This is a genomic window from Dyella dinghuensis, assembly GCF_003977615.1.
Lineage (GTDB): Bacteria > Pseudomonadota > Gammaproteobacteria > Xanthomonadales > Rhodanobacteraceae > Dyella_B > Dyella_B dinghuensis.
This window is the reverse complement of sequence record NZ_RYZR01000004.1, coordinates 1-83,890: the sequence shown is the minus strand read 5'-3', so window position 1 is coordinate 83,890 and position 83,890 is coordinate 1. Positions and strand designations below refer to the sequence as shown.

Below are 83,890 nucleotides of genomic sequence, written 5' to 3'. Positions count from 1 at the left end.
TGGTGGTGGAGCTGATTGCCCCGATCGCCATGACGGAAGGTCTGCGTTTCGCGATCCGCGAAGGCGGCCGTACCGTGGGTGCTGGCGTCGTCGCCAAGATCGTCAAGTAAGTTGCTGTATAGAAACCGCCTGCTAAACAGGCGGTTTCTTGCAGGTAGTTGTTCTATAGCTTTAGATGAGCTATAGTCTCCAACCTAATTCACCGCTCGACCACTGTGTTGGGCGGTTTACCGCGAAATGAGGTGCAGGAAGCACTTCGAATTCGCTAACAAGGATGTTGCGGGGATCCCCTGGTAGTAGACGCAAGTCTCTGTCGAATAAAGGGTTTCCGCGTACGTTACCTGTCTGGGCAGGCCGGAATACGGCCTGCCCGGCGTTTTGGGGTCTCCCGGAAGATGTTTTTCTCCGGTGGCACCGTTGCAACACCTGTAGTGCATTGGGTTGTGCGAGGTGGTGAGAAGCCACTTCGATTCACAAGATTTGTTCTTTCGATAACAGGACACGGTTATGGCGAACCAAAAGATTCGCATTCGGCTTAAGGCGTTCGATCATCGTCTGATCGATCGTTCGGCCAGCGAAATCGTCGAGACGGCCAAGCGCACTGGCGCTACGGTTCTCGGTCCGATTCCGCTTCCGACCAAGATCGAGCGCTACACCATTCTGGTGTCGCCGCACGTCGACAAAGACGCTCGCGATCAATACGAAACCCGCACCCACAAGCGCGTGCTGGATATCGTCGATCCCAACGACAAGACCGTGGACGCGCTCATGAAGCTCGATCTCGCCGCTGGCGTTGACGTTCAGATCAAGCTTGGTTGAGCGAGAGACAGGATACGAACATGAGTATCGGACTGGTTGGCCGCAAATGCGGCATGAGCCGACTCTTCACCGAAGACGGCCGCTCGATTCCGGTGACGCTGATTGAAGCGACGCCGAACCGCGTGACGCAGGTGAAGACGGAAGATAACGATGGTTATAGCGCGGTGCAGGTCGCCGTTGGCGTCAAGCGCGCCAGCTTGCTGACGGCCCCGGAAAAGGGTCACTACGCCAAGGCGAAAGTCGAGCCGGGTCGTGGCCTGTGGGAATTCCGCCTGAATTCGGCCGATGCCGGCAAGTATGCCGTCGGCGCCGAAATCAAGGCTGACGAAGTGTTTCAGGTCGGCCAGATCGTCGACGTGGCCGGCGTCAGCAAGGGTAAGGGCTTCCAGGGCACCATCAAGCGCCATAACTTCAAGATGGGTGACGCTACCCATGGTAACTCGCTGTCGCATCGTGCGCCGGGTTCTATCGGTCAGCGTCAGACCCCGGGTCGCGTGTTCCCGGGCAAGAAGATGTCCGGCCACATGGGTGCAGTGAACCGCACCGTGCAGGGTCTGGAAGTGGTCAAGGTCGACGCCGAGCGTCATCTGATTGCGGTCAAGGGCGCGGTACCGGGTGCAACCGGTGGCGACGTCGTGATCCGTCCGACGACCAAGGGTTGAGGAGAGACGGCATGGAACTCAATGTAATTGGCGCCAAGCCGCTCAGCGTGTCGGACGATGTGTTCGGCGGCGAGTTCAAGCAGGCCCTGATTCACCAGGTGGTCGTTGCCTATCAGGCAGGCGGTCGCGCTGGTACCAAGGCACAGCTTTCGCGTGGCGAACTGTCCGGTACGACCAAGAAGTTCAAGAAGCAGAAGGGCGGTGGTGCCCGTCACGGTGACTACCGTGCCCCGATCTTCGTGGGCGGTGGTGTGACGTTCGCAGCCAAGCCTCGCAGCTATGAGCAGAAGGTCAACCGCAAGGCTTATCGCGTGGCACTTCGCTCCATCCTTTCGGAGCTGAATCGCCAGGGTCGTCTGAAGGTTGTCGATGGTTTCGGCATCGAAACCCCAAAGACCAAGTCGATGATCGCCAAGCTGGCCGAGCTGCAAGTTTCCGGTCGCGTGCTGCTGGTGTCGGAAGATGCAAACGAAGCGCTGTTCCTGGCTTCGCGCAACATCCCGTACCTGCACGTGGTCGATGTGGTTGCGCTGAACCCGGTCAGCCTGGTCGGTTCCGACCATGTGGTCATGACCGTCGAAGCGGTCAAGAAGGTCGAGGAGTGGCTGGCATGAGCAACGAACGCATTCTCAATACGCTGCGCGCGCCGCACATCTCCGAAAAGGCTGCTCGTCTCGCCGAGAGCAACCAGTACGTTTTCGTGGTTGCTCCCGAAGCAACCAAGGCCGATGTCCGCGATGCGGTCGAGAAGATGTTCGACGTCAAAGTCGAGCAGGTGAACCTCGTCAACGCCAAGGGCAAGGTGAAGTCCTTCCGTTTCCGCGCAGGCAACCGTCAGGGCAAGCGCAAGGCATACGTCCGTCTCGCCGAAGGCCAGACGATCGACGTGTCGGCGAAGCCCTGAGCCAGGAGTTTTGACAGATGGCACTAATTACTCACAAGCCAACCTCGCCGGGTCGCCGCGACGCTGTTAGCGTCCGCACCGAGGGGCTGCACAAAGGCGCGCCGTACGCGCCGCTGACCGAAAGCCAGTCGAAGACCGGTGGTCGCAACCATTTTGGTCGCATCACCACGCGTCATCGCGGCGGTGGTCACAAACAGGCTTACCGCATCATCGATTTCAAGCGCGACAAAGAAGGCATCGCTGCCAAGGTTGAGCGTCTGGAATACGATCCGAACCGCACCGCGCACATCGCGCTGCTGTGCTACGCCGACGGCGAGCGCCGCTACATCATCGCGCCGGCTGGCGTGGCGGTGGGCGACCGCCTGGTCTCGGGTCACGATGCACCGATCAAAGTGGGGAACAGCCTGCCGCTACGCAATATCCCGGTCGGTTCGACGGTGCATTGCGTGGAAATGAAGCCGGGCAAGGGTGCGCAGATCGCGCGTTCGGCCGGTGCTTCGGTACAGCTGATCGCTCGCGAAACGGGCTACGCCACGCTGCGCCTGCGCTCCGGCGAAATGCGCCGCGTACCGGTCGATTGCCGCGCCACCATCGGTGAAGTCGGCAACTCGGAACACAGCCTGCGCAAGCTCGGCAAGGCCGGTGTGAAGCGTTGGCAGGGCATTCGTCCGACCGTTCGCGGTGTGGTGATGAACCCGGTCGATCACCCGCACGGCGGTGGTGAAGGCCGTACCTCCGGTGGCCGTCATCCGGTCAGCCCATGGGGCACGCCGACCAAGGGTTACAAGACCCGTAACAACAAGCGCACGCAGCAGTTCATCGTGCGTCGTCGCAAGTAATAGGAAACCGTCATGCCGCGTTCTTTAAAGAAAGGTCCCTTCGTCGACCTTCACCTGATGAAGAAAGTGGAAACCGCGGTTTCCACCAACTCCAAGCGTCCGATCAAAACCTGGTCGCGTCGCTCCATGATCCTGCCGGAAATGGTGGGATTGACCGTCGCCATCCACAACGGTCGCCAGCATGTGCCGGTGCTCGTCAACGAGAACATGGTCGGGCATAAGCTCGGCGAGTTCGCGGTGACGCGTACGTTCAAAGGCCACGGCGGCGATAAGAAGGGCAAGTGATGAGCACCGAAGCCAAAGCGATCCTGCGCAGCGCTCGCATTTCAGCGCAGAAGGCACGCCTGGTAGCTGACCTGGTCCGCGGAATGCCCGTGGGCCGTGCCAGCGACGTGCTCCAGTTCACCAACAAAAAAGCCGCGCACATGGTTCGTAAAGTGCTGTTGTCGGCTGTCGCCAACGCCGAGAACAACCTCGGTGCGGACGTTGATGAATTGAAAGTCTCGAAGATCTTCGTCGATGAAGGTCCGGCCATGAAGCGTATGCACGCCCGCGCCAAAGGCCGCGGTTCGCGCATCCTGAAGCGCACCAGCCACATCACTGTGGTCGTTGGTAACTGAGAGGACGTAGACGATGGGTCATAAAGTTCATCCCACCGGTATCCGCCTCGGCATTGCCAAGGACTGGAACTCGAAGTGGTACGCCAATAAGGGCGAATTCGCTCAGTACCTCGCTGCCGACCTCAAAGTCCGCGAGATGCTGCGCAAGAAGCTGTCCGCTGCCGGTATCTCGAAGATCCTGATCGAGCGTCCTGCCAAGACGGCCCGCGTGACGATTCACACTGCCCGTCCGGGCGTGGTGATCGGCAAGAAGGGCGAGGACATCGAAAAGCTGCGCAAGGAAGTCAGCGACATGATGGGCGTTCCGGCGCACATCAACGTCAACGAAGTGCGCAAGCCCGAAATCGACGCGCAGCTGGTTGCCGAATCGATCGCTCAGCAGCTCGAGCGCCGCATCATGTTCCGTCGCGCCATGAAGCGCGCTGTTGGTAACGCGATGCGCCTTGGCGCCCTGGGTATCAAGATCAACGTGTCCGGTCGTTTGAACGGCGCCGAGATCGCTCGCTCCGAGTGGAGCCGTGAAGGTCGCGTGCCGCTGCATACCCTGCGTGCGGACATCGACTACGGCACCGCCGAAGCGAAAACCACGTACGGCATCATCGGCATCAAGGTCTGGATCTACAAGGGCGAAATTTTCGACCTGTCGCAGATCGGCCAGGAGCCGAAAGAAGAGCAGCAATCCTCCCAGCCGCGCCGTGAGCGTGAAGGTGGCGAGGGTCGTCGTGATCGTGAATCGCGTCGTGACGGTGAAGGCCGTCGCGAGCGGACGGCGAAGTAAGGAGAGTTGCCATGTTGCAACCCAAGCGAACCAAATACCGCAAGCAGTTCAAGGGCCGTAACGACGGCCTGGCCTTCAGCTCGAACCTCGTCAGCTTTGGCGAATACGGCCTGAAAGCCACCACGCACGGTGCTCTCACCGCGCGTCAGATCGAAGCGGCCCGTCGTTGCATCACGCGTTTCGTGAAGCGCGGCGGCAAGCTGTGGATCCGCGTGTTCCCGGACAAGCCGATCACCAAGAAGCCGATCGAAGTCCGAATGGGCGCCGGTAAGGGTGGCGTGGAGTACTGGGTCGCACCGATCCAGCCAGGCCGCATGCTTTATGAAATCGAGGGTGTCGACGAGGCAACCGCGCGCGAGGCATTCCGCCTGGCCGCTGCCAAGTTGTCGGTGCAGACCCAGTTTGTCTCCAGGGCGGTGATGTGATGGCCACCAAAGATCTCAACAACAAGTCGGCCGACGAGCTGAAGCAGCACCTGCTTGACCTTCGCAAGGAGCAGTTCAACCTGCGCATGCAGAAGGGCACCGGTCAGCTTAGCCAGCCGCACCAACTGCGCCGTGTTCGGCGCGATATCGCCCGCACGAAGTTCGTGCTCGGCGGCAAGAAGTAAGGGACGGCCGACATGAGCGACAACACCAAGCAGGCGCGCACCCTTGAGGGCCGCGTCATCAGCAACAAGATGGAAAAGACGGTCACCGTACTGATCGAACGCCAGGTGCAGCATCCGCTGCTGGGCAAGATCGTGCGTCGTTCCACCAAGCTCCACGCGCAGAACGACCTCGGCGCGAACGAGGGCGACGTGGTTCGCATCGCGGAATGCCGTCCGCTTTCCAAAACCAAACATCACCGCGTGGTCGAAATCGTCACGCGCGCCGAAGCGTAAGGGGAGGGTGCAGCCATGATCCAGATGCAAAGCACGCTTTCCGCCGCCGACAACAGTGGCGCCAAGGAATTGATGTGTATCAAGGTGCTCGGCGGCTCCAAGCGCCGTTACGCCGGGATCGGTGACGTCATCAAAGTCACCGTGAAAGATGCCATCCCACGTGGCAAGGTGAAGAAGGGCGAGGTTTACAACGCCGTGGTGGTTCGTACTGCCAAGGGTGTGCGCCGCGCCGACGGTTCGCTGATCCGTTTCGACGGTAACGCAGCCGTACTCCTCAACAACAAGCTCGAGCCGATCGGCACCCGTATCTTCGGGCCCGTGACTCGTGAGCTGCGCGGCGAGAAGTTCATGAAGATCGTCTCGCTCGCACCCGAAGTGCTCTGAGGCGGAGAAGAACCATGAACCGTATCCGCAAGGGTGATCAGGTCCTCGTGATCACCGGTAAAAACAAAGGTCAGCGCGGCGACGTGCTGCGCGTTGATGGCGATCGCGTGTTCGTCTCCAACGTCAACCTGGTCAAGCGTCACACCAAGGCGAATCCGCAGGCCAACCAGCCGGGTGGTATCGTCGAGCGTGAAGCTTCGATCCATATTTCTAATGTGCAGCTGTTCAACCCCGCCACGAACAAGGGTGAACGCGTCGGTGCCAAAACGCTCAGTGATGGGCGCAAGGTCCGCGTGTACCGTTCGAATGGCGAGGTCGTGGACGCGTAAGGAACACAAGTCATGACGCGCCTTGAAAACTTTTACAAAGAACAGGTCATCCAGAAGCTCACCGAGCGTTTTGGTTACCAGAACGTGATGCAGGTTCCCCGCATCACCAAGATCACGCTGAACATGGGCGTGGGCGAAGCCGCGGGCAACAAGAAAGTGCTCGAAAATGCCGTGGCGGATATGACCAAGATTGCCGGTCAGAAGCCGATCACGACCAAGGCGCGCGTGTCCGTGGCCTCGTTCAAGATCCGCGACGGCTGGCCGATCGGCTGCAAGGTCACCTTGCGCCGTGCCCAGATGTGGGAATTCCTGGATCGCCTGATCAACATTTCGCTTCCCCGCGTCCGCGACTTCCGCGGCGTGTCGGGTCGCGCCTTCGATGGCCGTGGTAACTACAACTTCGGCATCAAGGAACAGATCATCTTCCCGGAAATCGACTTCGACGCGATCGACGCGATGCGTGGTATGGACATCTCCATCACCACCACTGCCAAGTCCGACGAAGAAGCCAAAGCGCTGCTGGAAGCCTTCAGCTTCCCGTTCCGCAACTGATACGCGAGAGAATCCATGGCCAAGACCTCAATGGTTAACCGCGATATCAAGCGGACCAAAACCGTCAAGAAGTACGCCGCCAAGCGCGCCGAACTGAAGGCGATCGTGCTGAATCCGAAGTCCTCCTACGAGGACAAGATGGAAGCGCAGACCAAGCTGCAGAAGCTGCCGCGCGACGCCAGCCCGAGCCGTCAGCGTAACCGTTGCGAACTGTCGGGTCGTCCGCGTGGCGTGTACCGCAAGTTCGGTCTCGGCCGTAACAAGCTGCGCGAAGCCACCATGCGTGGCGACGTGCCGGGCCTGCGTAAGGCCAGCTGGTAATTGTTCTACGGCGGCCCTGCCTTTAGGTGGGGCGCCAAACCCGGCGGCGTGGTAACGCGCCGCCGTCGATGCGACTTTGAAGCATCGCTATTCGCAAAAGCCGGAAAAGGCTGCTATAGTTGACGGTCTGCGTGCTGCAGACCGCCCCATGGCGGCCCACAACTCAATATTGATTTCCGGTTTTATCGGATATCGGTGCACTCTGAAGGAAGTTTTTCATGAGCATGACTGATCCCATCGCCGATCTGTTTACGCGTATCCGCAATGCCCAAGCAACGGGCAAGCAGGCCGTAAGCATGCCGTCGTCGAAGCTGAAGGTGGCGCTTGCCGACCTTCTTAAGAATGAGGGCTACATCCTCGACGCCAAGACTTCCTCGCAGGAAGGCAAGCCGGTGCTCGAGATCAAGCTCAAGTATTTCGAAGGCCGTCCGGCCATCGAGCGCATCGAGCGCATCAGCCGTTCCGGTCTGCGTGTGTACCGCGGCAAGGGTGAACTGCCGAAGGTGCTTGGCGGTCTGGGCATTTCGATTATCTCGACTTCCGCCGGTCTGTTGACCGACAAGCAGGCTCGCGCTCAAGGCGTGGGCGGCGAAGTTATCGGCCTGGTCGCGTAAGGAGCCTCCGATGTCCCGTGTTGCCAAGAAACCGATTTCGCTGCCGAAGGGCGTTGAGCTCAAGATTGCGGAAGACAGCATCGCCGTGAAGGGCCCGAAGGGCGCCTTGTCCATCCATGCCCTGCCGGGCGTGTCGGTGGCCAACGACAACGGCACCGTCAACATCCAAGTCGCCGAAGGCGCGGATGACAAGTTCGGCGGTACCGCTCGCGCGCTGCTCGCAAACATGATCAAGGGCGTTTCCGAAGGTTACGAGCGCAAGCTGGAACTCGTCGGCGTGGGTTACCGCGCATCGATGACCGGCAAGGCCCTGAACCTGAGCCTGGGCTTCTCGCACCCGGTGGTCTTCAATGCGCCGGAAGGCATCAGCATTGAAACCCCGACGCAGACCGAAATCCTGATCAAGGGTTCGGACAAGCAGCTGGTGGGCGAAGTCGCTGCCAAGATCCGTGGTTATCGTCCGCCGGAACCCTATAAGGGCAAGGGCGTTCGTTACTCGGGCGAGAAGATCACCATTAAGGAAGCCAAGAAGGCGTAATAGCGGCTCACTCCGCTAACTAGCCGATCCGCTTTCTGGAGACACATGATGAACAAGAATGAAGCTCGTCTGCGCCGCGCCAAGTCCACGCGCTCGCACATCCGCAAGCTCGCCGTAGCGCGCTTGTCCGTGCATCGCACTGGCCAGCATCTCTACGCCCAGGTGTTCGACGCCTCTGGCGAAAAGGTGGTGGCTGCCGCATCGACCGTGCAGAAGTCCGTTGCAGAAAGTTTGAAGGGCACCAAGAACCTGACGGCTGCTGCTGCAGTGGGCAAGGCGATTGCTGAGCGCGCCAAGGCTGCAGGTATCGAAGCTGTTGCGTTCGATCGCTCCGGTTTCCGCTATCACGGTCGCATCAAGGCACTTGCCGATGCTGCTCGTGAAGCTGGTTTGAAGTTCTAAGTAACAAACACAACAACTCCAAGCGGCACAGCCGCAAGCAAAAGTCCCGGATGGTCCGGGCATACGGAAAAAGATATGTCTTCTAGCGATCGTGAAAATTCAGACGGCCTGCTCGAGAAGCTGATTGCCGTCAACCGCGTGGCCAAGACCGTCAAGGGTGGCCGCCAGATGAGCTTTACCGCGCTGACCGTCGTCGGCGACGGCGAGGGTAAGGTTGGCTTTGGCTATGGCAAAGCACGCGAAGTGCCGGTTGCCATCTCCAAGGCGATGGAACGTGCGCGCCGCAACATGGTGAACATCGATCTGAACAACGGCACGCTGTGGTACGCCATCAAGGCCAACCACGGTGCGGCTCGCGTGTTCATGCAGCCGGCCTCCGAAGGTACTGGCGTGATCGCTGGCGGTGCCATGCGCGCTGTGCTCGAAGTGGTCGGTGTGAAGAACGTGCTGGCGAAAGCTGTCGGTTCGCGTAACCCGATCAACCTGGTTCGCGCCACCATCAAGGGCCTGCAGGCCGTTGCCTCGCCGAAGCAGATCGCTGCCAAGCGTGGCAAGACCGTTGAAGAGGTGCTGGGTAATGGCTAACAACGATAAGACTGTCCGCGTCCGCCTGGTCAAGGGCCTGCGCGGTGTACAGAGCCGTCATCGCTTGAGTGTGAAAGCGCTCGGCCTGGGCAAGCTCAACGATGTCCGTGAATTGAAAGACAGCCCGCAGGTGCGTGGCTTGATCAACACGGTCTATTACCTCGTGCGGGTTGAGGAGTAAGCATCATGCGTCTGAATGACATCAAGCCGGCTGCTGGTTCGCGCAAGACGCGCCTGCGCGTTGGTCGCGGTATCGGTTCGGGCCTGGGCAAGACCGCTGGCCGTGGCCACAAGGGTCAGCATGCTCGCGCCGGCGGTACCCACAAGTATGGTTTCGAAGGCGGTCAGATGCCGCTGCAGCGCCGTCTGCCGAAGGTGGGCTTCCGCTCGCTGAAGAAGGCAGAGAGCCAGGAAGTGTTCCTGTATCAGCTGGCTGCGCTCAAGGCTGACGTGATCGATCCGGTCGTGCTGCATCAGGCTGGCCTGATCGACAGCCGTGCCAAGAAGGTCAAGGTCGTCGTCAAGGGCGAGATCGGTCGCGCGGTGAAGCTTTCGGGTCTGCTGGCAACCGCTGGCGCCAAGGCTGCCATCGAGGCTGCCGGCGGAAGCGTGGAGTAATCACACGTGGCCGCAGCCAAGGGCACATCGGTCGGATCGCTCGGTAAATTGACCGAGCTTCGTCAGCGCATCTTCTTTGTGATTGGTGCGCTGATTGTGTACCGCCTCGGCTCGTTCATCCCGGTGCCGGGTGTCAACCCGGACGCCATGGCGGCTCTGATTGGTCAGAGTGGCGGCATCCTGGACATGTTCAACATGTTCTCGGGTGGTTCGCTGGGACGTTTGTCGGTGTTTGCGCTTGGCGTGGTGCCCTATATCTCCGCATCGATCGTGGTGCAGATGATGGGTTCGGTTATTCCGACCCTGGCGGCATTGCGCAAGGAAGGTCAGTCGGGACAACGCACGCTGACGATGTACACGCGTTTCGGCACTGTTGGTCTTTCGGCTTTCCAGGCTTTCGGTATCGCGGCAGCGCTGATGAAGCAGACCAGTTCGGTTGGACCGGTGGTCTACACGCCGGGCTTTGGCTTCATCCTGTCGACGGTCGTGGGCCTCACAGCAGGATCGATGTTCCTGATGTGGCTGGGCGAGCAGATGACCGAGCGCGGTATCGGCAACGGTATCTCGCTGCTGATTTTCGCGGGCATCGTCGCGGGTTTGCCGAATGCCGTGGCGCATACGCTGGGCATGGCAAGCAACGGCGAGCTCAATACGCTGCCGCTCGTCACGGTTTGCGGAATGGTGCTGGCGGTGACGGCGTTCGTGGTGTTCATGGAGCGGGCACAGCGGCGCATCACGGTGAACTACGCAAGGCGGTCGGGTGGCCAGCGTTCTTACATGAACCAGACGTCCCACCTGCCGCTCAAGATCAACATGTCGGGCGTGATTCCGCCGATCTTCGCGAACAGTATTTTGATGTTCCCGGCGATGGCGGCGACGTGGGGCAATGTCAGCCACCAGTCGCGCTGGTTGACCAACGTGGTTCAAGCGCTGACACCTGGCGAACCGCTGTACGACATTATTTATGCAGTGCTGGTGATCACGTTTGCCTTCTTCTACACGGCAATCGTTTTCAACTCGCAAGACACGGCCGATAACCTCAAGCGGTCTGGCGCGCTGATTCCGGGTATTCGCCCGGGTCGCTCGACGGCTGAGTACATCGATTCCGTGATGACACGTCTGACCGGTGTGGGCGCCCTCTACCTCGTACTGGTCTGTCTGGTGCCAACGTTCATGCAGAACGCCTGGCATGTTCCGTTCTACTTCGGCGGCACGTCGCTGCTGATCGTGGTGGTGGTGGTGATGGACTTCACCGCTCAGGTGACGGCGCATCTCTACAGCCATCAGTACGAAGGTTTGCTCAAAAAGGCCAATCTGCGCCGCGGCTGAGGCTGCAGTGAGGCACGGGTGGGAAGCGGTGGCACTAGGTGCCACAGGGCTTTCCTGACAGTTTGATTCAGGTTAGAATTGCGCGTTTACCGCGCAAGAAAGCATCGGAGAAAGTACATCATGGCGCGCATTGCGGGTGTCAATTTGCCGGTCCAGAAACACGTCTGGGTTGGCCTGCAGAGCATCTTCGGCATCGGCCGCAGCCGGGCTAAAAAGGTCTGTGCGGACGCAGGTGTGGTTCCAACCACGCCGATTAAATCGCTGAGCGAAGGCGAGGTGGAGAAGATCCGCCACGAAGTCGCTAAATACGTCGTGGAAGGCGACCTGCGCCGTGAAGTCGGCATGGCCATCAAGCGTTTGATGGACCTGGGTTGCTACCGCGGTCTGCGCCACCGTCGTGGCCTGCCGGTGCGCGGCCAGCGCACGCGCACTAACGCACGTACCCGCAAGGGTCCCCGTCGCGCGATCAAGAAGTAACGGATTCCGAACATGGCAAAGCCAGTTAAGACCAAGAAAAAGATCAAGCGCGTTGTCACCGATGCGGTGGCCCACGTGCAGGCATCTTTCAACAACACCATCATCACGATCACCGATCGCCAGGGTAATGCCCTGTCGTGGGCGACGGCTGGCGGCGCGGGTTTCCGCGGTTCGCGTAAGTCGACCCCGTTCGCTGCTCAGGTCGCTGCCGAGAAGGCTGGCCGCGCAGCAGGCGAATACGGCGTGAAGACGGTGGAAGTACGGATCAAGGGCCCCGGCCCGGGCCGTGAGTCGGCGGTGCGTTCGTTGAACGCCCTCGGCTACAAAGTTCTGAACATTATCGATGTCACGCCGATCCCGCATAACGGCTGCCGTCCCCCCAAGAAACGTCGCGTCTAAGGAGCATAACCATGGCACGTTATCGTGGAGCTACCTGCAAACTCGCGCGTCGTGAAGGTTCGGACCTGAGCCTGAAGAGCCCGGCGCGCGCGATTGATTCCAAGTGCAAATTGGAAAACAAGCCCGGTCAGCATGGCGCCAACAAGCGCGCACGCATGTCCGATTATGCTGTCCAGCTGCGTGAAAAGCAGAAGGTCAAGCGCATCTATGGTGTGCTCGAACGTCAGTTCAGCAACTACTACTCGAAGGCGTCGACCCTCAAGGGCAACACCGGCGAGAACCTGTTGCGCCTGCTCGAGAGCCGTCTGGACAATGTCGTGTATCGCATGGGTTTTGCGGTCACCCGCGCCCAGGCTCGCCAGCTCGTCTCGCACAAGGCCATTCTGGTCAACGGCAAGAAGGTCAACATCCCGTCGTACCAGGTTCGCCCGGGTGACGAGATCGCCCTGACCGAGCGCGCGCGCACTCAGCTGCGCGTGCAGGAAGCGGGCACCGTGTTCGACACGATGGACCTGCGCCCGCAGTGGGTGGAAGTGGATAGCAAGAAGTTCGCCGGCACGTTCAAGTCGGTGCCGGATCGCGCAGATCTGCCGACCGACATCAACGAAGCGCTGATCGTCGAGCTTTATTCGAAGTAATCAACCGGAGCACTGCATGGCAGTTTCGTCAACTAGCGTGTTGCGGCCTCGCGGCCTCAACGTCGAGCAGCTCGGACCGAATCGCGCCAAGGTGGTGGTGGAGCCGCTCGAGCGTGGCTTTGGCCACACACTGGGCAATGCGCTTCGTCGCGTGCTGCTCTCCTCGATCCCTGGCAGTGCCATCGTCGAGGTTGAAATTGATGGCGTGCTGCACGAATACACCACTCTGGAAGGTTTGCAGGAAGACGTTATCGAAGTCCTGTTGAACCTCAAGGAAGTGGCGATTCGTCAGCATACGGGTGACGAAGTCACCCTGACCCTGTCCAAGAAGGGCAAGGGTGTGGTCACGGCTGGCGACATCACCGTCGATCACTCGGTGGAAATCATCAATCCGGAACATGTGATTTGCCACCTGACCAAGGACATCGCGCTGAACATGCGTCTGAAGGTGCGTCGCGGCGTCGGCTATCAGCCGGCCAGCCTGCGTCAGCATCCGGATGACGAAGCTCGCCCGATCGGTCGTCTGCAACTGGACGCCTCGTTCGCGCCGGTGCTGCGCGTGGCTTACGAAGTGGACGCGGCTCGTGTCGAGCAGCGCACCAACCTCGACAAGCTCGTGCTGGACATCGAGACCAACGGCACCATCGGTGCGGAAGATGCAGTGCGTAAGGCTGCTGAAATCCTCAACGACCAGCTGTCGGTGTTCGGTGACTTCTCGCGCCGCGAGAGCGCCACGGACAAAGCAGAAAAGGGCGGTTTCGATCCGCTACTGCTCCGTCCGATCGACGATCTGGAGCTCACCGTGCGTTCGGCGAACTGCCTGAAGGCCGAGAGCATCTACTACATCGGCGATCTGGTACAGAAGACCGAAGTCGAGCTGCTGAAGACGCCGAATCTTGGCAAGAAGTCGCTCACGGAAATCAAAGATGTTCTCGGCGTACGTGGTCTCGCCCTGGGCATGAAGCTTGAAAACTGGCCGCCGCCGGGCCTCTCGCACGGCATGCAGCTGGGTTGATCGTTTGTTTTGCGATCGCTTTTGATCGCTGTCATTGAGTAACGACGGGAGCGCCGCTGGCGCTCCTGTCAGTCTCGAAAAAGCGGCCATTTATGGCTGCACTCTTATAAGAGCCCGTTTCACCAAGGGCTTCAACAGCGGGAAACCCGCGGAAATCCGGCCATAACGGACCGGTTTTTCATAACAACAGACAAGAGAGTCTCATCATGCGTCACATGAAATCCGGGCGTAAGCTCAACCGAACCAGTAGCCATCGCGAAGCGATGTTCAAGAACATGGCCTCGTCGCTGATCAAGCATGAGCTGATCCGCACGACGCTGCCGAAAGCCAAGGAACTGCGCCGCATCGCCGAGCCGCTGATCACCTTGGCCAAGGTCGATGGCGTGGCCAATCGCCGTCTGGCATTTGCCCGTCTGCGCGACAAGCAGGCCGTTGGCAAGCTGTTTGTGGAAATCGGCCCGCGTTACCGCGAGCGTCCCGGCGGCTATCTGCGTATTCTCAAGTGCGGCTTCCGCCCGGGCGACAATGCGCCGATGGCGTATGTCGAACTGGTCGATCGTCCGCGCACTGAAGCCGTCGACGCCGAATAATTTCGTCCAGCTTCGTTTGGACGTCCAAATACAAACCCCGGTCGGGCAACTGACCGGGGTTTGTGCTTTTAGTTCCTATGAGTTCGGTCCTACTGACAGCGTCCCGGCGAGCGGGTAATGTCTGCGCTTCGCCCTCATCCCCATGTGTGCCATGAATCCTCTTCGCTGGTCGTACCGCGCCAGTTTCTTCGCCGGTTTCCTGATTTGCGCCGCTCTGCTGGGCTTTGCGCTCTATGCTGAACACGTGTGGGGTATGGAGCCGTGTCCGCTGTGCATCTTCCAGCGCATCGGTTTTATGGTGATGGGTGTCTTCTTTCTGCTGGGTGCCCTGCATGCGCCGCGCAGGGGCGGTCGCTGGTTCTACACCGGGTTCGTCCTGCTGGGTGCGCTGTTCGGTCTGGCGGTGGCAGGGCGCCATCTGTGGATCCAGTCGCTGCCCCCCGATCAGCTTCCATCCTGCGGCCCCAACCTGGCTTACATGATGGACGCCTTCCCCTTCGCGAAAGTGCTCAAAATGGTGTTCACCGGCTCCGGTGAATGCGCCAAGATCCAGCCGATTCTTGGTCTGCCGATGCCATTCTGGACGCTGTTGTGGTACATCCTTTTGTCCGTGTGGGCTATTCGCGTGACCTTGCAGCGAGCGCCCCAGAGATTGCGGTTATGACCCAGGCAGTAAGCATCGAGCACGACTCCCTCAGCTGGACCCCGACGTCCTGGCAGCAACGCGTTGCCTTGCAGCAGCCGCACTACGAAGACGCTCCCGAACTCGCTCAGGCGATCGGAGAGCTGACCCGTTTGCCGCCGCTGGTCACGTCGTGGGAAGTGCTTTCGCTGAAGCAAGCCTTGGCTGAGGCACAGGAAGGCAAGCGTTTCCTGCTTCAGGGCGGTGACTGTGCGGAGAGCTTCGCCGATTGCACCAGTCCGATCATCTCCAACCGTCTGAAAGTGCTGCTGCAGATGAGTCTGGTTCTGGTGCACGGACTCAAGCAGCCGGTGTTGCGCGTCGGACGCTTTGCCGGCCAGTACGCCAAGCCGCGCTCGACCGATACCGAGACGCGCGATGGCGTGACACTGCCAAGCTTCCGCGGTGACGTGATCAACGGCCCTGAATTCACGGCGCAGGCGCGCCGTCCCGACCCGCAACGTCTGATTCGCGCGCACGCCCATTCGGCGCTGACGATGAATTTCGTCCGCGCGCTGATCGACGGCGGTTTCGCCGATTTGCATCATCCCGAGTATTGGGATCTGGCGTGGGTCGAGCACTCGCCACTCGCCGCCGAATACCGTCGCATGGTGGCCGGCATTGGTGACTCGCTGCGCTTTATGGAAACGCTGGCCGGCCCGATTGCCGGCTTCTCGCGCGTGGATTTTTTCACCTCGCACGAAGCACTCTTGCTGCATTACGAGCAGGCCCTTACGAGGCAGGTTCCGCGTCATCGCGGATGGTTCAATCTCTCCACGCATTTTCCGTGGATCGGTATGCGTACTGCTGCACTCGATGGTGCGCACGTCGAATACTTCCGTGGTATTCGCAATCCGATTGCCGTGAAGGTTGGTCCTTCCGTAACGCCGGCGCAGCTGTTGCCGCTGATCGATGCGCTCAATCCCGAAGACGAGCCGGGTCGTTTGACGCTGATCCATCGCATGGGTCACGCACAAATCGCTTCGGCACTGCCGCCGTTATTGGAAGCGGTGAAACGAGAAGGCCGTCGCGTGTTGTGGGTTGCCGATCCGATGCACGGCAATACCGAGAGCACGTCCAACGGCTACAAAACGCGCCGCTTCGACAACATTCGCAGCGAGCTCGATCAGGCATTCGATATTCACGCGGCCGCAGGTACGCATCTGGGCGGCGTGCATCTTGAACTCACTGGCGAAGATGTCACCGAGTGCATGGGTGGCGCGCGCGACTTGAGCGAGGCCGATCTCCAGCGTGCTTACAAGTCGATGGTTGACCCGCGCTTGAATTACGAGCAGTCGCTGGAGCTGGCGATGTTGATCGTGCGGAAATCGCAGAAGGGTTGAACACAAGTCGCGCTTGAGTTGAATGCTTCAACTCAAGCGCGCAATTCCCGACGAAGCGACCAGATTACTTTCCGAAAGCCACTGGCTTTCCATCCACCGTATCCAGAAACTTCGGTGCCTGCCACGCGTGCGTGTGCTGTTCGAAACCGTAGGCAATCGAAATCAGCGCAGGCTCACTCCATTTCGTACCGAAGAACACGATGCCGACAGGCAAGCCGTGCGCCCAACCTGCAGGAACGGTGATCGAGGGATATCCCGCCACGGCAGCCGGTTGTGACGCGCCGCCAATCGTCGGATTGCCGCTGACGATGTGATCGCCGAGCACCAGGTCTGTCAGATACGCAGGGCCCCATGACGGAGACAGCAGTGCGTCCAGATGACCCTGCTGAAGTGCAGCGTCGATACCATCCGGACCCGACAACTGTTTCGCCTTCGCCAATGCGTCGAGATAGGCCTTGTCGGTGAGAGGGCCTTTGCTCTGTGCCTGCTCAAACAGATCCTGGCCAAACCATTGCATCTCCACCGCGGACTCACGCTGATTGAAAGCGATCAGGTCGGCCAGCGTCTTCACATGCAGGCCTTTGCGGCCGGCGAGATAGTTGTTGATGTCGTTTTTGAAGTCGTAAAGCATCACCGTCATCTCCGGATCGCCCAGTTCCGACAGATGCGGAATGGTGACTGGATCGACAATGATCGCGCCTTGCGCGCGCAGCGCTGTAATCGCCTCTTCGAGCACGCGATCGGCATTCGGTTCATTGCCCGCAAGCTGGCGCACCACGCCGATGCGCTTGCCGCGCAAGCCGTTCGGGTCGAGGAACTTCGTGTAATCCGTCGCGTGTTTATCTGCATCGGCGGTGGCCGGATCATTCGGATCGCTGCCGGCCATCACCGTGAGCAGCATCGCCGCGTCGGTGACATTGCGTGCAAGTGGCCCCGCCGTATCCTGGTTGTGGCTGATCGGGATAATGCCGCTGCGGCTTACCAGACCCAGCGTCGGCTTGATGCCGACAATACCGTTCATCGATGCCGGGCAAATGATCGAGCCATCGGTTTCCGAGCCGACCGCCACTGGCACGATGCCCGCGGCCACCGCAACGGCAGAGCCGGAACTCGAACCGCACGGATTGCGATCCAGCGCGTAGGGATTGCGCGTCTGCCCACCGCGGCCTGTCCATCCACTGCTTGCATGACTGGAGCGGAAGTCGGCCCATTCGGTGAGATTGGCCTTGCCGAGAATCAGCATGCCGGCATTGCGCAATCGCGTCACCAGTGCGGCATCTTTCGGTGCGGGCGCCTCCACTAGCGCGAGCGATCCGGCGGTGGTCAACGTGCGATCGCCGGTATCGATGTTGTCTTTCAGCAGGATCGGAATGCCGTACAACGGTCCATGCGATTGGGTCCGTTTCGTATCGAGCTGCGCCGCCAGTTTCGATGCGTCGATATTGAGCTCGAGCACAGAGTGCAGGGCCGGACCCGTTTGATCGATGCGATGGATACGGGTCAGATCCTCCCGAACCAATGTCTTGGTATTGAGCTTGCCGGCATCCATGCTTTGCTGAAGTTCGGTCACACTTTGCCAGGGCAACTGGGTGGTGTCCTGAGCGACCGAAGCGACAACGGGCAACAACGCAAGGGAGAGGGCAGCGCACAAGAGCGACGGGCGGATCATGGGAGTCTCCGGAGGTCTTGAATGATAGGTGTGTGACACGGTGTTGCAGAATGGATGCATGACACGATGCCGCAGAAGCTTGAGCATAACCGCAGAGCTCGCCGTTCGCGCGTGACGCGGGACTATACTTGGCGCATGAAGACGACTGCCTGGAGGGTCCAGTTCTGTCTCACGCTGCGGCGGCTGCTGCCGTTCGCGCTGCTGCTGGGCGGCCTGGCCCACGCCGATCCACCGTCCGTTCCCGATACGCTTCAACAGCGCATTGCCGCGTGTACGACGTGCCATGGCGTGCACGGCGAAGGTACGCAACACGGCGACCTTTTTCCAAGACTGGCGGGAAAGCCGGTTGCCTATCTCGAACTGCAATTGCAAAACTTCCAGCGCGGCCTGCGTAAATACGCGCCGATGGAATACACGGTGCGCCAGTTGAGCCCGGCATACATGCATGAGATTGCCGAATACTTCGCGGCGCAGCAGGTGCCATATCAAAGCTCGGCGGTGCCGGATATCGCACCTTCGGTACTGCAACGCGGCCAGCAGTTGGTGACGTCGGGCGACCCATCACGCAAGGTGCCTGCCTGTGAGGCCTGTCATGGCAAGCAGCTTACCGGCACGCCACCGTCCGTGCCGGGGCTGGTTGGTTTGCCCTATGACTACATCAGTGCGCAGTTGGGTTCGTGGCGAACGGGTACGCGTGCTTCCAAAGCACCCGATTGCATGTCCGAGATTGCCAATCGTCTGGCGCCAAGCGATATCACCGCGGTTGCTGCGTGGCTTGCCAGTCAATCCGTGCCTGCCGATGTACATCCTCAGGCCGCAAATGCGATAACGCCACCGCTGCAATGTGGCGTGCTGGATAGCCAGGGAGGCGGCCTATGAAAAATCTGCGCTTGCTCTGGATTCCCGTTGTTTTGTTGGTGATCGTATTTGCCGGTTGGTGGTGGCATACGCATACGACTGAGGAATCGTCGGCGTTGGTCGAGGGGCAGGACGTCAACGCAGTGCTTAAAGACCCCGCCGTTATCGCCAAGGGCCGTTATCTGGCAACCGTTGGCGACTGCATGTCTTGCCACACGGAGCAGGGCGGTGCGCCGTATGCGGGTGGGCGAGTTATCGCAACGCCATTCGGCAACATTCCTGTGCCGAACATCACGCCGGATCCGGAGCATGGCATAGGGCGCTGGAGTGTCGATGATTTCTGGCGTGCACTGCACACGGGTATCGGGCACGACGGTGAAAAGCTGTATCCGGTGTTCTCCTACACTTCGTTCACCAAGACCACGCGCGAAGACGCCGTTGCGATGTTTGCGTATCTGCAAAGTGTGCCACCGGTTGCGCAGGCGCCCAAACCTTTGGATCTCAAGTTTCCGTACAGCATGCGAAGCTCGCTCACCGCGTGGCGCGCGTTGTACTTCAAACCAGGTGTATACAAACCCGATCCGAACGACGATCTGCGTGCTATCGCCACGTATCTGCAGTCGTTGCCGGCGCGGCCGAAGCCTACTGTCGTGCCGCCGAGTTTTGATAGCGCATCACTGGTCAGTCGCGGTCGCGATGTCTACGCCAAGCAATGCGCGGATTGTCACCGCGACAATGGCGCGGGCGTTCCGGGCGTCTATCCAACACTCGACGGCAATTCGTCCGTGGTCGAGCCCACGGGAATCAATGCTGCACGCGCCGTGTTGTTGGGTGGATTTGCGCCGCTAACGCAAGGCAACCCGCGTCCGTATTCCATGCCGCCGTATGCGCAACAGCTCAGCGATGCCGATGTCGCCGCCGTCGTCACCTATATCCGGCAAGCGTGGTCCAATCGCGCTTCGGCGGTGGAGGAACGCGACGTCGCCGCCTACCGCCACACGCCGGTCGATTGAAGTTACCTACTTCTGCGCAGCCGGTTGCTTCGACTTGTCGTCGCTCTGAGCGATGTTGACCTGCTGCCCTTCATACATCGAGTCGGGCGGGCTGATCACGATACGGTCATTGTCCTGCAGACCTTCCGTTACTTCCACCGTGCTGCCGAAGTCGCGACCCAGCGTGACCGGTTGCAGATGCACATGCTGTTGATTGTCCACCAACGCCACGCGTAAACCTTCGCTGCGGAAGAGCAACGTATTGGAGGGCACGGTGTAGTCATGCGTCGAGGTGGACACGCCGAGTTTGACGTTTGCGTACACGCCCGGCACCAGCACCTGACTCGCATTGTCGATGTCGATTTCCGTGCGCAGTGTGCGTGTGGTCGGATCAAGCGCGTCGGCGGTGCGCGCAACGGTGCCTGTCACTGGCTTGGCGCCGTAGGTATTCAGGCTTACCTGTGCGGGCATGCCAATGCTGACGCTGCCGGCGAAGGTTTCGGGTACGTCCACATACACACGCAGCTGCGAGGTGTCAGCGATGAGGAACAGGTTGCTGCCCGTCGAGCCGGCGTCGATCAATGCGCCGATGTCGAGATTGCGTTGAGTGATCACGCCGTCGAACGGCGCAATGATGTGTTTGAAGTCTTCCAGATTCTGCAAATGCGCGACGTTGGCAGCGTCGGCCTGCACCGTGGCGACGTCCGCCTTGTATTGTGCGACGAACTGATCGCCCGTCTGCGTGGCGACCAGGCCTTGCGTGACGAGTTTTTCGTAGCGATCCGCGGTGATCTTGGCGAAATTCATGTTCGCTTCGTCGGTCCGCATCTGCGCTTTGCCTTGCAGCAGTTGGTTATCGACGTCGGGCGTATCCAGATCGGCAAGCAGCTGACCTTTCTTCACGCGCGCACCGATATCGACATACCACTTCGCCACATAGCCGGTCGTGCGCGCGTAGATCTGCGCATCCTGCCAGGAGGCGACGGTACCCGGCAGCGTGAGCTGCTGATCCTTCGGCGCGGCTTTGGGTGTCATCACGTTGACCGTGGCGACCGCGTTGCGGTTGGTATCGTTGGTCAGCGTATGGCGATCACTGATGCGCGAGATGACGCCGTAAGCGGCCAGCGCCACGAGTGCGACACCCAGTCCGATAAGGACAAGGCGTGCACCGTGCGACGGTTTGCCGGAGTGAAGCGGAGAATTTGCGTTAGCGCTGGACATAGAGAGATCTCACGCGGCAGCGGCATCGCGGCGAGCCTTGCGGCGCCGGTGCAGCATACTGAAGAAGGTGGGTACGAAGAACAGCGTGGCGGCGGTGGCCAGCAGCAGGCCGCCGATCACGGCACGGCCAAGCGGTGCGTTTTGTTCGCCACCTTCGCCCAAGCCCAGCGCCATCGGCACCATGCCGATGATCATCGCCAATGCAGTCATCAATACAGGACGGAAACGCTGGTAACCCGCTTCGAGGGCTGCCTTCACCGGATCATCGTGGTGATCCAGGCGTTCGCGCGCGAAGCTGATCACCAGAATCGAGTTCGCCGTCGCCACGCCCATGCACATGATCGCGCCCATCAATGCGGGCACCGACAACGGCGTATGTGTGAGGAACAGCATCCACACCAATCCGGCAAGCGCGGCGGGCAGGGCAGCGATGACGATCAGCGGATCGAGCCAGCTCTGGAAATTCACCACGATCAGCAGGTAAACCAGGATGATCGCGAAGGCCAGACCGCCCAACAGCCCCGCATACGAAGCCTGCATCGTCTTAACCTGACCGCGGATGTCGATGTTCAAATCGCGCGGAAGGTTTTTGGAATGCTGATCGACAATGCGTTGCACGTCGGCGGCCACACTACCCAGATCGGTGCGGTCGACCGAACCGTAGATGTCGATCAGCGGACGCGTGCTGTAATGCGAGACTACGGCGGGGCCGAAGCTGCGTCCAAAACTCGCGAGGTTCGCGAGAATCTGACTTGGCGCGCCAGGATTGCTGCTGGCCGTGCTCGCCGCCGCCGCAGAAGCGCCGGACAAACTGGTGATAGGAAGATTCTTGAGCGCCTCCAGCGTATCGAGCCGATATTGCGGCGCCTGCGTGGCAAGGCTGTAACTGATGCCGGTTTTCGGATCGACCCAGAACGTCGGATTCACCTGTGTCGATCCTGCCAACGCAGTGAGCAGGTTGCTGGCAACGTCATCCGTCGTCAGGCCGACAATGCTGGCACGCGTGCGATCCACATTGACGTTGATCTGCGGCAGGTTCTGCGCCTGTTGGATGCGCACATCCACCAAACCCGGCACATGGATCAGGTCGCCATACAACTCCTTGGCGATCTTTACCGACGCATTGGGATCGTGACTGGAAACCTGCACGTCGATCGGCGCGGGGGCACCGAAATTCAGAATCTGGCCCACGATATCCGCGGGCAGGAATGAGAACACCACGCTTGGGTATTTCTGCTTGAGCTGATCGCGCAAGCTGCGCACGTAATCGATGGTGGGGTGATGATCTTCATTGAGCGTCACGAAGATATCGCCATCCGACGTACCGATCACGCCGGTGTTGCTGTACGAAAGATTGATGCCGCTGTAAGGCAGACCGAGCGTATCGACGATGCTCGTGAGTTCCTTTTGTGGAATCGTCTGCCGGATGACGCCTTCGATGCCATCGGCCAGCCGTGCGGTTTCTTCTATGCGTAGGCCGGTCGGCGCGCGGAAATGAAGCTTGATCTGTCCGCCGTCGACGTACGGGAAGAAATCGCGTCCCAGCCAGGGCACCAGCAATCCCACCGATAGCGTACACGCGGCGAAGAACAGGATGGCGAAGATGCCGCGATGCTTTTCCGTGGTTTCCAACGCGCCACGATAGCCGTTGCGAACACGCTCGAAGCGGCTTTCGAAACCATGCTGGAAGCGGCTAAGCGGGCCAGTCGGCTTGGCATCATGATCGTGCTTCTGAAGCCAGTACAGCGACAGCGTCGGCACCAGCGTTCGCGACAACACATAGGACGCCAGCATCGCGAACACGACGGCTTCGGCCAGTGGCGCGAACAGGTATTTGGCGACGCCGCCGAGGAAGAAGATCGGCACGAACACGATACAGATCGATAGCGTCGACACGAGCGCGGGTACGGCAATCTGATGCGCGCCCTCCATGATCGCGTCGTAGACCTCTTTGCCTTCCTCAAGATGCGAGTTGATGTTCTCGATCGTCACCGTGGCGTCGTCGACGAGAATACCCACGGCCAAGGCGAGACCGCCCAGCGTCATGATGTTGATCGTCTCGCCCAGTGCCGACAACGCGATGATCGAGGCGAGGATCGACAGCGGAATCGAAATGGCGATGATCAGCGTGGAACGCCAGGAGCCGAGGAACAAAAGGATCATCAGGCCAGTCAGGCCGGCGGCAATGGCGCCTTCGCGAATCACGCCCGAAATCGCCGCGCGCACGAATAGCGACTGATCCGACAGCGAGTTGATTTCCAGTTCTTTTGGAATGGCGGCGCGAATCGACGGCAACATGCCTTGCAGACTGTCGACGATATCCAGGGTGGACGCATCGCCGATCTTCAGGATCGACATCAGCACCGCGCGCTGTCCGTTCACGCGTACTACGTTGGTCTGCGGCGGTGAGCCATCGTGCACATGCGCGACGTCGCGGATATACGTCGTGATGCCGTTGACGGTCTTGATCGGCGCGTTGTTGAGTTCTTCCGCGTTGAGCGGGCTGCCGTTCAAACGGATGCTGTATTCGGTGTCGCCAACTTTTTCCGTGCCCGCCGGAAGAATCAGGTTCTGGTTGGCGATGGCCGTGACGACATCGGACGGCGCCAAACCATGCGCAAGCAGCGCCTGCGGATTGATATCCACCTGCACCTGACGCTGTTTGCCGCCGTACGGATAGGGCGTCGCTGCACCACGCACGGAGGTGACGAACGTGCGCACGATCTGGTTGGCGTCGTCGAAGATCGTCGCTTCCGACAATGACTTCGACGACAGCGCGAACTGCAGCACCGGCACGGTCGATGCGTTGTAGACCAGGACGAGCGGCGGCGTTTCGCCGGCGGGCATCGACTTGAGCAGCGTCTGCGAAATCGCCGTGACCTGCGCCACGGCCATGTCGATCTTCACATTCGGCTGGAAGAAGATCTTGACCAAGCCCACGCCATTAAGCGAGTTGGTCTCGGTATGTTCGATATCGTTGACGGTGGTGGTAAGCGAGCGTTCGAAACCGGAGACGATACGGTTGTTCATATCGTCGGCGGGCAGGCCGGTGTACTGCCACACCACCGAGACGACCGGAATATCGATGTTCGGAAAAATATCGGTCGGCGTGCGCAGAATCGCCAGGGGACCGAGGATCAGTAGGAGCAGCGCGAGAACGATAAAGGTGAGCGGTCGCTCAAGCGCGATTTTGACGATCCACATAACCGGAGATTTCCATCAGCCCACGCGTTTGCGATGCGAGCACGAGCTGGCTGACTTTTGGGGTTGTCGAGAATTAGTAGCCTAGACAATTTTCGTGACGGCAACCATATGCCATACGCAATGCACGATTTCGCATGGAATTGCGAGTAGCGGAAAAGTCCTATGTTTTCAACGCCGCGCGAGTTTTTGCGTAGCATTCCGCCGTTTGGATGGCCAAATTATCCATGCCGGCGTGTTGGCTGGATGTCTTTCGACAACGCCTGCCATGGCGCAAGGTTCCAGTGACCTCGTGCCTGACCCGAAGGTGAGGGCAGCACATAGACACGCGTTGTGCCGAGCGACTGTGGCTGCAGGCCATAGTGAAGATCAGTCCCCAATACCGCCCGTGCTGCATTCTTGCTGGTGAAGGCCAGCGCGCCAGGCGAGTACCTCTCGATCTTGGAGAGCAAGCCGGGCACATCGAACGCATCCTTGGGCAATTCATCGTCGTTGCCCGAATGCCGTTTGGCCAGATCCGTGAGCCCGATGCCGAAGTCCGGCAGCAGCGGGAATTCCGCCGGGGCCAATAGACGCGGCGTCAGCCCGGCCTGGAACAGTGCCCGCCAGAAAAAGTTGCCCGGATGGGCGTAATAAGCCCCTTCTACGGCCGATCGCTTGCCCGCAGCGGTACCGCAAAACACCAGACTCAGCCCGTGTCGCAGTACGTCGGGCAGGATCGGGGTGTCAGCTCGAGGCAGGCTTTGGCGGGCGGAAGGCATGGATTCAATTTACCGAACGCTGCAGTACAGGAGCAGAAGGGCTTTTTGCATCGACAGTTCTCGCGCGCAGCCGCTATAAAGGCCGCTAAGCATTGGGGAAGCCGGTGAGTGAAGAAATTCTGATCAATGTAACCCCGCGCGAGACGCGAGTCGGCGTGGTGGAAAATGGCATGTTGCAGGAATTGCATGTCGAAAGAACGTCCCGGCGTGGCTATGTCGGGAATGTCTACAAGGGACGGGTGCAGCGCGTGATGCCCGGCATGCAGGCGGTGTTCGTCGATATTGGTCTGGAACGAGCAGCCTTCCTGCACGCCTCCGACATCGTCCGGCCGCCGTTGCCGGACGGTACCGAATTGGGCATGGGCGGCAATGGCAACGGCCATATGCCCACCATCAGCGAACTGGTGCACGAAGGGCAGGAAATCGTCGTGCAGGTGGTGAAAGATCCCATCGGTACCAAGGGCGCGCGGCTTTCCACGCATCTGTCGATTCCCTCACGCTATCTCGTGCTGCTGCCGCACGCGCGCACGCTGGGTATCTCCACGCGCATTGAAGAGGAAGCCGAACGGCAACGTCTGAAGGACGTGCTGACGCCGCTCATTGGCGAAAACCCGCTTGGCTACATCGTGCGCACCAACGCGGAAGAGCAGTCCGCCGAATCGCTGGCCTTCGATGTCACCTATCTGGGCAAGGTCTGGCGTGTGGTACAGGAAAACATCGCCAAGGCCAAAGTCGGCGAGCGCGTCTACGAAGAACTTTCGTTGCCGTTGCGCGCATTGCGCGATCTGCTCAACGACGACATCGAAAAAGTTCGCGTCGATTCGCGTGAGACGTTCGAGAAAGTGGCGAAGTTCGTCCACAAGTTCATGCCGAGCCTGGACGATCGTATCGAACACTATTCCGGCGAGCGCCCGATCTTCGATCTGTACGGCGTCGAAGACGAAATCCAGCGCGCGCTTCGCAAGGAAGTGCCGTTGAAGTCCGGCGGCTATCTGATCGTCGATCAGACCGAGGCTATGACCACCATCGACGTGAACACCGGCGGTTACCTCGGTACACGCAATCTGGAGGAAACCGTTTATCGGACGAATCTGGAGGCGGCGCAGGCGGCTTCGCGTCAGTTAAGGCTGCGAAATCTTGGCGGCATTATCATCATCGACTTCATCGACATGACCGACGAAGAACACAAACGTCAGGTTATCCGCATGCTCGAAAAGGGCCTCACGCGCGATCATGCCAAGACCACGGTCTATCCGATGTCGCAGCTAGGCCTGGTCGAGATGACGCGCAAGCGCACCACCGAAAGCCTGGAACGCCAATTGTGCGAACCGTGTCCGGCATGCATGGGGCGTGGCACGGTGAAAACGGCCGAGACGGTCACGTACGAAATCTTCCGCGAGATCACACGGGCGGTGCGTCAGTTCAACGCGCAAAAACTTTTAGTGATGGCCAGCCCAAAAGTCGTAAATCGCATCCTCGAAGAGGAGTCCACAGCGGTCGCCGAACTGGAAGAGTTCATCTCCAAAAGCATACGCTTCCAGCCTGAGGAGCATTACTCGCAGGAACAGTTCGATGTCGTACTGCTTTGACGCAGGTTTATGGTAAGCACACGATGGCAACATGTGGCGCATCGCATCACACGCCTGACCGCCTGGGTCGTGGGTGTGTTGGTCATCACGCTTGCTCTGACTGCAGCCATTGCGCAGGTTTTGGCACCGCTGCTCGCGAAACATCCGGAATGGGTTGCGAAGGAACTCAGTGATCGACTTCATCGCCAAGTAACGTTTACGTCGCTGGACGGTCATTGGGAACCGTCGGGGCCGCGCTTCATCATGCGCAATGTCACGGTGGGTCCCGAGAATGGTGGAAGCCCGCTGCATATCCCCGAGGGCGATCTCAAGCTCGATTTCGGCGGCTGGCTATTTCCGTCGCGTCACCTGATCAATCTCGAAGCGCGCGGACTCGAACTCGATCTGAGTCGCGACGCGGACGGTAGCTGGCACATCAACGGCATCGGCGAAACGGGCAACACGCAGCGGCAAAACATTTCGCTCGGCCATCTCTCGGTCGAGTTGTGGCTCGATGACTTGCGCATTGAAATTAACGACGCGCGTCTGGGTGAGCACTACACCTTGCTCGCCGATCAGCTGCGTCTGACGCATCAGGCCGGCCACATTCGCGTCGGAACTCGTCTGCATCGATTGGGCGCTACCGGCGAGCTGCAAGGCGCAGGCCGTTTCCGTGATGACGGCAGCAGCGGCAAGTTCTGGATATCGACGAACAACGCAGATTTGCACGGTATGCTCGCCGGTATCGATCTGGGCGGCTATGTCGTCAACAGCGGTCATGGCGACATGGCTGCGTGGATGGATTGGCAGGATGGCAAGATCGTACGCAATCTCGTGCAGGTCGATTTGCACGATCCGGCGGTGACCAATCCCGCGGGCGTCAAAGCATCCGTATCGGCGATAAGCGGTATCGCTGAAGTGCGCCGCGGCGGTACAAATTACACCGCTCGTTGGGCCGGCAACGATGGCAGCGCGTTGCTCGCGGAGCTCAACCAGCTAGGTACGCCTCAAGCATCTATCGATGTCGCTGCAAGCAATCTGCAGATCGGCCCCCTATTGCCGTGGCTGGGATTGAAGCCGGGTATGTCGCCAGGACTCGCGGCATGGTTGGCTATGGGCGAGCCGCATGGGCAGATCGATCACGCCGCGTTGCATTGGACAGCGGCATCGGGCCTTCAGTCGCTGCAAGGCAGCTTCGACAATCTGGGTATCACATCCGTCGGCAAGTTGCCGGGTGTGGATCATCTGCATGGACAAGTGCGTGGCGACGCAGAAGCGGTCTCGCTGGAAATTCCGGCGCAGGCCACCGCGATCAATTTTCCGCACACCTTCCGCAAACCCTTCGTGATGAGCAACTTCGTCGGCGATTTCGCTTTCTGGCGCGATGACGATGCGTTCCACATCGGTGTCGCGAATATGGATTTCGAAGGCGAAGGATATGGCGGCAATGCGCAGGGCGACGTGCAACTTCCCAATGACGGGGGGCGCCCGTTCCTCGATGTGTATGTCGCATTGACGCATGCCGATATCTCTGCGGCAAAGCTGTTTTGGCCCATCGATTCCATGGCGCCTCCTGCTATTTCATGGCTGGATCAGGCGTTCGTGGCAGGCAAGATCGACGATGCGGCAGTGTTCGTGCGCGGAAGTCTCGCGAACTGGCCGTTCCATCATAACGAGGGCCGTTTCGAAGGACGCGCTGATATCAGCGATCTCACCTTGAGTTACGGCAAGGATTGGCCGGTTGCGGAGCACATCAACGCGACGGCAAACTTTATCGACGCAGGCATGCTGGTGCAGGCCACGTCCGGCGATTCGCTCAACGTCAAAGTGACGAACGCGGTGGCAGTTATTCCCGAGCTGGCGCATGCCGTGCTGGATCTCAACGTCAGCGGCAATGGCAATGCATCGGACCTGCTGAACTTCGTCGGTACCAGCCCCATTGCAAGAAAGCAGGCCGATACCCTTTCGAAATTCAAGCTTGGCGGCACGGGCACGTTTGATTTCCATATGTCGCTGCCGATGAACGCCATGCACGACTTCCTGCTCAACGGCACTGCGCAGTTGAAGGATGTCGACGTCAGCGCACCGCAATTCAAGTTGCAGCTCGACAAAATGGGCGGTCCGGCGACATTCGATCAGCATGGTTTCCACGCTGGTCCGTTGGCTGGAGGCTTCCATGGAGAACCCTCGCAGCTGGATCTGGCCATCGCCGGCGCGACGAATGATCCGAACAAAGTGGTGGCCGCCACGATTACCGGCAACTACACCGTCACGGAATTGCTGCAGGACTATCCGCAACTGAAATGGTTGAGCGACGTTGCCAACGGCCGTAGCCAATTCAGCGTCGGCTATCAGATTGCGCATGCGGCAGATGGAACGTCTGACGCACAGATGCTGATCATCGATTCGCCGCTCTCCGGTATTGCACTGAATTTCCCCGTGCCGTTGAGCAAGACCGCCGATGGGGACTTGCCGCTGCACCTTGCGATGAGCCTGCCGGAAGCCGGCAGCAATGTGGAGATTTCGGTCGGCGATGTGATGCGCGGCCGGATGCGTCTTCCGCCGAGTGATCAAGCGCCGCTCGCTGCAACGTTCGCCTTTGGTACGGCCATGCCCGACAGTCTACCCGTCAAAGGCATGCGCATCAGTGGCGATGCGCCACAACTGGATGTCAGCGGCTGGGTGAAGCAATCCATTGCCGGAGGTACCGCAAGCAATGGCCTGGCGCTGGAAACCATCGACGTCACCACCGAGCACGCGCAAATGTTCGGACGCGACTTCCAGCAGATGCACATCACGGCGGCGCCGAAGGGTGATGCGCTGGAGCTCGATGTCGACAGTGCAGCCGCGGCGGGTCATTTCAGCGTGCCGGAAACGGAAATGTCCAAGCGCGGTATTACCGCGCGTTTGCAACGCCTTTATTGGCTGAAGGAACCGGTGCAACCGGGCAAGAAACCCGGCGCGCCAGTCGTTCAGCAAACCGATCCCGCCAACACGGGCATGGATCCCGCCGGCATGCCGCCCTTGCATATCTGGGTGAGCGATTTGCGCCTGGACGACGCGAAGCTGGGGCAGGCGCGTCTGGAAACGTGGCCCACCTCCAACGGCATGCATATCGATCAGCTATCCACGCAATCGAAGAGTGCGCAGGTCAGCGGCAGCGGCGACTGGAACGGCACGCCGACCAAGAGCAGCACGCGCCTGCGCGTTGATTTCAATGCGGCGAATCTCGGCGACATGCTCAACGCGTTCGGTTTTTCGGGCATCTTCCAGGGTGGCAAGACGCACGATCAACTCAACGCCACGTGGCCGGGCGGCCCCTGGGCGTTCGAGCTGGACAACATGGAAGGCTCGCTCAACGTGAACGTCACCGACGGGCATATTCTGCAGGCGTCGCCGGGACTGCGCGGTCGCTTCTTCGGTCTGGCGTCGATCGCGGACTTTCCGCGACGATTGTCGCTCGACTTTGGCGATGTGTTCGGCAAGGGTTTTGGTTTCGACGTGATCACGGGTGATTTCCGTCTGCACGACGGCAATGCCTACACCGATAACTTGAAGATTCATGGCCCCGCGGCGGAGATAACCATTACCGGCCGCACCGGCCTGCGTGCGAAAGATTACGACCAGCAAGTTTCCATCGTGCCGCATATCGGCAACAGCTTGCCGATGGTCGGCGCGGTGGTTGCAGGCCCTGTGGGTGCCGCGGCGGGTTTTGCCGTGCAGGGCATCCTGGGCAAAGGTCTCAACCACGTCGCCGTGCAGCACTATCACATCGGCGGCACGTGGGATAAGCCGGTGATGACCAAGGGCATGACAGAAACGGTAGCGGCACCCGCGGCAGCTTCGTCCGTAGCGCTGCCGGCAACTGCGTCATCCGTGCCGGCTCCTGCGACAACCTCAGGCCGCTAGCGCGATATCATCCAACGCTTGTGGGCGCGGGTTTAACTCACCTGATTCGCCCCCAGATTATTCCCACCGTTTAATCAGGCTGGTCTTAAATCATGAGCTCCCTTATCGCACAGGCCGAGAGCCGCCTACTTGCCCCGGGTGGACTGGGTACCGGTGACCTCGATCGTGTGTTCACGCAGCTGATGGGCCCCTCCATCGACGCCGCCGATCTCTATTTCCAGCATTCGCGCAGCGAGTCCTGGGTGCTGGAAGAGGGCATCGTCAAGGACGGCAGTCATTCGATCGAGCAAGGCGTCGGCGTTCGCGCGATGAGCGGCGAGAAAACCGGCTTTGCGTATTCGGATGAAATCGTCTTGCCGCAGCTGCTGGAAGCCTCCAAGGCGGCCCGCGCCATTGCGCATGGTGGCAACGGCGCCGGTAAGCCGCTGGCGTTGCATGGCGCCAGGCAGCTTTATCCGGCGATCGACCCGGTCGACAGCTTGCCTAATCCCGACAAGATCGCTGTGTTACGCGAAGTCGATGCGTATGCGCGTGCGCGCGATCCGCGCGTCAAGCAGGTCATCGTCAGTCTCAGTGCGACACTGGATACCGTGTTGGTCGCCGGCTCGGATGGCACGCTCGCGGCCGATGTGCGTCCGCTGGTACGTTTGAGCGTGCAGGTGATTGCCGAGCAGAACGGTCGCCGTGAGCAAGGTTACGCGGGCGGTGGCGGTCGTTATGGCTATCGTGAGTTGCTGGAAAACGGACGTGCGATGGCATTCGCGGATGAAGCCGTGCGTCAGGCGCTGGTCAATCTGGATTCCGTCGATGCACCAGCTGGCACGATGACTGTCGTACTCGGTCCCGGTTGGCCGGGCGTGTTGTTGCACGAAGCCATCGGTCACGGGCTCGAAGGCGACTTCAATCGCAAGGGCAGTTCGGCATTCGCCGGACGCATGGGTCAACGCGTCGCCGCGCCGGGCGTCACGGTGGTCGACGATGGCACGCTGCAAGGTCGCCGCGGTTCGCTCACGGTGGATGACGAAGGCACGCCCACCGAATGCACCACGCTGATCGAAGACGGCATTCTCAAGGGCTACATGCAGGACAAGCTCAACGCGCGACTGATGGGTATGGCGCCGACAGGTAACGGCCGCCGCGAATCGTTCGCGCAATTGCCGATGCCGCGCATGACCAACACTTACATGCTCGCCGGTCAGCACGACCCGCAGGACATCATTCGCTCGGTGAAGCGCGGTCTCTACGCTGTGAACTTTGGCGGTGGCCAGGTGGATATCACCAACGGCAAGTTCGTGTTTTCCGCCAGCGAGGCCTATCTCATCGAAGACGGCAAAATCACTGCACCCGTGAAGGGTGCCACGCTCGTCGGTAGCGGCCCGGATGTACTCACGCGCGTGTCGATGATCGGCAACGATCTCGCCCTCGACGAAGGCATTGGCGTGTGCGGCAAGGAAGGGCAGAGCGTGCCGGTGGGTGTCGGTCAGCCTACGCTGCGCGTAGATGCGATGACGGTGGGTGGTACCGCTTCCTGACCGCTGCGAAGACGCTTGCGATCAAGCGTCTTCGTCGGTCTCGGTTTCTGCGCTGACTTGTTTCAGCAACTGGAAAATTTCGCGATACGCGCGCGGCGGTTTGTTGCCATCGCGCTCTACGCGCGCCTGCCGAACGAGCGAGCGCACGTGTTGACGATCGATCGATGGATATTGATCGATCAGTTCTTGCAATGCGTTTTCATCCTGCAGCAGTCGATCGCGCAACGCTTCGAGACGATGCATCGCGGCGGTTTCCTTGCGCAATTGCTCGCGGTTTTCACCCAGCAACGTGCGTAGGCCGTCGTAGGCGTCGTCTTCATGGCGACGCATCACCTTGGCGAGAAAGCCCAACTGGCGCTTGCGCGCGACATGTGCGGTGATGCGGCGCGTGTTTTCAACTTCACGCACGACATCTTCCGGCAGGTTTGCCCGAGCGAGTTTGCTCGGGGGCAGTTCGACCAATTGCATGGCGAGCGCCAACACAGCCAGTGCGTCGCGGCGTTGCTGCGTGCGGGTCGGGCCGTAGTCGTGCTCGGGATTGTCGGTGTACGTGCGATTCACTAACGTTTCCAGTTCTTCAAGTGCCCGGTCTTGTTTCACTGGGCGTGGCGTCGATCAATGCGAAGCGTGGAATCGGCTCGCCATCGAGCTCGACGGATTCGGCGAACATCGTGGCAGGCCGCACCCACAGGCCATGGTCGCCGTATAGAGCCTGATAAACGACCAGTTCTTCCATCGTTTCGCTGTGCAAGGCAATGCCCAGCACGCGATAGCTCTGGCCTTTGTAGTGACGATAGATGCCGGTGGCTATGGACATGGTCGCTCCTGTGGCAACCTTGACGGACTAAGGATTGCCAATGGGGTTCAAAGGCCCCATGTCTGCCCATTGTACCCGCCAGTCCCCTAGGAAGCCTACGTGAGCGAAGTTGCCATCAGCCAGGACGCCAGCCGGCGCGAACTCGACCGATTGTCCCACCTGGCCGAAGACGTGATCCGTCGCGCCCGGGCCGCCGGTGCCAGCCAGGCCGAGGTGTCGGCCAGCATCGATACGGGCCTCAGTGTGAACGTGCGTCTGGGCGAAGTGGAGACGGTTGAGCACACCCGCGATCGTGGTTTTGGCCTCACGGTGTACTTCGGCCAGCGCAAGGGTTCGGCCAGCACCGCCGACCTGAATGCCGATTCGATCCAGGCCACGCTGGAACAGGCCTGTGCTATCGCGCGTTACACGGAAGAAGATCCGGCCTCGGGCCTGGCCGATGCATCGCGCATGGCCACGCAATTTCCCGATCTGGATCTGTGGCACCCGTGGATCATCGATACGGCCGATGCCATCGCCTTGGGACAGGACATCGAGGATGCCGGCCGCGCCCATGCGGGCATCACCAATTCCGAAGGCGCCGGCGTGCAGATGGGCGAAAGTGTTTCCGTCTACGCGAATTCGCACGGCTTTGTCGGCCGCGAGCGTGGCACCCGTCATTCCTTGTCGTTGTCGCTGATCGCCGGTGATGAAGCGGGCATGCAGCGCGATTACTGGTACGACAGCGTGCGCAGTGCCCAGGATTTCATGAGTGCGAAAGCGCTTGGCAACAAAGCCGCCGAACGCACGCTGGCGCGCGTCGGTGCGCGGCGCTTGTCGACGCGCCAATGTCCGGTGATGTTCTCGCCCGAGATTGCGCGCGGCCTGATCGGTCATTTGATCGGTGCCGTCAGCGGTGGCGCGTTGTATCGCCGTGCCAGTTTCCTGGTCGACCACGCAGGCAAGCAGATCATGCCGTCGTGGTTGAACATTGTGGAGCGTCCGTACCTCATGCGTGGTCAGGGTTCGGGTGCGTTCGATGCCGAAGGCGTCGCGACGCGCGACAGTGCGCTGATCGAAAACGGCGTACTGGCTCGTTATGTCCTCGGCAGTTATTCCGCGCGCAAGCTGGGCATCGAGTCGACCGGCAACGCGGGCGGCATTCACAACATGGTCGTCGAACCGGGTCATGCTGATGGCGGCCAAGCAGACGATTTCCACGGCATGCTCAAGCGTCTGGGCACCGGTCTATTGGTGACCGAGGTGATGGGTCAGGGCGTCAACACCATCACGGGCGATTACTCCCGCGGTGCAGCCGGTTTCTGGGTCGAGAACGGCCAGATTGCCTACCCCGTGGAGGAGATCACCATTGCGGCTAACCTGCGCGACATGTTCGCGGGTATTCAGGCCGTGGGGGCCGATGTGGACAAACGATCACACCTGCTCACCGGTTCGATCTTGCTTGGTCAGATGACCATCGCCGGCGAGTAAGGCTTCACGCCGCACGTTCCTGCGCTCTGCTAGGATGCTTTCGACCGGCAAAAAGCCGGGGTTTGCACGGCTTGAAGGAGATGCGTATGAGCGTTCCGCCCGAGTCTGTGGTTCCGCCGCCGGCCAGTGAGCAAGCACCTGCCGGCGACATTCCTGCTGAAGAACGTACGTGGGCGATGTTTGCGCACCTTTCGGCATTCCTTGGCGCATTGCTTACCTCGACATTCGGCGGAGGCTGGGCATGCTTCCTTGGGCCGTTGGTGATTTGGCTGATCAAGAAGGACACCATGCCTTTCGTCGCCGATCAGGCCAAAGAAGCATTGAACTTCAACATCACCGTGGCGATTGCGGCGTTGGCGCTGATTGTCCTGACGATTATTACGTTCGGCCTTGGCTTTCCCATTGCGGTAGCACTGGGAGCGATCATCGGCGTTGCATGGCTTGTGCTGACGATCATTGCCGCGGTTAAGGCGAACGAGGGTGTGCGTTACCGCTATCCCTTCGCGCTGCGGTTCATCAAGTAACGCCTTAGTGGTGGCGATGTGCTGCGTAGAGCGCAAGCTCGCGCAGCAGTTCGCCGCGTGCGCCAAACGATTCGATGGCGTCGAGCGCGGTCTGCGTCAGTTCCGCCAATCGTGCACGCGAAGCGTCCAGACCCATTAGCGATGGGAACGTGGATTTTCCCTGCACCGCATCTTTGCCCGCCGTTTTGCCGAGCACTTCGGATGCGCCTTCGACATCCAGGATGTCGTCGCGAACCTGGAAAGCGAGGCCGACGGCAGAGGCGTAGCGATCCAATGCTTCCATCGATGGTTTATCTGCACCCGCCGTAAGCGCACCGAGTCGCACGGCTGCGCGGATCAGTGCGCCGGTCTTGCAGGCGTGCATGTATTCCAGTTCGGCCAGCGTCAGCGTGCGTCCGGTTGCGGTGAGATCGAGCGCCTGACCACCGGCCATGCCTTCCGCGCCGCATGCGTAACCGAGCGTGCTCAGCATTTCCATGCCGCGTGCGCGATTGCCGCGCGCGAGAATTTCGAAAGCGAGCGCTTGCAAGGCATCGCCCGCAAGAATGGCCATCGCCTCCCCAAACACGATGTGACAGGTGGGACGACCGCGTCGCATGTCGTCGTCATCCATGGCCGGCAAATCGTCGTGTACGAGCGAATAGGCGTGAATCAATTCGACTGCGCATGCGGGTGCGTCGAGATCGGTGCCGTCGTGACCCAACGCAAAACCGGCTGCGTAAGTAAGTAACGGGCGCAAACGTTTGCCACCGCCCAGCGCGGCGTAGCGCATGGCGCGATGCAAATCGACGGGAACCTGGTCGTCGGGCGGCAAGACGTCGCCCAATGCGCGCTCGGCGCGGGCGATCAGTTCGCGAAGGGCCGCACTCAGTTCAGGCTTCGGGTTCAAATGGTTCGGCGGTGTCGGGAGCTTCGGGATCGAGCAGCAGACGAACGCGCAGCTCGGCCTTGTCGAGAGCCTGTTGGCAGTGGCGATAAAGGCCAATGCCGCGCTCGAAGGCGCCTAGCGACTCGTCCAGGCTCATATCGCCCCCTTCCATGCGTGCCACCAGTTGTTCCAGTTCGTCGAGCGAGTGCTCGAAATCGGCGACGGGTGCGGTTTCAGCAGGTGCAGGGGAGGACTTGGCCATGGCCGGCAACGCTAGCGCAGCGTCATGACGGAATCAATCGCCGCTGCAGGTCTGGTTGATGCATTCAAGATGCCCGTATGGAAGTCTCCGGCAACATCGATCTCCGGCGGCACTTGATTTCGATATATCGAAATTATATCTTACGACCTACCCCATACCGTACGAATATGGCGAAAATCGCCTAACGGAGTCTTCGTGAGCAATACCTCGTCATTGCATGCCGCCGAGCCGGGCGGCACGGGCTTCTCCGGCTATCAGAAATTCGTGGTGGCCGTGCTGGCGTTTCTGCAGTTCACCATCGTGCTGGATTTCATGCTGCTGGCGCCGCTCGGCGCGTTGGTGGTGCCGGCCTTGCACATCACGCCCGGGCAATTCGGTGATGTGGTGTCGGCTTATGCGTTTGCGGCTGGCGTTTCCGGTCTTCTTGCGGCCGGTTTTGCCGATCGTTTCGACCGGAAAAAACTGCTGCTGGTTTTCTACAGCGGCTTCATGCTCGGCACGTTGCTTTGCGGACTCGCGCATAGCTACATGAGCTTGCTTATCGCGCGCTCGGTGACTGGCTTGTTTGCCGGCGTGGTGGGCGCGGCATCCATGGCCATCGTCACCGATTTGTTTCCGTTGTCGATGCGTGGGCGCGTGATGGGTTTTATCCAGACGGCATTCGCGGCTAGTTCCGTGCTGGGCTTGCCGATGAGTCTGTTTCTCTCCAGTCACTGGGGCTGGAATGCGCCGTTCTTCTTCATCGTGACGGTGTGCACGGTGGTGGGCGGGGCAATCATCGGGCGGCTGCGCCCCGTAAATGCGCATCTTGCGTTACGCCCGGACAAGAATCCGCTGCATCACTTGCTGCACACCTTGTCCACGCGCAGTTACCTGATCGGTTTCGTTGCCACGGCGTTGCTATCCATCGGCGGCTTTCTGCTGATGCCTTATTCCACGTTGTTCCTGGTGCATAACGTGGGTATCTCGGTGGATCATTTGACGCTGGTGTACTTGGTAACCGGGTTGATCTCGGCGGTGACCGGGCCGTTGATCGGTCGTGCGAGCGACAAATTCGGCAAGTACCGTGTGTTTGCCTTTGGCTGTGCGGTGACGATTGTGATGGTGGTGATCTACACCCGCCTGTCCTATCTGGCCTTGTGGCCGCTGATTGGCGTCAGTGCGCTGCTTCAGCTTGGCATTTTCTCGCGCATCATTTCGTCGTCGGCCTTGATGTCGGCGCTGCCCAAGCCGTCCGATCGCGGCGCATATATGTCGATCAGCTCTTCCTTGCAGCAGGTATCGGGCGGTCTTGCCGCCGTGTTGGGTGGGCTGGTGATCGTGCAGGCCGGTGACGGCCGGCTGCTGCACTTCGATGTGCTGGGTGACGTGTTGGTCTGCACCACGCTGATATCGCTGTTGCTGATGTATTTCGTCAATCGCCGGATAACGGGTTCGACAGCGGGGACTGCCATCGCGGACGCGCGCCAGCCTGACGGAACATAGTTTCGGCGCGCTCGCTCAACCACCGATCGGCCACCGCAATCAGCACGTTGTCTTCGTAAAGTAGCGGAAGGGTGTCGCGTTGCCACGGTGGAATGGCTCCCGTCTGGAACAGCGAGCGCAAATCGCGCGTGTGCCGATCGCCTGCCGGTTTGATCCGTTCGCCGCCCTGGCGGCAGCGAATGGTGAGCGCCACGGGAAGCGTCGTGGCAGGCTCCAGCGTCAGTAGGCCGCCATCCGGTAAACGCAGTGGTTTGCCTTGCCACGGCAGTGCATCCGTCCATGTGGAAGGTTTGCGCGGCACCATGGCCCACATTCGTTTTTTCCAGACGTGCACTTCGGCGCCCGGCCATCGAATGCAGGGTAATTGACCGTCTTGCGCGGTGCATTGGCGTTCGATCTGATGTCGTTGCACCGTTGTGGGTGCGGGCAGGCCTTGCGCATGCAGCCAATGTGCAAGCAGCGGTTCGCGCAGTGCGTCCGGTAATGCGAGCCAGCCGGCAACATCGAGGCTGTTAGTGGCGTCGTCGCGCAAGTTCTCGAGCGCGGCGGACCAATCGTGCTGCAGCGTATCGGCAGCCGTTCGAGACAAGCTCGCGCTATGCGTGATCGATGCAGCGGCTTGCGGCCAGTACGCTTTCAATTGCGGAAGAACCCGATGGCGCAGATGATTGCGCGCCAAACGCGTGTCGTCATTGGACGGATCATCGACATACGGCAATGCATGCGCGCGAACGTAGTCGCGCAATACGTCGCGCGGAACACCGAGCAGTGGGCGCCACAGCATGCCGCGACCCAGTACACGTTGCTCACGCATGCCGCCCAATCCTTCCGGCCCGGCACCACGCAACAGTTTCAGCAGGACGGTTTCCACCTGGTCATCTTGATGATGACCTAGTACGAGTCGCTCGCCGTCGTGCAACTGCTCGATAAAAACGGCATAGCGTGCTTCACGTGCCGCCGCTTCCAAACCAATGCCGCCGGAACGGTCAACGTAGGCGCATTTAACGTCGCAATGCACGCCAAGCAATGCGCACACGGCCAGACAGTGCGCGGACCACTTTGCGCTGTCCGGATTCAGCCCATGATCGACATGTAACGCGCGCAGGCCGCGTTTGCGTGCCTCGGGCAAATGCGCCAAGGCATGCAGTAACGCGGTGGAGTCGGGGCCACCGCTGTACGCGACACAGAGTGAGCCGTCCGGTTGCGTGCAAAGCCCGTGAAGCAAGGTTTGAAGCAGCGGCTCAAGATTGTTCACGCGCCACCGGTTTTTTGTTGCGCACGTATATGGCTTTTGGCCGTCCATCGCCAGGGCTGCGGCGATCGAGTTCGAACAAGTCGATGGCATCGATCAACTCGCTCAATTTGCCGTAGCCGTAACTGCGTGAATCGAAGTTGGGGCGTTGCTTGGTGATGATGGAACCGACGCCGCCTAAGCCTGCCCAGCCTTCGTCGTCGGATGCGGCATCGATCGCGTTGCGCAGCAGGTTGATCAGGCCCGCATCCTTTTTCAGCTGTGCGGGCGCGCGCGGTTTGAGCGGCTGTTCTTCGTCGGGTTTCGTCGCGAGGATTTCGGTGTAGATGAATTTGTCGCATGCCGCAAGAAAGGGCTCCGGTGTCTTGCGTTCGCCGAAACCGTAAACGATCAAACCTGATTCGCGAATGCGCGCTGCGAGGCGCGTGAAGTCGCTATCACTCGACACGATGCAGAAGCCGTCGAAGCGTCCGGAATAAAGCAGGTCCATCGCATCGATGATCATGGCCGAATCGGTCGCGTTCTTGCCGCTGGTATAACCGAACTGCTGGATCGGCTGGATGGATTGCGTGAGCAGCTGTTCCTTCCATCCGCGCAGATGATTGCTGGTCCAGTCGCCGTAAGCGCGCTTTACATGCGCCGTGCCGTACTTGGCGACTTCAGCCAGCAAACCTTCCGCAATGGAAGGCTGCGCGTTGTCGGCGTCGATCAGCACGGCGAGTTTGGTGGCTTGATCGTTGGCCATGGGCTTGTTTCCTTGGATGTCGCGCGAAGGCTACATCTTCCTCTCCCCTGCGGGGAGAGGATCGAGGTGAGGGGGCACTCTCTTGCGCTGAGCATCATTCGAAGCAGGCTTCGAACTATTGATCTTCGCAAGATTGGCCCCTCACCCCAGCCCTCTCCCCGTAGGGGAGAGGGAGCATGTGCGGAGTTACTCGTGGTAGGCGCCGTAACCGCGCAGGCGGTGGTAGCGCTGTTCCAGGAGTTCCGGCACCGGTATGGCTTCGAGTTCGTCGAGCTGGTTGAGCAGCACGGCCTTGAGACGCACAGCCATCGAGCGCGGATTGCGATGCGCACCGCCGAGCGGCTCGCGCACGACTTTGTCGACCAGGCCCAGTTCGAGCAGGCGCGGGGCGATCAGTCCCAGCGCTTCGGCTGCATCTTTGGCTTTGTCGGCGCTCTTCCAGAGAATGGACGCGCAGCCTTCCGGCGAGATCACCGAATAGGTCGAATACTGCAACATGATCGTACGGTCGCCCACGCCAATGGCGAGCGCGCCACCTGAACCGCCTTCGCCGATCACGGTGCAGATGATCGGCACCTTCAGTTCGGCCATTTCCATCAGGTTGCGCGCGATCGCTTCGCTCTGCCCGCGTTCTTCCGCGCCGACGCCGGGATACGCACCTGGCGTGTCGATCAGTGTGAACAGCGGCAGTTTGAAACGTTCCGCCATCTTCATCAGACGCAGCGCCTTACGGTAACCCTCCGGACGCGGCATACCGAAATTGCGGCGCACCTTGCCCTTCGTATCGCGCGCCTTCTGATGACCGATGATGACCACCGAGCGGCCGTTGATGCGGCCCACGCCGCCGACGATGGCGGCGTCGTCCGAATACGCGCGGTCGCCAGCGAGCTCGTGGAATTCGTCGCACATCACGCTGATGTAATCGAGCGTGTACGGGCGGCCGGGATGACGTGACAACTGCGTCATCTGCCACGGCGTCAGCGTGCGGAAAATATCGGCAGTCTTCACCTTCAGCTTTTCGCGAAGGCGGGAGACTTCCTCATCGATATTGAATGCCTGGCCATGACTGGCGTGCCGGAGTTCCTCGATCTTGGCCTCCAGGTCGGCAATCGGTTGTTCAAAATCGAGGAAGTTGGGATTCATTCGGGCACGGGGTGGCACAGAAGCGGGGCAGTATACCGGGCCAGCCAAAAAGACGGGAACGGAGCCGTATGGGGGCTGTGCGCGGCGTCGCTAATCGCCGTTTCCGGTCTTGATCAGCCGCACGCCTGCGCCCACCACCCCTGGCATGCCGCGTACGGCGCGCAGAAGCTCGGGGATAGCGTTGACATGCCACTCCTCGCCCAGTTCCAGGTCGGCCTGTGCGTTGGCGTTGTGGTAGCCGCTGAGGACGACACTGGCACGACCGCCACGATGTCCCGCCAACGCCTGGCGCAATTGCGGGATGAAATCCGGTCCGACGCCGTTGATTTTGACGCGCAGCAGTCGCGCAAAGCGGCGGCAGGCGTCGCCGAGGGTGTACGCGCTGCGGGCGCGCACCTGAAAGCCGCCGCCGGAGAAGTCGTCGATGCGCAAACCACCTTCGACCACGAGCATTTCATCGCGGGTGAGCAACGGTGCGACTTGCTGGTACAGCTCGCCGAAGAAGCTGACTTCGATGCTGCCGGTGCCGTCTTCCAGCCGCACGAACGCGTCGCTGTCGCCGCGTTTGCGCACGGCGGTGACCATGCCGGCGACGGTCCACGGTGTGTCGGGGCCGCGACGGAAACGATTGCCGTCGTCGCCATCGTTCTTGCGTGGCTTGGGCGGCTGATAACGATCGACGATCTCGCCGAGCGGGCAGGTAGCCAGTTGCGCCAGCTCCTCGCGCCACGGGTCGGTGGGATGGCCGGAGAGGTAATGGCCCAGCGTGTCGCGCTCGCCCTGCAGTTTCTGTTCGAGCGGCCATTCGGGTGCGGTGGGAAGATCCACGTGCACAACCTGCGCGGAGGCGCCCATCGCTGCACCGAACATATCGTTCTGCCCGGATTGACGGTCGCGCAGATGTTGCTCGGCTGCTTTGATCGCATCGGGCAACTGCAGCATCAAGCTGGCGCGCGTAGGTGCCAGCCTATCGAGCGCGCCGGAAAGAATCAGCGCTTCGAGTACACGCCGATTGAGTTTGGACGGATCGACACGACGGCAGAAGTCCGCCAAATCCTTGTACGGGCCGCCTTTGGCGCGTTCGTCGGCAATCGCTTCGCACGCGCCTTGGCCCACGCCTTTGATGGCGCCCAGGCCATAGCGAATGACCTTGGGTTCGACCGCGACGAACATGAATTTCGACGCATCCACGTCGGGCGGAAGCACCTTCAGCCCAATCGCGCGCGATTCGTCGAGGAAGGTGACCACCTTGTCGGTGTTGTCCATGTCCGACGAAATCGTCGCCGCCATGAATTCGGCGGGGTAGTGCGCTTTCAGCCACGCGGTCTGATACGACACCAGCGCGTAAGCAGCTGCGTGCGATTTGTTGAAGCCGTAACCGGCGAACTTTTCCATCAAGTCGAAGATGGAATCCGCTTTGTCGCCGGTGAGGCCGTCTTTGGCAGCGCCTTCGCGGAATTTGGCGCGCTCCTTCGCCATTTCCTCGAGTTTCTTTTTGCCCATCGCACGACGCAGCAGGTCGGCGCCGCCGAGCGAGTAACCGCCGACGATCTGCGCCATCTGCATGACCTGTTCCTGATAGACCATGATGCCGTAGGTCTCTTTCAGGATCGGCTCGACACGCGGATCGGGATATTCCACTTCTTCGCGGCCGTGTTTACGCGCGACGAAGCTGGGAATCAGGTCCATCGGGCCGGGACGATACAGCGCGACGAGTGCGATGATGTCTTCGAAACGGTCGGGCTTCGCATCCTTCAACATGCGCTGCATGCCGGAGGATTCGAGCTGGAATACTGCTACCGTCTGCGCTTTTTTCAGCAGCTCGTAGGGCGCGGGATCGTCGAGCGGCAGCGTCGCGATGTCTACCGGCGCTTCGCCGGTTTGAGCGCGCCGCACGTTGATCGCCTTCACCGCCCAATCGATGATCGTGAGCGTGCGCAGACCCAGGAAGTCGAACTTGACGAGACCGACCGCTTCAACGTCGTCCTTGTCGTACTGCGTCACCACGCCCGAACCGCCCGGTTCGCAGTACAGCGGTGCGAATTCCGTCAGCGGCTTCGGACCGATCACCACGCCGCCAGCGTGCTTGCCGGCGTTACGCGTAAGGTTTTCGAGCTTGAGCGCGAGATCGATCAGCGATTTCGCCTCTTCGTCCTGCGCGTAAAGCTCGCAGAATTCCTTGACGACACGATCGGTTTCTTTCTGCGATTTTTCGGAACGGCCCAATGCATCGGACAACGTCAGATCGAGTGGGCGCGGCGGAATCAGCTTGGCGATGCGATCGACCGCGTTGTAGCCCATGCCCAACACACGGCCCGAATCGCGCAGCACAGCCTTCGCGGCCATCGAACCGTAGGTGATGATCTGGCTGACGTGATCGCGGCCGTATTTGCGCGCGACGTAATCGATCACCTCGTCGCGGCGATCCATGCAGAAGTCGATGTCGAAGTCCGGCATCGATACGCGTTCGGGATTTAGGAAGCGCTCGAACAGCAGGTTGAACTGCAGCGGGTCGAGATCCGTAATCTTGAGCACCCACGCAACGAGCGAGCCTGCACCTGAGCCGCGCCCCGGCCCCACCGGAATGCCGTTCTGCTTACCCCAGTTGATGAAGTCCGCCACGATCAGGAAGTAGCCGGGGAAGCCCATCTTGATGATGACGTCCAGCTCGCGCTCAAGGCGCGCTTCGTAATCGGCGAGCGAGTAGCCGTCGGCGAGCGGTGCGATGTCGAGACGTTCTTTCAGACCTGCGCGCGCAATTTCGCGAATGTAACTGGCAAGGTCGTGGCCTTCCGGCACCGGAAAGTCGGGCAGGTAGTACGTGCCGAAGGTGAGTTCGAGATTGCAGCGCTTGGCGAGCTCGACCGTGTTTTCCAGCGCTTCGGGAATGTCCGCAAACAACTCGGCCATTTCCGTCGGCGATTTCAGGTATTGCTGTTCGCTGTAATCGCGCGGGCGTTTGGGATCGGCCAGCACGCGGCCTTGATTGATACACACGCGCGCTTCGTGCGCTTCAAAGTCGGTTTGCTTCAGGAAGCGCACATCGTTGCTGGCGATCACCGGCAGATTGGCTTCGGTGCCCAACGCGAGCGCTGCGTTGTTCCATGCCTCTTCGCCTTCGCGGCCGCAACGTGTCAGTTCGAGATACAGGCGATCCGGAAAAAGCGCAGCCAGCATGTAGGTGCGTGAACGTGCGTGATCCGTGCCTTGATGAACGGCGATGCGTCCAATCTCGCTTTCACGGCCGATCAGCGCGATCAGGCCTTTCGTCGTTTCGACGTTGAGCCATGCCGCATCGACCAGCGCGCGCCCACCTTGCTGTCCGTCTCGCCATGCGCGCGACACCAGGCGCGAGAGGTTGAGATAACCCTCGTGGTTCTGGCAGATCAGCGTGAGACGCCACGGGCGCGGATCGTCGGGCGCGCTGATCCACAGATCGCAGCCGCCAATCGGTTTGATGCCGGCCGCCGTGCACGCCTTGTAGAACTTCACCAGCGCGAACATGTTGCATTCGTCCGTCAGCGCGACGGCGGGGATACCTTCGCGCACGCACGATTCGACCAGCGCCTTGATGCGGATGGTCGAGTCGACCAGCGAATACTCGCTGTGCAGATGCAGATGAGCGAAACGGAGGGCCATGGCTCGCACGCGAATCAATGGCCCAGCCTAACGGTGTGGTTCGAGCCGGGCAAGAATTGACAATCGGCGACGCAGCGCTGCGGTTTACGGCGCGTGCGTATCGGCGGGCACCGGCGCTGCAAGCAGCGTATTGAGCTCGCTGGCGATGGTGTCGAGCATGGATTCGTCGTACCCGACATGCACGTAGGCGATGCGCCCATCCCGGCCGATCATCACCATGTGCGGGATGCCGGTGACCCCGTAGGCCGCGGAAGCGGCCGCTTTGGTGTCGTAGGTCAGCAGCAGGTCGGTTTTCCGCAGGTTGTGATGAATCTGCCGGAAGTTGTTGTAATCCTCTTTGTAAGAGATGGCGACCACTTGAAGCTGGTTGGCGCCCGCAAGCTTCTGGACGTTGGCCAGGATGGGTAGCTCCTTGAGGCAATAGCCGCACCAGGAGGCCCAGAAGGTCACGACGACCACTTTGCCGTGCATATCCTCGACGCGGACATCGTGGTCGTTGGCGTCGCGCCCCAGATAGCTGGGCGCCGGATCACCGCTGCCGGGCAGCGTGGTCGCCATGGCAACGTGACTGAAAAGCACAAGCAGTGCGAAAAAACACGCCCGACGCAGATGCATGGCCGCTTCCCCTGGAATTTCGCCAAGGTTAGCGTGATCGCGTGGTCAGGAACCAGCGCTGGCCTGGAGCAGGAGAATGATCAAGAAAACCGCATCAACGTACGCGGAAACAATCGACATCCACCACGGCATCGATGTAGTGCGAGAAGCTGTCGACGCTTAGCGGCTGAAGGTTGTAATCGAGGTGCTTTTCTCGGGCATCCGTGACTTTTGCAGACGGCTTGGCGGCTTCGGCAGTGAGCGTTGCGGCCGAGGTTGCAGGGTATTCAGGGTGAGGGCGGATCAAGCGCATGACGAAAATCCTCTTGATAGCCTGCTGGCGCGAGACAAGCGTGTGCTCATCGCGCGTTGCGTCAGGCTGCTGACGGGGGCGTCCATGCGAGATGACGTTGCGACAGTGCATGCGAGCTGCCGCAATGACCTTACGATTCCATTCCACACCTGCTTGGATGCAGCCGCAATAGGAAAGGTTGCCTATTTTTATAGACGTGGATGGTTATTGGAGCCTGCTCACTATCTCCGCGTGGCCCTCGCCGGGAGCTGTTTGCGCGCAAGCCAAGGAGGAGTGAGGGCGCGTATGTCGATACGTAACCGAGCGAGGACGCAGGCATGCGGGCAAACAGACCCGGCCCTTCGGGTTGTATGTGAGCGACTCTCAGACAGCAGCGCGCGGCTTGACCAGACAGCCAGTCTGGCGCTGCGCCACGCGCTGCTGTCTGAGAGTCGCTCACATACAACGAGGGCTACGCGGAGATAGTGAGCAGGCTCTTCCGTCACAAAAAGGCTTAGAAAAGCTCGCCTTGATCGAGCAGCAGACGCACCGGTGCAAAGCTGTGCCGGTGCTGCGGGCAAGGGCCCAGTCGCTTCAACGCGGCCAAATGCTCGGGCGTTGAATAGCCTTTGTGTGCGGCGAATCCGTAACCGGGATGTTCCGTATCCATCGCCATCATCAGTCGATCGCGCGTGACTTTTGCAAGAATGGATGCCGCGCTGATGGCAGGAACCAGTGCATCGCCACCGATAATGGCGCGTCCAGGGCAGGGCAGATCTTTCGGTAGATGATTGCCGTCGACCCACGCTTCGACTGCCGCTGGTGTGAGGCCTGCAACGGCACGACTCATACCGGTCATCGTCGCCTGAAAGATATTGATGCGATCAATCTCATCCCTTTCGACGACGACGACGCAATAAGCCAGCGCGCGTTCAATGATCAGCGGAAAGAGTTTCTCGCGACGTGCTTCGCTGAGTTTCTTGGAATCGTCCAATCCGTCGACGGGCTGTTGTGGATTGAGCACAACGGCGGCGACAACCACCGGGCCCGCGAGTGGCCCACGTCCGGCTTCATCGACACCGGCGATGAGGATGCCCTTGGCATTCGTGTCGTCGAATGGTCGTCTGTCGACCGGAGTGCGAGCAGTTGCAGTGGGTTTCATCGAAGCGGTGCCGTTCAGTGCTTCGCTGCAGCGGATTTTGCATCCACCAGTTCGGCGATGGCGGCAGCGGCGTGATCGCCGGCATGCCCATGCAGATCGCCGCGCAGAATATCGTGAAGTTGTTCGAACGCCGCGACGATAGCGCCGCGGCGTTCGCTGTCACGGAAAAGCGACAGCGTGGCGTCTGCGAGTTTGCCGGCCGTGCAGTTGTCCTGCATCAATTCGGGAACGAGCATGACCTTGCTGCCCATACCGCACGCTCGCGCAAGAATGTTCGGCAGCGCATAGACGTCCGTCTTCAGCATCTTAAGCGTGCGCGCAATGCGATAGCTGATGGGCGAAACGCGATAGCCCACAACCATCGGGCGTTTGGCGAGCATGGCTTCCAGCGTTGCGGTTCCCGAGGCGAGCAGCACGACGTCTGCAGCGAGCATGGCGTCGTGAGCGTGGCCCTCCATCAGGATCGGCATCATTTCGTCATGTGGGCCGCGCGCGAGCAGCGTTTTCATCGTCGCGAGCATTCGCGTGTTGGCGGCAGGGATCACAATGCGCAAGCCCGGAAGCGCGGATGCAACGCGGCGAGCGGCGTCGAGGAAGATGGCGCCCATGCGTTCCAGTTCGGAGGCGCGGCTGCCGGGCAGCACGGCGAGCACCGGCACATCCAATGGTAATTGCAGCGTGCGACGCGCAGGAATGCGGTCTGATACGAGCGGAAAACGATCTGCCAGCGGATGGCCGACAAATCGCGCATCGATGCCATGCTTGGCATAAATCGGCGGTTCCATCGGGAATAGGCACAGCACCCTGTTTGCGCTGTGGCCAATCTTTTCCGCGCGGTTTTCGCGCCAGGCCCAAATCGATGGGCTCACGTAATGCACGGTCAGAATGCCCGCTTCCTTCAAGCGTCGCTCGACGCCGAGGTTGAAGTCCGGCGCGTCAATGCCGATGACGACAAGCGGCTTCTCGGCGATCAGTCGTGCGACGAGCTCCTTGCGCAGGCGCAGCAGACGCGGCAAATGGCTGACCACTTCGGCGAAGCCGAACAGCGAAAGCTGGCGCATGTCGTGCCAGGATTCGAAGCCCTGTTCTTGCATGCGAGTGCCGCCGATGCCGGCGAATCGTGCGTTGGGGTAGAAGCGGCGCAGCGCATTGATGAGATCGGCGCCGAGTTGATCGCCGGATTCTTCGCCGGCGATGATGGCGATCAGGGGGCTTTCTTTGTCGTCAGGCATAAGGGCACCCCAGGCAAGAGCCCATATTTGATTTGTTGATATGCGAGACGCATATCAACGTCAACATCAACGCGCCAGACCGCGCTCGCTACGATCGAGGAAATCGAGCATGGCGCGCACGTCCTCGCTGTCCTTCGCTTGTACCACCAGTTGCTCGCGTGCTTCGGCTAACGATAAACCCGAGGTATAGAGTGTGCGGTAGGCGCGCTTGATGGCCGTAATGCGTTCCGGTTCGAAACCGCGGCGCTTCAGGCCGGTGGTGTTCAAGCCACGCGGACGTCCGCCTTGATCGTTCGCCATCATCAGGAAAGGCGGTACGTCGGCGCCGAGCAGGCAGCCCATCGCGATGAAGGCGTGTTCGCCGATCTTGCAGAACTGATGCGCGCCGGAATAACCGGAGAACACGGTCCAGTCGCCCACTTCCACGTGACCGGCCAGCGCAGAGTAGTTGGAGAAAATAGTGTGGTTGCCGACGGTGCAATCGTGTGCGACGTGCACGTAAGCAAGCAGCCAGTTGTCGTTACCGATACGCGTAACACCACCGCCTTCGGGGGTGCCGCGATTGATGGTGACGAATTCGCGGATAAGGTTGCGATCGCCGATAACGAGCTCGGTGCGTTCGCCGCTGAACTTCATGTCTTGCGGATCGCCGCCCAGCGACGCGAATTGCGCAATGCGGTTGTCTTTGCCGATTCGCGTGGGGCCTTCGACGACAACATGCGGGCCGATGACAGTGCCATCACCGATATGCACGTCCGCACCAATAACCGTGTAGGCACCAATGCGAACATTTGCGCCGATAACCGCAGATGGATCAATTTGCGCGGTCGGGTGAATCATTTTTCGGACCTCGCCGCACACATCAGCTCGCAGCTGGCCACTTCCTTGCCGTCGACCAACGTGGCCGCCTCGAAAATGCCCATGTTGCGCAACAGGCGCTTGAGTCGAACTTCCATGCGCAGTTGATCGCCCGGAATGACCGGTGCATTGAAACGCGCGTTATCCACTTTGGCGAGATAGAAAAGCGAACTCGGCGAGCCGCCTTTCGAGCGAGCACTGAGCTGCGTCAGCAAACCTGCCGACTGCGCCATGGCCTCGACGATCAACACGCCCGGCATAACAGGGTGGCCAGGGAAATGCCCGGTGAAGAACGGTTCGTTGATGGTGACGTTCTTGATCGTGACGACGCTCTGATCGGGCACGAACTCGATCACCCGATCCACCAGCAGGAACGGGTAGCGATGCGGCAGCAGTTGTTGAATCTGCTCCACGCCCACCGGCAGCGTGATCGGAGCGGTGTTGTCAGTCATCAGTCTTATCCTTTTCCAGCGCCGACACTCGGCGCGCGAGCTCATCCAGGTGCTTGAAACGCGCAGCATTACGACGCCACTGGCGGTTTTCCTGCAGCGGTATTCCAGAGGAATACTCGCCAGCTTCCCGAATCGAATGGGTTACGAGGCTTTTGGCTGTAATGGTAACGCGGTCAGCCACTTCCAGATGCCCCAGCACGCCGGCGTTGCCGCCGATCATGCAATAGCGGCCAATTTTCGCACTACCGGCCACCGCTGCACAGCCTGCCATGGCCGTATGGGCGCCGACGTGAACGTTGTGGGCGATCTGGATCTGATTGTCCAGGCGCACGTCTTCTTCCAGCACCGTGTCATCCAGCGCGCCGCGATCGATGGTGGTATTGGCGCCGATTTCGCAGTCGTCGCCGATGCGAACGCCACCCAGTTGCGGCAGTTTCACCCAGTGATCGCGGTCGAAAGCCAGGCCAAACCCATCTGAGCCAATCACCGCGCCCGGATGCACGAGCACGCGCTTGCCGAGCGTGACGCGGGTGACCAGGGTTACGCGGGCGACCAGACGCGACTGTGCACCAACGGTGCAGTGAGAGCCAACGATGCAATGGGGGCCAAGCACCGCCCCGTCTTCGACCACGGCGCCGTCTTCGATCACGCAGCACGGGCCTATGCTTGCCGTTGCGCTCACACGTGCGCCCGTTGCAACCACTGCGCTTGGATGTATCCCGTGTGGGGCAGCAGGCAGATGTTCGAAAAGCGCGGCAATATGCGCGTATGCCACATAAGGGTCGCGTGCAACGAGTGCAGCGGTCGGACAGCTTGCAACAGCGTCGCTGTTCAGCACGACTACGCCGGCACGCGTGGTGGCCAGTTGCGCCGAATACTTGCTGTTCGACAGAAAGCTGAGCTGGCTGGGACCGGCACCTGACAATGTGCCGACACCATCGATGATGCGTTCGCCGTCACCCTTGAACTCAAGGGAAAAACGTTTGGCTAGTTCGCTCACTCTGTATTGGATCGTGCTCATGCAAGTTTCCCCAGCATGCGACGCATTGTAAGGGCTGAATCCACTACGCGCGCATTTTTCTACGAATCCAAAAGAAAGCGCGGCATAGCCGCGCTTTCTTTGACGTGTCCTTGCGGACCCGACGGTACCAGTCCGATTAGAACTGGCTGCCGAAGGTGAACTGAATGCGTTCGGTGTACTGGCTGTCGCCCGGCTGTTTGCGGAACGGGAAGCCCAGGCTGATGATCAGCGGGCCGATCGGTGCCTGCCAGTGCAGCGACACACCGGTGGAGGCATCGAGCTGGCTGGTGCGGAAATCGCTGATGGTTGGGAAGGCCTGGCCGACGTCGACGAACCACGCTACGCGAGCGGTGTTGATGTCCTTCAGGAACGGCAGTGGCAGATACAGTTCCGCCGTGCCGAGCACCTTGAATGCACCACCGATCGGCTGTGAATAGGAATAGGTACTGCCGGGGCAGTAACCGTTCGACTGCGGTGTGATCGGCCCGCCAGCAGTCGTTTGGCCCGCGCACGCGCGCGGACCAAGGGTGTTGTCCTGGAAGCCACGCACGTCGGTCACACCGCCAGCGTAGAAATTCATCCAGAACGGGAAAGCAATCGTCTGGCCAGCTTTGTATTCACCGTCTGCCGTATTGAATTCGTACGTCTGGTTACCGTACGTGTTGCCATAACCAACCTTGCCGTCTAGATAGAGCACGAAGCCCTTGCCGATCGGCCAGTAATGATTGGCTTCGCCGTTGAACGTCCAGTACTGCACGGTCGAACCCGGCAATGCGACGTTGACCGTGGCAGTCAGCTGGCCACCGTGAGTAGGTGCCCAATACGAGTTGCGCGTGTCGTGCACCCAGCTTAATGAGCCCGTCCACGAATGGATGGTGTCGTGACCCAAGGCGTTGATGTAGTCAACGAGGATCTGCGGGGTGTAGCCGACGTACGTGTTGAGCTTGGTGCTGCCGATACCAAGACTGCCTCTCAAACTATCGAAGTCGGTGATCGGGAAACCCAGCGTGGTCGAGAATGACTTGGTGCTGTTCGAATAGCTTGCGTACTGGCTGCCCAGGTCGGCGTAATCGGCGCGCGAGAACGACGCGTTGTAGCCGATGCCGACACCGCTATCGGTCAGGAACGGGTTGTAGTAACTCGCGCTGATCTGCGTGAGGTAATCGCTGCGCTCTGCGCTGACGCTGAACTGATCGCCGGTACCGAGGAAGTTTTTCTGCGACACCGAGCTCGACAGGATGATGCCCGAATACTGCGAGTAACCCACGCCAAACGTCAGGCTGCCGGCGGACTGTTCTTCCACCTTCACCGTCAGATCGACCTCATCGTCGCTACCGGGGACGGTCTGTTTGTCGATGGTGACCGTCTTGAAGTAGCCCAGCTGTTGCAGGCGGATCTTGGAACGGTCGATCGCCGCTTGCGAATACCAGGCGCCTTCCAGCTGACGCATTTCACGACGCAGCACATCGTCTTCGGTACGCGTATTGCCCTGGAAGATCACTCGGCGCACATACACGCGCGGGCCAGGCTGGATGTACCAGGTGATGTCGGCGGTGTGGGCGCTCTTGTCGAGCTTGGGTACCGAGTTGACCTTGGCAAAGGCGTAACCGATGTTAGCCAGCGTGGCCTTGATCGCATCGGACGTGGCTTCGATCGCGCGACGATTGAACAAGTCGCCATTCTTCACGAACACGAGCTGGCGCAGCGTCGCTTCCGGCAGGATCAGCTGACCGAGCAGATGCGTGTCGGAGATATGGTAGATGTCGCCCTGGACCACATCCGCGTCGATGTACATCGCGCGTTTGTCGGGCGAGATCGTCACCTGCGAGGAATCCAGGCCGAAGTCGGCGTAACCGCGGTCCATGTAGTACGACTGCAGTTTCTTCAGGTCGCCCGAGAGTTTTTCCTGCGAATACTGGTCGTTCTTCGAATACCAGGACAGCCAGTTGGTGGTGCCGGATTCGAAATCTTTTTCGATCTCGCGAGTGGTGAACGCCGTGTTGCCTACGATGTTCACTTCCTTGATCTTGGCAACCTTGCCTTCGCGGATTTCGATATCGATGGCGACACGATTGCGATCCAGCTCGGTCACGTGCGGAATCACCGATACGTTGTATTTGCCGCGGTTGTAGTACTGACGAATCAGTTCCTGCTGCACGCGATCAAGCGAAAGGCGATCAAAGGTTTCGCCTTCAGTCAGGCCGATATCCTTCAGGCCCTTCTTCAAGTCGTCGGTCTTGATGTCGTTGTTGCCGCGGATGGTGAGCTTGGCAATGGAGGGGCGCTCGACCACCTTCACCACCAGGATGTCGCCATCGCGTTCCAGTTCCACATCGCTGAAGAACTTGGTGTTGTACAGGGCGCGAATAGCCTGTTGGGCTTCTTCGTTGCTAAGACGATCGCCTTTGTTGATCTGCAGGTAGTTGAATACCGTGCCCGCGGAGATGCGGCTGAGACCTTCGATACGGATGTCAGAAACGACGAATGGTTCGAGTGCAAGCACACTCGTTGAAAGGGAGGCAAGCAGGATCAGGGCGGCGATACGCTTCATCGTCGATTCCGTTGTGTTATTCGGACGAAGCGATCATTCGATCGCTGCGCTGTATTTTTCTTCCCGAACCGGGACAAGCCCGATCCTTTAAGTTTTGTCCGCACTTGCGCTTGGCATGGCCGGCTGAACTACACCGGGAAGCCGCACGTTGCGGGTGATTTGCCACGCGGCACAGAAGCGGCGGCCAGCATCCAACCAGAGGTTGTCAGCGGCGCGCATCCGTATCACGAGGGCAGGATGATGCGATGGATGTCGTTGTAAAACGCCAACACCATCAGTGTGCACAGCAAGGCGAGACCCACGTACTGACCCGCGATCATGGTCCGCTCACTGACCGGGCTGCCCTTGACCAGCTCGATAAGGTAATACAGCAAGTGCCCGCCGTCCAAGACTGGAATCGGCAACAGGTTGACGATGGCCAGGCTGAGAGACACCAAGCCGAGGAATTCCAGGAATCGGTCCAGCCCCGCCGAGGCCGCGGCATTGGCGACCTGGGCGATGCCGATCACGCCGGAGAGGTTCCGCGTGGATGCCTGGCCGGTAAGCATCTTGCTAACCATGCCGAAGGTTTCGGTGGTCCGTTGCCAGGTCAGGTCGAGCGATTCGGTCAGGGCCTTGAAGGGGCCGTAATGCTGGATGGCCGCTTCGGGTGGCTGCGCGCCGATACCAATCGCCCAGTACGGCTTGCTGGCGTCCGTGGAGTCCAGGCGCGCCGTCAACGTGAACTGCAGCGGCTTGCCGTTGCGCAGAATGGCGATCGACATCACCGGCGACTTCACCGCATCGGCGGTGATCTGCTTGCCGATCTCTTCGAAAGTCTTTACGGCGACACCGTTGACACTCACCACCTGGTCGCCCGCCTGCATCCCCGCCGTAGCGGCCGGATAGCCCGGCTGCACGATGGCGGCAATCGGCGGGGGAGAGGCCGGTTGGATTCCGAGCTTGTCCATGTACTGGCCGACATCTTCGCCGGCCGGCAGCCGATTGAGCGGCAGTACGATGGAACGCTGCGTACCATCGGTGCCGCGTACCGTCACCGGGAGCGGCGAGCGGCCCAGCAATGCATTGGCAATGGCATCGGTAGCACCACTCCACGTGACGACGGCTTCGCCGCCGACGCTGAGAATGCGATCGCCCGGTTTGATGCCGGCTTGTGCAGCAAGACTTTGCGGTTCTGCCGTAACGATGGGTGCGTAGTCCGTACGACCCATCACGAACATCAGCCAGAACGCCGCGATCGTGAAAATGATATTGAAGCCAGGACCGGCAGCGACGATGGCGATGCGCTTCCAGATCGACTGATTGGTGAACTCCTGATGCAGCAGCGCGGGATCGACTTCACCTTCGCGCGCATCGAGCATTTTGACGTAGCCGCCCAGTGGAATTGCCGCAATCTGGTATTCGGTGCCATCGCGGCCGATGCGCTTCCAGATCGCATTGCCGAAGCCGATGGAGAAGCGCAAAACCTTCACGCCGCAGCGCCGCGCGACCCAGTAGTGTCCGAATTCGTGAAAAGTCACCAGCACGCCGAGCGTGACCAGCAACCAGAACACCGAGCCGAAAAAGGGATTCATCAATCAAGTACGTCTCTAAAGAAGCACAAAGCTTATCAGCAAGCGGTGCGAAGTACCCGCCGGGCTGCAGCACGGGCCGCCCGGTCGCGTTCGCGTAGGGTCTGGATATCGACCACAGGCTGCGGCGGCAGTTCCGTGAGGACCTGCTCAATTAGGTCGGCAATGGAAAGAAAGGGTAGGGACCCTGCCAGAAAGGCCGCTACGGCGACCTCGTTAGCGGCATTCAGAAGCGCTGGCGCATCGCCGCCCTCACGCAGGGCGGCCAGTGCGAGTGTCAGGCAGCGGAACGCGCCTGGATCGGGTGCCGCAAGCGCGGATAGGGTCTCTCTCTCACCGATCGGATGGCGGTTGGGCAGTTCGGCTCCGTGAAGCGCCGAATCGATGGCCGACCGCGCATCGAGCCAGCGCCCTAGCGCTTGGATTGACCCGTCGGCTCGCTCCAGTATGGCGGGTGCGATGCTTCGCGTGGTCAGCCGTACCTGAATCTGCGGGGTCGCCAGGAACAGATGATGGATAGCGAGGGCCTCCAGGCCCGTGTTCATCAGGGTGGCCGAATCGACGGCACGTTGGCGATCGGAGAGCTTGCCCGGGGTTGCGCCGAGGTCATCAGGCGTAACCGTCATAAGGTCGGCGCGCGTGCGTCCCGCGAAGGGGCCGCCGAATGACGTAAGGATCAGGCGCCTGACATCGGCGTGATTGAGATCGGCATGGGTGTTGCTGACGTATTGGGCGATCGCATGCGCCGCAGTGCTTAACGGGATTACTTCACCGCCACTTTCGGCGGCTGCGTTTCTCAACAGCGAGCCCGCGATCACGGCGGGTTCGTTATTCGCCAGCACAAGCCGTTTTCCGGCGCGTGCCGCAGTTAGTGCAGCATCGAGCGATGCCAAGCCCGTCATGGCGCATACAACGACATCGCACAGAGACGATCCAGCCGCGTAGCAGATGGCCTCGTGGCCACTGGCGACATCGCAACGAACGCCTGCGGCGGCGAGTCGCCGTGCGAGATCGGTTTCCAGTTGCGTATCTGCAATGATCGCCAGATCGGGCCGATGGCGAATACAAAGCGCAACAAGCGCTTCAACGTTGCTGTGCGCAACGAGCACGCTGGCACGAAGACGATCCGGGTCGTCACTTACAGCATCGAGGGTATGTTTCCCGACCGAACCCGTTGCCCCCAACACAGCGACATTGCGGATCGCGCTCACGCAATTCAAAGCCCGAGCAACAGCTTTCCGAGTGCGAAGACGGGAAGTGCGGCAAACACGCTGTCGAGGCGGTCCAGCAAGCCGCCGTGGCCGGGGAATAGTGCGCCGGAATCTTTCACGCTGGCGTGGCGCTTCATCAGGCTTTCCACCAGATCGCCAACGATAGAGCTGGCGACGGTCACAATTGCCACGACCACCAGGCCGATAAGTCGCGCATCGCGCACTCCCAACAACCAGCCGCCCACCAGAATCACCAATGCGCTGGCGACAAATGCGCCGTAAACGCCAGCCCACGTTTTGCCGGGGCTGATGTTGGGGGCTAGTTTGCGTTTGCCAAAGAAGCGGCCGGCAAAGTAAGCGCCGGTATCGGCGGCCCACACCAGCAGCATGGCGAGAAAGACCCACGCATGGCCGTGCGATTCGCCAGCATGAATATTCACGCCTGCGACCCATGCAGGGAAAATCACGAACGCGCCAGCCAGCAATTTGAGATTTCGATTTTCCGCGGTCGGTGCAGCACCAAAAGCGAAGTGCCGAAGCCATACGCACGCCAGCAGCCACCATGCGACACCGGCGGCAATCACCGCGGGCCACAGCAACGCAGAACTACGCAGCAGCCACAGCACGACAAAAAACACTGCGGCAAAGCCGAGCAAAATGCCCCGGTTAACGCGGTTCTTCATGCCGGAGAGGCGCGACCATTCCCAGGTCGCTGCGAGAAAGGCCGCGGCGAGTGCGACGGCGAAGAAATCCGTCGGCAAAAACAGAATCAGCAGGATGACAAGTGGAGCAAGAATCAGGGCAGTGAGGACGCGCTGGCGCAACATGAGCGTTCCTTAGCGATCAGGCTTGGGCGATCTGATCGCCGGTGCGGCCAAAACGGCGTTCGCGGCGGGCAAAGTCATCAATGGCATGTTTCAGCGAGACCTGGTTGAAGTCCGGCCAAAGCGTATCGGTGAAATAGAGCTCCGCATAGGCCATCTGCCATAAAAGGAAGTTGCTGACGCGGCGATCGCCACCGGTGCGGATAAAAAGGTCAAGGGGTGGAAGCTCGCCAAGGCAGGTCCATTGGTCGAACATGGACTCGTCGATGGCTTCCACGGACAGCTCGCCACGCGCGACGGCGAGGGCGGCCTTTTGGGCTGCCTGCACGATGTCCCAGCGGCCGCCGTAATTGACGGCGACGTTCATCTGCAACTTGTCGTTGCGCTCGGTGCGCTTCATCGCGTCGAGCATGCCCTGGCGCAGTGACGTGTCAAAAGCGCCGAGCTCGCCGATGAAACGCAATCGCACGCCGTTGCTGTGCAGCTCATCGACTTCTTTATCAAGCGCGCGCACGAACAGATCCATCAACGCGCCGACTTCATCCTGCGGGCGTTGCCAGTTCTCGCTGGAGAAGGCAAATAACGTCAGTGCTTCGACGCCATGGCGCAAACAACCTTCCACCACTTCGCGTACCGCTTTGCGACCGGCGTTATGGCCGAAGCTGCGCGGACGATGACGCGCTTTCGCCCAGCGGCCATTCCCATCCATCACGATGCCGATATGACGAGGTACGTAGTTGGGGTGGTTCGTGGTCATGGACGGGAGAGTAGCGTTGGCGCCGCCGTTTGCCTCGCTGAAATCGTTGCTTTGGAGTGGTTGTCAGAGATTCGCCATCTGGGATCGTTCGGGAGCCTCATTTGCCGGGGCAAACGGGACCGAGCCTGGATGTCGCAACGCGTTTGCGTGGTGCTCGTTCGTTGACGGCGATGTTGCCCAATGCCCCTCACCGATGGCCCCTCCCTCCGAAGATGAGAGGGGTATATCCGTTGCGCGAGATTCGATGGAGTCGAGCGATAACTGTCCCGCTCCAACCGCGCGCAATCGATGGCCGATCACATGGCCATCAATTCTTCTTCTTTCGCCTTTGCCAGCGTATCCACTTCTTTCACAAAGCGGTCCGTCAGCTTCTGGATGTCGTCATCGGCACGACGCTCTTCGTCTTCCGTGATCTTCTTTTCTTTCAGAAGATCCTTGACGTGCTGAAGCGCATCGCGGCGCACATTGCGGATGGCAATCTTGGCGTTCTCGCCTTCGTGCGACACATGCTTGGCCAGCTCGCGGCGACGTTCTTCTGTGAGCGGCGGCATGTTCAGGCGGATAACCGTGCCGGCGGTGGTCGGCGTAACGCCGATATCCGATCCCAGGATCGCTTTTTCGATCGGGGCGACCATGTTCTTTTCGAACGGCGTAATGACGATCGAGCGGCCATCGGCCAGCGACACCGAAGCCACCTGGTTCAGCGGCATATCCGAGCCGTAATACGGCACTTTGATGTGGTCCACCAGCGTCGTGCTTGCGCGGCCTGTGCGCAGGCGGGACAAATCGTGCTTGAGAGCATCGATGCTCTTGCCCATGCGGGTCTGGGCATCGTTCTTGATGTCGTTGAGCATGAGGAAATCACCCGGTGGCGTGCAAGCCGTTAAGTATAGCAGGGGGTTATCGCTGGCGGATTAGCAGGCAGAATTCACGCGGCCGTTTTATCGCGGCCGCGGTCGCTACCTGGCAGGGGTGTTTCAGGCGGTAGGGCCGACCAGTGTGCCAACCGTTTCGCCGCGCATGATGCGCATCAGATTGCCCGGCACCGTCATGTCGTAAATGCGCAGTGGCATGCGGTGGTCGCGGCACAGCGCAATCGCCGCGGTATCCATGACGGCCAGCTTACGTTCGATGACCTCGTCGTAGCTCAGCTGTTCGAAGCGCTTGGCATCGTGGTGCTTGGCAGGGTCGGCGTTGTAGACGCCATCGACCTTGGTGGCTTTCAGTAGCAGGTCGACGTTCATTTCCACCGCACGCAGCGCAGCCGCGGAATCGGTGGTGAAGAAGGGGTTGCCAGTGCCTGCCGCGAACAGCGCGATGCGGCCTTTTTCGATGTGGCGGATGGCGCGGCGGCGGATGAAATCCTCGGCTACGTCGTGAATCTGGATGGCGCTCATCACGCGGGCGTAGCCGCCGCGTTTTTCGATGGCGTCCTGCATGGCCAGCGCGTTCATGACCGTGGCGAGCATGCCCATGTGATCGCCGGTGACGCGATCCATGCCAGCTGCGGCAAGGCCCGCGCCGCGGAAGATGTTGCCGCCGCCGATGACGACGCCAATCTGCACCCCAGCCTGCTGTACCTCGATGATCTCGTCAGCCAGTCGGCCGATGACCTTGGGGTCGATGCCGTAGTCGGCCTCCCCCATCAGTGCCTCGCCGGAGAGCTTGAGCAAAATGCGGCGGTACTTTAGCTGGTCGCTCATAGAGGCTCCGGATGACGAATTGTATGGTGCAAAACGCGTGCATTGTAGCGGACGCCGCTACGGACGTCAGCGCGGCACACGGTCTATGCTTCACCCAGGAGTCACTGCTGGGAGCCCTCATGGAACACGCCATCGCCGCCGTTGCACTACTTGTGCGCGATTACGATGAGGCGATTGCGTTTTATACGAATTGTCTGGATTTCGAACTTGTCGAAGACACCCCGCTAGGGAAGGGCAAGCGTTGGGTGCTGGTATCCCCGCCAGGCGCGAAGGAAACGCGCTTGCTGCTTGCCCTGGCGAGCAATAGCGAACAGGACATCTGCGTGGGCGAACAGGCAGGCGGCCGCGTCTTTCTGTTTTTGCGCGTCGACGATTTTTACGCCCGCTACAACATCATGCGTTCACGAGGCGTGCGTTTTTTGGAGCAGCCACGCGAAGAGTCCTACGGCACCGTCGCGGTGTTCGAAGATCTCTACGGCAATCGCTGGGATTTGCTGCAGCCTGCAAAAAAGCGCACCGCGGATGTGATTCCGATCGATCGATGATTTTGAATCGCGCAAACAAAAAGGCCACGGTTTCCCGTGGCCTTTTGCGCATTCAAGCGTTGGCGAATTACGCCAGGCCTGCCTGCTTCATCACTTCGGCAGCGAAGTCGTCCTGAACTTTCTCGATGCCTTCGCCGACGGCGAGACGAACGACAGAGATCACGTCTGCACCTTCCTTCTTCAGCACGTCAGCCACCGAGGTGTTGGTGTCCAACACGTAGGGCTGGCCGAGCAGGGTGACTTCGGAGACGATCTTGTTGACCTTGCCGCCGATGATCTTCTCAAGGATTTCGGCCGGCTTGGCCTTTTCCTTGTCGGACATCTGGCTCAGCGCGATTTCTTTTTCCTTCGCCAGGAAGTCGGCCGGTACGTCTTCAGCGCGCACGTAGGCGGGGTTCATCGCCGCAACGTGCATGGCGATACCCTTGGCGAGTTCTTCGTTGCCGCCCTTGAGCGCAACCAGCACGCCGATGCGGCCGCCGTGCACGTAGCTGCCGATCGTGCCGTTGTTCGACACGCGGGCCATGCGTCGGACCTGGATGTTTTCGCCGATGGTGGCGACCAGCGCCTTGGCGGCTTCTTCCACGGACGCAGCGTCCGGGTAGGCGGCGGCCTTCAGGGCGTCCACATCGTTGGCGCCGGACTTCAGCGCGACGTCGGCGACGGTGTCGCTGAACTTCACGAAGCTGGCGTCCTTGGCGACGAAGTCCGTTTCGCTGTTCACTTCGACCAGCACGGCGCTATCAGCGCCCTGGGCGGCCACGACACGGCCTTCGGCGGCCACGCGGCCGGCCTTCTTGTCGGCTTTGGCCAAGCCCGACTTGCGCAGCCATTCCATGGCGACTTCGATGTCGCCACTGTTTTCGACCAGCGCTTTCTTGCACTCCATCATGCCGGCACCGGAACGCTCACGCAGTTCCTTGACCAGTTGTGCGGAAATATTGCTCATGGCTTCCTCGGAAATTCTGGAGAGTGCCGGGGCGTCGATAAGAAGCCCCGGCAGCATGTTTACGACTTACTCGGCGTCGGTCGTTTCTTGCGCACGGCCGCCGCGGCCACCGCGGTTGCCACGACCACCGTCGCGGTCACCGCCACGCGGTGCACCCTTCTTGGCCGGCGCGTTGCGGCGCGGAGCCGCGGCGCGACGGTCTTCTTCCTTCGCGACCGGGTTGCCTTCGCCGTCGAGTTCGACGAACTCATTGGCGTCGCCCTGGGCAGCAGCCGGAGCGGCAGCCTTGCCTTCGAGGATCGAATCGGCAGCAGCGCGGGCGTACAGCTGGATGGCGCGGATGGCGTCGTCGTTGCCCGGGATGGCGTAATCGACCAGTTCCGGGTTGTAGTTGGTGTCGACCACGGCAATGACCGGGATGCCGAGCTTCTTGGCTTCCTGTACGGCGATGTTTTCATGGCCGATATCGACCACGAACAGCGCGTCGGGCAGGCGGTTCATGTTCTTGATGCCGCCCAGCGAGTTTTCCAGCTTCTCGCGTTCGCGGCGACGGGCCAGCACTTCGTGCTTGACCAGCTTTTCGAAGCTGCCGTCGGTTTCAGCGGCTTCCAGTTCCTTCAGGCGAGCGACCGACTGCTTCACCGTACGGAAGTTGGTGAGCATGCCGCCGAGCCAGCGAGCGGTAACGAAAGGCATGCCGGCGCGACCGGCTTCTTCAGCCAGCGCTTCGCGAGCGGAACGCTTGGTACCCACGAACAGCACGGTGCCGCGCTTCTGTGCGATCGCCGACAGGAAGTTCATCGCGTCGGTGAACAGCGGCAGCGTCTTTTCGAGGTTGATGATGTGAATCTTGCCGCGGGCGCCAAAGATGTACGGAGCCATCTTCGGGTTCCAGTAGCGGGTCTGGTGACCGAAATGCACGCCAGCTTCCAGCATCTGACGCATGGTGACTTGAGCCATGGTGTTACTCCTGCAATGGGCCTTTTTTTGTGGCCCGGGGGGTTGGTACCTCCACGTATCCCCAGCTTCGACCGCGATGTCCGTTGTTGGGAAGGACGACCGCAGCACCCCGAAGACGGTGCCGATACGTGTGTGGCGTTGGTTGGGCTTGTAGCGCTAGGCGGTTACAATCCCTCTTCAGTTTTGCGCCGCTCGAGCCCGCAAAGGCTTCGATGGGGTCTGCAAAACCCGGAAATTATAGCCGGGGTCGAGACTTCGCGGCAAGTCACTGGTTTTTGGGGACTTTGCCACCACATGACAGTGAAATCATGGCAATTACTCTTAAATCAGCCCAAGACCTCGAAGGCATGCGTGTCGCCGGCCAGCTGGCGGCCGAGGTGCTGGCCATGCTCAAGGACCACGTCAAGCCGGGTGTGACCACGGAAGACCTGGACCGCCTGGCCTACGAGCACATCGTGAACGTGCAGAAGGCCATCCCGGCGAACGTGGGTTACCACGGGTTCCCCAAGACCCTGTGCACCTCGGTCAACCATGTGATCTGCCATGGCATTCCGAGCCCCGGCAAGCTGCTCAAGGACGGCGACATCATCAATCTCGATGTCACCGTGATCAAAGACGGCTGGCACGGCGATACCAGCCGCATGTACTACGTCGGTGCACCCGGCGTGCTCGCCAAGCGTCTGGTGGAAACCACTCACGAAGCGATGATGCGTGGCATCGAGGCCGTGCGTCCCGGCGCGACGCTCGGCGACGTCGGTCATGCGATCCAGAAGCACGCCGAAGCGGCCGGTTTCTCGATCGTGCGCGAATATTGCGGTCATGGTATCGGCAAGGTTTATCACGACGAACCGCAAGTTCTGCACTACGGCAAGCCTGGTGCTGGCGTCGTGCTGCAAAAGGGCATGACCTTTACCGTCGAACCGATGGTCAATGCGGGCAAGCCGCAAACCAAGCAATTGCCCGACGGCTGGACGGTGGTGACCAAGGATCATTCCTTGTCCGCGCAGTGGGAACACACCATTGCGGTGACGGACGATGGCTTCGAGATCCTTACGCCATGGCCGGATGCCTGAGCGCACGCTGCAAGTCATCACATCGTCTGCGGTACGCTCATCGCTGAACTTCCAGCGATGTTTTCTAGATGACTGAGGCCGTCACCGCCGTCAGCTTGCCACCGATACCGCGATTGCCTGTCGCGGTGCCGCGTTCGGGCGTGTCGTCCGAAGCGCGTCGTGCGTTGCGTCAGTTGCTGGGCGATCTGGATCGCAGTATCGCCGTCGCCTTCCGCGACGGTGCCGACGCCGTGGCGCTCGCGCGCCGTCGCAGCGATTCGGTGACGCGCATCGTCGCGCATGTCTGGATGGCGTGTCTTGGTGAAGTGACTGGTGCCGCGCTGTTTGCGATCGGCGGTTTTGGCCGCGGGTTGCTGTTTCCGTATTCGGACATCGATTTGCTCGCGCTGATCGAGCGATCCGACACATCGCGTCTGCGCGCGCTCGAGCAGTGTTTCGCGACATTGTGGGATATCGGCCTGAAAGTAGGTCATGCCGTGCGCGAGCCCACCCAATGCAAAACGCTCGCTGCTGCTGACGCGAGCGTGTTTACGACCCTGCTCGATGCACGGCGCCTCGCAGGCGACGCCACGCTGGATGCAACGTTGCGCGCCATTGTCGATGCGCCGGACATGTGGCCACCGAAAGCGTACCTGCGTGCGCGTCTTGCGGATCGCGATGCGCGTCATGCGCGATTTGACGATACCGCTTACAACCTCGAGCCCAATCTCAAAGATGGTCCCGGCGGCCTACGCACCATCGACTCCTTGCGTTGGCTGGGACAACGCCTCGCGCATGCCAACGATTTTCCGCAGATGGTGACGGAAGGCCTGCTCGATCCCGCCGAGTGCGACACGCTGCTGCAAGCCGAAGCAACCTTACGGCGTTATCGCTTCGCCTTGCACTTGGAAGCACGTCGTCCGGAGGAACGCCTGCTTTTCGACTATCAGCGCGCACTCGCGACAAGCCTCGGTTTTGAAGACGAACATGAAAAAAACCTTGGCGTCGAGCAATTCATGCAGGGCTACTACCGCGCGGCCAGCCAGGTCGAACGTCTTGGTATCCAGATTGCCGATCGCTTTGAGGAAATGCTCGAGCCGCCGTGCGCAGCGCAGCCCGTTGGCGAAGACTTCATTCGCTACGGTTCGCGACTTGCGGTGCGCGATCCGGATCTTTTCATGCGCCGGCCCGCATCGATGGTCGAAATTTTTATCGCACGTCTCGATGAAAAAGGTTTGATCGGATTCACCGCCGACACAATGCGGCGCATCCATCAGGCGACGGCGATCGTAGGCACGAAACTCGCCGACGACCCGCAAGCGCTGTCGGCGTTTCTGCAATTGCTCAAACGTGGTGCGCCTGCTGTAGAAGCACTGTGGCGCATGAACCGCCACGGTTTGCTTGCGGCCATCCTGCCAGCATTCGGCAAAGTGTTTGGCCGCATGCAATACGATCTTTTCCACGTTTATACGGTGGATGAGCACACCGTTCGCGTGCTGCGCAACATGGCACGCTTTGCTGATAACGCGACGCACTCCGAATTTCCGCTGGCTTGCGAAATCTGGCCGACGTTGCCGAAGCCTGAAATCATGCTGTTGGCGGCGCTGTTTCATGACATCGCAAAAGGCCGCGGTGGCGACCACTCGGTGCTTGGCGAAGACGATGCGCGCGAATTCGGCAACAAGCTGGGTTTGCCCAGCGAAGATATCGAGCGCGTGGCGTGGCTGGTGCGCTGGCATCTGCTGATGAGCACGACGGCGCAACGGCAAGACATTACCGACCCGGATGTCGTGCATCGGTTTGCGGAAAAGGTAGGTGGCCGCGAACGCCTTGGTCAGCTTTACCTGCTGACTATTGCCGACATCATCGGCACCAGTCCGCGCTTGTGGAACGCGTGGAAAGACCGACTGCTGTCGGATTTGTACACGTCGACGCGCTACGCGTTGCGGCGTGAAGCCAAGCCATCGGCCGGGAGGTCGGCGCGTATTTCGGCATGCCGCGAAAAGGCGATGGAGCAATTGGTGGCTGAAGGGCGCGATCCGGCGGCGATCGAGAAAGTCTGGGCAGGATTCCCCGAATCGAGTTTTCTTCGCCACCATCCGCAACAAGTTGCGTGGCAGACGGCGGCCATTCTCGATGCGAACGGAAAATTGCCGCTGATCGCCGTGCATCCGATGTCGGTGCGCGGGAGCACCGAACTGTTCGTCTACGCACCCGATCGCGATGGTCTGTTCGCCAACGTGACGGCGATGCTCGACCGGCTGCACTTCTCGGTGATGGAGGCACGTGTACTCAGCTCCAACGATGGCAAGGCGCTGGACACGTTCCTGTTGCTCGAGGCGGAAAACCAGAAACCGGCGAGCCTTGAGCGCGCCGACGAACTCTATCAGCGGCTGCATCGCGCGCTGGCGCAGTCCGCCCCGATCATGCCGCCACGGCGCAGCATGTCGCGCCATCTGAAGCACTTTCAGATGGCACCGCGCATCGATTTCCAGCAGGCCGACGGCCGGACCCAGATGGCGCTGGTGTGCAGCGACCGCCCTGGGCTGCTCGCGGCCGTCACCCAGGTGATGATGACCTGCGAAGTACGCGTGCACGACGCGCGCATCGCCACCTTCGGCGAGCGGGTGGAGGACTTCTTCCAGCTCACGGACCGTCGTAATAACCCGCTGGGCGAGACACAGCAACAGCGTCTGTGGCACGCTTTAGTGGAGCGGATCGGACCTTCCTAGGAATGATTTCCCGCCGGGTTGCTATGCAACCTGTCATCGAAAATCCTCATTCTCAAGATTGGCCCGTTTGCCAAGAAGGCTGTGTATCCATGTCCGCGTCCCACCAATTCCTTAAGCTGGCTCGACAGATTCATCTTTACGTTGGCGTTTTTATCGCGCCAGCGCTGCTGTTTTTTGCGTTTACGGGCGGCCTGCAGGTTTTCAGCCTGCATGAGACGACCCGAGGCAGTGACTACAAGCCACCCGCATGGCTGGTAACGCTGGCGCAGGTCCACAAGAAGCAGACTGCGGTCGTTCCTTCGCATAAGCCGCATCCAGTGGACGCGGACAATCAGAAGCCCGCGGTGGCCAGTTCGGCATCGGGACCGGTCGCCAATGCCGTCGCGCCCGTGCAGGCCGCGCCGGAAGTGTCGCGCACGCCGCAGAAAAATCCGTTGCCGTTGAAAATTTTCTTCGCGTTCGTTTCGCTCGGGCTGTTCGTGTCGACCCTACTTGGCATCTACATGGCCTATCGTTATTCGCGCAAACCGGCGTTGCTCAGTGTTCTGCTGCTGGCTGGCGTTGTGCTCCCCATCGTGCTCGCGCTTATCTGACGAAAGCGGCAGCTTATTCATACACGTCAGGCGTGCGCGTGGCGATGTAATCTTGGCCTTTGAACCGACGACGAGTCTTGCCTCATGCAATCCATAGAAAGCCTGATTGACGATGCCTTCGAGCGCCGCAACGATCTCAGCCAAAGCGAAATCGAAACCCATCTGCGCCCGGCGCTCGGTCAGGTGCTCGATCTGCTCGAATCAGGCGAGCAGCGCGTGGCGCAACCGGATGGCAACGGCGGCTGGACCGTCAATCAGTGGCTCAAGAAAGCAGTGCTGCTTTATTTCCGCATCAACAGTAACCGCGTTGTCGATGGCGGCCCTGCGATGGCGTTCGACAAAGTGCCACTGCGTTTCGCGCACGGCCACGATAGTGAGTTGCAAGGTTTAGGTGCGCGCGTTGTGCCGGGTGCACTGGTGCGGCGCGGTGCGCATATCGCCAAAGATGCCGTGCTGATGCCGAGCTACGTAAACATTGGTGCTTACGTTGGCGCGGGAACGATGGTCGATACATGGGCTACGGTCGGTTCCTGCGCGCAGATCGGTGCGGGCGTGCATCTTTCCGGTGGCGTCGGCATTGGCGGCGTGCTGGAGCCGCTGCAGGCCAATCCCACCATCATCGAAGACAACTGCTTTATCGGTGCACGTTCCGAAGTGGTCGAAGGCGTGGTGGTGGAAAAGGGCAGCGTGATCGGCATGGGCGTTTTCCTCGGCCAATCCACGCGTATCTACAACCGCTCCACCGGTGAGACGACTTACGGGCGCATTCCTGCGGGCAGCGTCGTCGTTGCTGGTAATCTGCCTGCGAAAGATGGCAGCCACAGCCTCTATGCGGCCGTGATTGTCAAACAGGTGGACGAGAAGACGCGCAGCAAGACCGGTATCAACGAGCTGCTCCGCAGCGCCGATTAAGCGAGGACGTATGACAGCAGTCGTCACCCCTGTGCGAGGCCGGGCTTACGCACTGTTCGGGTTGGCCGCGGTGCTGTTGATCGTCGCGTGCGTATGCCCGCCGTTCGCGCAGCCGCAGGGTTATCACGACTTTGCGGACAAGCGCGGATGGCTCGGCATTCCCAACTACGGCGATGTTGCGTCGAACGTGATGTTTCTGGCGGCTGGGTTGGCTGGCCTGTTCGCCATGCGGAAACCTGCGATTCGTGCGATGGAATCGGGGCCGCGTCACGCTTATGCGCTGATGTTTGTTGGCTTGATCTTCACGGCGTTCGGCTCCGGTTACTACCACTGGGCGCCGTCCGATGAGCGACTGGTGTGGGATCGTTTGCCGATGACGGTGGTGTTCATGCCGCTGCTCGCTGCGACCTATGCAGAACGCTTGCGCTGGCGTTCGGATATGCCTTTGATCGTTCTTACGCTGCTGGGCATTGGCAGCGTGGTGTATTGGAAATTCAGCGGCAACCTTTTGCCGTATCTGATTGCGCAAGGCGGCGCCATCTTGCTCATCCTGCTTGCGCTGGCGATGCTGCCGACGCCGTGGACCGAGCGTCGCCTGTTGTTTCCCGCGTTGCTTTCCTACGCGGTCGCCTTTGTCTGCGAAAAGCTCGACTGGCAGATATTTCGCTGGACCGGCGGCATTATTAGCGGGCACACCATCAAGCATCTGGCTGCAGCGTTTGCGTTCTTCTTCATCCTGCGCATGCTGCAGCGGCAACAACTGAAAACGGAATAGATCGATGACAGTCGCTACGCTGTATGGCCTTCCCAATTGCGATACCTGCAAAAAAGCCCGCAACTGGCTCAAGCGTTTTGATGTGGCGCACGAGTTTGTCGATTACCGTGCGAATCCTGTGCCCGCCGCTACGCTCAAAAATTGGGCGGAACAATTGGGTGGCTGGGAAAAGCTGATCAACAAAGCGGGCACGACATGGCGCAACCTGCTGCCGCAGCGCAAGAGCCCGGGCAGCGATCCGGAATGGACGTTGCTGTTGAAGGAGTATCCTGCGCTGATCCGCCGGCCGGTTGTGGTGCAGGCGGACGGATCGGTGAGCGTGGGCTTTACCGACAATGGCTTCAAGAAACTGTTTGGACGTTGAACGCGATGTCTGACGTACTCGATCTCGCCACGGACCTCATTCGCCGTCGCTCGGTGACGCCACAGGATGCGGGCTGCCTGCCACTGATTGGCGAGCGTCTCACGCGAATGGGCTTTCGCGTGGAGCACTTGCTCTACGGCGAAGTGCTCAATCTTTGGGCGACGCACGGCGCGAACAATGCGCCGGGGCAGGGGCCGCTGCTTGCTTTCCTCGGTCATACGGATGTTGTGCCGAGCGGTCCGGAAGAATCGTGGAACAGTCCGCCATTCGAACCCACGATTCGCGATGGACATCTTTACGGTCGCGGTGCTGCCGATATGAAAGGCTCCGTCGCCGCGATGGTCGTGGCGCTCGAACGTTTCGTTACGGCGCATCCGGGCCACCCAGGTCGCGTTGGCTTGCTGTTGACGAGTGACGAAGAAGGACCCACCAATCTCGATGGCGTGCGTCGTGTCGTCGAGTATTTCCACCAGATTGGCGAGTGCATCAACTGGTGTGTCGTCGGCGAGCCGTCCGCCAAGGAAAGACTTGGCGATTTGATTCGCGTGGGTCGGCGCGGATCCTTATCAGGCACGCTGGCGGTGCATGGCGTGCAGGGACATGTGGCTTATCCCGAGAAAGCACTGAATCCGATCCACGCGTTTGCGCCCGCACTCACCGCGCTGACCACGGAAAAGTGGGATGCCGGCAACGCGGACTTCCCGCCGACGTCGTTCCAGGTTTCGAATATTCACTCGGGAACCGGCGCCAACAACGTCATTCCGGGATCGCTCAAGGCGCTGATCAATTTCCGCTACAGCACCGCAAGCACCGCCGACGCTCTGCGCAAGCGCACCGAAGCCATTCTTGCCGATAACGGTGTGGATTACTCGCTGGAATGGAATCTTTCCGGCGAAGCGTTTTTGACGCCGCCCGGCGGCCATCTGCGCGAAGTGGTGGTTTCCGTGTGCCGTGATTTGTGCGGTGTCGAACCAGAACAAAGCACGGGCGGCGGTACGTCGGACGGACGCTTCATTGCACCCATGGGCGCGGAAGTGATCGAGCTTGGCCCGGTCAACGCCACGATCCACAAGGTGGACGAATGCGTGGCAGTGAAAGATCTGGAGCGATTGCCCGATCTCTATCAGGCGATTTGCGAGTGCATGCTGCTGAAGTGATCACACGCTAGCGTCAGCCAGCAGCGGGCTCCAGCACCAGCGTGTATTTGGTCTCGCCGGGCAATAGCGGCGTTGGATGACCTTGTACCCAATCCTCATGACCTGCGCCGTAGAAGGGCGATAGCGGGTTGTCGCTCTGTCCACCCGGCATTTCCATGATGCCTTGATCTTCGTGGCCCGGTGCAACGTCCATGCGCTCGGAAGCACCAAAGCTCGGTGCGCCGACACGCGGCATGTTGTTGTCGCCCGGCAACGCGTCGGCGGGCATGTCGAGAAAGTGGCCGACAAAACCCGGCAATGCGCGCGAAAGCGGATGCCGGATTTGTGCGCGGTTGATCTCGCCCCACGTGCGCGCAGCAAGGCCACCCGGTTGCTGCCCAAGCGTGTTGCTTACATTTCGTGCTGCCTGCACGAGTAGCGCATGCCAGTCCTTGTAGGCGGGGTCGAGCAGATTGATCGGTTGCGTCTGGATCATTGCCCACACGGCCGCTTCCTGATTGCCGGGACCGGGCCAGTCGAAATCGGGGAAGCGTTGTTTGATCTGTGCGGCGAATGGCGCAAGTGCAAGCTTGTGTACTTCGTCGCGGAAGGCATGGACCAGCCGGTAATCCACGCTGGCTGTTGTCGCTTCGTTGCCCCAGGTCGACGTGAGTTGGCGCAAGGCATCGAGCGCGGGTTCGTGCGCATCCGCCAGCGTCTGTTGCAGCAGTTGCTGCCAGCGCGTGAGAAACACCGCGTGGTCGTCGAGCTGTATGTCTAATAGATTAGCCGGCGCAAAGTCGGCGCGTGCCTGCAGATCATCGCGAATTTGTTGCGCGCGCGCGCCGAGGTCCTGTCCGCCGTTACCAAGCAATGCGAAGTCCGTGTCGCCCACCGTGCGATTGTTGGCCGTCCACAATCGTCCTTCGGCAGGGTTCTCGATGCGCGGGTATTGCGCGGGCGCGGCCCAGCCGGTCCATCCGGTATTGGGTTGTGACCAGTCCGCCGGGCGAAGCGGGTCGAATCCGGTGCGCAGCGGAATGCTGTTGCCGGCGATGGTCCAACCAATATGTCCGGCACTATCCGCCACGACCAGATTTTGCGGTGGCATGCCCAGCGTGGGCGCAATGTCCAATGCAGCAGACACTTGATTGGCGTGCTCGAGTAGCATCGTGTTCAAGTTGTAAGCGTGAGGCTGGCCGCCAATCCACGACAAGGCAAGTGACGTACCGTCGGTGTCCTTCGCCATGACCGGTCCCCATCGCGTTTCTTCCACTTCCAGCGTATGCGGGGCGGAGCCTTTGATGCGGATGACTTCCTCATGCTTTTCGATCGTTGCCCAACCCTCAGGCACTTTGTAACGAGTGGAATCGTGCGGATCGCGCAGCACGCGAACCCAGTCCGACCAGTCGCCGTAGCTGTTCGTGAAACCCCAGGCGATCTGTCCGTTCGATCCGACGACGAGCGCTGGGGTGCCCGGTAGCGTTACACCCACCGCATCGCGTTGGCCGTTCGGCGCCGTTGGGTCGGGATAGCGCAGTCGCGCGCGGAACCAGATGTTGGGCACGCGCAAAGCCAGATGCATATCGTTGGCGAGCAATGCCGCGCCGGTATGCGTGAGGTTGCCGGCGACAGCAAAGTTGTTGCTGCCGGGATACGTTTCGTCCGTCGAGAAGTTCGACAGTGCGGCGACTTTTGCAGCGCCATCGTTAACTGCCGCTCGACGAAGATCATAAGCCGCCGCGTCGGGTACGACAGGTGACTGCGATACGTGGCCGCTCAGCGGCGCTTCCCACGTCGGGTCGGGCGAAATCAGGAAGTCCACCAGCGGATCGGGCAGTGCGGCGCGCATACGCGCAATATTGAGTTTGCGTTCTTCGCGGCCATCGCCGTTGAGATCCAGATACATCGCGGCGATCACCAGCATGGTGTCTTCCGATCGCCACGGTTGCGGTTGCGTGCCGGTGAGCATGTACTCCCACGGTTTCTCGCGCAGGTTCGCAAGGCCTGCATTAACGCCATCGCGATACACGTCGAGCGTGTGTTTCTTTTCCGGTGTCAAGGCCGCATAGGCCGCTTCTGCGACGGCACGCAGGCGATGACGACGATGATTGATGTCGGTATCCAACGCTGCGGGACCAAACAGTTCCGATAGTTCGCCGGCGGAGAGGCGACGCATCAGGTCCATCTCGAAGAAACGTTCCTGCGCGTGTACGTAACCAAGCGCATAGCCGACGTCGTCGCGGGATTGACCTGTCAGCGTGACTACACCCAATGCATCGCGATTGATCGTGACGGCATGGCCGATATCCGCTACGCGCCGTTCGCCATCCAGTTGCGCACGGCTACCTGCCAGCAACCACCAAGCCGTCGCGATGATACCGATCACCATGATCAGGATCAGAATAATCAGCGCGCGGAACCACCGAAAGCGACGTTTCATTGATTGGCGAACACCGCGAAGATGCCCGCGTAGGGCTTGACCATGAAGGTGGGAGCGCCCGAGTAGCCGGTGCCGTCGATGTAGAACTGCGAAATGCTGCCGTCCAGATATAGCGCATCGCGGCAACCGAGTTCGTCGCGGAAAAGCTGCGCAAACGTATGAAAATTCACCGGCGATTCGCTCACCACGAAAATCACCTGGTACGGCGAGTGTGCGCACACGCCACTGCGCCATTTCAGACTGCCGGAATCATCGATGAATTGATTGTTGATCTGCCCATCGATGACCAGCATCGGTCCGGATTGCGTCGCCAGATCGGCGGACTTTCCGTCCGCTTTGAAGTCGAGGCTGGTACGTACCGCGGCATGACCGTCGGGATAGATCGCGAACACGCCATTGGGCTGAATCGAAAAATTGCCCGCGGACGCTTTGCCACGGAAAAGATTCAGCGGTACCAGCGTCTTGCCGTTTTCCACATACAGGCCCAGCGGCGAGTACGACTGGTCGTAGATGCCCGCATTCGCTGCGAACATCAATCGCTTGCCGTTGGAGGCGCCCCATTCGCGCAGTGTTTGAATATCGCCGAAGGGTTGGCCGTTGTCGGGATTGTGCCAGTGCAGGGTCAACGTTTCGCGGTGCAGATCCAGCTTCACCACGGTGTAATCCTGGCCCTGGTAGCTCAGTTCGCGGCTTTCCATCGGATCGACCTGGTAGCTGCAGGCCGTGAGCGCGTAACACGCTCCGATCAGCGCGAGCAGGCAGGATATCCGGCGGCGACACAGCCGTTGGAGAGGCGAGAACGGGCGCATGGATAGATGGTGGCCGGGTCGAGGTGGCGGATGCAAGACCATTTGTTGAGCTTTAGCGCTTAAACTTCAGCTTTGCATTCCTGCGCACCGCCTCATGCCCTATACGCCTATCGTTGCCACGCTCGGTTATGTGCTCTCGCCAGATCGGCGCAAAGTATTGATGATCCACCGCAATGCGCGGCCGGATGATCAACATCTGGGCAAATACAACGGTCTGGGCGGCAAGATGGAGCCAGGCGAAGACATTGCCGAATGCATGCGCCGTGAAATTCGCGAAGAGGCGGCCATCGAATGCGAAACCATGCATCTGCGCGGCACGCTCAACTGGCCCGGTTTCGGCAAGCAGGGCGAAGACTGGCTGGGCTTTATCTTCATCGTCGACACCTTCCGTGGTGAGCCGTTGACGGAGAACCCCGAGGGCACGCTGGAGTGGATCGATGTCGATCAGCTGATGACGCTGCCGATGTGGGAGGGCGATCGCCACTTTTTGCCGCTGGTGTTTGACGAGGATCCGCGGCCATTCCACGGCGTGATGCCGTACAAGGATGGGCGCATGCAGTCGTGGTCGTTTACGCGGCTTTGAGACCGAAGTTTCCGGTCTTTTTCGTTTACTGATTCCAGCGAAGCCATCGAGCTACACACAATCCCACGGGATAAAGATCCCTCACGTCATTCCGGCGCAGGCCGGAATCCAGTGTCGTCGTCCTTGATTCGTGAGGAAGCATATAAGCGTTATCGCCGCTGGATTCCGGCCTGCGCCGGAATGACGAGCAAAAAGCAACGCCGTGTCCGGTTTTCTGGGTAACTCTTACGGCACACGGCGCAACGCGACAACCGCATTCAATCCACCAAACGCAAATGAATTGCTGACTGCAGCATTCACGGGCATGCGGCGCGCATCCAGTGGCACGTAATCCAGATCGCAGGCGGGATCGGGGCCAAGGTAGTTCAACGTCGGCGGCACGATGCCATGACGCAGGGCGCCAATGACGGCGATTAGTTCCAGCGCACCCGCCGCACCCAACGCATGACCATGCATCGGTTTGGTCGACGAAATAGCCAGCTTGCGCGCGTGCTCACCAAATACGCGATGGATGGCGGCTGTTTCGGTGCAGTCGTTCGCGGCCGTGCCAGTACCGTGCGCGTTGATGTAATCCACCTCCGCTGGCTGCATATTTGCGTCCTGCAGCGCGGCGGTGATTGCCGCGGCGGCACCGATCTCCGATGGCGCCGCGATATCGCCCGCATCCGCACTCATGCCGACGCCAACAAGCTCGGCAAGAATGGTGGCGCCACGCGCCTGTGCGCTCTCCAGCGTCTCCAGCACAAACATCGCCGAACCTTCGCCAAGCACGATGCCGCGGCGATTGATGCTGAAAGGACGGCATGTATCGGGCGACAGAACGCGCATCGCTTCCCATGCGCGCAGGAGGCCGAGCGTAAGGCAGGCTTCCGTACCGCCCACCACCGCGGCATCGACGATACCGGCACGCATCATCAGCGCCGCCTGGGCAATGGCGTGGTTGGAGGATGCGCATGCACTGGCCACCGTAAAAGTGGGGCCAGTGATACCGTGCGCCATGCTGATCTGACTGGCCGGCGCGTTCGACATGATGCGCACGATGCCAAGCGGATGAAAACGTCCTGCTTTGTCGGCGTAGAGCTTCTTGTACAAGCCTTCGCGCGTTTCTTCACCGCCGACGCCAACGCCGGTGACAACCGCCGTGCGTCCGTTGCGTACATCCAGTCCGGATTGTGCAATGGCTTCGTTCGCCGCCACCAGCGCGTACTGGCTCATGGGATCGAGAAACGGCAGACGCGCTTCATCGATGTACTGGGTGGGGTCGAAGTCGGTGACTTCTGCAGCGACGGGATTGTTGCGCAACAGACTGGCGTCGACATGATGAATCGTGTCGATGCCGCTGCGGCCTTCGACCATCCCCTGCCAGGTATCCGTGGCATTGTGGCCGAGCGCGCAGATCGCACCCATGCCGGTAATCACGATACGGCGCATGGACTTCAGCTATTGCCTTTCAGCGTGATTTGTCGCTGCACAGCATCGACCAGATGGCCGACGGTGCCCGCTTCGAAATCGGTGTCTTCGTTGGGTAGATTGATGTTGAAGTGTTCTTCGATATCGAAAATCACTTCGATGGCGTCCAGCGAAGCGACGCCGAGATCCTTGAGCGTCGAGTCGGCTTTGATCGTGGCGATATCGATCTTGGCTTGCTTGGCAATAATTTCGAAAATTTCTTGCTGAACGTTGCTCATGGATCGTTTCCCTGTTTGGCCCCTGTCACAAGCGTGACGAAGCGCCCGCGTGTTGTCCAGACAAAACTGCGTAGGTTCTTGCCGTCATAGTCTCCGCGCAGCCTTTCGCGAACCTTGTCGCCGGCGCATGCGTAACGTGAATATCTACTGGCCAGTTTGCAAATTCGGCGGATGCGATGATCCGACGACGAACGCGCAACGTTTAGCTTCCGGCGGTCACGCCCAGCGCGCCCTTGGCTTCGGTGGGCGCATCGTTTTCCGGATGCGCGCCGCTTTCGGCAAATGCCAGGCAGACGATGCCGAGCACGATCACGCCGGCGCCCAAAAGACGCATCGGTGTCAGTGCTTCATGGAATATCCACGCCGACGCAAACATCACGGTGACCACGTCCAGGTGGGTAGCCGCGAAGGCCGGGCCGATCGGTGCGTGCTTGAGCAAACTCATCCAGGTGAAGAAATTGCCCAGATAAGCGGCGAGCGCGATGTAGATCCACGGATGGCCGAACACGCGTTGCACCCATGCCCAGTTTGCCTCGGGCGGGAATGCGTGGACGCCGGTGTTCTTGAAACTAAGCTGCACGATGGTGTCGAACGCGAGCAGCAACAAAAAGCCGCAAAGATAAAACCGCCAGGTGCGTCCGCTGCCGCTCATGCGCCCAGCCCCACGATGGCAACGCCGGTACTGACCAGCAGGATGCCCGCTACGCGCAGGGGTGTGAGTTTTTCGCGGAACAACAACCAGCCCGCCACCATGATCACGACGATATTGATCGAGCTAAGTAGCACGCCCTCAGAAAGATCCACCAACGACAGGAAGGCGATCCAGAAGAGGATCTTGACGACGTAAGTGAGAATGCCCAGCCACATCCACGGACGACTCGCCATATAGCGCCAGCGCGCAGCGCCGTCTCCGGCCAGCGGATCGCTGGCGGCGCGCTTGAGCAGAAGCTGGCCGCCGGTTTCCAGCGACACACTGACCAACCACAACGTGGCGACAAGCGGAGTCACGGAAGTCCTTTCAGGCGATGGCGCGCGCACCCGGTGCGCAGCTTGAGGCAACCTTCGAAAAATATTCGGCGGTGCGGTGGATCAGCGTGCGGCGTTCACGGTCGATCGTGATCATGTGATAGCTGTCTTCGAGCAACAGCATTTCCACCGGACCGGACACGCTACGTGCAACGAGATACGCATTTTCGACGCTGGCGACGTCATCCTCGGTCGCATGCGCAACCAGACACGGCGCCGTCACCTTCGGCAACTCGCGTTTCACCACCTTGGCCATGGCGCGCATTTCCGCCAGCGACGGCCACGGGTTGCCCGGAAGGCCCGCCGCGGTGCTGTCGCCCGAGTGCAGCATCGTCTGACTGATCTGCTTGCGCAGGCGCTCGTCACGCAGCCCGTAGGGCTCCGTTTCGTAAGTGATGCCGTTTTTCCAGAAGCCGAGCTTCAACATCAGCGGAAGCAGGACGGAGAAGCGGCTGTACCACGGAATCGCCCAGCCGTCGTAGCGGAAGGTTGCGCCGTACACACCCACGCCGCGTACCCAGTCCGGATGATCGGCGGCAAGTTTCAAGGCGAGAAGCGCGCCCATGGAGAGGCCGGCCACGAACAGGTGGTCCACTTCGTGGCGGTATTTTTCCGCGGCGGCTTCGACGCTCGCGTACCAGTCTTTCCAGCCGGTCGCGAGCAGATCCTGCACATCGCCGCAGTGTCCGGCCAACTGCATGCCGTAGACGCTGAAACCTGCGTTATTCAGCCCTTTGCCGACCAGGCGCATCTCGGTAGGGGTACCGGTGAGTCCATGGATAAGCAGGACGCCGCAACGGCCACCTTCGAGGCGAAATTCAACGTTTTGGATCACTGAGGGTCTCTGCAAGGCACTGACGGGGCGAAATAATCTCCACAGTCTCGTGCAGAGTGGCTTTCCAGCCGCTTTCGATGTCCGATTAGTGGCCGTTGAAGCCGTTGAATTTGCTCACGCCGATGGAAATACCCACGGCGCCGGTGGGGTGATCGCAGCTGCCGGTATTCTGGACGATGTTCACGTTGCCGCCTTCGTACGTTCCGGTGCCGACATGGCTGGCGCTGACGACGCCCATGTTGACGTCGCCATGGACCTGGGCCTTGTTGTAGGTGGAATCGTCGCAGGCGGTGCTGGCGGTTTCGTCACGCCCGGGTTTGCCGCTGGTATCGCCGTAGTAAACACCCGGCGAGTCTTTGGAAGACGGGTGAGCGCCGTTGATGGTCACCATGCTGGCGCTGGGATTGGGTTGCGCGGTGCTGGCCTTCGCCGGTTGCGGAGCGGTCGAACTGGAGGCCGGTACGCTGTTGGCCGGAAGTTTCAGGTTCAGCGGCTGACTGGACGTTTGCGCCCACGCAGCCGTCATCAGCAGGCAGGACGCCAGGGCGGTGGCGATTCTTACGTTCATACGTGCTCCGGGGGCGTGGTGCCGGGGTTATCGATCGCATAACGCACGGGGATGTCCCGCCGTGCACATGCCCATTGGACGATCTGCGGTCTGGGGAAGTTCCTTTCAACCGGTGGTTTCGATGCGTTCCACGCGGCGCAGGCCGCGTGGCAGCACGCCGCCGCGGGTAGCGCGATTGCCGCCGTACTCGACCAGATCGGACCACTTCAGCGTCAACTTGCGCTGGCCTGCGAACAGCGTGATTTCACCCTTGCCTTCGGCGACCACCGCCACACCCACCACGCGCTCATCGCCGCTGGCGAGCTTGGCTTTCGGAATTTCGATGAGCTTGTTGCCTTTGCCCTTGTCCAGCTCGGGCAGTTCGGCCACCGAGAACATCAACAGGTGGCCTTCCGTCGTGACGACCACGATGCGATCGCGCGCAGGATCGGCTGTCACTTGCGGTGCGAGCACACGCGCATCGTCACCGAGCGTGATGATCTGCTTGCCGGCCTTGTTGCGGCCCGTCAGCGCCTCGAAGCGCGTGACGAAGCCGTAGCCGAAGTCGGTGGCCAGCACCAAGCGTGTGTCGTTGTCACCCGCGGTGATCGCGTCGAAGCGTGCGCCGGCAGGCGGCGTGAAACGACCGGTCAGCGGTTCGCCGTTGCCACGCGCGGAAGGCAACGTGTGCGCAGGCGTGGAATAGCTGCGTCCGGTCGAGTCGATGATGGCGACTTGCTGCGTCGTGCGCGTTTTTACGGTCGCAAGCAGGGCATCGCCTTCGCGGTAGGACAAACCTTCTGCATCGATGTCGTGCCCCTTCGCCGCGCGAATCCAGCCTTTCTGGCTCAGCACGACCGTGACCGGCTCGCTGGCGACCAGCGCGCTTTCATCCAGCGCTTGCGCAGCTTCGCGCTGCACCAGCGGCGAGCGGCGATCATCGCCGTACTTCGCAGCATCGGCGCGTAGTTCTTCCTTGATCAAACCCTTGAGCTTGGCAGGCGACTTCAGCAGCACGTTGATCTTGGCGCGTTCTTCTTCGAGCTGATCGCGCTCGGCGTTGATCTTCATCTCTTCCAGGCGCGCCAGCTGGCGCAGCTTGGTTTCGAGGATGTAATCGGTTTGCTCTTCGCTGAGTTTGAAGCGCGCCATCAGCACCGGTTTGGGTTCGTCCTCGGTGCGGACGATGCGGATCACCTCGTCGAGGTTGAGGTAAGCGATGCGCAAACCTTCCAAGAGGTGCAGGCGACGCTCGACTTTGGCGAGGCGATGATTGAGCCGGCGCGTCACCGTATCGATACGGAAGTTCAGCCATTCGGTGAGGATGCGCTTCAGATCCTTCACCTGCGGACGGCCATCCAGGCCGATCATGTTGAGATTGACGCGGAAGCTCTTTTCCAGATCCGTGGTGACGAAAAGATGCTGCATCATTTCGTCCGCATCAACGCGGTTCGAGCGCGGCACGATAACAAGACGGATGGGATTTTCGTGATCCGATTCGTCGCGCAGGTCTTCGATCATTGGCAGTTTTTTCGCGCGCATCTGCGCGGCGATCTGCTCGAGGATCTTGGATGGGCTCACCTGATGCGGCAGCGCCGTGATCACGATGTTGCCGTCTTCACGCGCGTAGACTGCGCGGGCGCGGATCGAACCGCCGCCCGTGTGGTACATCGCAAGCAGTTCGTTGCGCGGGGTGATGATTTCCGCTTGAGTCGGATAATCCGGTCCGCGCACGTGTTCGCAAAGATCTGCGATAGTGGCGTCCGGATCGTCCAGCAGGCGGATGCACGCGCTGACGATTTCGCGCAGATTGTGCGGCGGAATGTCGGTGGCCATGCCCACCGCGATACCCATCGAGCCATTGAGCAACACATGAGGCAGGCGTGCAGGCAACCAGCTGGGTTCTTCCAGGGTGCCGTCGAAGTTGGGCACCCAGTCCACGGTACCTTGACCGATCTCGCCCAGCAGCACATCGGCAATCGGATTGAGCTTGGACTCGGTATAACGCATGGCCGCGAAGCTTTTCGGATCATCGGGCGAGCCGAAGTTGCCCTGACCGTCGATCAGCGGATAGCGATACGAGAACGGCTGCGCCATGAGCACCATCGCTTCGTAGCAGGCGCTGTCGCCGTGCGGATGGAACTTACCGATCACGTCACCGACCGTACGCGCCGATTTTTTTGGCTTGGCACCGGCGGCCAGACCAAGCTCGCTCATCGCGAAGATGATGCGGCGTTGCACCGGCTTCAGCCCGTCGCCCACGAAGGGCAGGGCGCGATCCAGCACCACGTACATCGAGTAATCGAGGTAAGCCCGCTCGGCGTATTCCTTGAGCGGGATCTGTTCGTAATTGGCTTGCAAGTTCATGGGGAATATCTTCGGAGGCGCGGGGCGCCATAGCGGGGAGGATGGTGCCAGATGGCGGGCGCCTTAGGCTAGAATGCCCGACGGCTCGAACATCCATGACTGGACGAAAACCAATGCAATTTCAACGCACAATCGCAGTTGCAGTGGCCTGCGTCCTGTTCTCGGGATGCGCGCTGGTCGGAGGCCGGCGCCCCGAACTTGGTTATTCGGATAAAAATCATCCCAAGTCGGACACGGCACTTATCGTCTGCGCAGAGCAAGAGCCGGCGTACTTGTGCGGCATCACGGGTGTGGACGACAAGAGCACCTGGACCCAATACGACGGCGGCAAAACACCGTGGGTGCGCGTGTTGCCGGGCGATCGCGTCGTGCGGCTCACCTTGTCGAACAACCACCTGATCAACCGTCCGTGGCTGAAGATGAGCGGCATACAGGCAGGTCATGTTTATCGCATCACGGCGGGCTTCGACGGAAAGGCCGTGACGGCGTCTTACGTCGATCTCGGCAAGATGGACAGCTACACCCTCCATATCCGCCGTCTGCCACTCAGTCCCAAGGCAGTCACCGCGGACTTTTGATGGCGGCGCAGCAGATTAATCCTGCTGCACGACAACCCCCAGCTTGGCCAATTGCGCCTGGACACTGTCTGGGCCTGCAAGATGCGCGGCGCCGACGGCGATGAATATGGTGCCGGGCTGCCGAATCATCATGTCCTTGATCTTCGCTGCCCAGTTTTCGTTGCGCTCGACGATCAGCTGTTGATAGAGCTCTGGCTCGCGTGTTTTGAGCTCGTCGTTCTCCAGCTTCGCGATGGCGGCGACATTGCCCTGTTTCCACTCGTTAACGAGTGAGCGAAGTTCTTCGGTGCTTTTGTCGACGTCACGCAGCGTGTCACGCAAAAAGGCCAGTTGCATCGGCGAAGACAGATTCGCGAGAAATTGAATTTGCTGTTCTGCCGTTTCCAATCCGTATACAGGCTTGCCTGCGGCACTCATGTCTGTCTTCAGTTGTTTGTCCACACCTTGCGACGGGTCCATGCCGGCCTTCATCAACGGTGCCACCGACAACGTCAACGCCGCCAGCCAGGGCTTCATCGGCTGCAGCGTTTGCGCGCCGCCGGGTAAGCCAGCTACTTGTGCGGCTTTGGCGAGCGCATCGTTTTCGTTCTGGCTCAGTTGTGTGGACAGCGGATGTTCCGCATCCAGGCCGTAACGCAGTATCAGTGGCGCGATGGATGCCTGATCGTCATCCGTCAGCTCGATATAGAGGGACTTGCTTTGCGAAAGCGCTTGATCGAGCGCCGGGAAACGCCAGTTCGTATCGCTGGGCAGCAGATGGACGGTGCCGAAGAGATAGATCGTGCTGTTGCCGATTTTTGCCTGCCAAAGAACAGGGTGTGCGAAGGCGTTGCCGCACAGCAGAAAAAGGAAAGGCAGCAGAACAAGCAAACGATGATGGATGCGCATGAATGACTCAGCGAGGGACACGGTAACCTCCGGCGACGCCGTGCGGGCTCAAGGTCAGTTGCCACAGTTGATCGCGACGGCTGCGGAACACGGCGGACGATACGGAGAGATAGAACCGCCACATCCGGCGGAAGCGTTCGTCATAGCGGGTTGAGAGCGATGGCCACGCGGCGTCGAAGTTCGCGCGCCATGCGGTAAGTGTGCGGTCGTAATCGGCACCGAAATTGTGCCAGTCCTCCACCACGAACAAACCCTCCAGCGCTGCTGCCACCTGACTGGCCGCAGGAATCATCGAATTCGGGAAGATGTACTTTTCGATCCACGGATCCGGACGCCCCGGCGACTGGTTGCTGCCGATGCAATGCAACAGGAACAAACCATCGCTTTTGAGGCAGCGGCGTGCGACTTCGAAGTACTCGCGATAATTCTTGCCGCCCACGTGCTCAAACATGCCAATCGACATGATCGCATCGAACGAATCGTCGAGTTCCCGGTAATCCTGCAAGCGAATCTCTATCGGCAAGCCGTGGCACAGTTCACGCGACAGTTCGGCCTGCTCGTGCGAAACGGTAATGCCCACGCCGCTTACGCCATAACGTTCTGCCGCAAACTTCAGCGCTTCGCCCCAGCCGCTGCCGATATCGAGCACGCGCATGCCAGGCTTCAATTGCAATTTCCGGCAGATCAGATCGAGCTTGGCTTCCTGCGCGTCGTCCAGATTGTTCGCTTGCGCCCAATAACCGCAGGAATACACCATGTACTTGCCGAGCATGGCTTTGAATAGATCGTTGCCAAGGTCGTAATGCAGCTTGCCGATGTCGAAGGCATGCTCGCCGCGCTGCATGTTGATGAAGCGTGCTTTCAGATGCGCGATCAGGGTATCGAGCGTCTTGAGGTGTTCGTCCAGATGGGTGGTCAGAATTTTGGTGAAGAAGCCGGGCAGATCCTCGGCGTCCCACCATGCATCCATGTATGCCTCGCCCAGGCCGAGCGAACCGTGTGCAAAGACGCGTGCATAAAGCTGATCGTCATGCACGCGAATATCGGTGGGTGCGTTGCCATCGATATGCACGCCGGCCATGTCGAGGAGTTCGGCGGCACGCTGCCTCAGCGAATCCTGATTCATGCATGTTGACCCTTGCCCAGTAGGCCGAAGTTTACCGGAGACCATGCGTAAACGAGGTCAACGCCCGCGTTACGCACCTGGTCCAGCAACGTCTGTGCATTTTGCTCGCTGAGCAGAAACTCGATCTTTTGCGGAAGATCGTCGGCGAGTTCAAAAAAGGCTTCGTGGTGGATGACGCCATGCCGTCCGTACCCGGCCGTCGCCCGGAATACCGAGCCGCCGCCGAGCTTCAGGCGCTTGGCCAAGCCCAGTAGCCATTCGGACACCAGCAGACCGTCGTGCTTGGCGTGGACGTGTGTGTAGAACCTGAGAAAGACGCCGTTGGCCGCGGGACTGTCGAGCGAGATGTTGTTGCTCATGGCGTTGCTCTCTCCCTTTCAATGACGCAGCAAACCGCGCGTCAGGAAAATGCCCAGGATGGTCATGGCCAGACTGCCGAAAAGATGCACGGCGATATGCATACCAAACCAGAGGTATTGCCCGCGTAATAACAGCGTGTCGGCTTCGGCGGAAAAGGTAGAGAAGGTGGTCAGGCCGCCGAGAAAGCCGGTCATGATCAGCAGCCGCAGCTCCGGCGGTAAGGTCTGAAAATGCTCGAAGATACCCATCATGCAGCCCATCAGCAGGCCGCCACTCAGGTTCGCCGCGAGCGTACCCAGCGGAACGGTGGGAAAGATGGGATTGAGCAGTACGCCGAGTATCCAGCGCAGCCAACATCCGAAGGCGCCGCCGATACCGACGGCAAGAAATCCGGTCATGCTCACGTTGTGTTGCCTCCTGTTTGCCTTGGTCCCATTCCACGGCAACAGGCACGCCTGCGCCGCCGGAATCCGGTGGTGCAGGCATCATCAACCTTTCGGTGGTTTGTTCCACAATGGAACGGGAGGCATGCCATCTCCCACATGCCAGCATCCTATCCGATGCCGGTGGGGGCGGGTCAAATGCTCCCGCCGGGCGTGAACTCGGGCATGGCGGCGATCATCTGTGCCACATCTTCGGGTGCCATGCCATGTGCGGCAATGGTGTGGCGGCCGCGGCCGTAGGGACCCCATTCGCCGCCGTTGGTGACGGTGAAGATGCCCATGGTCGGTACATCCGACGCACAGGCCAGATGCATGATGCCGCAGTCCGCGCTGATATAGACGGCCAAACCGGACAGTACGCTGGCCAGCTTGCGCAAGTCGCTGGAAAAATACGCGGGGTATTTCGAGCTGAGCATCGATTTGCCCGAGGCGGGAACGATCTCGACAAAACTGTAGTCCGGGTGTTGGGCTTGCAGCACCTGCAGGAAGCGCGTCCACCATGCTTCGCCCAGCAACTTCGGGCCGGTCGCATTGCCAAAGATGCCGATGATGCCGCGGCCCGGCGATTCGATACCGCTGGCGGCCAGCGACCGGGTGAGTGCTTCGCGTCCCTGTTCGCGTTCCACCGCGCTCAGGCGGATATCCGGCACGGGATATTCCGCTGCGGTGTCGCGGCCCATCGCGCTGCGCAGCAGATAGACCGGGCGACGTCCCTTGCTTTCGAGATGGGAGGGCAGCGGCACGGCATGCGTGATTTCGCCGTGCTTCTTCGGGCTGCTGAAGCCAAGCGTGTAGGTCGAGTTCGACAACAGCATCAGCAGGCGGCCGGTTTGCGACAGCGGGTCTGCATCGATCGCCAGGTCATAGCGAATCTTGCGCATGCGCTTGAGTGTGCCGAAGAACTGAAACGGATGGCCCACGCCATGCGCAGGCATCGTGAAGATGTTTTGCACGCTGAAGTAGTGGCCGTAAACGTCTTTCGCGATGGGGCTGCGCGTAAGAATGTCGATCTCTGCCGCCGGGTAGACCTTTTCCAGCTCAGCCAGCAGTGGTGTCAGCAACAGCGTGTTGCCCAGGCTGTGGCTGACATGGCAAACCAGAATGCGATAGACGCCTTTTGCCGGCAGCGGATCGGAAGTGGGCTGCCCATGATTGCCGAAGACAAGGCGCATCAGCCGCCGCGCAACGCGACGGCGAAAGTCGTTGATGGGGTCGTAGTAGCGCGTGTTCTTCAGCACAGTGGGTTTCGCGGCGGTTGGGCGAGGGCGACTATACCGGTTCGCCATCCTTGGTAAGCAGACCGCGCGCAACTAACCAGTCGCGCGCGTTTTCGGCGTCCTGTTCGAACCAGGCGCGGGCGGACCCAAGCCGGAAGGAATAACCCCAGGCATCCATGTCGGACATGATGCGTTGGCGCCCCACACCGGGAAGGGTGTCGCCCAGCACGATCTGCAAATAACAGACGGCGTCTTCTTCGGCGATGGAATCTGTGGCGTCGGTGTGAACCTCTTCCCGACGCTCCGGCGGCAGCACGATCAGGTGACCGGCTTCGTGCAAGAGCGAATGGACGGGCGTATCGCTGCGGGCATACACGGTATTGCCGATGATGCCGGCTTCGTCTTCGCCCCAGAAGCTGCCCGGGATCGGTACGCCATCCGCGACGTAAACGAGCGTCAGGCCATGGCGCGCAAGCAACGACTCGATGGCGTTGCTA

At 60.4% G+C, this 83,890-nt stretch carries 91 protein-coding genes and 1 riboswitch; of the genes, 48 read left to right on the top strand and 43 right to left on the bottom strand.

Annotation, left to right across the window (positions count from 1 at the left end):
* From EKH79_RS07425 to EKH79_RS07280, 30 genes are all read left to right on the top strand, one after another.
* The coding region (locus EKH79_RS07425) for an EF-Tu C-terminal domain-related protein (protein WP_484481984.1) at positions 1-110 on the top strand (110 nt) is incomplete at its 5' end.
* Between the two features lie 397 nt (positions 111-507).
* Positions 508-819 (top strand): 30S ribosomal protein S10, encoded by a 312-nt coding sequence (gene rpsJ / locus EKH79_RS07420; protein WP_014402136.1) that lies wholly within the window; start codon positions 508-510, stop codon positions 817-819.
* A gap of 20 nt (positions 820-839) precedes the next feature.
* A complete protein-coding gene (gene rplC, locus EKH79_RS07415) occupies positions 840-1,481 on the top strand; it encodes a 50S ribosomal protein L3 (protein WP_126673176.1) in 642 nt (213 codons plus the stop codon).
* Between the two features lie 11 nt (positions 1,482-1,492).
* On the top strand, positions 1,493-2,095 hold the full coding sequence (rplD, locus tag EKH79_RS07410; RefSeq protein ID WP_126673175.1) for a 50S ribosomal protein L4: 603 nt from the start codon (positions 1,493-1,495) through the stop codon (positions 2,093-2,095).
* Complete coding sequence (rplW, locus tag EKH79_RS07405) at positions 2,092-2,385, top strand: 50S ribosomal protein L23 (protein ID WP_126673174.1); 294 nt, start codon at positions 2,092-2,094, stop codon at positions 2,383-2,385. The genes rplD and rplW overlap by 4 nt, the downstream gene beginning before the upstream one ends.
* A 17-nt stretch (positions 2,386-2,402) precedes the next feature.
* Entirely contained in the window at positions 2,403-3,224 is an 822-nt protein-coding gene (rplB, locus tag EKH79_RS07400) for a 50S ribosomal protein L2 (RefSeq protein WP_126673173.1), read from the top strand.
* Between the two features lie 12 nt (positions 3,225-3,236).
* Positions 3,237-3,509 carry a 30S ribosomal protein S19 gene (gene rpsS / locus EKH79_RS07395; RefSeq protein WP_126673172.1) on the top strand — a complete coding sequence of 91 codons (273 nt, stop codon included), beginning with the start codon at positions 3,237-3,239 and terminating at the stop codon, positions 3,507-3,509.
* Complete coding sequence (rplV, locus tag EKH79_RS07390) at positions 3,509-3,844, top strand: 50S ribosomal protein L22 (RefSeq protein ID WP_115477111.1); 336 nt, start codon at positions 3,509-3,511, stop codon at positions 3,842-3,844. The genes rpsS and rplV overlap by 1 nt, the downstream gene beginning before the upstream one ends.
* Before the next feature lie 13 nt (positions 3,845-3,857).
* On the top strand, positions 3,858-4,622 hold the full coding sequence (gene rpsC / locus EKH79_RS07385; protein WP_126673171.1) for a 30S ribosomal protein S3: 765 nt from the start codon (positions 3,858-3,860) through the stop codon (positions 4,620-4,622).
* An 11-nt stretch (positions 4,623-4,633) separates the two neighbouring features.
* A complete protein-coding gene (rplP, locus tag EKH79_RS07380) occupies positions 4,634-5,047 on the top strand; it encodes a 50S ribosomal protein L16 (RefSeq protein ID WP_126673170.1) in 414 nt (137 codons plus the stop codon).
* A complete protein-coding gene (rpmC, locus tag EKH79_RS07375; protein WP_126673169.1) occupies positions 5,047-5,232 on the top strand; it encodes a 50S ribosomal protein L29 in 186 nt (61 codons plus the stop codon). Before rplP ends, rpmC begins: the two co-directional genes overlap by 1 nt.
* A 12-nt stretch (positions 5,233-5,244) precedes the next feature.
* Positions 5,245-5,505, top strand: a complete 261-nt coding sequence (gene rpsQ / locus EKH79_RS07370; RefSeq protein WP_126673168.1) for a 30S ribosomal protein S17 — start codon at positions 5,245-5,247, stop codon at positions 5,503-5,505.
* Between the two features lie 15 nt (positions 5,506-5,520).
* Positions 5,521-5,889, top strand: coding sequence for a 50S ribosomal protein L14 (gene rplN, locus EKH79_RS07365; RefSeq protein WP_126673167.1), 369 nt, complete (start codon positions 5,521-5,523; stop codon positions 5,887-5,889).
* Between the two features lie 14 nt (positions 5,890-5,903).
* On the top strand, positions 5,904-6,218 hold the full coding sequence (gene rplX / locus EKH79_RS07360) for a 50S ribosomal protein L24 (protein ID WP_126673166.1): 315 nt from the start codon (positions 5,904-5,906) through the stop codon (positions 6,216-6,218).
* A 12-nt stretch (positions 6,219-6,230) separates the two neighbouring features.
* Entirely contained in the window at positions 6,231-6,770 is a 540-nt protein-coding gene (gene rplE / locus EKH79_RS07355; RefSeq protein ID WP_126673165.1) for a 50S ribosomal protein L5, read from the top strand.
* A gap of 15 nt (positions 6,771-6,785) precedes the next feature.
* Positions 6,786-7,091: a 30S ribosomal protein S14 gene (gene rpsN / locus EKH79_RS07350; RefSeq protein ID WP_126673164.1), complete on the top strand. Its 306-nt coding sequence runs from the start codon at positions 6,786-6,788 to the stop codon at positions 7,089-7,091.
* A 218-nt stretch (positions 7,092-7,309) separates the two neighbouring features.
* The gene (gene rpsH, locus EKH79_RS07345; protein WP_126673163.1) at positions 7,310-7,705 is read left to right on the top strand and encodes a 30S ribosomal protein S8; all 396 of its coding nucleotides are present in this window, start codon (positions 7,310-7,312) and stop codon (positions 7,703-7,705) included.
* A gap of 10 nt (positions 7,706-7,715) precedes the next feature.
* The gene (gene rplF, locus EKH79_RS07340; RefSeq protein ID WP_126673162.1) at positions 7,716-8,243 is read left to right on the top strand and encodes a 50S ribosomal protein L6; all 528 of its coding nucleotides are present in this window, start codon (positions 7,716-7,718) and stop codon (positions 8,241-8,243) included.
* Between the two features lie 48 nt (positions 8,244-8,291).
* Complete coding sequence (rplR, locus tag EKH79_RS07335; protein WP_126673161.1) at positions 8,292-8,645, top strand: 50S ribosomal protein L18; 354 nt, start codon at positions 8,292-8,294, stop codon at positions 8,643-8,645.
* A gap of 75 nt (positions 8,646-8,720) precedes the next feature.
* The gene (gene rpsE / locus EKH79_RS07330) at positions 8,721-9,230 is read left to right on the top strand and encodes a 30S ribosomal protein S5 (RefSeq protein ID WP_126673160.1); all 510 of its coding nucleotides are present in this window, start codon (positions 8,721-8,723) and stop codon (positions 9,228-9,230) included.
* Positions 9,223-9,411 (top strand): 50S ribosomal protein L30, encoded by a 189-nt coding sequence (gene rpmD / locus EKH79_RS07325; protein ID WP_126673159.1) that lies wholly within the window; start codon positions 9,223-9,225, stop codon positions 9,409-9,411. The genes rpsE and rpmD overlap by 8 nt, the downstream gene beginning before the upstream one ends.
* 5 nt (positions 9,412-9,416) lie before the next feature.
* Entirely contained in the window at positions 9,417-9,848 is a 432-nt protein-coding gene (gene rplO / locus EKH79_RS07320; protein ID WP_126673158.1) for a 50S ribosomal protein L15, read from the top strand.
* Positions 9,849-9,854: 6 nt separating this feature from the next.
* Entirely contained in the window at positions 9,855-11,177 is a 1,323-nt protein-coding gene (gene secY, locus EKH79_RS07315) for a preprotein translocase subunit SecY (RefSeq protein WP_126673157.1), read from the top strand.
* A 120-nt stretch (positions 11,178-11,297) separates the two neighbouring features.
* The gene (rpsM, locus tag EKH79_RS07310) at positions 11,298-11,654 is read left to right on the top strand and encodes a 30S ribosomal protein S13 (protein WP_126673156.1); all 357 of its coding nucleotides are present in this window, start codon (positions 11,298-11,300) and stop codon (positions 11,652-11,654) included.
* Positions 11,655-11,666: 12 nt separating this feature from the next.
* Positions 11,667-12,053: a 30S ribosomal protein S11 gene (gene rpsK / locus EKH79_RS07305; protein WP_126673155.1), complete on the top strand. Its 387-nt coding sequence runs from the start codon at positions 11,667-11,669 to the stop codon at positions 12,051-12,053.
* A gap of 11 nt (positions 12,054-12,064) precedes the next feature.
* Positions 12,065-12,691: a 30S ribosomal protein S4 gene (gene rpsD / locus EKH79_RS07300; RefSeq protein ID WP_126673154.1), complete on the top strand. Its 627-nt coding sequence runs from the start codon at positions 12,065-12,067 to the stop codon at positions 12,689-12,691.
* A gap of 16 nt (positions 12,692-12,707) precedes the next feature.
* Positions 12,708-13,706, top strand: coding sequence for a DNA-directed RNA polymerase subunit alpha (locus tag EKH79_RS07295; RefSeq protein WP_126673153.1), 999 nt, complete (start codon positions 12,708-12,710; stop codon positions 13,704-13,706).
* Positions 13,707-13,912: 206 nt separating this feature from the next.
* Positions 13,913-14,296, top strand: coding sequence for a 50S ribosomal protein L17 (gene rplQ, locus EKH79_RS07290; RefSeq protein WP_115477091.1), 384 nt, complete (start codon positions 13,913-13,915; stop codon positions 14,294-14,296).
* Between the two features lie 151 nt (positions 14,297-14,447).
* Complete coding sequence (locus EKH79_RS07285; RefSeq protein WP_126673152.1) at positions 14,448-14,960, top strand: disulfide bond formation protein B; 513 nt, start codon at positions 14,448-14,450, stop codon at positions 14,958-14,960.
* A complete protein-coding gene (locus EKH79_RS07280) occupies positions 14,957-16,321 on the top strand; it encodes a class II 3-deoxy-7-phosphoheptulonate synthase (RefSeq protein WP_126673151.1) in 1,365 nt (454 codons plus the stop codon). The genes EKH79_RS07285 and EKH79_RS07280 overlap by 4 nt, the downstream gene beginning before the upstream one ends.
* Before the next feature lie 64 nt (positions 16,322-16,385).
* On the opposite strand, the gene EKH79_RS07275 is transcribed toward EKH79_RS07280, so the two are convergent.
* The gene (locus tag EKH79_RS07275; protein WP_126673150.1) at positions 16,386-17,990 is read right to left on the bottom strand and encodes an amidase; all 1,605 of its coding nucleotides are present in this window, start codon (positions 17,988-17,990) and stop codon (positions 16,386-16,388) included.
* A 135-nt stretch (positions 17,991-18,125) separates the two neighbouring features.
* Between EKH79_RS07275 and EKH79_RS07270 the strand changes: the two genes are divergently transcribed.
* The gene (locus tag EKH79_RS07270; protein WP_126673149.1) at positions 18,126-18,869 is read left to right on the top strand and encodes a c-type cytochrome; all 744 of its coding nucleotides are present in this window, start codon (positions 18,126-18,128) and stop codon (positions 18,867-18,869) included.
* The gene (locus EKH79_RS07265) at positions 18,866-19,861 is read left to right on the top strand and encodes a cytochrome c (RefSeq protein ID WP_126673148.1); all 996 of its coding nucleotides are present in this window, start codon (positions 18,866-18,868) and stop codon (positions 19,859-19,861) included. The genes EKH79_RS07270 and EKH79_RS07265 overlap by 4 nt, the downstream gene beginning before the upstream one ends.
* A gap of 6 nt (positions 19,862-19,867) precedes the next feature.
* On the opposite strand, the gene EKH79_RS07260 is transcribed toward EKH79_RS07265, so the two are convergent.
* From EKH79_RS07260 to EKH79_RS07250, 3 genes are all read right to left on the bottom strand, one after another.
* A complete protein-coding gene (locus EKH79_RS07260; RefSeq protein WP_126673147.1) occupies positions 19,868-21,061 on the bottom strand; it encodes an efflux RND transporter periplasmic adaptor subunit in 1,194 nt (397 codons plus the stop codon).
* A gap of 9 nt (positions 21,062-21,070) precedes the next feature.
* On the bottom strand, positions 21,071-24,265 hold the full coding sequence (locus tag EKH79_RS07255; RefSeq protein WP_126673146.1) for an efflux RND transporter permease subunit: 3,195 nt from the start codon (positions 24,263-24,265) through the stop codon (positions 21,071-21,073).
* A gap of 218 nt (positions 24,266-24,483) precedes the next feature.
* Entirely contained in the window at positions 24,484-25,023 is a 540-nt protein-coding gene (locus EKH79_RS07250; RefSeq protein ID WP_126673145.1) for a mismatch-specific DNA-glycosylase, read from the bottom strand.
* Between the two features lie 104 nt (positions 25,024-25,127).
* Between EKH79_RS07250 and rng the strand changes: the two genes are divergently transcribed.
* The 3 genes from rng (at position 25,128) to tldD (ending at position 32,032) form a co-directional block, all read left to right on the top strand.
* The gene (gene rng / locus EKH79_RS07245; RefSeq protein ID WP_126673144.1) at positions 25,128-26,612 is read left to right on the top strand and encodes a ribonuclease G; all 1,485 of its coding nucleotides are present in this window, start codon (positions 25,128-25,130) and stop codon (positions 26,610-26,612) included.
* Between the two features lie 33 nt (positions 26,613-26,645).
* The gene (locus tag EKH79_RS07240) at positions 26,646-30,500 is read left to right on the top strand and encodes a YhdP family protein (RefSeq protein WP_233590236.1); all 3,855 of its coding nucleotides are present in this window, start codon (positions 26,646-26,648) and stop codon (positions 30,498-30,500) included.
* Positions 30,501-30,589: 89 nt separating this feature from the next.
* The gene (tldD, locus tag EKH79_RS07235) at positions 30,590-32,032 is read left to right on the top strand and encodes a metalloprotease TldD (RefSeq protein ID WP_425478481.1); all 1,443 of its coding nucleotides are present in this window, start codon (positions 30,590-30,592) and stop codon (positions 32,030-32,032) included.
* A 21-nt stretch (positions 32,033-32,053) separates the two neighbouring features.
* Here tldD and yjgA read toward each other — a convergent pair whose 3' ends face one another.
* On the bottom strand, positions 32,054-32,593 hold the full coding sequence (yjgA, locus tag EKH79_RS07230; protein ID WP_126673141.1) for a ribosome biogenesis factor YjgA: 540 nt from the start codon (positions 32,591-32,593) through the stop codon (positions 32,054-32,056).
* A 16-nt stretch (positions 32,594-32,609) separates the two neighbouring features.
* Positions 32,610-32,849 carry a DUF1653 domain-containing protein gene (locus EKH79_RS07225; RefSeq protein ID WP_126673140.1) on the bottom strand — a complete coding sequence of 80 codons (240 nt, stop codon included), beginning with the start codon at positions 32,847-32,849 and terminating at the stop codon, positions 32,610-32,612.
* Between the two features lie 99 nt (positions 32,850-32,948).
* Here EKH79_RS07225 and pmbA point away from each other — a divergent pair, with 99 nt between their 5' ends.
* Together pmbA and EKH79_RS07215 are read left to right on the top strand one after the other, a co-directional pair.
* On the top strand, positions 32,949-34,319 hold the full coding sequence (pmbA, locus tag EKH79_RS07220) for a metalloprotease PmbA (RefSeq protein ID WP_126673139.1): 1,371 nt from the start codon (positions 32,949-32,951) through the stop codon (positions 34,317-34,319).
* 86 nt (positions 34,320-34,405) lie between these two features.
* The gene (locus tag EKH79_RS07215; RefSeq protein WP_126673138.1) at positions 34,406-34,843 is read left to right on the top strand and encodes a DUF4870 domain-containing protein; all 438 of its coding nucleotides are present in this window, start codon (positions 34,406-34,408) and stop codon (positions 34,841-34,843) included.
* A gap of 4 nt (positions 34,844-34,847) precedes the next feature.
* Here the strand turns inward: EKH79_RS07215 and EKH79_RS07210 are convergent, their stop codons facing one another.
* Together EKH79_RS07210 and EKH79_RS07205 are read right to left on the bottom strand one after the other, a co-directional pair.
* Positions 34,848-35,714 carry a polyprenyl synthetase family protein gene (locus tag EKH79_RS07210; RefSeq protein WP_199754196.1) on the bottom strand — a complete coding sequence of 289 codons (867 nt, stop codon included), beginning with the start codon at positions 35,712-35,714 and terminating at the stop codon, positions 34,848-34,850.
* A gap of 1 nt (position 35,715) precedes the next feature.
* Entirely contained in the window at positions 35,716-35,973 is a 258-nt protein-coding gene (locus tag EKH79_RS07205; RefSeq protein ID WP_126673136.1) for an exodeoxyribonuclease VII small subunit, read from the bottom strand.
* Positions 35,974-36,168: 195 nt separating this feature from the next.
* Here EKH79_RS07205 and EKH79_RS07200 point away from each other — a divergent pair, with 195 nt between their 5' ends.
* Complete coding sequence (locus tag EKH79_RS07200) at positions 36,169-37,458, top strand: MFS transporter (protein WP_199754195.1); 1,290 nt, start codon at positions 36,169-36,171, stop codon at positions 37,456-37,458.
* On the opposite strand, the gene tilS is transcribed toward EKH79_RS07200, so the two are convergent.
* The 18 genes from tilS to pyrH form a co-directional block, all read right to left on the bottom strand.
* Positions 37,388-38,713 (bottom strand): tRNA lysidine(34) synthetase TilS, encoded by a 1,326-nt coding sequence (tilS, locus tag EKH79_RS07195; RefSeq protein ID WP_233590234.1) that lies wholly within the window; start codon positions 38,711-38,713, stop codon positions 37,388-37,390. The genes EKH79_RS07200 and tilS overlap by 71 nt on opposite strands.
* Entirely contained in the window at positions 38,700-39,455 is a 756-nt protein-coding gene (locus tag EKH79_RS07190; protein ID WP_126673134.1) for an NYN domain-containing protein, read from the bottom strand. Before EKH79_RS07190 ends, tilS begins: the two co-directional genes overlap by 14 nt.
* A 186-nt stretch (positions 39,456-39,641) precedes the next feature.
* The gene (locus EKH79_RS07185; protein WP_126673133.1) at positions 39,642-40,598 is read right to left on the bottom strand and encodes an acetyl-CoA carboxylase carboxyltransferase subunit alpha; all 957 of its coding nucleotides are present in this window, start codon (positions 40,596-40,598) and stop codon (positions 39,642-39,644) included.
* Between the two features lie 90 nt (positions 40,599-40,688).
* Positions 40,689-44,237 (bottom strand): DNA polymerase III subunit alpha, encoded by a 3,549-nt coding sequence (gene dnaE, locus EKH79_RS07180; protein ID WP_126673132.1) that lies wholly within the window; start codon positions 44,235-44,237, stop codon positions 40,689-40,691.
* An 84-nt stretch (positions 44,238-44,321) separates the two neighbouring features.
* The gene (locus EKH79_RS07175) at positions 44,322-44,795 is read right to left on the bottom strand and encodes a TlpA family protein disulfide reductase (RefSeq protein ID WP_158621212.1); all 474 of its coding nucleotides are present in this window, start codon (positions 44,793-44,795) and stop codon (positions 44,322-44,324) included.
* Between the two features lie 151 nt (positions 44,796-44,946).
* Entirely contained in the window at positions 44,947-45,144 is a 198-nt protein-coding gene (locus EKH79_RS07170) for a hypothetical protein (RefSeq protein WP_126673130.1), read from the bottom strand.
* A gap of 493 nt (positions 45,145-45,637) precedes the next feature.
* Positions 45,638-46,285, bottom strand: coding sequence for a ribonuclease HII (rnhB, locus tag EKH79_RS07165; RefSeq protein WP_126673129.1), 648 nt, complete (start codon positions 46,283-46,285; stop codon positions 45,638-45,640).
* Between the two features lie 14 nt (positions 46,286-46,299).
* Entirely contained in the window at positions 46,300-47,517 is a 1,218-nt protein-coding gene (lpxB, locus tag EKH79_RS07160) for a lipid-A-disaccharide synthase (protein ID WP_126673128.1), read from the bottom strand.
* 66 nt (positions 47,518-47,583) lie between these two features.
* Positions 47,584-48,357, bottom strand: coding sequence for an acyl-ACP--UDP-N-acetylglucosamine O-acyltransferase (gene lpxA / locus EKH79_RS07155; protein WP_126673127.1), 774 nt, complete (start codon positions 48,355-48,357; stop codon positions 47,584-47,586).
* On the bottom strand, positions 48,354-48,827 hold the full coding sequence (fabZ, locus tag EKH79_RS07150; RefSeq protein ID WP_126673126.1) for a 3-hydroxyacyl-ACP dehydratase FabZ: 474 nt from the start codon (positions 48,825-48,827) through the stop codon (positions 48,354-48,356). Before fabZ ends, lpxA begins: the two co-directional genes overlap by 4 nt.
* On the bottom strand, positions 48,820-49,848 hold the full coding sequence (lpxD, locus tag EKH79_RS07145; protein WP_126673125.1) for a UDP-3-O-(3-hydroxymyristoyl)glucosamine N-acyltransferase: 1,029 nt from the start codon (positions 49,846-49,848) through the stop codon (positions 48,820-48,822). Before lpxD ends, fabZ begins: the two co-directional genes overlap by 8 nt.
* Before the next feature lie 136 nt (positions 49,849-49,984).
* Entirely contained in the window at positions 49,985-52,399 is a 2,415-nt protein-coding gene (gene bamA / locus EKH79_RS07140; RefSeq protein WP_126673124.1) for an outer membrane protein assembly factor BamA, read from the bottom strand.
* Between the two features lie 224 nt (positions 52,400-52,623).
* Positions 52,624-53,973: an RIP metalloprotease RseP gene (rseP, locus tag EKH79_RS07135; protein ID WP_126673123.1), complete on the bottom strand. Its 1,350-nt coding sequence runs from the start codon at positions 53,971-53,973 to the stop codon at positions 52,624-52,626.
* Between the two features lie 35 nt (positions 53,974-54,008).
* Complete coding sequence (locus tag EKH79_RS07130) at positions 54,009-55,181, bottom strand: 1-deoxy-D-xylulose-5-phosphate reductoisomerase (RefSeq protein ID WP_325050588.1); 1,173 nt, start codon at positions 55,179-55,181, stop codon at positions 54,009-54,011.
* A gap of 5 nt (positions 55,182-55,186) precedes the next feature.
* Positions 55,187-56,008 (bottom strand): phosphatidate cytidylyltransferase, encoded by an 822-nt coding sequence (locus EKH79_RS07125; protein ID WP_126673122.1) that lies wholly within the window; start codon positions 56,006-56,008, stop codon positions 55,187-55,189.
* A gap of 16 nt (positions 56,009-56,024) precedes the next feature.
* The gene (gene uppS / locus EKH79_RS07120) at positions 56,025-56,762 is read right to left on the bottom strand and encodes a polyprenyl diphosphate synthase (RefSeq protein ID WP_126673121.1); all 738 of its coding nucleotides are present in this window, start codon (positions 56,760-56,762) and stop codon (positions 56,025-56,027) included.
* A 296-nt stretch (positions 56,763-57,058) separates the two neighbouring features.
* On the bottom strand, positions 57,059-57,616 hold the full coding sequence (frr, locus tag EKH79_RS07115) for a ribosome recycling factor (protein ID WP_126673120.1): 558 nt from the start codon (positions 57,614-57,616) through the stop codon (positions 57,059-57,061).
* 123 nt (positions 57,617-57,739) lie between these two features.
* Positions 57,740-58,465 carry a UMP kinase gene (gene pyrH / locus EKH79_RS07110; protein WP_126673119.1) on the bottom strand — a complete coding sequence of 242 codons (726 nt, stop codon included), beginning with the start codon at positions 58,463-58,465 and terminating at the stop codon, positions 57,740-57,742.
* 119 nt (positions 58,466-58,584) lie between these two features.
* Between pyrH and EKH79_RS07105 the strand changes: the two genes are divergently transcribed.
* Positions 58,585-59,010 (top strand): VOC family protein, encoded by a 426-nt coding sequence (locus EKH79_RS07105; protein ID WP_126673118.1) that lies wholly within the window; start codon positions 58,585-58,587, stop codon positions 59,008-59,010.
* 67 nt (positions 59,011-59,077) lie between these two features.
* Here the strand turns inward: EKH79_RS07105 and tsf are convergent, their stop codons facing one another.
* Positions 59,078-59,959 carry a translation elongation factor Ts gene (tsf, locus tag EKH79_RS07100; RefSeq protein WP_126673117.1) on the bottom strand — a complete coding sequence of 294 codons (882 nt, stop codon included), beginning with the start codon at positions 59,957-59,959 and terminating at the stop codon, positions 59,078-59,080.
* A gap of 66 nt (positions 59,960-60,025) precedes the next feature.
* On the bottom strand, positions 60,026-60,919 hold the full coding sequence (gene rpsB / locus EKH79_RS07095; RefSeq protein WP_126673116.1) for a 30S ribosomal protein S2: 894 nt from the start codon (positions 60,917-60,919) through the stop codon (positions 60,026-60,028).
* Positions 60,920-61,227: 308 nt separating this feature from the next.
* On the opposite strand from rpsB, the gene map reads away from it, so the two are divergent.
* The 7 genes from map (at position 61,228) to dapE (ending at position 68,504) form a co-directional block, all read left to right on the top strand.
* Positions 61,228-61,992 (top strand): type I methionyl aminopeptidase, encoded by a 765-nt coding sequence (map, locus tag EKH79_RS07090; RefSeq protein ID WP_126673115.1) that lies wholly within the window; start codon positions 61,228-61,230, stop codon positions 61,990-61,992.
* A 68-nt stretch (positions 61,993-62,060) separates the two neighbouring features.
* Positions 62,061-64,703: a [protein-PII] uridylyltransferase gene (glnD, locus tag EKH79_RS07085; protein WP_126673114.1), complete on the top strand. Its 2,643-nt coding sequence runs from the start codon at positions 62,061-62,063 to the stop codon at positions 64,701-64,703.
* Between the two features lie 89 nt (positions 64,704-64,792).
* Complete coding sequence (locus tag EKH79_RS07080) at positions 64,793-65,296, top strand: PepSY domain-containing protein (protein ID WP_126673113.1); 504 nt, start codon at positions 64,793-64,795, stop codon at positions 65,294-65,296.
* A gap of 84 nt (positions 65,297-65,380) precedes the next feature.
* Positions 65,381-66,208 carry a 2,3,4,5-tetrahydropyridine-2,6-dicarboxylate N-succinyltransferase gene (gene dapD, locus EKH79_RS07075; protein WP_126673112.1) on the top strand — a complete coding sequence of 276 codons (828 nt, stop codon included), beginning with the start codon at positions 65,381-65,383 and terminating at the stop codon, positions 66,206-66,208.
* Positions 66,209-66,218: 10 nt separating this feature from the next.
* Positions 66,219-66,983, top strand: a complete 765-nt coding sequence (locus EKH79_RS07070) for an alkaline phytoceramidase (RefSeq protein ID WP_126673111.1) — start codon at positions 66,219-66,221, stop codon at positions 66,981-66,983.
* Between the two features lie 4 nt (positions 66,984-66,987).
* The gene (locus EKH79_RS07065) at positions 66,988-67,347 is read left to right on the top strand and encodes a Spx/MgsR family RNA polymerase-binding regulatory protein (protein WP_126673110.1); all 360 of its coding nucleotides are present in this window, start codon (positions 66,988-66,990) and stop codon (positions 67,345-67,347) included.
* Between the two features lie 5 nt (positions 67,348-67,352).
* A complete protein-coding gene (gene dapE / locus EKH79_RS07060) occupies positions 67,353-68,504 on the top strand; it encodes a succinyl-diaminopimelate desuccinylase (RefSeq protein WP_126673109.1) in 1,152 nt (383 codons plus the stop codon).
* Positions 68,505-68,517: 13 nt separating this feature from the next.
* Here the strand turns inward: dapE and EKH79_RS07055 are convergent, their stop codons facing one another.
* Entirely contained in the window at positions 68,518-70,926 is a 2,409-nt protein-coding gene (locus tag EKH79_RS07055; RefSeq protein WP_126673108.1) for a penicillin acylase family protein, read from the bottom strand.
* Positions 70,923-71,624, bottom strand: a complete 702-nt coding sequence (locus tag EKH79_RS07050; protein WP_126673107.1) for a phosphodiester glycosidase family protein — start codon at positions 71,622-71,624, stop codon at positions 70,923-70,925. Before EKH79_RS07050 ends, EKH79_RS07055 begins: the two co-directional genes overlap by 4 nt.
* 205 nt (positions 71,625-71,829) lie before the next feature.
* Between EKH79_RS07050 and EKH79_RS07045 the strand changes: the two genes are divergently transcribed.
* Complete coding sequence (locus tag EKH79_RS07045; RefSeq protein ID WP_126673106.1) at positions 71,830-72,318, top strand: NUDIX hydrolase; 489 nt, start codon at positions 71,830-71,832, stop codon at positions 72,316-72,318.
* Positions 72,319-72,543: 225 nt separating this feature from the next.
* Here the strand turns inward: EKH79_RS07045 and EKH79_RS07040 are convergent, their stop codons facing one another.
* The 7 genes from EKH79_RS07040 to parC all read right to left on the bottom strand — a co-directional run bounded on the left by EKH79_RS07040 (position 72,544) and on the right by parC (position 78,781).
* Positions 72,544-73,749, bottom strand: a complete 1,206-nt coding sequence (locus EKH79_RS07040) for a beta-ketoacyl-[acyl-carrier-protein] synthase family protein (protein WP_126673105.1) — start codon at positions 73,747-73,749, stop codon at positions 72,544-72,546.
* Between the two features lie 5 nt (positions 73,750-73,754).
* A complete protein-coding gene (locus EKH79_RS07035; RefSeq protein WP_126673104.1) occupies positions 73,755-74,006 on the bottom strand; it encodes an acyl carrier protein in 252 nt (83 codons plus the stop codon).
* A gap of 202 nt (positions 74,007-74,208) precedes the next feature.
* On the bottom strand, positions 74,209-74,658 hold the full coding sequence (locus EKH79_RS07030) for a DMT family transporter (protein WP_126673103.1): 450 nt from the start codon (positions 74,656-74,658) through the stop codon (positions 74,209-74,211).
* Complete coding sequence (locus EKH79_RS07025; RefSeq protein WP_199754192.1) at positions 74,655-75,014, bottom strand: EamA family transporter; 360 nt, start codon at positions 75,012-75,014, stop codon at positions 74,655-74,657. The genes EKH79_RS07030 and EKH79_RS07025 overlap by 4 nt, the downstream gene beginning before the upstream one ends.
* 10 nt (positions 75,015-75,024) lie before the next feature.
* Complete coding sequence (locus tag EKH79_RS07020; protein ID WP_126673101.1) at positions 75,025-75,867, bottom strand: alpha/beta hydrolase; 843 nt, start codon at positions 75,865-75,867, stop codon at positions 75,025-75,027.
* 85 nt (positions 75,868-75,952) lie between these two features.
* Positions 75,953-76,435 (bottom strand): RAD23 family protein, encoded by a 483-nt coding sequence (locus EKH79_RS07015; RefSeq protein WP_126673100.1) that lies wholly within the window; start codon positions 76,433-76,435, stop codon positions 75,953-75,955.
* Between the two features lie 105 nt (positions 76,436-76,540).
* Positions 76,541-78,781: a DNA topoisomerase IV subunit A gene (parC, locus tag EKH79_RS07010; protein ID WP_126673099.1), complete on the bottom strand. Its 2,241-nt coding sequence runs from the start codon at positions 78,779-78,781 to the stop codon at positions 76,541-76,543.
* 113 nt (positions 78,782-78,894) lie between these two features.
* Here parC and EKH79_RS07005 point away from each other — a divergent pair, with 113 nt between their 5' ends.
* The gene (locus EKH79_RS07005) at positions 78,895-79,359 is read left to right on the top strand and encodes a hypothetical protein (protein ID WP_126673098.1); all 465 of its coding nucleotides are present in this window, start codon (positions 78,895-78,897) and stop codon (positions 79,357-79,359) included.
* A 15-nt stretch (positions 79,360-79,374) separates the two neighbouring features.
* Here EKH79_RS07005 and EKH79_RS07000 read toward each other — a convergent pair whose 3' ends face one another.
* From EKH79_RS07000 to EKH79_RS06975, 6 genes are all read right to left on the bottom strand, one after another.
* On the bottom strand, positions 79,375-80,268 hold the full coding sequence (locus EKH79_RS07000) for a TraB/GumN family protein (protein ID WP_233590233.1): 894 nt from the start codon (positions 80,266-80,268) through the stop codon (positions 79,375-79,377).
* Positions 80,255-81,373 (bottom strand): cyclopropane fatty acyl phospholipid synthase, encoded by a 1,119-nt coding sequence (gene cfa / locus EKH79_RS06995; protein ID WP_126673096.1) that lies wholly within the window; start codon positions 81,371-81,373, stop codon positions 80,255-80,257. The genes EKH79_RS07000 and cfa overlap by 14 nt, the downstream gene beginning before the upstream one ends.
* Complete coding sequence (locus tag EKH79_RS06990; RefSeq protein ID WP_126673095.1) at positions 81,370-81,732, bottom strand: DUF190 domain-containing protein; 363 nt, start codon at positions 81,730-81,732, stop codon at positions 81,370-81,372. Before EKH79_RS06990 ends, cfa begins: the two co-directional genes overlap by 4 nt.
* An 18-nt stretch (positions 81,733-81,750) precedes the next feature.
* The gene (crcB, locus tag EKH79_RS06985) at positions 81,751-82,137 is read right to left on the bottom strand and encodes a fluoride efflux transporter CrcB (RefSeq protein ID WP_126673094.1); all 387 of its coding nucleotides are present in this window, start codon (positions 82,135-82,137) and stop codon (positions 81,751-81,753) included.
* Positions 82,138-82,205: 68 nt separating this feature from the next.
* A riboswitch (Fluoride riboswitch) is annotated at positions 82,206-82,281 on the bottom strand.
* A gap of 29 nt (positions 82,282-82,310) precedes the next feature.
* Positions 82,311-83,414 carry a glycosyltransferase family 9 protein gene (locus EKH79_RS06980; RefSeq protein WP_158621211.1) on the bottom strand — a complete coding sequence of 368 codons (1,104 nt, stop codon included), beginning with the start codon at positions 83,412-83,414 and terminating at the stop codon, positions 82,311-82,313.
* A gap of 31 nt (positions 83,415-83,445) precedes the next feature.
* Positions 83,446-83,890, bottom strand: a 445-nt coding sequence (locus EKH79_RS06975) for a hypothetical protein (RefSeq protein WP_233590231.1), incomplete at its 5' end; no start/stop codon positions are given.

Coding starts and splice junctions, on each gene's coding strand:
- rplP (WP_126673170.1), top strand. CDS start 4,634: ATGTTGCAACCCAAGCGAACCAAATACCGCAAGCAGTTCAAGGGCCGT.
- rpsD (WP_126673154.1), top strand. CDS start 12,065: ATGGCACGTTATCGTGGAGCTACCTGCAAACTCGCGCGTCGTGAAGGT.
- EKH79_RS07185 (WP_126673133.1), bottom strand. CDS start 40,598: ATGAATCCCAACTTCCTCGATTTTGAACAACCGATTGCCGACCTGGAG.
- EKH79_RS07030 (WP_126673103.1), bottom strand. CDS start 74,658: ATGAGCGGCAGCGGACGCACCTGGCGGTTTTATCTTTGCGGCTTTTTG.
- EKH79_RS07260 (WP_126673147.1), bottom strand. CDS start 21,061: ATGTCCAGCGCTAACGCAAATTCTCCGCTTCACTCCGGCAAACCGTCG.
- EKH79_RS07035 (WP_126673104.1), bottom strand. CDS start 74,006: ATGAGCAACGTTCAGCAAGAAATTTTCGAAATTATTGCCAAGCAAGCC.
- EKH79_RS07040 (WP_126673105.1), bottom strand. CDS start 73,749: ATGCGCCGTATCGTGATTACCGGCATGGGTGCGATCTGCGCGCTCGGC.
- rplD (WP_126673175.1), top strand. CDS start 1,493: ATGGAACTCAATGTAATTGGCGCCAAGCCGCTCAGCGTGTCGGACGAT.
- EKH79_RS07105 (WP_126673118.1), top strand. CDS start 58,585: ATGGAACACGCCATCGCCGCCGTTGCACTACTTGTGCGCGATTACGAT.
- lpxD (WP_126673125.1), bottom strand. CDS start 49,848: ATGAGCACGATCCAATACAGAGTGAGCGAACTAGCCAAACGTTTTTCC.
- EKH79_RS07280 (WP_126673151.1), top strand. CDS start 14,957: ATGACCCAGGCAGTAAGCATCGAGCACGACTCCCTCAGCTGGACCCCG.
- rplQ (WP_115477091.1), top strand. CDS start 13,913: ATGCGTCACATGAAATCCGGGCGTAAGCTCAACCGAACCAGTAGCCAT.
- rplB (WP_126673173.1), top strand. CDS start 2,403: ATGGCACTAATTACTCACAAGCCAACCTCGCCGGGTCGCCGCGACGCT.
- rplC (WP_126673176.1), top strand. CDS start 840: ATGAGTATCGGACTGGTTGGCCGCAAATGCGGCATGAGCCGACTCTTC.
- rpsS (WP_126673172.1), top strand. CDS start 3,237: ATGCCGCGTTCTTTAAAGAAAGGTCCCTTCGTCGACCTTCACCTGATG.
- rplF (WP_126673162.1), top strand. CDS start 7,716: ATGTCCCGTGTTGCCAAGAAACCGATTTCGCTGCCGAAGGGCGTTGAG.
- rpsE (WP_126673160.1), top strand. CDS start 8,721: ATGTCTTCTAGCGATCGTGAAAATTCAGACGGCCTGCTCGAGAAGCTG.
- rplO (WP_126673158.1), top strand. CDS start 9,417: ATGCGTCTGAATGACATCAAGCCGGCTGCTGGTTCGCGCAAGACGCGC.
- EKH79_RS07070 (WP_126673111.1), top strand. CDS start 66,219: ATGACAGCAGTCGTCACCCCTGTGCGAGGCCGGGCTTACGCACTGTTC.
- EKH79_RS07225 (WP_126673140.1), bottom strand. CDS start 32,849: ATGTCCATAGCCACCGGCATCTATCGTCACTACAAAGGCCAGAGCTAT.
- rplN (WP_126673167.1), top strand. CDS start 5,521: ATGATCCAGATGCAAAGCACGCTTTCCGCCGCCGACAACAGTGGCGCC.
- EKH79_RS07250 (WP_126673145.1), bottom strand. CDS start 25,023: ATGCCTTCCGCCCGCCAAAGCCTGCCTCGAGCTGACACCCCGATCCTG.
- EKH79_RS07295 (WP_126673153.1), top strand. CDS start 12,708: ATGGCAGTTTCGTCAACTAGCGTGTTGCGGCCTCGCGGCCTCAACGTC.
- dapE (WP_126673109.1), top strand. CDS start 67,353: ATGTCTGACGTACTCGATCTCGCCACGGACCTCATTCGCCGTCGCTCG.
- EKH79_RS07255 (WP_126673146.1), bottom strand. CDS start 24,265: ATGTGGATCGTCAAAATCGCGCTTGAGCGACCGCTCACCTTTATCGTT.
- EKH79_RS07170 (WP_126673130.1), bottom strand. CDS start 45,144: ATGCGCTTGATCCGCCCTCACCCTGAATACCCTGCAACCTCGGCCGCA.
- frr (WP_126673120.1), bottom strand. CDS start 57,616: ATGCTCAACGACATCAAGAACGATGCCCAGACCCGCATGGGCAAGAGC.
- rplR (WP_126673161.1), top strand. CDS start 8,292: ATGAACAAGAATGAAGCTCGTCTGCGCCGCGCCAAGTCCACGCGCTCG.
- dnaE (WP_126673132.1), bottom strand. CDS start 44,237: ATGGCCCTCCGTTTCGCTCATCTGCATCTGCACAGCGAGTATTCGCTG.
- EKH79_RS07005 (WP_126673098.1), top strand. CDS start 78,895: ATGCAATTTCAACGCACAATCGCAGTTGCAGTGGCCTGCGTCCTGTTC.
- rpsN (WP_126673164.1), top strand. CDS start 6,786: ATGGCCAAGACCTCAATGGTTAACCGCGATATCAAGCGGACCAAAACC.
- rpmC (WP_126673169.1), top strand. CDS start 5,047: ATGGCCACCAAAGATCTCAACAACAAGTCGGCCGACGAGCTGAAGCAG.
- EKH79_RS07175 (WP_158621212.1), bottom strand. CDS start 44,795: ATGGCGACCACGCTGCCCGGCAGCGGTGATCCGGCGCCCAGCTATCTG.
- glnD (WP_126673114.1), top strand. CDS start 62,061: ATGACTGAGGCCGTCACCGCCGTCAGCTTGCCACCGATACCGCGATTG.
- EKH79_RS07285 (WP_126673152.1), top strand. CDS start 14,448: ATGAATCCTCTTCGCTGGTCGTACCGCGCCAGTTTCTTCGCCGGTTTC.
- tsf (WP_126673117.1), bottom strand. CDS start 59,959: ATGAGCAATATTTCCGCACAACTGGTCAAGGAACTGCGTGAGCGTTCC.
- lpxB (WP_126673128.1), bottom strand. CDS start 47,517: ATGCCTGACGACAAAGAAAGCCCCCTGATCGCCATCATCGCCGGCGAA.
- EKH79_RS07045 (WP_126673106.1), top strand. CDS start 71,830: ATGCCCTATACGCCTATCGTTGCCACGCTCGGTTATGTGCTCTCGCCA.
- EKH79_RS07270 (WP_126673149.1), top strand. CDS start 18,126: ATGAAGACGACTGCCTGGAGGGTCCAGTTCTGTCTCACGCTGCGGCGG.
- EKH79_RS07055 (WP_126673108.1), bottom strand. CDS start 70,926: ATGAAACGTCGCTTTCGGTGGTTCCGCGCGCTGATTATTCTGATCCTG.
- EKH79_RS07215 (WP_126673138.1), top strand. CDS start 34,406: ATGAGCGTTCCGCCCGAGTCTGTGGTTCCGCCGCCGGCCAGTGAGCAA.
- rpmD (WP_126673159.1), top strand. CDS start 9,223: ATGGCTAACAACGATAAGACTGTCCGCGTCCGCCTGGTCAAGGGCCTG.
- rplE (WP_126673165.1), top strand. CDS start 6,231: ATGACGCGCCTTGAAAACTTTTACAAAGAACAGGTCATCCAGAAGCTC.
- rpsM (WP_126673156.1), top strand. CDS start 11,298: ATGGCGCGCATTGCGGGTGTCAATTTGCCGGTCCAGAAACACGTCTGG.
- lpxA (WP_126673127.1), bottom strand. CDS start 48,357: ATGATTCACCCGACCGCGCAAATTGATCCATCTGCGGTTATCGGCGCA.
- uppS (WP_126673121.1), bottom strand. CDS start 56,762: ATGACCACGAACCACCCCAACTACGTACCTCGTCATATCGGCATCGTG.
- dapD (WP_126673112.1), top strand. CDS start 65,381: ATGCAATCCATAGAAAGCCTGATTGACGATGCCTTCGAGCGCCGCAAC.
- rplX (WP_126673166.1), top strand. CDS start 5,904: ATGAACCGTATCCGCAAGGGTGATCAGGTCCTCGTGATCACCGGTAAA.
- EKH79_RS07265 (WP_126673148.1), top strand. CDS start 18,866: ATGAAAAATCTGCGCTTGCTCTGGATTCCCGTTGTTTTGTTGGTGATC.
- fabZ (WP_126673126.1), bottom strand. CDS start 48,827: ATGACTGACAACACCGCTCCGATCACGCTGCCGGTGGGCGTGGAGCAG.
- rpsJ (WP_014402136.1), top strand. CDS start 508: ATGGCGAACCAAAAGATTCGCATTCGGCTTAAGGCGTTCGATCATCGT.
- pyrH (WP_126673119.1), bottom strand. CDS start 58,465: ATGAGCGACCAGCTAAAGTACCGCCGCATTTTGCTCAAGCTCTCCGGC.
- rpsQ (WP_126673168.1), top strand. CDS start 5,245: ATGAGCGACAACACCAAGCAGGCGCGCACCCTTGAGGGCCGCGTCATC.
- rpsC (WP_126673171.1), top strand. CDS start 3,858: ATGGGTCATAAAGTTCATCCCACCGGTATCCGCCTCGGCATTGCCAAG.
- rpsK (WP_126673155.1), top strand. CDS start 11,667: ATGGCAAAGCCAGTTAAGACCAAGAAAAAGATCAAGCGCGTTGTCACC.
- rplW (WP_126673174.1), top strand. CDS start 2,092: ATGAGCAACGAACGCATTCTCAATACGCTGCGCGCGCCGCACATCTCC.
- rseP (WP_126673123.1), bottom strand. CDS start 53,973: ATGAATCCCTTTTTCGGCTCGGTGTTCTGGTTGCTGGTCACGCTCGGC.
- EKH79_RS07065 (WP_126673110.1), top strand. CDS start 66,988: ATGACAGTCGCTACGCTGTATGGCCTTCCCAATTGCGATACCTGCAAA.
- EKH79_RS07275 (WP_126673150.1), bottom strand. CDS start 17,990: ATGATCCGCCCGTCGCTCTTGTGCGCTGCCCTCTCCCTTGCGTTGTTG.
- rplV (WP_115477111.1), top strand. CDS start 3,509: ATGAGCACCGAAGCCAAAGCGATCCTGCGCAGCGCTCGCATTTCAGCG.
- cfa (WP_126673096.1), bottom strand. CDS start 81,373: ATGAATCAGGATTCGCTGAGGCAGCGTGCCGCCGAACTCCTCGACATG.
- EKH79_RS07015 (WP_126673100.1), bottom strand. CDS start 76,435: ATGAACGTAAGAATCGCCACCGCCCTGGCGTCCTGCCTGCTGATGACG.
- EKH79_RS07205 (WP_126673136.1), bottom strand. CDS start 35,973: ATGGCCAAGTCCTCCCCTGCACCTGCTGAAACCGCACCCGTCGCCGAT.
- EKH79_RS07050 (WP_126673107.1), bottom strand. CDS start 71,624: ATGGAAAGCCGCGAACTGAGCTACCAGGGCCAGGATTACACCGTGGTG.
- EKH79_RS07080 (WP_126673113.1), top strand. CDS start 64,793: ATGTCCGCGTCCCACCAATTCCTTAAGCTGGCTCGACAGATTCATCTT.
- EKH79_RS07190 (WP_126673134.1), bottom strand. CDS start 39,455: ATGGCCAACGATCAAGCCACCAAACTCGCCGTGCTGATCGACGCCGAC.
- rpsH (WP_126673163.1), top strand. CDS start 7,310: ATGAGCATGACTGATCCCATCGCCGATCTGTTTACGCGTATCCGCAAT.
- rpsB (WP_126673116.1), bottom strand. CDS start 60,919: ATGGCTCAAGTCACCATGCGTCAGATGCTGGAAGCTGGCGTGCATTTC.
- bamA (WP_126673124.1), bottom strand. CDS start 52,399: ATGAAGCGTATCGCCGCCCTGATCCTGCTTGCCTCCCTTTCAACGAGT.
- EKH79_RS07125 (WP_126673122.1), bottom strand. CDS start 56,008: ATGTTGCGCCAGCGCGTCCTCACTGCCCTGATTCTTGCTCCACTTGTC.
- EKH79_RS06990 (WP_126673095.1), bottom strand. CDS start 81,732: ATGAGCAACAACATCTCGCTCGACAGTCCCGCGGCCAACGGCGTCTTT.
- parC (WP_126673099.1), bottom strand. CDS start 78,781: ATGAACTTGCAAGCCAATTACGAACAGATCCCGCTCAAGGAATACGCC.
- rnhB (WP_126673129.1), bottom strand. CDS start 46,285: ATGAAACCCACTGCAACTGCTCGCACTCCGGTCGACAGACGACCATTC.
- map (WP_126673115.1), top strand. CDS start 61,228: ATGGCAATTACTCTTAAATCAGCCCAAGACCTCGAAGGCATGCGTGTC.